At 43.9% G+C, this 81,607-nt stretch carries 82 protein-coding genes and 1 pseudogene; 9 read left to right on the plus strand and 74 right to left on the minus strand.

What is annotated here, in order from left to right; genetic code table 11:
• Positions 1-38 precede the first annotated feature (38 nt).
• The 17 genes from ACO53F_RS02665 to ACO53F_RS02745 form a co-directional block, all read right to left on the minus strand.
• A complete protein-coding gene (locus ACO53F_RS02665) occupies positions 39-275 on the minus strand; it encodes a hypothetical protein (protein ID WP_485137192.1) in 237 nt (78 codons plus the stop codon).
• Positions 275-583, minus strand: coding sequence for a DUF1642 domain-containing protein (locus ACO53F_RS02670; protein WP_485137193.1), 309 nt, complete (start codon positions 581-583; stop codon positions 275-277). The genes ACO53F_RS02665 and ACO53F_RS02670 overlap by 1 nt, the downstream gene beginning before the upstream one ends.
• Positions 576-818 (minus strand): hypothetical protein, encoded by a 243-nt coding sequence (locus ACO53F_RS02675; RefSeq protein WP_485137194.1) that lies wholly within the window; start codon positions 816-818, stop codon positions 576-578. Before ACO53F_RS02675 ends, ACO53F_RS02670 begins: the two co-directional genes overlap by 8 nt.
• Positions 811-1,251, minus strand: a complete 441-nt coding sequence (locus ACO53F_RS02680; RefSeq protein WP_485137195.1) for a hypothetical protein — start codon at positions 1,249-1,251, stop codon at positions 811-813. Before ACO53F_RS02680 ends, ACO53F_RS02675 begins: the two co-directional genes overlap by 8 nt.
• Before the next feature lie 428 nt (positions 1,252-1,679).
• Positions 1,680-3,791 carry a DNA primase family protein gene (locus ACO53F_RS02685; RefSeq protein ID WP_485137196.1) on the minus strand — a complete coding sequence of 704 codons (2,112 nt, stop codon included), beginning with the start codon at positions 3,789-3,791 and terminating at the stop codon, positions 1,680-1,682.
• A 25-nt stretch (positions 3,792-3,816) separates the two neighbouring features.
• Positions 3,817-4,290 (minus strand): DUF669 domain-containing protein, encoded by a 474-nt coding sequence (locus tag ACO53F_RS02690; RefSeq protein ID WP_485137197.1) that lies wholly within the window; start codon positions 4,288-4,290, stop codon positions 3,817-3,819.
• Positions 4,291-4,315: 25 nt separating this feature from the next.
• On the minus strand, positions 4,316-5,230 hold the full coding sequence (locus ACO53F_RS02695; protein WP_485137198.1) for an AAA family ATPase: 915 nt from the start codon (positions 5,228-5,230) through the stop codon (positions 4,316-4,318).
• Position 5,231: 1 nt separating this feature from the next.
• On the minus strand, positions 5,232-5,447 hold the full coding sequence (locus ACO53F_RS02700) for a hypothetical protein (RefSeq protein ID WP_303766023.1): 216 nt from the start codon (positions 5,445-5,447) through the stop codon (positions 5,232-5,234).
• A 3-nt stretch (positions 5,448-5,450) separates the two neighbouring features.
• A complete protein-coding gene (locus ACO53F_RS02705; protein ID WP_485137199.1) occupies positions 5,451-6,362 on the minus strand; it encodes a lambda-exonuclease family protein in 912 nt (303 codons plus the stop codon).
• Between the two features lie 2 nt (positions 6,363-6,364).
• Positions 6,365-7,564: a helicase-related protein gene (locus tag ACO53F_RS02710; RefSeq protein WP_485137356.1), complete on the minus strand. Its 1,200-nt coding sequence runs from the start codon at positions 7,562-7,564 to the stop codon at positions 6,365-6,367.
• A 17-nt stretch (positions 7,565-7,581) separates the two neighbouring features.
• Positions 7,582-8,148: an HNH endonuclease gene (locus ACO53F_RS02715; protein ID WP_485137357.1), complete on the minus strand. Its 567-nt coding sequence runs from the start codon at positions 8,146-8,148 to the stop codon at positions 7,582-7,584.
• Entirely contained in the window at positions 8,102-8,392 is a 291-nt protein-coding gene (locus ACO53F_RS02720; protein ID WP_485137200.1) for a VRR-NUC domain-containing protein, read from the minus strand. The genes ACO53F_RS02715 and ACO53F_RS02720 overlap by 47 nt, the downstream gene beginning before the upstream one ends.
• 288 nt (positions 8,393-8,680) lie before the next feature.
• Positions 8,681-8,887, minus strand: a complete 207-nt coding sequence (locus tag ACO53F_RS02725; protein WP_485137201.1) for a hypothetical protein — start codon at positions 8,885-8,887, stop codon at positions 8,681-8,683.
• A 15-nt stretch (positions 8,888-8,902) separates the two neighbouring features.
• Positions 8,903-9,115, minus strand: a complete 213-nt coding sequence (locus ACO53F_RS02730; RefSeq protein ID WP_485137202.1) for a helix-turn-helix domain-containing protein — start codon at positions 9,113-9,115, stop codon at positions 8,903-8,905.
• A 188-nt stretch (positions 9,116-9,303) separates the two neighbouring features.
• Positions 9,304-9,609, minus strand: coding sequence for a hypothetical protein (locus ACO53F_RS02735; protein WP_485137203.1), 306 nt, complete (start codon positions 9,607-9,609; stop codon positions 9,304-9,306).
• Between the two features lie 11 nt (positions 9,610-9,620).
• Entirely contained in the window at positions 9,621-9,812 is a 192-nt protein-coding gene (locus ACO53F_RS02740; RefSeq protein ID WP_485137204.1) for an ArsR family transcriptional regulator, read from the minus strand.
• Positions 9,813-9,848: 36 nt separating this feature from the next.
• On the minus strand, positions 9,849-10,103 hold the full coding sequence (locus tag ACO53F_RS02745) for a hypothetical protein (RefSeq protein ID WP_485137205.1): 255 nt from the start codon (positions 10,101-10,103) through the stop codon (positions 9,849-9,851).
• A 340-nt stretch (positions 10,104-10,443) separates the two neighbouring features.
• On the opposite strand from ACO53F_RS02745, the gene ACO53F_RS02750 reads away from it, so the two are divergent.
• From ACO53F_RS02750 to ACO53F_RS02765, 4 genes are all read left to right on the plus strand, one after another.
• Positions 10,444-10,785 (plus strand): helix-turn-helix domain-containing protein, encoded by a 342-nt coding sequence (locus ACO53F_RS02750; protein ID WP_485137206.1) that lies wholly within the window; start codon positions 10,444-10,446, stop codon positions 10,783-10,785.
• A gap of 65 nt (positions 10,786-10,850) precedes the next feature.
• Positions 10,851-11,492: an ImmA/IrrE family metallo-endopeptidase gene (locus ACO53F_RS02755; protein ID WP_485137207.1), complete on the plus strand. Its 642-nt coding sequence runs from the start codon at positions 10,851-10,853 to the stop codon at positions 11,490-11,492.
• 15 nt (positions 11,493-11,507) lie between these two features.
• A complete protein-coding gene (locus ACO53F_RS02760; protein ID WP_485137208.1) occupies positions 11,508-11,999 on the plus strand; it encodes a hypothetical protein in 492 nt (163 codons plus the stop codon).
• Positions 12,000-12,005: 6 nt separating this feature from the next.
• A complete protein-coding gene (locus tag ACO53F_RS02765; RefSeq protein WP_485137209.1) occupies positions 12,006-13,127 on the plus strand; it encodes a tyrosine-type recombinase/integrase in 1,122 nt (373 codons plus the stop codon).
• A 78-nt stretch (positions 13,128-13,205) separates the two neighbouring features.
• Here ACO53F_RS02765 and dnaJ read toward each other — a convergent pair whose 3' ends face one another.
• The 10 genes and pseudogenes from dnaJ to rbfA form a co-directional block, all read right to left on the minus strand.
• The gene (gene dnaJ, locus ACO53F_RS02770; protein ID WP_298078309.1) at positions 13,206-14,363 is read right to left on the minus strand and encodes a molecular chaperone DnaJ; all 1,158 of its coding nucleotides are present in this window, start codon (positions 14,361-14,363) and stop codon (positions 13,206-13,208) included.
• A gap of 98 nt (positions 14,364-14,461) precedes the next feature.
• Positions 14,462-16,294, minus strand: coding sequence for a molecular chaperone DnaK (gene dnaK / locus ACO53F_RS02775; protein WP_485137210.1), 1,833 nt, complete (start codon positions 16,292-16,294; stop codon positions 14,462-14,464).
• 57 nt (positions 16,295-16,351) lie between these two features.
• A complete protein-coding gene (grpE, locus tag ACO53F_RS02780) occupies positions 16,352-16,948 on the minus strand; it encodes a nucleotide exchange factor GrpE (RefSeq protein ID WP_485137211.1) in 597 nt (198 codons plus the stop codon).
• Between the two features lie 44 nt (positions 16,949-16,992).
• Entirely contained in the window at positions 16,993-17,982 is a 990-nt protein-coding gene (gene hrcA / locus ACO53F_RS02785; RefSeq protein WP_485137212.1) for a heat-inducible transcriptional repressor HrcA, read from the minus strand.
• 175 nt (positions 17,983-18,157) lie between these two features.
• Positions 18,158-19,027 (minus strand): YitT family protein, encoded by an 870-nt coding sequence (locus ACO53F_RS02790; RefSeq protein WP_485137213.1) that lies wholly within the window; start codon positions 19,025-19,027, stop codon positions 18,158-18,160.
• 3 nt (positions 19,028-19,030) lie between these two features.
• Complete coding sequence (gene hemW / locus ACO53F_RS02795) at positions 19,031-20,203, minus strand: radical SAM family heme chaperone HemW (protein WP_485137214.1); 1,173 nt, start codon at positions 20,201-20,203, stop codon at positions 19,031-19,033.
• 1 nt (position 20,204) lies between these two features.
• Complete coding sequence (gene ribF, locus ACO53F_RS02800) at positions 20,205-21,152, minus strand: riboflavin biosynthesis protein RibF (RefSeq protein ID WP_485137215.1); 948 nt, start codon at positions 21,150-21,152, stop codon at positions 20,205-20,207.
• Positions 21,153-21,157: 5 nt separating this feature from the next.
• On the minus strand, positions 21,158-22,087 hold the full coding sequence (truB, locus tag ACO53F_RS02805; protein WP_485137216.1) for a tRNA pseudouridine(55) synthase TruB: 930 nt from the start codon (positions 22,085-22,087) through the stop codon (positions 21,158-21,160).
• Between the two features lie 98 nt (positions 22,088-22,185).
• Positions 22,186-24,882 carry a phosphoenolpyruvate carboxylase gene (gene ppc, locus ACO53F_RS02810; RefSeq protein ID WP_485137217.1) on the minus strand — a complete coding sequence of 899 codons (2,697 nt, stop codon included), beginning with the start codon at positions 24,880-24,882 and terminating at the stop codon, positions 22,186-22,188.
• 139 nt (positions 24,883-25,021) lie between these two features.
• Positions 25,022-25,369 (minus strand): annotated as a pseudogene (gene rbfA / locus ACO53F_RS02815) (30S ribosome-binding factor RbfA); the annotation flags it as partial.
• Between rbfA and ACO53F_RS02820 the strand changes: the two are divergent.
• A complete protein-coding gene (locus tag ACO53F_RS02820) occupies positions 25,349-25,399 on the plus strand; it encodes a hypothetical protein (RefSeq protein WP_485137358.1) in 51 nt (16 codons plus the stop codon). The pseudogene rbfA and the gene ACO53F_RS02820 overlap by 21 nt on opposite strands.
• On the opposite strand, the gene infB is transcribed toward ACO53F_RS02820, so the two are convergent.
• The 20 genes from infB to ACO53F_RS02920 all read right to left on the minus strand — a co-directional run bounded on the left by infB (position 25,396) and on the right by ACO53F_RS02920 (position 46,315).
• On the minus strand, positions 25,396-27,693 hold the full coding sequence (infB, locus tag ACO53F_RS02825) for a translation initiation factor IF-2 (protein WP_485137218.1): 2,298 nt from the start codon (positions 27,691-27,693) through the stop codon (positions 25,396-25,398). The genes ACO53F_RS02820 and infB overlap by 4 nt on opposite strands.
• Before the next feature lie 38 nt (positions 27,694-27,731).
• On the minus strand, positions 27,732-28,028 hold the full coding sequence (locus ACO53F_RS02830; RefSeq protein ID WP_485137219.1) for a L7Ae/L30e/S12e/Gadd45 family ribosomal protein: 297 nt from the start codon (positions 28,026-28,028) through the stop codon (positions 27,732-27,734).
• The gene (gene rnpM / locus ACO53F_RS02835; protein WP_023392073.1) at positions 28,025-28,330 is read right to left on the minus strand and encodes an RNase P modulator RnpM; all 306 of its coding nucleotides are present in this window, start codon (positions 28,328-28,330) and stop codon (positions 28,025-28,027) included. The genes ACO53F_RS02830 and rnpM overlap by 4 nt, the downstream gene beginning before the upstream one ends.
• Positions 28,331-28,353: 23 nt before the next feature.
• The gene (nusA, locus tag ACO53F_RS02840; RefSeq protein WP_485137220.1) at positions 28,354-29,544 is read right to left on the minus strand and encodes a transcription termination factor NusA; all 1,191 of its coding nucleotides are present in this window, start codon (positions 29,542-29,544) and stop codon (positions 28,354-28,356) included.
• 21 nt (positions 29,545-29,565) lie between these two features.
• Positions 29,566-30,039: a ribosome maturation factor RimP gene (gene rimP / locus ACO53F_RS02845; protein WP_485137221.1), complete on the minus strand. Its 474-nt coding sequence runs from the start codon at positions 30,037-30,039 to the stop codon at positions 29,566-29,568.
• Between the two features lie 121 nt (positions 30,040-30,160).
• Positions 30,161-31,087 (minus strand): 2-dehydropantoate 2-reductase, encoded by a 927-nt coding sequence (locus tag ACO53F_RS02850; protein WP_485137222.1) that lies wholly within the window; start codon positions 31,085-31,087, stop codon positions 30,161-30,163.
• Between the two features lie 111 nt (positions 31,088-31,198).
• Entirely contained in the window at positions 31,199-31,720 is a 522-nt protein-coding gene (frr, locus tag ACO53F_RS02855) for a ribosome recycling factor (RefSeq protein WP_373690453.1), read from the minus strand.
• Positions 31,721-31,877: 157 nt separating this feature from the next.
• On the minus strand, positions 31,878-32,600 hold the full coding sequence (gene pyrH, locus ACO53F_RS02860) for a UMP kinase (RefSeq protein ID WP_023392068.1): 723 nt from the start codon (positions 32,598-32,600) through the stop codon (positions 31,878-31,880).
• An 86-nt stretch (positions 32,601-32,686) separates the two neighbouring features.
• On the minus strand, positions 32,687-33,568 hold the full coding sequence (tsf, locus tag ACO53F_RS02865; protein ID WP_485137223.1) for a translation elongation factor Ts: 882 nt from the start codon (positions 33,566-33,568) through the stop codon (positions 32,687-32,689).
• Positions 33,569-33,687: 119 nt separating this feature from the next.
• A complete protein-coding gene (gene rpsB, locus ACO53F_RS02870) occupies positions 33,688-34,452 on the minus strand; it encodes a 30S ribosomal protein S2 (RefSeq protein ID WP_035364286.1) in 765 nt (254 codons plus the stop codon).
• Positions 34,453-34,653: 201 nt separating this feature from the next.
• A complete protein-coding gene (locus ACO53F_RS02875; protein WP_485137224.1) occupies positions 34,654-36,180 on the minus strand; it encodes an AMP-binding protein in 1,527 nt (508 codons plus the stop codon).
• Positions 36,167-37,429 carry an Mbeg1-like protein gene (locus ACO53F_RS02880; protein ID WP_485137225.1) on the minus strand — a complete coding sequence of 421 codons (1,263 nt, stop codon included), beginning with the start codon at positions 37,427-37,429 and terminating at the stop codon, positions 36,167-36,169. Before ACO53F_RS02880 ends, ACO53F_RS02875 begins: the two co-directional genes overlap by 14 nt.
• A gap of 138 nt (positions 37,430-37,567) precedes the next feature.
• Positions 37,568-38,149, minus strand: coding sequence for a hypothetical protein (locus tag ACO53F_RS02885; protein ID WP_485137226.1), 582 nt, complete (start codon positions 38,147-38,149; stop codon positions 37,568-37,570).
• 34 nt (positions 38,150-38,183) lie between these two features.
• A complete protein-coding gene (gene floA, locus ACO53F_RS02890; RefSeq protein ID WP_070755627.1) occupies positions 38,184-39,176 on the minus strand; it encodes a flotillin-like protein FloA in 993 nt (330 codons plus the stop codon).
• Entirely contained in the window at positions 39,176-39,790 is a 615-nt protein-coding gene (locus ACO53F_RS02895; protein ID WP_485137227.1) for an NfeD family protein, read from the minus strand. The genes floA and ACO53F_RS02895 overlap by 1 nt, the downstream gene beginning before the upstream one ends.
• 77 nt (positions 39,791-39,867) lie before the next feature.
• Positions 39,868-41,493 (minus strand): hypothetical protein, encoded by a 1,626-nt coding sequence (locus ACO53F_RS02900; protein ID WP_485137228.1) that lies wholly within the window; start codon positions 41,491-41,493, stop codon positions 39,868-39,870.
• A 130-nt stretch (positions 41,494-41,623) separates the two neighbouring features.
• Entirely contained in the window at positions 41,624-42,763 is a 1,140-nt protein-coding gene (locus ACO53F_RS02905) for an AI-2E family transporter (RefSeq protein ID WP_485137229.1), read from the minus strand.
• Between the two features lie 179 nt (positions 42,764-42,942).
• Positions 42,943-45,546: an ATP-dependent chaperone ClpB gene (gene clpB, locus ACO53F_RS02910; RefSeq protein WP_485137230.1), complete on the minus strand. Its 2,604-nt coding sequence runs from the start codon at positions 45,544-45,546 to the stop codon at positions 42,943-42,945.
• A gap of 150 nt (positions 45,547-45,696) precedes the next feature.
• The gene (locus ACO53F_RS02915) at positions 45,697-45,981 is read right to left on the minus strand and encodes a rhodanese-like domain-containing protein (protein WP_291428483.1); all 285 of its coding nucleotides are present in this window, start codon (positions 45,979-45,981) and stop codon (positions 45,697-45,699) included.
• A 10-nt stretch (positions 45,982-45,991) separates the two neighbouring features.
• Complete coding sequence (locus ACO53F_RS02920; protein ID WP_070755633.1) at positions 45,992-46,315, minus strand: metal-sulfur cluster assembly factor; 324 nt, start codon at positions 46,313-46,315, stop codon at positions 45,992-45,994.
• Positions 46,316-46,450: 135 nt separating this feature from the next.
• Here ACO53F_RS02920 and ACO53F_RS02925 point away from each other — a divergent pair, with 135 nt between their 5' ends.
• Positions 46,451-47,260: a Cof-type HAD-IIB family hydrolase gene (locus ACO53F_RS02925; protein ID WP_485137231.1), complete on the plus strand. Its 810-nt coding sequence runs from the start codon at positions 46,451-46,453 to the stop codon at positions 47,258-47,260.
• Between the two features lie 114 nt (positions 47,261-47,374).
• Here the strand turns inward: ACO53F_RS02925 and ACO53F_RS02930 are convergent, their stop codons facing one another.
• From ACO53F_RS02930 to lspA, 4 genes are all read right to left on the minus strand, one after another.
• A complete protein-coding gene (locus ACO53F_RS02930) occupies positions 47,375-51,082 on the minus strand; it encodes a Cna B-type domain-containing protein (protein WP_485137232.1) in 3,708 nt (1,235 codons plus the stop codon).
• Positions 51,083-51,915: 833 nt separating this feature from the next.
• Positions 51,916-52,632, minus strand: a complete 717-nt coding sequence (locus tag ACO53F_RS02935; protein ID WP_485137233.1) for a DUF2786 domain-containing protein — start codon at positions 52,630-52,632, stop codon at positions 51,916-51,918.
• A 36-nt stretch (positions 52,633-52,668) separates the two neighbouring features.
• Positions 52,669-53,598 carry an RluA family pseudouridine synthase gene (locus ACO53F_RS02940; protein WP_485137234.1) on the minus strand — a complete coding sequence of 310 codons (930 nt, stop codon included), beginning with the start codon at positions 53,596-53,598 and terminating at the stop codon, positions 52,669-52,671.
• 22 nt (positions 53,599-53,620) lie between these two features.
• Complete coding sequence (gene lspA / locus ACO53F_RS02945) at positions 53,621-54,073, minus strand: signal peptidase II (protein WP_485137235.1); 453 nt, start codon at positions 54,071-54,073, stop codon at positions 53,621-53,623.
• Between the two features lie 126 nt (positions 54,074-54,199).
• On the opposite strand from lspA, the gene ACO53F_RS02950 reads away from it, so the two are divergent.
• Positions 54,200-54,838 (plus strand): YkyA family protein, encoded by a 639-nt coding sequence (locus ACO53F_RS02950; protein WP_485137236.1) that lies wholly within the window; start codon positions 54,200-54,202, stop codon positions 54,836-54,838.
• 16 nt (positions 54,839-54,854) lie between these two features.
• Entirely contained in the window at positions 54,855-56,258 is a 1,404-nt protein-coding gene (locus tag ACO53F_RS02955) for a putative glycoside hydrolase (protein ID WP_485137237.1), read from the plus strand.
• A gap of 60 nt (positions 56,259-56,318) precedes the next feature.
• Here the strand turns inward: ACO53F_RS02955 and ACO53F_RS02960 are convergent, their stop codons facing one another.
• The 15 genes from ACO53F_RS02960 to ACO53F_RS03030 all read right to left on the minus strand — a co-directional run bounded on the left by ACO53F_RS02960 (position 56,319) and on the right by ACO53F_RS03030 (position 70,928).
• Entirely contained in the window at positions 56,319-57,035 is a 717-nt protein-coding gene (locus ACO53F_RS02960; RefSeq protein WP_485137238.1) for a LicD family protein, read from the minus strand.
• The gene (locus ACO53F_RS02965) at positions 57,036-59,213 is read right to left on the minus strand and encodes a LicD family protein (protein ID WP_485137239.1); all 2,178 of its coding nucleotides are present in this window, start codon (positions 59,211-59,213) and stop codon (positions 57,036-57,038) included. It abuts the gene before it with no gap.
• Positions 59,214-60,194 (minus strand): glycosyltransferase family 2 protein, encoded by a 981-nt coding sequence (locus ACO53F_RS02970; protein WP_485137240.1) that lies wholly within the window; start codon positions 60,192-60,194, stop codon positions 59,214-59,216.
• A gap of 3 nt (positions 60,195-60,197) precedes the next feature.
• A complete protein-coding gene (locus tag ACO53F_RS02975) occupies positions 60,198-61,682 on the minus strand; it encodes an oligosaccharide flippase family protein (protein WP_485137241.1) in 1,485 nt (494 codons plus the stop codon).
• 175 nt (positions 61,683-61,857) lie between these two features.
• Positions 61,858-62,616, minus strand: a complete 759-nt coding sequence (gene recO / locus ACO53F_RS02980; RefSeq protein WP_485137242.1) for a DNA repair protein RecO — start codon at positions 62,614-62,616, stop codon at positions 61,858-61,860.
• Between the two features lie 28 nt (positions 62,617-62,644).
• Positions 62,645-63,550 (minus strand): GTPase Era, encoded by a 906-nt coding sequence (era, locus tag ACO53F_RS02985; protein WP_485137243.1) that lies wholly within the window; start codon positions 63,548-63,550, stop codon positions 62,645-62,647.
• 25 nt (positions 63,551-63,575) lie between these two features.
• Complete coding sequence (locus tag ACO53F_RS02990; protein WP_485137244.1) at positions 63,576-63,995, minus strand: diacylglycerol kinase family protein; 420 nt, start codon at positions 63,993-63,995, stop codon at positions 63,576-63,578.
• Positions 63,979-64,503, minus strand: a complete 525-nt coding sequence (gene ybeY / locus ACO53F_RS02995; protein WP_485137245.1) for an rRNA maturation RNase YbeY — start codon at positions 64,501-64,503, stop codon at positions 63,979-63,981. The genes ACO53F_RS02990 and ybeY overlap by 17 nt, the downstream gene beginning before the upstream one ends.
• 26 nt (positions 64,504-64,529) lie before the next feature.
• On the minus strand, positions 64,530-66,752 hold the full coding sequence (locus ACO53F_RS03000) for an HD family phosphohydrolase (protein WP_485137246.1): 2,223 nt from the start codon (positions 66,750-66,752) through the stop codon (positions 64,530-64,532).
• 9 nt (positions 66,753-66,761) lie between these two features.
• On the minus strand, positions 66,762-67,748 hold the full coding sequence (locus ACO53F_RS03005) for a PhoH family protein (RefSeq protein WP_485137247.1): 987 nt from the start codon (positions 67,746-67,748) through the stop codon (positions 66,762-66,764).
• A gap of 162 nt (positions 67,749-67,910) precedes the next feature.
• Positions 67,911-68,354 (minus strand): GatB/YqeY domain-containing protein, encoded by a 444-nt coding sequence (locus ACO53F_RS03010; protein ID WP_485137248.1) that lies wholly within the window; start codon positions 68,352-68,354, stop codon positions 67,911-67,913.
• Positions 68,354-68,743, minus strand: a complete 390-nt coding sequence (locus tag ACO53F_RS03015; RefSeq protein WP_485137249.1) for a RidA family protein — start codon at positions 68,741-68,743, stop codon at positions 68,354-68,356. Before ACO53F_RS03015 ends, ACO53F_RS03010 begins: the two co-directional genes overlap by 1 nt.
• A 12-nt stretch (positions 68,744-68,755) precedes the next feature.
• A complete protein-coding gene (locus ACO53F_RS03020) occupies positions 68,756-69,958 on the minus strand; it encodes a MalY/PatB family protein (protein ID WP_485137250.1) in 1,203 nt (400 codons plus the stop codon).
• 142 nt (positions 69,959-70,100) lie between these two features.
• Positions 70,101-70,274, minus strand: coding sequence for a 30S ribosomal protein S21 (gene rpsU / locus ACO53F_RS03025; protein ID WP_035364261.1), 174 nt, complete (start codon positions 70,272-70,274; stop codon positions 70,101-70,103).
• A gap of 138 nt (positions 70,275-70,412) precedes the next feature.
• Positions 70,413-70,928 (minus strand): Fur family transcriptional regulator, encoded by a 516-nt coding sequence (locus tag ACO53F_RS03030; RefSeq protein ID WP_485137251.1) that lies wholly within the window; start codon positions 70,926-70,928, stop codon positions 70,413-70,415.
• 60 nt (positions 70,929-70,988) lie between these two features.
• On the opposite strand from ACO53F_RS03030, the gene ACO53F_RS03035 reads away from it, so the two are divergent.
• The gene (locus ACO53F_RS03035; RefSeq protein ID WP_306486957.1) at positions 70,989-71,816 is read left to right on the plus strand and encodes a pyruvate, water dikinase regulatory protein; all 828 of its coding nucleotides are present in this window, start codon (positions 70,989-70,991) and stop codon (positions 71,814-71,816) included.
• A gap of 45 nt (positions 71,817-71,861) precedes the next feature.
• Here ACO53F_RS03035 and aspS read toward each other — a convergent pair whose 3' ends face one another.
• The 8 genes from aspS to ACO53F_RS03075 form a co-directional block, all read right to left on the minus strand.
• Complete coding sequence (aspS, locus tag ACO53F_RS03040) at positions 71,862-73,628, minus strand: aspartate--tRNA ligase (protein WP_485137252.1); 1,767 nt, start codon at positions 73,626-73,628, stop codon at positions 71,862-71,864.
• Complete coding sequence (hisS, locus tag ACO53F_RS03045) at positions 73,628-74,956, minus strand: histidine--tRNA ligase (RefSeq protein ID WP_485137253.1); 1,329 nt, start codon at positions 74,954-74,956, stop codon at positions 73,628-73,630. Before hisS ends, aspS begins: the two co-directional genes overlap by 1 nt.
• Before the next feature lie 313 nt (positions 74,957-75,269).
• The gene (locus ACO53F_RS03050; protein WP_485137254.1) at positions 75,270-76,646 is read right to left on the minus strand and encodes an N-acetylmuramoyl-L-alanine amidase family protein; all 1,377 of its coding nucleotides are present in this window, start codon (positions 76,644-76,646) and stop codon (positions 75,270-75,272) included.
• Positions 76,647-76,815: 169 nt separating this feature from the next.
• Positions 76,816-76,968 (minus strand): 50S ribosomal protein L33, encoded by a 153-nt coding sequence (rpmG, locus tag ACO53F_RS03055; RefSeq protein WP_070755656.1) that lies wholly within the window; start codon positions 76,966-76,968, stop codon positions 76,816-76,818.
• Between the two features lie 158 nt (positions 76,969-77,126).
• Positions 77,127-78,170 carry a serine hydrolase gene (locus ACO53F_RS03060; RefSeq protein WP_485137255.1) on the minus strand — a complete coding sequence of 348 codons (1,044 nt, stop codon included), beginning with the start codon at positions 78,168-78,170 and terminating at the stop codon, positions 77,127-77,129.
• A 48-nt stretch (positions 78,171-78,218) separates the two neighbouring features.
• Positions 78,219-79,421: a hypothetical protein gene (locus ACO53F_RS03065; RefSeq protein ID WP_485137256.1), complete on the minus strand. Its 1,203-nt coding sequence runs from the start codon at positions 79,419-79,421 to the stop codon at positions 78,219-78,221.
• Positions 79,422-79,536: 115 nt separating this feature from the next.
• Positions 79,537-80,997, minus strand: a complete 1,461-nt coding sequence (locus ACO53F_RS03070) for a YSIRK-type signal peptide-containing protein (RefSeq protein WP_485137257.1) — start codon at positions 80,995-80,997, stop codon at positions 79,537-79,539.
• 173 nt (positions 80,998-81,170) lie between these two features.
• Positions 81,171-81,607, minus strand: a 437-nt coding sequence (locus ACO53F_RS03075; protein ID WP_485137258.1) for an LPXTG cell wall anchor domain-containing protein, incomplete at its 5' end; no start/stop codon positions are given.

Genomic DNA, 81,607 nt, shown 5'->3' on the forward strand with positions numbered 1-81,607 from the left:
ATATACCGCTGTGTCTTTAAGTGTCACTTTGATAAACATTAATCCACTACCTCCATCTTTTCAATGCTAAAACGATGATCTTGGTCTACCGGCACTCCTTGCTCATATTTATAACGGACAACAGCTCTTTCTGCTGCTTCAAGTGATGTGTACAGTTTTGCGTATATTTTTGTCTGTACGATTAGGCCGCTATAATCCGAGTGGGTGATAACGTACATATACCGCTTTACGCCATCCCCAGCGCCTACAGCTTTCTTGTCAATCTTCTCCATCATTACTCACCTTCCACAAAGTATCCAAATTCTTCCATCTTAGCTAATGTCATGAAGAAGTCATCTTGCTTGTTAAGCCAATCAGCAACATCAGCAGGTGTGTCGTGTTCCTCGAAGTGAAGGACCCAATGCTTCACAGATCCTTCTGAGTTATCTTCGAACCAATCTGCCACATATTGTGGGACTGTTGGTTTGAGCCACTTAAGATAATTCACGCTATTGATAGCGTCATTCATTGTTAGTGGGTCAATTAAAAATACTGATGCTGTTTGCATTGTTTCAATTACTTTATCAATTAGATGTTTACTCATGGTTATCTCCCTTTCCTACAAGTGCTTCAATGTTGTTCGATACATCTTTTATGGCTTTTTCCATATCTTTGCCAATTGCTCGCCAATCTTCAGCTGTTGGTTTAACGTTGCGTCTGCGCCACTCTTCAGTAACTCTCTTTCTCTCTTCCAGGTGTTCCTTATACAAAATCACACCTAACCCTATCCACGAGCCTAGCGAAATCAGTAACGCAACTACCAAAATTAACTCACTCATCATTCTCACCTCTTAAAATTCTAGATCTCATCCGGCTATAGTCACGTTTGCTATTCAGGACCAAACCGAACTTCTCTTTCAACCTATCCGCCACATCAGTGGCCACGACCGTTTTATCTTTTACCATGGTTGGATACCAGGTTCTTGATAGACCTGTCAGTTTTGCAAATTCAGCATAAGAGAGTTTGTGCTTGCGTAAAAACTTGTTGATAGCATCGATGTTCTCTTTCACCAACTTCATCCGCATCTCTTGCACCTGCTCTTTAATTTTCGGAGAGCTCTCTCCCCTGGTCTCTTTACCCCAGAAGTTTCTACCTAGTTGCTTGAGTTCTTTCTCCTCTTCGTCTGTTATCTCAATGGCTCGACCTTGGCTATCTGTTTTTGACAGTGCCAAAACTCGCTCCCAACCGTCGGGCCAATCGCGTGAGTTCATACCTTTCACCTCTTCATTCAGGCGCAAACTTTGCGCATCTTTGAACAGCCCATAGATTTCTTGGGGCTAGCCCATAGATGAAATCACCATCTATGGGCTGAAAGAATTGCGTCATATCAACGTTTATCCCACTTTCAGCCCATAAGTCCCAAACTTTTGGCCATTTTTCCTATTTCTCTATAAATTCATAATAATAATTAATAATTATGTATTATTATTATTTTTTCTCTAAAAGATAGAAAAAAATATAGGACTTATGGGCTGACATGGGCTGACGCTTACTCTCCCAAGGGTTTAGACCAGCCCATAAGTTGAAATTCATCTATGGGCTATCTATGGGCTGATTCTCAGAAACCGCGTCATATCAACGATATTTCAGCCCATAGAAAGGATGTTCGCCTTTTTATCTACTTAGGGGCTGTTTTAGGTCAAGCATCCACCTTCTCATACAGGAACATTTTGACTCCTGCTCTCCTGGTCTCTCTCGTCTCATAGCCTTTTGCTTTTAGCCGCTTACCAAACGCAATCGCCTTATGAGGAGTCTGGCCAATCTCAGCACAGTACTGGACATAATCGGAGTAGACCATCTTGCGGTCCATGTTAGGGTCGATACCCTTGTTGTTGATATAACTGAGGACAGTGTCACTGTCTTCCATGTAACTTTCTAATTCATGTTTTAGTGTTTCAGACTCAGACAACTTCCCGCCGTTCCTCCGTATCCTCTCCAAACCTTGGAGGGCGAGGTTTAAGATATAGGACTTTGCCTGATCAGATGACAGCTTCTTATCAATCTCAAAGTCAGCTGTCTTAACTACGTTATCGCAGGGAAGAATAACTAAGCGTCGTTCTATCCCACCTGTCTTATCCTTGAAGACTGGCATGTCATTGGCAGTGAAGATGAGCGTTGCTCTGTTCTTCAGTGTGAATGGCTCTTTGTAGATTGGACGAAGGGCCACCTTGTTACCAGATGCCAGGGTCTTGAAGATTTGAGACTTCTCCATGTAGCTAGCGTCGATATCGTCACCGATGTTTACTAACTTCCCCTCTAAACTAGCCACTGAAGTGTGGTCTTTGAAGTTCTCCAAGTTGATATTGCTGCCTAGCTCGCCTACAAAATTGTTCAGCATCTCTAGGAAGGTGGACTTGCCGTTACCACCTTTCTCCCCTACCAGGAAGAAGACCTTGTGAGGGAAACCTTGAAGCATGATAATGTGTCCAAGTAACTCTTCAATGATGAGTCGCAAGTCCTGTCTGTCCTTGACTAAGAAGTTAAGGAAGTCATCAACTGTTTGGTCGTAGGCTTTTGGATCATAGGCCACATCTAAGAGATAAGGTGTGAAGTCCTCAACTGCTCCATCTTTGACCTTGCCACCTTCAATGCGGTAGTCGTTCTTAAGTTGGATGTTGAGTATCTCCTCTTCAATCAGAGGGGCCTTCTTAATTAGCTGATGCAGTAACTCAGTGTCAGCTGAGCGTTTGAGGTTGACCTCTTGGTCTACCAGGCGCAGCAGTTTATTATCACTACTTGACCATGACACGCCTGTTCTAAAGAACAAGGCCTGATTATAGTAGACCACTTGATAGCGTTCGATAAACTCATTGGCATACTCGAAGACATCAAAATCGCTCTTACCTTTGCCACCTGCTCCGAACTTTTGACGGAAGGTGTAGTTGGTGTAGATATCTTCAGGTCGCTTGCCTAAGAACTCGTTGAGCTTAAGTTCATTCTCCGCTTCCCAGATGTGCTTATCCATGGCCAAGAGTTTGACATACTCTCTTGCCGACTCTTCGTCAATCTCACCTACCAAGGCCGCCTTCGCAATCACTGTGATTGCTGAGAGGGCGTTACCATAGTCTTGCAGGTTGTCTTTTTCTCGTTCAATGTAGGCACGTATCATCTGACTGCTTTGACGCTTGGTTAAAGGTTTGACGGTCTTTGGATAATGATGAGACGGTTGATGTGTGTGTGTGGTTGACTGTGTCTCATCTTTTTTCTTCGGTATCGTCAGAATGTTGTCAAAGTTAATCTCGATGTACTCCTCACCGCCATAAAAGAGCCGGCTGCAATCTTTTGTCGATGGGTCCGCTTGAGGGAAGGCCTTCATGAGCCATTTATAAGCTTCAGTGACATCTTCGTGCTTGGTTAGTGGCTGATCTAGCAAGAACACCACTCGGAACTTTTCCCAGTCTTTTTGGTAAGAGAAGGTCTTATAGATAAAGGCTGCATTAGCTTTGAACCAGTCATCGGCCAAGATATCAGCAATCGTGACATAGTCTTCGCCTTTGGCTTTCTCGTCTCCTACCTTGTTGTCGAAGTCCAACATCAAGACTTGCTGAGAGATGAAGTTTGCCTTTTTACGTTCGCCATTCATCAACCCAAGGACCACTGTGTGTCCCTGGGCTAATTTTTCGGCTAATTCTTGCGCTGTGAGTTCTTCTGTATGCGAGGTAATAGTTTTACTTAGGCTCGCCACTTGAACACTATTGGGCTTGTATTCGTATGGAATAGGATGCAAATGCACCTTGTATTTAGTTGGCATATTTACATCTCCTTGCTAGTTAGTTTTAGAAAGCAGGCATATCGTCATAAGCTAAGAACTCATAGTTGCGATAAGTCTTGCCTGATTTCTTAGAAGTTGTCTCAGTGATACGGAGCACACATTGTTTACCTAGTGCCTCGCCCACCGCTTGTCCTAATGTCAATTGGTCTTCCCAATCATCGTCAGTAAGTTGTAAGCCAGTTGCGTAGATGAACTGGGTCATTGACCGGATGGCGTTATTCAGTAAGCCTGGCCATTTAGTGTAGGTCTCATTGTCAGGGTCTACGTTGATGTTGATTAACTCAGTTCGGTCTGCATGGTCCCCACCAACGATTTTGGCTTTGATGGCGATAGCGTCGTAGCCTGATTCATAAACTGTGTGGCCCACTGCTTCGATGACTACATCATACTCACCTGGAGGAATGCTCTCTGCTTGAGACGGGCTAGTTTTTGGATCGTAGTTGGCGGTTACTTGTTGCATTAAATTTCTTAGTGACATAATTTAGTTCCTTCTTTCTCTTTAATTATTTAATCTTTGGACGAGGACGGCTTGACTTGAGTCCTTGTGTTGGTTGTGTGGCAGGTGCTGGCTCTGGTTCTTTGGTTAAAGCTTCAGCTACTTGTTGAGCTACCTCTTCTTCCATTTCCTCAAAGACATCTGCACCTTTGATGACTTCTTCTTGAGCTTCCTCAAGTTTCTTCACGATGGCATCTTGCTCTTTCTTGCTAGTTGGTCGGCTGCGTTCAAACGCTCCGGTCACTGTGTCTAAGATAGCTAAGATATTGGCATCGTCGATTTGTTCGCGTACATAGTTCTTACGTTTCATCTTGACTTGTCGGATGTAGTTCTTGCCAATCTTCTTGCACTGGATCATATAATCACAGTTACCGTTGACGATGTTAACGTGCTTCTCTGGAAGAGATGGTTCTTCAATTGTCACGTTGTTTTCAATCTTGGTGCTGATTCGGCTCACGTACACGATATTCATTGGCAAGGCTTTGAGTTCAATCACCAACTGTTGGAAGATTGACTTGAATGCTGCGTAGCCTTTACCGTAGCCAATGTCCGCTAATGTCTCGACACCCTCTCGGTCGCAGATTGTCGCTTCAATCATGACTACGATATCATCAATAACATCAAGGACTAAAGTCTCGAAAGTATGCTTCTGAGTCTGCAATGCTGTGATGATATCGTCTAGTTGGTCGATGATTGAACGCTCAATCTTACCGTCTTTACCTCGGATATTTCGCAACTCAAGCGATGGGAACGGATTAGCCTTGGCGTTACCGTCTGTATCTAGGAAAAGTGGATTAGGAAACTCACCTGCCAGGTAAGACTTACCGTTCATGGTTTGGCCATAAAGGAAGAAGTTACGCGGTGTGTCGACTGTTGCTTGTTTCTTGTTTGGTGGTAATACCGTTGCTAAATTGATTGCCATCTTAGATCAGCTCCTCTTTTTCTAGTTGTTCTTTTGAAGTGGTAAATTCTTCAGTGATAACCACCTCGTAGTAGATTGAGTCTTTTGAAGTCTTGCGTTGGATAGACTTTTTAATGATGCGCCCTTTTGTATTGGACTCAGCCATAATAACTGCACCCTCTGCTTCTTCCTCTGTTTTGGCATAGTATTTTGTGGTGGTTTGAAGTTTCTTAATCATGGTTTATTCCTTACCTTTCTTTTCTGTGATTTTTACATAGCCTGATTTCTTAGTCTCAGTCTCAAACTCTTCGTAGATGTCTGGATATTTGATTTGGAGACCCTTTTTATCAAAGCCTTTTGATACGGTTGGCAGCACTCTTGTTACCTTCATGAGTGGAGTGTCCAGTTGCTTGATGTCGTATTCCGTCATCTTGTCATAGAGTTCTTTCTTGAGGTCTGCTTCGATAGCTTCCATCTCTTTGAGTTGTTTCTTAAAGGCCACGATGTCTGGAGCTACTCGGTTGAGTTTCATCAGCGTTTTGTCGACATCCGTTCCTTTCGTCATGAACTCCGTCTCTGACATGTCATGCTGATCACGCAGGTACTCGCAACGGACCCAGAAGGTTTCGATAGCATCTAAGATTTGCTTAATCTCTTCCTCGTCCCGTTCTACCTCAATGATTTGGAGACGCTCGACATCGAACTCAGTGTCAAAGTTCTCAGGTCGGTTATACATAGCCAGCCAACCAACTTGGCAGCCTGTTTGCGCCATGTACAATTGCATCTGAGCTCTGTAAACTTTGATATCCGGCTTCTTACCGTGAGTCTTGATTTCTAGGAGTATCTTGTGGTCTAAGTCGATACCGTCGACATTGGACCGGATACTCTTTTCTTCGTCGATGAAGGTATTCACGATAAAGTTCATCTGGTTAACTGCATTGATGTAATCTCTAATCTGTGGTTCCAACTGGTTACCGTACGTTGTGTACTCGTTGCCATGAAACTCACGCTCGATGATACCTAGCTTTTCTTTGGCCAGTTCAAACTGGCTCTTGTACTTGTTGATGCCTAAAATCGTTGGAACATCTGAACCACCTACATATAAGTTGCGGTTCTGAGTTACATTTAGGTCTTGCTTTTGTAGTCCAAACATGTTTAACCTCCTAATTTCGTCATTGCGTATAGCTGCGTGCTAAAGTCTTTCTTGTTGGCCAAGGCCTCCCACACCTCTGACTCAATCGTATGCTGAGTCTCGAACTGGTAAACCGTCACTTTTTTAGTCTGACCGTTCCGGTATGCTCGCCCTAAAGACTGTTCGTAGTCCTGGTAGCTATAAGTTGGTGTGTAGAAAACCACCTCTGACGCGTACTGGAGTTCAATACCTGAACTACCTGACTGGTATTGAACCAGTGTTACTGATGATTTAAGGCTCTGCCAGATGTCTCTAGGTGGAAGGTGTGATGCCTTACCGTTGACAACGTAGATTTGCTTACCTAGCTTGAGTGCTATTTCATGCAGTCGCTCGTATTCTTCTTTGTACTGGTAGAAGATAATCACGTTGCGGTTGGTCCCTTGAAGCAGCATCTCGATGTAAGAGAGCTTGTCTTCTTGATTGGCCCAGTACCGAAGCCCATGGATAAGTTTTGGTATGTTATCAAAGGCTTCATCGTTGAGAACCCTTGTCTTGCGCAAGGTCTTGTATTCCTTCGATGGTTGGAAGGTCACACGACGCTCTACCAACGGCGGCAGATCTAGCGCATCATCCTTGCTGATGCTGACCGTGAACCGGTTGAAGTATGACTTAAGCAAGTTTTCGTTTCGCCAGGCTACAATCTTCTTCACTACCTTCGGCCCAAAGCGCAAGTCTTCGTATACCGCATGTTGTCGGTTCATGTCCGTTTTGTTTCGGAAGTACCCAAACATGATGAAGTAGTTATAACTGTCTTCCCAACCGTTTGAGAGTGGCGTAGCAGTCAGCAAGCAGAAATGTGTAGCTGCTTTGGCGAACTGTTGACCAACCTTCCCTCGTTGTGATGTAGGGTTCTTAATGTAGTGTGCTTCGTCAAAGATAACGAAGAACTGTTTGCTAGGCACTTTCTGCTTAGCCAAGACACCGTAGCTAATCACTCTGTGCGGTATCTTAATGTCATAGTGCTTTTCGATGAACTCAATATCTCGTTCCCAACCACCCTCTTTAACTTTCTGGGCCGGGGCGAAGATAATAAGCGGTTCACCTTTTGAAAATTTTAAATAATGGTGAAGGCTAGTGATGGTCTTACCGGTCCCTGTGTCCATAGCTAGGAAATAGTTTGGTTGAGATCTATCCAAGATTTCTTTTTGGAACTTATAAAGCATAGAGCAGCTTGAAGCTTCTACATAATGTGCGAACATTTTTTGCCCCACCTACTTCCTGTTTTTATGTTGGATATAGCTTGTTGCGATACCCCATATATTTTTGCTAAATCGCACCCTCGTTCTCCTTTTGAAAGTCGACGCTTGATTTCTTCGACTTCAATTTCGGTTAATTTAAAATTAGTTGGTTTCCCTTTTTGCAAGCCGGTGGAAAATGCATGTATTTGATTCTCACTGGAAGTTACCCATTCCAAATTAGAAGCGTCGTTGTTATCTTTGTCCCCATCTATATGGTTTACTTCAGGTTTATTACATGGGTTAGGAACATACACCATGGCGACTAATCTATGTACCATATATCTAGTTCTTACGTTTTCTTTGAACAACGTAACTCTGTGATAACCTTTCGATATGTCATGTCTTAACTTATGAGCTTTTCTTTTTTGACTAGAATTACCTTTACCTTTTACAACTCTAGGCAAAGAAAATACTTCTCCTCGTGGTGATACGACATAATAACCTTCATATCCTGGGATTGACTCATACAAGATGCTCTCGCTCGAAGCGTTCTTGTACGACGAGTACATCGTTTGCGACAATGCCTATCCCTCCTGCTTTTTCAATTTGTTTGATTTTAAATTTCTGCAGCTCGCTGACTCGCCCGCCTTTTGGTTTCTTCACTTCGATACCGACGAAGACTCCTTTTACACAGGCCAAGATGTCAGGTGTGCCTGAAGGCATGAAAGCTGAGCCATGTATCTTAACGTGGTAGGCCCCGATATGATCTAGGTATTTCTTAATATCGGTTTCGACTTTCTTTTCTGGAAGCATAATGATATAATCTCCTTGTAAACATTTACTACTGACCATGTTTTGCTTGCCGGCTACATGGTCTTTTTTAGTTTTTCTGCGAAGTACAAGATGTCCTCAATATGACTCTTGTCTCGCGTCGCATCATAGAACCTTACTGACTTCATTAATTCCTCTAATGCGATTTGGTGCTGTTGTTTTCTAACGCACACCAAGATGATGCCTTCTTCAGTGAAGCGGTAGTCACTTGTTGTGTGTCCGTTAGGTATCTGCTTAAGAGCTCTCAACTTTGCTGAATTGGACAAGTCCTCAAACAACATTCTTTTTCACCTCCAAGTCGTATAACCCTGCAGCAATCAGTGCGATGGCCCAACCGATGATAACGACTCCGTTTGCTAGACCGTCTCCACCAGGCTTGCAATCGTTACACCACCAGGCCCAAACCATGGTTAATGCTCCTAAGATTAAAAGTGATAGAAGCATGTAGATATGGATGTTCTTAAGACTTAGTTTCATTTCTCTCACCACCTTTCAGATGCCCGCTAGGATATCCTGTACCGTCACACCCAATGCTCTAGCAAAGACTTTAAGTCCTTTTTGATTGAGCTTACGTTCACCTGACTCAATCTTAGCCACTGCATTGCGATGAATTCCGATGCGTCCTGCTAAACACACTTTGCTGATACCAAGTTGTTCTCGTATATCACGAATGTTAGAACCGACTGAGTGATCATCCTTCAACATACTCAACACCTCCATAATTCATGGTGATGTTTCCAATGGTTATATTAGGGTTTAAGAACTTAGCTGCCGCTTCAAAGTAGGCATGCACGTTCTTAAGTGTTGTGTTCTCCTCAAACTGTGTAGCCACTCTAACGTGACTACCGTCTTGGTAATGAATCACTGCTTCTATATCCACTAAGACAAAACCTCTATAAGCCATATACAATGCGTATCCTTTCTATCTCAGATAAATCAAACTTAATTGACCGGCTACCCGATTCTAGTAGCGTTTGGTTCTCCCAAAAATGAGCCAGTGGGATGAAGGCGTATTGGAAGTCTTTTATCGACTTACCTAGCCAACACTGTTTGAACCACTTGTAATAATTAGGGTGGGCTTGTACGAACTCACGAAAGGCTCTCAGCTTTTTGCTAGGGTCCTTGTAGTTGAAGATTTCTTTTACTTGCTCTGGATAAACCCAGGCTTGAGAAACTTTCTTTGATTCTATGAGTTGCATGCTTTACACCCCTATCTAATCTTGAAGTCAGAAATGATTTTTAGAATTAGCTTGTTGCCCTTCTCGCTCTCGATGTTTCCGTTGAGGTAGTTGGACAGTTCACTTCGATTGACACTGTATGCTGACGCTAGATCAGCAACCGTCATCTTATGTTGCTCCAGGAACTTGAGGATCTTCTCTCTTCCGCTGCTCAAGTTGCTCATTATACGTTCCTCCTTTCTTTTGTTTGTGGCTCACTTTTAAGGAACCAACTGATAATAGTGACCGGGCCCGATAGACATTTTCCGCTTTTCAAGTCCGTACTTCTTACCGTTGATAATCACAGCGCGTTCGTTGATGACTGTTACTTTGGCATCAAGTTCATCTAAGCCCACTCTTACCAAATTCCATCCGGATGGGTCTTCAGTGATTTGAGCCTTATGAGAAAACTTTTTATCAAAAGTCAAGTCGCTCGTAGATAAACGCCAAGCCATCGCAGTGATTAGATTTAACATTTTGAACACCTCTTTTTTTTAGTATTTGTAAGGCACGTTTATAAATTCGTTCATGAAACTGTTAAAAATCTCAAACCACTATTGACACCCAGTTCGGTTTATGTTACCCTAAGGGCGTAACAAATAACCCTATGAAATAGGCTATTCAAACAACAGTCTCACCGTTCCCCAACGTTTTAACTATTGTGATTATTCAATTTCATAAACGTTTCTTGTTACGAATTTATAAACGCTTATCCTTACGAAAACTATAGTAACATATCCCGAACCATTATGCAAGTGGTTATTCGCAGATTTCGAACTATTTTTTTCTAAGGTTGCTAGAAAGGTTGATTTATCAATGTTTGAGCGTATAAAAGAATTAGCAGCCGGACGCAAAATGACACTGACAGAAGTAGCTCGTGCGTTAGATTGGAACGAAAAAACCTTTTACCATTGGAAGAAAACAACTCCTTCTGTTGATAAGGTTCAAAAAGTTGCTGAATATTTTGGTGTTACTATGGAATTTCTATTGAATGGAAGTGATGAGCCCCAACCGCAAACATTTGCTGCATACTATCGAGTTGATGTTTCTGATCTTACTGATGAGGAAAAAGAAGAGTTTGAACGCGATATGTTAAATGCTAGCGAAGTTCTTGCGGAACTTATTAGAAAGAAACGCGAAAAACAGAATAGAGGTTAAGCCACATTGGCTTTCTCTTTTTTAAGATTTGTACGAACATATATTCGTGAAAAGGAGAGGACGCTATGTCAAAAGGCATGGAACTCATGTATAAACGTATTAAGCCTAAAATTGATTCTTTTCTTGCAGATGTCGCTGATTTCACTGGCAAGGATCTATCAGACCTAACATTTACAAACGTATTTTGTTATTGTGTCGATGTTCTTGACTATGTTTTCGAGCCTGCAATAAAAGGCAGGATTGCCCCCACTAAACTGCTAGGTGTAATTCATTTTACAGATGTTGGCGTATTTATTCTTTATGCTCCAGACGAGAATAAAAAACGCGTCAACTTCAGTTTAGCGCACGAGGTAAGCCATGCTATTTTAGAGCATAATAAACAAGGTGGGCAACACCTATCACAACTAATAGAAGATACTGATTACTCACCTGCTCATAAAAAGTTGGAACGTGAAGCCAACTTCTCAGCAAGTATCTTATTGATAAATGACGCTGCTATTGAACGGTGCATCGAAGAAGGAAGAAGTATGAAGTACATGTCAGAACACTTCGGTATCAGTAACCAGGCGTTAGAGATCAGATTGAAGTTTTATCTGATGTTCAATCATGGCTTCTCGGAAGAGAACGCTCATTATACAGTTAATCTATTCAAGGTTAACCGACTAAAACTTTCAATGGCTTTATACTTGGCCCAACAAAACCAATAGGAGATGACCCAATTTATGAAAAAACTTTTCTTACTTCTCCCCCTCTTCTTGATGCTGGCAGGATTTAAGTTTCCGGAAGATAAGCATTTGGTTGACAGAAACAATCTAGAAAAGACCCAAACAGAAATAGCTGCCAACTTTAAGATTGATAACTTATGGTACCCGTTTGATACAAAGGGAATGGTTCAAGAAAGATATTCAATAGCTTCTTACAGCATGGATAAGAGCAAGGGTCAGTTTATGATTTTTATTAGAGGAGATCTTAACGGAAAGTATACTATTAACCAAGTGGCGGTTAATAATGTGCCTAAAGCGTATGTAAAAGAAATACTAGAATCTTTCGGTGTAGGTATCACACCATCAATAAAAGATGTTATAGATGGCAACACCAGAAGCGCAGACCATGCTGACGAAAAACAATTCGTTTACTTATCAGCTGATGAAGAAGGTTCCTTCTCCATATTCGTATTGTACGACTCAATCGAAGTCACTGAACTAACGGAGTAGATTAAAATGTGGATAGAACAACTCCCAAACGGCAAGTACCGATACTGCGAACGGTTCAAAAACCCACACACTGGAAAAGTCAAAAAAATAAGCCTTGTCAGCTCTAAGAAGAACGACAAGGCAAATATGTCTGTTAAGTTATACGAAGCCTACACAGCCACGCTAGGGGCTCCTAGCGCATCATCTGAGGTTAGCTTTGGTGAGTTAGTAGATGAGTGGTTCTCTGTATATGTCCAAACCGTAAGGAAGAGCACAGCGATTAACCGGCGAAACGTTGTGGATCATATCAAATCTGATCTCGGTCACTTTTTGGCAAGTAAAGTTGATGACATTATGATGAATCAGCACTTGCTTAGATTATCAAAGTCAGGTAGACCTTACTCTTATACTAACAAACGTAGAGAAGTACTTAAACATATCATTAAGTTCGGTGTAAAGTATGGGTACTATGACAATGATTTTAGTGAAAAACTGGTAGTCGAGCGAATTAACATGCCGAAAGAAAACACCTATAAATACCTGGAGCACGATGAGATTAAATCTCTCGTTCAACAACTGGAAGAAATGGGGAAAACGGAAGTCGCTAATCTAAGCATGTTTCAGATGCTGACAGGCGTTCGAATTGGAGAAGCTGTTGCAATAGATTACGAACAGGACATTGATTTGACATCCAGGACTATTACCATTAACAAAAGTTGGAGTCACATGGTTAATGATTTTGGGCCAACTAAAACTGGTAAAGACAGAGTGATACATATCAACGATGACACAATCACCTTGATAAAGAAACAGATACTTATTTCTAAGACAAAGAAGTTGAGATATAAGTCTATTTCTCCTGATAACACTCTACTATTCACCACTAGAACCGGAAAGCCTTATTCTTTGCTTCAGTTCAATAGAGAACTATCAAAGGTTAACATACCAGGCAAAAGAGTAACCACGCATTATTTTAGACACACCTTTGTCACTCTTGCGATTGAACATGGTATCCCCCTGCATCTTATTGCGCATCATGTGGGGCATACAGATACTAAAATGATTGAAAAAATCTATGCCCACCACTCTCAAAAATTAGATGAATCTTTACGGCAATCAATCGAGAGGATGACAGTGAATTTTATCTAAACTGCCCCATGTTTGCCCCATAGACAAAAAAAGACCGACAGAAACATTGTTCTGACGGTCTTTTTTATTGCATATTAATTATTTGCCTTCAAACATATCCTTCATCTTATCGAAGAAGCCACCTTCATGGCCCTTGACAGATTCACCACTAGATTCAGCCAGTTGCTTGAAGAGATCCTTTTGGCGATCACTTAAGCGTTTTGGCGTTACTACCTTGGCGGTTACGTGTTGGTCCCCATTGCGGCCACCGCGTAGGCTTGGTGCCCCCTTCTCGCGTAAACGGAAGGTGGTACCAGTTTGGGTACCAGCTGGGATTTTAAGTTTGACGTTACCATGAACAGTTGGCACCTTGACTTCATCCCCTAGGGCTGCCTGGCTAAAGCTGATAGGCAGTTCGTAGAAGATTTCGGTACCTTCACGTTCAAAGATATCACTCTCCTCGACCTGGAAGACCACATAGAGGTCGCCGTAAGGTCCGCCATTGGTTCCGGCTTCACCTTGACCAGATACTCGCATTTGTTGGTTGTCCTCTACCCCTGCAGGGACCGTGACTTTGACCGAATGCTGTTGGGTTTCTGTTCCAGCACCGTGGCAGGTCGTACATTTTTCCTTGATTTCTTTACCCGTCCCGCGACAGACATCACAGGTTGCCTGAGACATCATGGCGCCAAATGGGGTATTACGCTGAACGTTGATAACCCCAGAACCATGACACTTGTGACAGGTCACCGGCTCAGTTCCTTCCTTGGCACCTGAACCATGACAGGTATGACATTCTTGCTTACGATTATAGGTGATGGTGACTTCCTTACCAAAAATGGCTTCCTCGAATTTGAGTTTAACCCGGTATTGGAGGTCATCACCCCGACGGGCTGCATTGGCTCTTGCAGAACCAGCACCCCCCATTCCGCCACCGAAGAAGGACTCGAAGATATCTTCAAAGCCACTAAATCCTCCACCGCTGAAGCCGCCAAAACCGCCACCACCGAAACCACCGGCACCATAGGAGCCGTCGGTGGCTGCGTGACCATATTGGTCGTACATAGAGCGCTTATCAGTGTCACTTAGGACCTCGTAAGCTTCGGTAATTTCTTTAAATTTATCGGCTGCGTCTGCTTCTTTGTTAATGTCTGGATGATATTGTTTGGATAGTTTACGATAGGCTTTCTTGATTTCGGCGTCACTAGCATCTCGAGAGACCCCTAGGACGTCGTAGTAATCACGTTTATCTGCCATTTTCCCACTCCTTTATTCAAGCCCTAGGGCTTATGACACAGTTAAATTAGAAAGGAAACGCCAAAGACAAGCTCTGGCGTTGGTCCTTACCTCTCAAATTAGTCGATTTCTTCGAACTCAGCGTCTACAACGTCATCGCCAGCGGCACTTGTATCAGCTTGAGCTTGCGCATCGCCTTGAGCTGCTTGAGCTTGGGCCGCGGCTTGCTCATAGAGTTTAACGGTTAAGTTTTGGACGATTTCATTGAGGGCGTCACGTTTAGCCTTCATTTGATCTAAATCATTGGCCTCGATGGCTGCCTTGAGTTCGTCACGAGCTGCTTCAGCCTTTTTAACTTCTTCTTCAGAAACCTTGTCTTTAAGGTCAGCTAAAACTTTGTCAGTTTGGAAGACTAATTGATCTACTTCGTTGCGGAGGTCAGCTTCTTCACGACGTTTCTTGTCGGCTTCAGCGTTAGCTTCCGCGTCTTTGACCATGCGGTCGATTTCTTCGTCAGTTAGACCTGAGCTAGACTTGATAGTGATTGTTTGTTCTTTACCAGTCCCTAAGTCCTTAGCACTTACGTTAACGATCCCGTTCTTGTCGATGTCAAAGGTAACCTCGATTTGTGGGATACCACGTGGTGCAGGTGGAATATCGGTCAATTGGAAGCGACCGAGGGTCTTGTTATCAGCCGCCATTTGACGTTCCCCTTGAAGGACGTGTACGTCTACCGCAGGTTGGTTGTCAGCTGCTGTTGAGAAGACTTGTGACTTGCTAGTTGGGATGGTCGTGTTGCGGTCAATCAACTTAGTGAAGACGCCACCCATGGTTTCAATCCCTAATGACAATGGTGTTACGTCTAAGAGGACGATGTCTTTCACGTCACCGGAGATAACACCACCTTGAATAGCAGCACCCATAGCCACTACTTCGTCAGGGTTAACAGATTTGTTAGGTTCTTTGCCAGTTTCCTTACGAACTGCTTCTACAACGGCTGGAATACGAGTAGAACCACCAACCAAGATTACTTCGTCGATATCGGATTGAGTTAAGCCAGCATCTTTGAGGGCTTGACGAACAGGTTGTTTAGTACGTTCTACTAAATCGTGTGTTAATTCTTCGAACTTAGCACGAGTCAAGGTCAATTCCAAGTGAAGTGGGCCTTCAGCTGACGCAGTGATAAATGGTAAGCTGATTTGGGTAGTAGACACACCAGATAAGTCCTTCTTAGCTTTTTCTGCAGCGTCTTTGAGACGTTGGAGGGCCATCTTATCTTTAGAAAGGTCTACACCATGTTCTTTCTTAAATTCAGCAACTAAGTAGTCCATAATCTTTTGGTCGAAGTCGTCCCCACCTAAGTGGTTGTCCCCTGAAGTTGACAATACATCGAAGACGCCATCACCTAATTCAAGAATAGATACGTCGAAGGTACCGCCCCCTAAGTCGAAGACCAGGACTTTTTCTTCTTTGTCAGTCTTGTCTAAACCATAGGCCAAAGCAGCGGCTGTTGGTTCGTTGACAATACGTTCAACTTCTAAACCAGCGATTTTACCAGCATCTTTGGTTGCTTGACGTTGTGCATCGTTGAAGTAAGCAGGTACCGTGATAACCGCTTTGTCGACTTTCTCACCTAAGTAGTCTTCTGCATAAGACTTCAAGTATTGCAGAATCATAGCAGAGATTTCTTGTGGTGTGTAGTCTTTACCATCCATGTGGACCTTGTAGCTACCATCACCCATGTGACGTTTGATAGAGCTTACGGTTGATGGGTTGGTAACGGCTTGACGCTTAGCTACTTCCCCTACTTGGATTTCACCATTTTTGAAAGCCACAACAGATGGAGTTGTACGGTTACCTTCTGGGTTTGGGATAATTTTTGCTTCGCCGCCTTCTAAGACAGATACGGCAGAGTTTGTAGTCCCTAAGTCAATACCAATAATTTTTGCCATAATAGTTTCCTCTTTTCTTTTAGTTTGATTTTTTAGTCTGGAATATTCATTAAATTGTTACTGAGCGACAATGACCATCGCGGGTCTTAAAACCCGGTCTTGTAACAAGTAGCCTTTTTGTAAGACATTGATGACTGTATCAGCTTCCTGACCCTCGCCTGCTGGCATCATGCTAACGGCCTGATGGAAATTAGGGTCAAAGGCTTGGTTCAATGGGTCAATGACGCTAATGCCTTCTTTTTCAAAGGCTTGTTGGAACTGCTTGTAAACCATCTCGATGCCCTTATGGATGGCTTTGGCATCTTCAGACTCAGCTGGGGTTGCCAAGGCGCGTTCCAAGTTATCAGCTACATCTAAGAGATGGCTGGCCAAGCTTTGCGAGCGATATTTGGCTGCATCTTGGCGTTCACGTTGGTTAATGCGTCGCATGTTCTGGATTTCCGCCTGTAGACGTAAGAGTTGGTCGGATAAAGCTTCTTTTTCAGCCTCTAACTGACCGACTTGGTCTTCCGCTTCCTCAATGGCTTGATCTAGGCTGTCGCTTGATTGATCAACTTCAACCTCTTCTTGATCAGCACTGTCTTGAATCTTATCAAGCATTTCATCTTGAACAGGCATGTCTTGCTTGAGTACTTCTTTTTCTGTTTTTGACACGTAATCGCCTCCTTTAAGGGTTTGGTAATTCTGGGTGTGGCTACTTAATAATGGGCCAGTTCATGCGTGATGTGATGCATCAAGCCCAGTACACGCTGATAAGGCATAGTAGCGGGACCAACTAGGCCGATGATGACCTGTTGTGCTTGATACTGATAGGATGAGGTCACTAGACTGACGTCTGCTAGGCCTCCCAATCCCAGTTCAACTGCTAAGCCTTGCTTGGCTTCGAGTAGCTGGAACATTTCTGCTGACCCATCGATTAGGTTGAAGAGTCGCTTGTAATCTGACACTTCTACTGAATCGAATAAGTTATTCTTACCACTGACATAGTAACTACGCCCCTTCAAATGGCGCATTAATTTGGTGATAACTGACGAAAAGTCGACTTGGAAGCCAACTAAGCGCTGCATCAAGAGTGGCAAGGTCAATTTAAGTCGTTGCTGTGCTTCTAGTAAGGGTAAGCCAACAATTTCTTGGTTGATGGCTTGAGTCAAACGACCCAAGTCCTCTCGACTTAAGGATCGTGGTAAATCTACTAGATCACTTTCAACGCTTCCCTTGTCAGTCAAGACAATGGCGACAATCCGACTCTCGCTGAGTTGTATCAAGCGGAACTCACTTAAATGATACTGTTCCTTGAATTCTCCCAAAACGACGGCCGTATAGCCAGTCAAGGAGACCAAGATATCAGCCGCCAATTGGGCGTGCTGCATAGCGTCAAAATGGCGATCACGGAAGATAGATTGAATTACCTCACTATCTTGCTTAGCCATTTGAATATCTGCTTGATCCTCGATCAGTCGATCTACATAGTAGCGGTAACCATCAAAGGATGGAATCCGTCCACTAGAAGAATGAGCCTTCTTGAGATAGCCAATGCGCTCAAGTGCCAACATATCGTTTCGTACGGTTGCCGGTGAGACATCCAATAGACTCTTCTGAAGCAGGGTCTTAGACCCAATCGGTTCTTCATACTGGCCATACAGCTGCACAATCAACTGTAAAATTTGTTGTTGCCTAGCTGTTAACATTGTTCTCACCTCTTTTTTTAGCACTCTTTTACCTCAAGTGCTAATGCTAGTATACACCCTATTTTACCCCTTGTCAACCCTTTTGAGCATAAATTTTAGCACTCTTTTTATTAGAGTGCTAATTTTACCTAGAATAAAAACTCGCACTGGTTAAAAGCGCGAGTTTATAAGCTTTTTAGCGATGAGGAATCTGTTGACCAGTCTCAGCATCTAGATAGAAGGAGAAACCTTCCCCATGTACTTGTTGGACATTGGAGATAATCATAAAGGCAGTTGGATCAATCTCAAGCACTGTCCGTTGCAGAGGTAGGAGCTGGTTACGGCTAACCACAATGAAGAGGACATCTTTGTCATTGCGGGTGTAGTAACCTTGCCCTTTGAGGATGGTAATCCCGCGTTGAATGCGTTGGGAAATAGCCTGAGCCACTTTATCCGAATCCTTAGAGATAATGGTAACGGACTTCTTAGGGTTGAAACCTTCTAAGATAAAGTTCATGATGCGGGTAAAGACAACCAACATGGCTAAGGTTAAGACCGTCTTCTCTAAGCCGATAACAAAGGAAGTTGAAAGTACGACGACCGTATCAATCATGAGGAAACCAGCAGAGGTGTTAATCCCAAAATATTTATTGAGAATCATCACGATAATGTCAGCCCCAGCGGTAGTCCCGCCGCCTAGGAAAACCAAACCAAGCCCTACCCCAATCATAGCACCCGCCATAAGAGGAATAATCATGGAATTTTCGGGAATAAAGCCTGTGGAAGGCAGAATCTTTTGGAAGACGGAAATACACATAACCGATACAATGGTCAGATAGAGGGTTTCCCGCTCTAGATAACGCCACCCAATAATTAAGAGGACCACGTTGATGATCCAGTAAGTAATAGCGTTATCCCAACCTAGCGTATACTTGAGTAGTAATGTGACCCCGGTCACGCCACCCTCCCCCATATGGTTAGGCACCAGTAGCAAATTAATGGCATAGGCAAAGATTAAACTCCCTAAAACTACTAAAAAGAAATTCTTCAAAAATTTACGATTCATCAATTAATCCTCCTTATTCATTATTTGCGGCCTTTCCTTGAGCCAACCGATCAAATCCCGAAAGACTAGATCAGCTAGGAAAAGGCCCCTTGTTGTTAAATAAATGCGGTCACTTTCTTCTATTAAAAGACCACGCTCAGCTTGCTGTCTGAAGAAATCAGCAAACAAGACTTCCGCCCGATAGCCAAAACGTGTTTGGAAGTCTGTTAGGCAGACCCCTTGCGTGGTCCGCAAGGCCAAGAAGAGAAATTCTTCCATCTGATCAACTAAGTCCAAGGGACTAGCATCAATAATAGGCTTATTTCCCGCTCTTAATTGTTTAAGGTAATGGTGAACGGGCCCGTGATTGTAATAACGCGTCCCATCTAAGAAACCATGGGCACCCGCACCAAAGCCATAGTAAGGCGTATAACGCCAGTAACCTAGATTGTGTTGCGATTCATAGCCTGGTTTGGCGAAGTTGGAGACTTCGTACTGGTGGATGCCGGCTTCCTTGAGTCGGTTAATAGCCAATTGAAACATGTCAGCATCAACATCTTCGCTAGGCAGGGGCAACTTACCCTGGCGCATGAGTTGCTGGAAGACCGTCTGATTCTCAATAATCAGAGAATAGAGGGAATAATGAGGCAAATCCAAAGATAAGGCCTTGGTCAAACTCTCATCGAAGTCCGCTAAAGTCTGTTCTGGTAAACGAAAAATCAAATCAATACTGAGATTTTCAAAGCCTACCTGGCGAAACCAGTCAATGGACTGGTAGATTTGCTTTTCCCGATGATTACGTCCGATTTTACGGAGTAGTCGGTCATTGAAGGTCTGGACCCCCATACTGATACGGTTAACCCCCTGGTCTTTGAGCAGACGACATTTTTCTAGACTAAGTTCACCCGGGTTAATCTCAAAAGAAAATTCGGTCTTGTCCGTCAGGGGCAAGCGCCGGTGAATAGAGGCTAACAAGTAATCCAACTCTGACAGAGACAAGCAACTTGGGGTCCCACCCCCAATATAGAGGGTATCTAGGGGCTGCGTCTGATCTAACTCGTAGGCAGCCATTTCCTGGTCCAAGGCGGCCAGATAATCCCCGACTGGTTGGCCATCATAGAAAAACTTATTAAAGGCACAATAATGGCAAATTTTCTTGCAGAAAGGAATATGGATATAGGCGGCCTTGGCTTGCATGCTAGCCCTCCTTATTAATTTGCTGGAAGTAAGCTTGCGAGGCTGCTTGGTCAGCCTGCAGTTGTTGAATTAGGCCCTTAACCGATTCAAATTTAACTTCGCCACGTAGATAGTGATGCCAACGAACTTTAACGGTCTCACCATAAATGAGCTGGTTGAAGTTAAAAATATGCACCTCGCAGGTCAGACCTGTCTCCGTCTCAAAGGTCACATTATAGCCAATCGAAGCCATGCCTTGATGCCAAATGCCATTGACTTGAATCTCGACCACATAGATACCCGGCCCTGGTTGGACTTGGTCAGCTTGGGGACGAATATTAGCCGTTGGAAAGCCAATGGTTCGCCCACGCTTCTCACCATGAACGACCACACCGCTGGTCTCGTAGACATAGCCTAGAGCCAAATTGGCCTCATCGATTTTTCCTTCTCTTAAGAGTTCCCGAATGGGTGTCGAGCCGATTTTTTCCTGATTAAGCACCAGTTCAGGCACTTCAATAATTTGGAAGCGATCAGCTGCGTGTTGCGGTAAGGTGGACATGTTGGCTTCTTCTTTTGGACCATAAGTATAGTCAAAACCTGCTACCACCACCTGAGCCTTAAGGCCGACAATGTATTTTTCAACAAAAGCTTGAGGAGACTGGGAGCCAAAGGGATAGGTAAAATCGACTAAGAAGACTATGTCCACCTGATTGGCTTCAAGCAATTCCATCTTACGGTCTAAGTCTGACAGGTAATCCATCTCAGCTGCTGTCAGTCGACTGTATACGATTTTAGGATGTTGGTTGAAGGTCATGACCGCCAAAGGCAAACCTAAGCGGTCAGCCTCGCGACGTCCGGCTTGAATGACAGCCTGATGCCCCCGGTGCACGCCATCGAAGAATCCTAAAACCAAGACAATAGGCCCCTTAAGTTGCGGAAGATTTGGATGATGTATTCGAATAATTTCCATGTTGTCTATCGTGACTCCTCTTCATAACTAAACATCTTCAAGGGCTTGACCATATCAGGTTTGCTTGGATGTGGCCCGTAAATGGCACGAACTTTGCCTTGGTAGTAGCAAGCGGTAGCCTCTTTGAGAGCTTGGTTGAAAGCAGTGCTTGGCACAACCTGCCCATTCTTGACTATGGGCCACTCTGAATCTTGCAAGTGGTAATGTGGGCAAAAGTTGATTGCTTGATCCAGTGGGACTAGGATGTGACTAACTCGCCCTTGATCTGCCGCTTGGGCCACTTCTTCTAGGCTATGGGCCTGAGACAAGCTATAGCCCCCCGTCATGTAGCGGACCAGATGAGACATGTGGCTTGGATAGCCTAGCTTAGCGCCTAGATCGACTGCTAGGGTTCTAACATAGGTTCCCTTGCCGCATTGGACATCAAAAGACCAGCGTTGCAGGCCTTCTTGTGGGTCGAATTCACTGGCCCCTAGTCGTTCAAAACGGTCTATCCGAGCAATTCGTCGTGGGCGTTCCACTTGCTGACCTGCACGCGCATACTCATAGAGGCGCTTGCCGCCTACTTTAACGGCTGAGTAATAAGGCGGAATCTGAACAATCTCTCCTAGAAAAGCCGCCATGGCGGCATCAATTGTGGCATCAGACACTGGCTCTTCAAGTCGCTTACATTCGACAGGCGCTCCGTCGGCATCCTCCGTCTCGGTAGAAAAACCCAAGGTAATTTCGCCTCGGTAGCCCTTTTGACCGTCCATGAGGTCTTCTACTAACTTAGTTGCTTGGCCAATACAACAGACTAAGACACCTGCTACGTTAGGATCCAAGGTGCCGGTGTGGCCAATGCGTTTCGTTCTGAGAATTTTGCGTAATTTAAAGACAACATCGTGACTGGTCATGCCAACTGTTTTATTAATTACCAAGATTCCGTGATACATAGTGTGCGACGCTCCTTTAAATTTCATAACGATTTATTATATCAGATTTAAGGCCAAAAGACTAACAAAGGGCTTAGATAAGGGCTTCAGAAGTGCCATCAACCAGAGTTACGCAAGCCAGTCGCAATCCCATTAATGGTAATGTGCAGAATCTTGCTAGCCAAAGGACTGAGCGGTTCTTGACGAGACCGTCTAATCAGTTCCACCTGCAAGTAATTTAGGGCATTGAAGTATGGCAGACGCATGGCTAAGGAATCACGCAGGTAATTGTTTTGCGCCAACAGCTGCGCTTCCCCTTCTATTTGTAAGAGGAGATCCTTGGTGCGTTGCCACTCTGCTTCTAAGATTTGGAAGATGGCTTGACCATTATCATCCTCAACTAGTTGGCTATAGTAACGAGCCACTTCCATATCAGATTTAGCCAAGACCATGTCTACATTAGACAGTAGTGCTCGGAAGAATGGCCATTCTGCATACATTTCTTGTAATAAAGCTAAATGACCAGGGTCTTCTTCAATAAAACGTTGGAAGGCAGTTCCTACCCCATACCAACCTGGGAACATCATGCGACTCTGTGACCAAGAGAAGACCCAAGGTATAGCCCGCAGACCATCAATATCGGTCACCTTCTTACGTGAGGCAGGTCGAGAGCCAATATTAAGCTGGCTAACCTCCTTAATTGGCGTTGCTTGGAAGAAGAAATCGGAGAAGCCAGGAGTTGCAAAGACTAATTGACGATAGGCTTGATAGCTCCAATCAACCAAGCGATTCATTACCGCTTCATAAGGCTTGCTGTCTTGAACTTCATGGGCTAACAAGACATGAGACAAGGAGGCCACTAACATGTTTTCCAATTGATAATAGGCTGTGTCAGGATTACCATACTTGGTCCCAATGACTTCGCCCTGCTCTGTCACCCGCATCAAACGGTTAATAGTCCCAATAGGTTGCGACATAATGGCCTCATAACTTGGCCCACCGCCACGTCCGACGGTTCCCCCACGTCCGTGGAAGAAACTAATGGTAATGCCCTCTTCCCTACCTAAACGGGTTAATTTATTCTGTGCTAGATAGAGAGCCCAGCCAGAAGCAAGGTAACCCCCATCCTTGTTGGAATCCGAATAGCCTAGCATAATTTCCTGACACCAATCTTGGCTTTCTAGCCATTTCTGAACAACTGGTAAAGCTAAATAAGTCGTCATGACGTCCAAGGATTCTTCCAAGTCTTCAATGGTCTCGAAGAGTGGCACTAGTTGGACATGTGCCCAATTAGGACCGATTAAGCCTACTTCCTTGAAGAGCAAAGCCAACTCTAACAAGTCTGAGACGGAAGTAGTATGAGAAATAATGTGGCGTTTGATGATGCGGTGGCCCAAACGATTTTGTAGGTCAACGACGGCTTGATAAATAGCCATCTCACGTCTCAGAATATCTGATGGTTGATTTAAGGCGCTCGACAAGCGGCGAGGTTCTTGGGTTAACTGGTGTAAGAGGCAGTTGATTTTGCTTGCTTCATCTAGCTGACTATAATTTTCCTCAACCTTGGATTGTGCCAATAATTCAGCCACACAGGCCTCATTAATGCTGGAGTCTTGTCTTAGGTCGATACTGGCTAAATGGAACCCAAATACTTCCACACAGACAATTAAGGATTCTAGCGGAGCTAATGTGTGTGATTCCTTGCCATCGGCTTTAAGCGCCTCTAAGACAAGATTTAAGTCAGCCTTGAAGGTCTCGGCATCTGGATAGGCTTGGGCTTGAGGTTGAGAATCCTCCCCTAAAATTAAGGATTTGCTAGCGCAAAGGCGATTCTTAATGGTATTTAAGGCCTTACGATAAGGTTCTTTTTGGCGGAAAATCGAGTAATCTTCAGATGCTTCTGCTAATGCAGCCAATTCAGGGGTCACAGACACTAAATCACTGGAGAAAGAATAGCGGCGATAAAGCTGATCCAGGCTGCTTAAGTAATAGTCTAAGATAACTTGTGATTGAATGTGGGCGGTCAGGCGTAAGGTTTCCGCGGTCACATAAGGGTTGCCATCCCGGTCCCCACCAATCCACATGCCCATAGTAATTGGCAGGGCATGCTGAGATTCTATCTCTAAAGCAGATAGGGCTTGGCGATAATTGAGGGTAATATCCGTGATACTTTCAATCAGAGATTTCTGATAATAGGTCATGACATTGGCAATTTCATTTGCGACTTGTAGCTTCTGCTCGCGAATCAAATCTGTGCCTAAGATAATTTCAATGACGGCTTCAAGCTCGTGTTGCCAAGCTTGTCGGTCTAAAAATTCAGGTCTGGTGTTACGATAGTCCCTTAAAAGGCCATAAAGCTTATCCATGAGATCTAACATGGACTTACGTTGAACCTGAGTTGGGTGAGCCGTTAAGACTGGCTCAATGGTCATGGGACCTTCAAGCACTTGCCCCTTGCCTGCTTGCTTGATGGCAGCCAAAGTGGCTGGCAACTCCCCTTGAAAATCAGTGTGACGACAACGTTTCATTTTAATCTGACTCGCTAACTCCACGTCTTCTGCGATGTTAATCAGGAATGGCAAGGCCGAGAAGTAACGGGCTACTAGCGCTAAATCTTCTTCAGCCAGTGGCTGAATAGCTGCTACATAAGCCGAGTAGTCCCCTTGATCCGCTAAATTCTTAAGCTTGGCTAATAAGGCTTGGTGCTGGGGTGAGGTCATGGAAGTAAAGGCTCGCTCAAGAGCATCTGTAAGAAGCTGAGATAAATGCGTAACTTGACTCTGTTGAATCTGGTTTTCAATATTCACGGATGTCACCTTCTCTTTGGCAAAAATATCTAACTCTTATTATAGGTTAAATAGACTAGTTAAACAAGTCGCCCTCCTCATACTTGTGCTGACTTAGTCACATTTTGAGCCATCAAAAAAGAGACTAGGCTAACCTAGTCTCTTTGGCTTATTCTGCTTGATCTTGTTTATGAATTTGATTGAGTAATTGATCAATGCGATTTCCGTAGTCCACTGAACGGTCACGTTCGAAACGAATTTCAGGTGTCTTGTAGAGCTTGAGAACCTTGCCCAGTTCACTGCGAACCAGACCTGTTACTGCCTTGAGCCCCGCTTCCGTCTTCTGACGCTGACCAGCCTTATCGCTGAGTGTTGAGTAGAAGATGGTCGCCTGTTGCAAGTCGCCTGTTAAATCCACATCGGTAATGGTCACCCCTTCGATACGCGGATCTTTGGCTTCGCGTAGCAAAATGCGGTTGACTTCACGCATAATTTCTTGGCGGACACGGCCTACACGATAGTTTGCCATAGGCTTGCTCCCTCCTAGCTACGTTTGACTTCAACCATACGGTATGGTTCGATGATGTCGTCAATCTTAATGTCGTTATAGTTTTCAATCATAATCCCGCACTCAAAGCCTTTAGATACTTCTTTGGCATCGTCTTTGAAGCGTTTAAGGCTAGCTAGTTCGCCTTCATAGATGACAATATTATCACGAATAATCCGAACCTTGCTGTTACGTTGGATGAAGCCATCCAAGACATAAGAACCTGCAATGGTACCAACCTTAGAAACGACGAAGGTTTCACGTACAACCACTTGACCGGTAATTTCTTCCACGTATTCAGGATCCAACATACCCTTCATGGCTGTTTCGATTTCCTCGATCACATTATAGATAATGCGGTGGAGGCGGATGTCGATTTCATTATCGTTGGCCAAGGAACGAGCTTGTGGCGTAGGACGTACGTTAAAGCCGATAACAATAGCACCTGAAGCTTGAGCTAGGGTAATATCACTTTCGTTGATGGCACCTACCGCTTGGTGGATAATGTCCACGCGGACGCCTTCAACATCAATCTTCTGAAGACTAGCAGACAAGGCTTCAACGGAACCTTGTACGTCCCCTTTGATGATGACATTAACAGACTTGAGCTCGCCTTCTTGGAGGCTCTCGAACAAGTTGTCCAAGGTCACCTTCTTCTTAAGGTCACGCATAGCCAATTGTGCACGTTTAGCACGTTCTTCACCTGCCGCACGAGCAGATTTTTCGTCTGGGAAGACTACAAAGAGGTCACCCGCTTGCGGCGCGTCATTCAAACCAGTAATTTCAACTGGCGTTGCTGGCCCCGCTTGGCGAATACGACGGCCAGCGTCGTTGACCATGGTCCGGACTTTACCGAAGGCATTCCCGACTACGATTGGATCACCAACATGAAGGGTCCCTTGTTGTACCAAGAGGGTGGCAGTTGAACCTTGAGACTTGTCTAAACGAGCTTCGATAACAGTCCCGATAGCTAAACGTTGAGGGTCAGCCTTCAATTCTTCTACTTCAGAAACTAAGAGAATCATTTCTAAGAGTTCTTCAATGTTTTGATTGAACTTAGCGGAAATTGGCACGAAGATGGTTTCCCCACCCCATGCTTCTGGAATCAAACCGTGCTCGGTTAATTCTTGCATGACTCGATCAGGGTTAGCCCCTGGCTTGTCAATCTTGTTAATAGCTACGATGATTGGAACATCTGCAGCCTTAGCGTGGTTAATAGCTTCAACCGTTTGAGGCATAACCCCGTCATCCGCTGCTACCACAATGATGGTGATGTCAGTAACATCCGCACCACGAGCACGCATAGTGGTGAAGGCCTCGTGACCAGGCGTATCCAAGAAGGTAATTAACTTGTCGTTAATCTTCACTTGGTAGGCCCCGATATGCTGGGTAATCCCGCCGGCTTCACCTTCGGAAACGTTGGTGTTACGCAATTGGTCCAAGAGAGTGGTCTTACCATGGTCGACGTGACCCATAATGGTTACAACTGGTGGACGCGTTACTAAGTTTTCAGGCTTAATTTCTTCTTGAGCGAAGTGACGTTCCAAGTCAGCATTATCAATGACCACTTTTTCTTCCGCTTCTACCCCATATTCCATGGCAATTAATTCAATAACTTCCTTGGAAAGAGCTTGGTTTTGGTTGGCCATAACCCCTAACATGAGGAGTTTCTTGATGATTTCACTAGCGTCACGGTGGAAGAGCTTAGCAATCTCTTGGATATTCATACCTTCCGTGTAGACTAACTTCTCTGGTAATTCCTTATGCTTACGAGCAGTAATCCCCTTGGATTCGGTGACATTAGCATTTTGACGGTTGTGCCGGCCACGGTTCTTACGACGGCTACCACCCGTCCGACGATTCCCATCAAAGTCTGCTTGGTTATGACGTTGATTTTGGTTGTTAGACTGTTGGCCATTATGGCGGTTACCTTCAGTCTTAGCCTTGGCTTGGCCTTCATGTTTTTTAGCAGACTCTTGGCCATGTGGCTTCTTAGCTTGCTTGTTGCCTTGGTGGGCTTGATTTTGGCCTTTGCTTTCAGGCTGTTTGTGACCTTGCTTGGCTTCAGGCTTAGCCTTAGGCGCTTGCTTGTCTTGTTTTGGCTTTTGCGTAGCTTTCTCTGCTGGCGCAGCCTTTGGTTGACGCAGTAAGCGTTCCAATTCTTGAGTTTGTCCCTCGGTCATGGAGGACATATGGCTATTGAATTCAATACCATTTTTCTTTGCCAATTCTAATACAGCCTTGGAGCTCATATTATGTGCTTTGGCAAATTCATATACGCGACTAACTGTCATTGTCTCACCTTCCTATTCCTAAGAATTGGTCAGTAGGGCTAATAGGAAAGATAGGTCTTAGCCATCCCCTGGTTGGTGATGGCCACGATTGAACGAGTCTTTCCCACAGCGTGACTGATTTGTTCTCGGTTAAATGTCATTTCTAGTGGAACATGATAGCGCTGGGACCAATCCTGATAACGTGCGCGGGTAGCTTCGCTGGCATCTTGGGCACAGATGACCAAGGCCACGCGTCCGCGTTTAATGGCTTTCTCGACGAGTTCGTCACCACTAATCAGGTTACCCGACCGGTTGGCCAGACCTAACATGTTCAATTTCTTTTGTTCTGGTGTCATAGTAATTCTTTACGCGCCTGTTGATGATCAATATAGGCATAGAGTTCATCGTAGAAGGCGTCTTCCACTTTCATACTGAAAGCACGGTCAAAGGTCCGTTTCTTCTTGGCTTCCAAGGCCAGATTACGGTCTAGGCCAATATAAGCACCACGACCATTTTGACGACCACTTGGATCAATCGAAATCTGCCCTTCTTTGGATTTGACCACCCGGACCAGTTCCTTCTTAGGGAACATAGTCTGGGATACAATACATTTACGCATTGGCACCTTGCGTGGTGCTTGCTGTTTCTTCGTTTGCATCGGGTCCCCTCCTTCGCTCAGCCTTATTGTTCGTCAGCAGGTTCAGATTCAAGCTTTAGATCTTCTACTTCAACTGCTTGGTCTAGTGTCTCAGCTGGAAATTCGTCTGCTAAATCCTCTTGACCAGCTTCAGCTGCAGCTTGAGCTTCTAAGGCTAAGGCTGCTTGCTCTTCTAAGTAGTCAGCATAAGAAGATTCTGACTTGATATCAATCTTATAGGTAGTCAAGCGAGCTGCTAGCCGGGCATTTTGACCACGTTTACCGATAGCCAAGGATAATTGGTTATCCGGTACTACTACGATGCAGGCATGCGCTTCTTCGTTGAAATCAACCTTGAGAACTTGAGCAGGACTCAAGGCATTTTGGATGAAGACAACTGGATCTTCATTCCATTCGATGATGTCCATGTTTTCGCCGTTGAGTTCGTTAACGATAGCTTGAACACGTTGACCACGTGGGCCCACACAGGTCCCAACAGGGTCGATATTCTTGTCGCGTGAACGCACTGCTACCTTGGCACGGTCACCTGCTTCACGAGCAATGGCCATGACTTCAACCGTTCCATCGTAGATTTCTGGAACTTCCTGCTCGAAGAGGCGGCGCAAGAAATCATTATGTGCACGGCTGACCACGATTTGTGGGCCTTTGCTTGTCTTATCAACCTTCGCTACATAAACCTTAATACGTTGATCAGGCTCAAATTGTTCGCTAGGGATTTGTTCCCCAAGGGGCATGATAGCTTCCACACGGCCAATATTGACATAGATAAAGCGGTGATCTTGACGTTCTACCGTCCCGGTCATGATTTCATCTACATATTGGCTAAATTCCTCGAAGATATTCTCCCGTTCAGCTTCACGAATACGTTGCATAATGACATGCTTAGCTGTCTGAGTCGCAATACGACCGAAGTCCTTAGGTGTTACTTCGAATTTGATTTTGTCGCCAATTTCGTAAGCGCGGTTAATCTTGAGCGCTTCTTCTAGGCTGATTTCTAAGGTCGAATCATAGTTGGTTTCTACAACTTCTTTGACCGAGTAGACCTTAATGGTGCCCTTATTCTCATCGAATTGGACCTCCACGTTTTGGGCTTGGTCATAGTTTTTCTTATATGCTAGAGCTAAGGCAGATTCTAGGGCTTCTTTTATGATTTGACGAGAAATCCCCTTTTCTTCTTCTAAAACCTGCATTGCTTTAACAAGTTCCTTACTCATTGTCTATCCTCCAGTAGTCTATTAGAACTTAATGGCCAGACGCGCTTTGGCGATGGCTTGGCGTTCGATTTCTAGTTGTTTTTTGACAGTTTTAATTTGGACAGTCAGCGTAACTTTGTCATCTGTCACAGCATCTAAAGTCCCTTCATGGCTCTTAGCACCATGTTGTGGCGCATAGTAGTCTAAATGTACATACTCACCCACTGCCTCTCGCAAGGCTTGATCAGTTTTCAATGGCCGTTCCGCCCCTGGTGATGAGACCTCTAAGAAATAAGCCTCAGGAAATGGGTCTGGCTTAATACTATCCAGATGTTCGCTGATTTGCTCACTGATGGCCGCACAGTCATCAATGTCAATCCGTCCTGGTTTATCCGCATAGATGCGCAGGAACCAAGACTTACCTTCCTTGACATATTCCATGTCAACCAAGTAGCAGCCGTTGGCCTCTACTATCTCGGTAATGGCTGGTGTCACCTTATCTAAAATTGCACTCATAGTTCACCTCATTCTCTCATGCAAAAAGAGCAAGCGTCACCGCTCACTCCTTTCCAACTTGATTTCGACTGTATTCATTATACCATAAAGAGCCTACGTGTCAAGCCTTTGGGCTTAGTTACTAGGCGCGCACCCCAATTTGACGCTCCTTAACATGGATGAACTCCGTCACCATCTTGCAGTAAGGTGTATCAATGCCTAAGTCGGCCCCCATACGTGCAACAGCCCCATTGATGTAGTCAATTTCAGTTAGGCGTTTTTGTTGAACCAGATCTTGGTGCATTGATGGATAGTGACCTGCTAACTTAACCGACAAGTCCATAAGATACTGGTAGATTTTCTCTTCATCGAGGACAATGCCTTTGGCTTTGGCTACAGTGACGAACTCGTGCAGGAGTTGGCGAACGATTAAGCGTCCCTCTTCCGAAGAGAAGAATTCTGCAATGGTACAATCTGTTAAGGCACAAGTAGAGTTCATGGTCCCATTGACACAGGCCTTAGTCCAGATAGCCTTAAAGACTTCCTCGTCATATGTCGCATTAAGCCCAGCTTGGTTAAGTAAAGCTTCAACCTCTAGACCAAGTTCTTTTCCGCTTGGGTCAAGCGCACAGAAATTAATAGTCCCGGAATCTTTGAGACGAACTTGCCCCGGACCGACTAGGACAGCTGTCCAAACTGTTACCCCCATCATAATATTATGTGGATCCACGTATCGTTTAATAACTTCTTCATGTCCTAACCCATTGAGTAAACAGAAAACCTTGGTGTGCTGATCACGCAAGTGAGCCGTTTCCTTCAAAGTTGTCTCCAATTGGTGGGCTTTGACGAAGAGAATCATGAGGTCACAGACGGGCGCATCTTGACCAAATGGCCGAATATCTAAGGCTACCGTCTTGTCTTGGTCTCCGGTAATAATTAGGCCTTTCTCTTTGATTGCTTGAATGTGGTCTTGCCAGCCATCGAACAAGACAACTTTTTGGCCAGCTTCAGCCATTTGATAGCCGAAACGGCAACCCATTGCACCGGCACCTACAATATAGGTTAACATAACAAGTCCCCTCCTATGTAAGTTTATTAACTAACTTCATTATAGCACTTTTTAGGTAAGAAAAAAAAGACGCAAATCCTGTTATGAAACAGAATCCGCGCCAATAAAGTCTTATTTTTCTAGGATTTCTTTTTCTTTTTCAGCCGTTAATTTTTCGATTTCTTTAACGAAGTCGTCTGTTAACTTTTGAATGTCTTTTTCTAGACCCTTCAAATCATCTTCAGTGATTTCCTTGTTCTTCTCTGCCTTCTTAGCATGGTCAATGGCATCACGACGGATGTTACGAACGCGGACCTTAGCCCCTTCTTGTTCCTTACCAACGGTTTTAGCCAATTCTTGACGTCGCTCTTGAGTCAAGGCCGGAATGACCAAGCGCACCACAGACCCATCGTTAGATGGCGTAATGCCCACATCACTCATTAAGATAGCTTTCTCGATATCCCCTAGAGTGCCTTTGTCATAAGGGGTAATCAAGAGCATGCGAGCCTCTGGAATGGTGATGGATGCTAATTGGTTAAGTGGAGTTGGCACGCCATAGTATTCAACACTAATACGGTCTAAAATGCTGGCATTAGCGCGCCCAGCCCGAATAGAACCTAACTCGCGTTGGTAGGCGTCAACAGTCTTTTGCATACGTTGCTTAGTATCTTTGATTAATTCAGTAGTCATTGAGACAGCCTCCTGCATATTTTCTACTAACTTATTATAGCATATTTAATCAAGCTTGAGTATAGCCTATTTTTATCCAAAAAGAGCGCCCTAGAGACTAGGAAACGCTCTTATAACTTCATTATTTGCCGCCAACGACCGTCCCGATGGATTCACCCAGCACAACACGGCGGATATTACCAGGTTCGTTCAAGTTGAAGACAACCAACGGAATATCGTTATCCATGCTGAGCGAGCTAGCGGTAGAGTCCATAACCTTTAGGCCTTTAGCAATAACATCTAAGTGGGACAAGTTGTCGAACTTAGTTGCATTGGCATCCTGGCGTGGATCAGCATCGTAGACACCATCCACATTGTTCTTAGCCATCAAGATAACGTCTGCGTTCACTTCTGCAGCACGCAAAGCGGCTAGAGTATCAGTTGAGAAGTAAGGGTTCCCGGTACCAGCTGCAAAGATAACCACGCGGCCCTTTTCCAAGTGGCGGATAGCACGACGACGGATGAATGGTTCCGCAATTTGGCGCATGTCAATTGAGGTTTGAACTCGAGTTGGCACGCCATTGTTCTCCAGAACATCTTGTAGGGCTAAGGAGTTCATCACAGTCGCTAACATGCCCATGTAGTCGGCTTGCGCCCGTTCCATGCCCATCTCAGCCCCTGTAATCCCACGCCAAATATTGCCACCACCGACAATAATGGCGATTTCTACGCCTAAGGCGTGAACTTCTTTAATTTCCTTGACCATTTCTTTGATGGTTGCTGGATCAATGCCAAAGCCAGATTGTCCAGCCATGGCTTCGCCGCTTAATTTCAAGACGACACGTTTGTATTTCGGTTCTACCATTTTCTTACTCCTTACCTTGATTTGCCTGATGAGTCCGTTTTTCAGAAAAAGCCCCAATCACTTGGGGCTTAGTCAATTAGACGAGCTTATTTACCCATTTGGGCAGCCACTTCGTCTGCAAAGTTATCTTGACGTTTTTCCATACCTTCGCCGACTTCATAACGGACAAAAGTTTTCACTTTGCCGCCCTTAGAAGCTACGAATTCAGCAACTGTTTGGTCAGGATTCTTAACGAATGCTTGTTCAGTTAAGCTGATTTCAGCTAAGTATTTGTTCATACGACCTTTAATCATCTTTTCAACGATGTTAGCTGGTTTGCCTTCGTTGAGGGCGATTTCGGTTTGGATTTTTTCTTCGTGTTTGTAGTCTTCATCAGATACATCTTCACGGCTTACGTAACGTGGGTTAATCGCTGCAACGTGCATAGCAACGTCTTTAGCTGCTACAGAGTCATCAGAACCTTCGATAACAGTTAAGACACCGATACGGCCACCCATGTGGAGGTATTCACCGAAAGCATCGCCATCAGCTTTAGACAATACTTCGAAACGACGAAGAGAAAGTTTTTCACCAATAACGGTTGTACCTTCTAAGATTAATTCTTCGATTGTCTTGTCGCCAACTTTAACAGCTAAAGCTTCTTCCATAGTAGCTGGTTTTGCTTCAGCAATAGCTTTAACAACAGTCGCTACTAATGCTTGGAACTTGTCGTTCTTAGCAACGAAGTCAGTTTCAGAGTTCAATTCGATTAAGGCAGCAGTGTTGCCGTCTACATAAGTAGCAGTAACCCCTTCAGCTGCGATACGGTCAGCTTTTTTAGCAGCTTTAGCTAAACCTTTTTCACGCAAGAAGTCTACCGCTTTGTCGATGTCGCCTTCAACTTCAACTAAAGCTTTTTTAGCGTCCATCATACCGACGCCAGTCATGTCGCGTAATTCTTTTACTAATTTTGCAGTAATGTTTGCCATTTTGTATGTTTCCTCCTCAGGTCTTATAAAAAACTGTCTCAACACAGGTCCCTAGCCTTGAGCCTATGGTTATCCTCCTGAATTAAGACAGTTCATGCTTATACTAAGTTAAGTAACGCTTAGGCTTCTTGGCCTTCGTTTGATTCAAACAAGTTGTCGAAGAAAGCTTTGTCAGTTGATTCTTCAGCGACAGCTTCTACAACCCCTTGGTTGCTTTCGATAACAGCGTCAGCCATAGCACCAGCGATTAAGCTGATAGCGCGGATAGCGTCATCGTTAGATGGGATTACTACGTCGATTTCATCTGGGTCACAGTTAGTGTCGACCATAGCAACGATTGGAATGTTTAATTTTTGAGCTTCTTGAACCGCGATGCGCTCTTTACGTGGGTCCACGATGAAGATAACATCTGGAATTCTTGGCATGTCTTTGATCCCGCCTAAGAATTTCTCTAAACGCTCTTGTTCCTTACGGATTTCGATAACTTCTTTCTTAGGAAGTACTTCAAAGGTCCCGTCTTCAGCCATTTTTTCGATAGCTTTCAAGCGACGGATACGGCCTTGGATAGTATCCCAGTTAGTCAAGAGACCACCCAACCAGCGGTGGTTGATGTAGTATTGACCTGAACGTACTGCATGTTCTTCAACAGCTTTTTGAGCTTGTTTCTTAGTACCAACGAAGAGTACTACACCGCCGTCAGCTGCTGCTTCACGCATGTAGTTGTATGCTTCGTCAACTAATTTAACGGTTTTTTGTAAGTCGATGATGTAGATACCGTTACGTTCTGTAAAGATGTAACGCTTCATCTTAGGGTTCCAACGACGAGTCTGGTGACCGAAGTGTACACCAGCTTCTAATAATTGCTTCATAGAAATTACTGACATTTCTATACCTCCATTTGGTTTAATATTTTTCCTCCGAACGTGTCACCTAGCAAGGAAACTTGGTTACCCAAGCACCGTCCTCACTATCAACGAACGTGCGAATTGGCGCATCGGGTGATGCAACCTTATATAATATACACCATCCCATAAGAAAAAGCAAGGCCTAAGTTAGGTCAAATCTTGCTCTATATCTCGAATTACTCAACTAAATATCTGTTGGCTAAGCGCTAGCCGTTTGACCTTCATGGTTGCGGTTCGTGGAATCTTCCCCCACTCCAAGATAATTGCTTGGTTGAGGTGAGGCATATCCGCCGTCAGATCCCACCAGGCTTGCCAATCCATGGTCATGCCATCATTGACTGCAATAACTGGCTGGGCATAGCCCATTGGGTCTCTAATAATGACCACTTCAGCCAAAAAATTCAGTTTATCCAAAAGGACATCCTCTAATGCAAGTGTACTTGGCAAGGCATCAACTAGGTCGACTTTGCGATCTTGCAAATAGAGATGGCCCCGCTGATCTATATAACCGTAGTCCCCACTATCCCACCATTCACCATAAACATTTTCAGCAAATCGCCCTTCTTCTTGATAATAAGTTAGCGCCCTGCCCTTGGAATAGAGTTGGATATGGCCTGGTTGGCCTTGCTTGACAGGATTACCCTCAGCATCACATATTCTGGCCTTGGTTAAGTCGCCTAGGCCTAGTCCCATGTCTCTGGCCTCGATATTAGCTAAGCTTCTTAAGCGATGGGCTCTTAGAATCATAGGCCCACATTCACTTTGTCCGTAGACCTGTAAGAAGACAGGATGGTTAGCCTTAGCTGCCTTCAAGAATGAAGCCATGGCATCGCTATTAATGGCATCAAAGGTCGAATGAAAGTACTTAGTCTCCTTGAATAGTTCCGGCTGGTCCTGCGCTAGACCACGCCATTGAACAAAATGATTAGGATGAGTTTCCACAGCATATGGTGGGTGTTCTCTGAAAGCAGCCTCCACTGAAGCTAGGTCAGGATTCGATAATGGCATCATGGGAAAGCCCAAGGACATGAGGCTAGAAACCCCAATATTGAAACGTGAATGGACAGGACTAACCAAAAAGCTACAGAGTTTTCTCTCTTGCATCTGGTCTAAGACCCGCTTCTGCCAGAGGGTACGCCAGCCCATAGTTCGACAAGAGTGACATATAAGCTTTGGAATTCCAGTTGTACCAGATGTATGGGTCATATAGGCAATAGCATCTAAGTCCAATTGTCTTGTCTTAAGCTCACTTTCTTCTTTCACTTCCAATATAGACTCAATACTTACATAAGTTGAGCTATTTGGGCTAGAAAGCTGAGAAACTGTCTTGGCTGTTTTATAGTCGTAGAGAAGAAAATGCCCTTGTCCCAGTCTTTGACCAAAAACTCGGATGACTTCGGCCGACAAATGATAAGACACCATGACGGGTACCGCTCCAAGCTTGGTCAGCGCCACCGCTAAAAGATAACTATCAAATGCAGGCGACTTGAAGATCATAACCTTACTGCCTGCTTCAATTCCTAATACAGCTAGCTGCCTAGCACGACGGTCAATAGCTTCAAGAACATCACAATAGTGAGTAGCTAGCCCTAATTCTGGGAAGGCAGGTAAGGCCTGGTCAAAATAAATCGGAATATCCGGCCATCGGCGGCTAGCAGTCGCAAAGTTATCATAGAGATTGAGAGGCTCATAATCAAATCGTGCCATGATCTGTTTCCTCGCTTATGGCTTGTGGCTCCCCTTCCTCTTCTACTTGCTTATCTTCAGATTTACCTGGCAATAGGGCGTCAGGAACTAGGTCCTTGATGAAGTTTGCTGCACTATCTAACTTACCTTGAACGACTTCCAAGAAATTGGCATTTGTTTCATCCCCCTGCTCCTTATAGATGGCTTGGAGCTGAGCGAATCCTTCTTTTAGCAAGTCACTATCCTCTGTATCACGGATTTCACGTTGTAGCGAGATAAGAAACATGAGAAAATTGTCGCCTATCTCATTCAAGGTTTCAATACCTGTAGCCTCAATAATGCCAAATATGGCACCGAAGAATTCTTCTAACTCTTGGGCAGAATGCTGGTCAACCCATTGACCAAGAGTAGCTTGAAGACGCTGACTCCCTGGGGTTACCGACTCTACTTCCTTGAAACTCACCTTATCAATTTGCCAGTTCTCTAGCAGGTGTTGCATCATGCTAATGCCTTTGCAAGCAACCACCTTGGCTTGAACTGTATGGAAGAGAATCTGACTGACCACAGCGTCCTCCGGTTGGAAGGCATGGATCTTAGACTCAATGGCCAAATAGCCCTCTGTTTCTAGAAAATCCCGTTGGTAACCTGGCCCATCGTAAGCATAAATGGCCGACACTTGATTCTGTAGCTTTTTATCAAGTTGACTAGCGGCATAAATTGCTAAGTTGGCTCCTTTAGAGTGACCAGCTATAATATATTGACCATCAAATTCAGTCATGACTTTAGTTAGGTATTCTCTAGCAGCATCCTGAGCCGGCACCTGGGTTTGGTGGCTCATATTGAAGTCTTCTTTCCAACCCACAATCGTTTCATCTGTCCCACGGAAAACTACCAAATAGGTATTAAGTTCCGGAATATAGAAGGTTGCCGCCGCAAACTGCTTTTCTAACTTAAGGTCTAAGTCGGATTGAAAACCGAAAATCTTAATATTGCGATAACGTGATGCTTGGGCTGCGGCCTTAGCAACCTCAAGCCGTCCCTTGGAAATTAAGAAAGGATTTTCCTCTTGAATTTCTTTTTTGTCTTGAGCAAACTGCTGGTAAAAATCCATGACAGAAATGGCTTTTGATTCGGATATAACATGACTGACATAATCATCTAACTTGAGATAGACCATTTCAACCATAACTGCAATATCCACCTCATTGAGAGGTTGAAGCTCAAAATCAACATGGCCAATATTTTTGATATACTGTTTAAAATCTGACATTTAGTCATCCCTCTTTTCTGGACTTAGAAATCCTACTTTCATCCTAGCACTTTGGGCAATAAAAGCAAGTTTCCTGATTATTTTGTGTCTAACTATACACAAAAAGAGGTAGGAATCACTTCCTACCTCTATACCTTATCATTTAGATTGATACTTTGGTTTGAGAATCTCACTGTAAATAACCGCATCCTTAAGGGTCTTGCGATTGAGCGTGATGAGTTTAGAGCCACGGCCTGAACGGTGTTGATTAGAAGCACCTATACGTTCAAGTTGAATGGCATCTGTATCAGTTTCTGCCAAGGACCAATCTTGGTCACTGGCACCCCACTGATCAGTCAAGGAGGCATCCATTTGCGCTTGAGCCTGATCAAACTCAACCTCGTCCAACATAGACTGGCCAGCTTCTCCACGTGCTTGCAAGAGATTATCTGCTTCAATTTCTTGGGCTCCAAGAGCTTGATCCAGCTCTTGGTTAAGATAATCGATCTTATCTTCTAATGAGGCTCTCTCCTGATCAGTGAGATTAGGATCCTGTGCTGCAGCCATAAGCACATTCAATTGCGCTGACAGATTTCTTAGTGAATACTGAGGGTCTACTTGAGGCATTGGGTCCTGGCGGAATCTTGCTTGCTTGCCCGCCACATTATCACGAATCATGTCCCGAATTTTAGGAATGAGGAAAGACGCGAGGAAAATCAGCAAAAAGATATAGCCTCTCATTGGTTCACTCCCCTTTCATCATGACTTAAGTGTCCTATTCAGAAATCACTGTATCGCCGGCTGGTTTTTCATCCTTAGCAATGGATTCACGCATAGCAGTATCGGCTTGGATATTTTGTAATTGATAGTAATCATGAATGCCTAGGTTGCCTTTGCGGAAGGCTTCAGCAATTGCTAATGGCACTTCAGATTCTGCTTCAACTACTTTGGCGCGCATGCGTTGAACTTCGGCCAACATTTCTTGTTCTTGGGCCACCGCGAAGGCACGACGTTCTTCAGCCTTAGCCTGAGCAATCTTCTTGTCCGCTACAGCTTGGTCAGCTTGCAATTTAGCCCCGATGTTACGGCCCACATCAACGTCCGCAATATCAATGGATAGAATTTCAAAGGCAGTCCCTGAGTCTAAGCCTTTACGTAAAACAGTTTGGGAGATAGAGTCTGGGTTCTCTAGGACAATGGAGTGCTTAGCGGCACTACCTACGGTTGTAACAATACCTTCACCTACACGGGCAATGATGGTTTCTTCACCAGCCCCCCCGACTAAACGTTCAATGTTGGCGCGAACGGTCACTTTGGCTTTGGCCTTAACTTCAATCCCGTCCATAGCGACACCCGCAATAATTGGAGTTTCAATCACTTTAGGGTTAACCGATACTTGAACGGCTTCAAAAACGTTCCGCCCTGCCAAATCAATGGCAGCTGCTTGTTCGAATTCCAAGTCAATATTGGCACGTTGAGCCGCAATTAAGGCATCAATAACCATGTTGACATTCCCACCTGCTAAGTAGTGGGCTTCAAGTTCATTTGTATTAATGACTAAGCCTGCTTTGGTTGCCTTAATCATTGGGTTAATAATCATTTTTGGCACAACCCGCCGCAAACGCATCCCGATTAAATTCCCAATCCCCACTTTAACACCAGAGAAGTAGGCAGTAATCCATAAACCTACTGGTACAAAGCGGAAGAAGAGGCTAATCAGTACTAATAAGACGATAATTAATAAACCTAATGGAATCCATCCATTCATTATGCTTCTCCTCCTTTTCTAACAACAAGTGTCCCTTGGCTGACAGCCTGCACCGCAACCGTCGCCCCTTGACTAATAAAGTTGTGGGCACTTCGCGCCTCATAGACTTGGCCATCCACTTCAACTTTACCAATCGGTTTCAAATCCGAAATAGCATGTCCTGAGTGACCAATGAGCGGGTGATCAGCGCTAGAAGCCTGGTCTCCTTGTCTTCCTCGAGCATGAGAGTTAATCTGCGCATCTAGAATTAAGGCTTCATTGACCTTAATCGTTAGTCCCAACTTGATTAGGACGAAGAATACGGTCACACTGACAAGTCCAATCCCGAAGAGTAAGAGCCAAGTCTCTTGCCAATTCTGTGTGTGGTATTGAAGTACTAGAGCCATAACGATAGAACCCACGACACCTGCAAAACCTGTTTGCGGTAAGTAGAACTCTAGGATGACCATGACTACCCCAACTGAAAAAATGATAAAGGGTAAGAGCCCGTCAGACTGCCAAGCCTCAAAATACCAAGCAAAAGACGCTAAAGCTAAAAGTGCAGTCGGTAACTTCTGCTTGAAAAAGAGTGTGGCCGTTGCAAATGCAACCCCCAACAAGATAAGTAGATACACGAGTTATTCCTCCTCTCAAGTCTCTAAGTCTATTATAGCACTTTCACTAAAGTCTGAAAACTATTTACACGAGGTTACTAATTCGATTCTTCATAAGATGAGAGCTCTTCAATTGGTTTAGCATTTTTGGCCTCGCTAGGAAGCTCAAATTTCATATCTGAGACCTTATTATGGCGACTAAAGGATATTTTAGCATGCTGGATTTGAGGGCTCCCTCCTATTTGGGTCTCTACCTTCAAATCAAGTGATTGGAGATAATGTTCCTTTTTAGAAACTTCTAGAGTCAAACTAAACTTGCCTTGCCTTTCATTTGAGTCTGTCCCCGTCAAATCCATTAGCAAGTCTCTTGATAAATCACCAAGGAGCCCAAGTTCATGGCCTTCCAATTTCAGAAAATAACTTGTTTCCGATTCTTCAAGGGTCATTTTTCCAGTTAACTTTTTGTCTGCTAAGACCGTCAGCAGACGCTGGTATTCTGGTTTGATATCCTCTGTTTTAGCTGTCGATACCGTGTACCATTGGCTATTAAGACGCCCATAAAAGGTTTTGTCATTCAAGCCCTTTATGATTTCAAGGAAACGTCCATCAGGATAGCCATGATCTAGAATACCAAAGTAATGAAGTCCGATGATTTGCCCAACCTTATCATAGGCCATATCACCTTCTAAGACTGTGACATTGGTCTTGTCATCTGATAAGATAATTTTCTCGAAGGACATGAAAACCGAAGAAAGTAGCCGCTCTCGCCATACTTTTTCCATGATTTGACTAGCCTTAGGAGTGGACTCACGACTTTGGCTGGAGTCAGCAGCTTCATTTGTTTCATCACTTGATTCAGTCCTATCAGAACTGCTGTCCTCTTCCAAGACAGCGTCTTGCGTCCATGGGGCCAAGGTCAGATCTTTCTCAGAGACTTGATTAATATCTGCTACCGATAGCTCTGCGGACCGCTGTTCTTGATCGTCTTGATAGTGATAGCTTAAGCCCTTAAGATTAAAATCCTTCTGGTCGATTATGAGCTCAAGACTACTCTTTTCTTGACCGACTTTATCTCGCCCAATACTAAAGAGGAAAAGGTGGGTTAAGGACTGGTCCTTGTCACTGATGTAGACATGATAACTCGAATCTTTAAGTTCAACCTTAGCGTATGGGGCGTCAAGTAAAATTATCGTTGTAAGAATATCCTGGTAATTGACATAGGCAAAGGGGTAAGTTATCTGACTATAGCTAGGTTGATCAGTCTCTAATTTCGTATACAAAAGATAGTCATCTTGAGCTTTCTTAGTCAAGTAATACTCAATTTTAAGTATGCTAGCCAAATTGTATTCTTCATGATTAAAGGAAAGTGTCGGCTCACTCTTCTGGTCATCACTGACTTCGAATTTATTCCAAGCTATATAGGCATCTTCACTTGGCACAGAAAACTCCTTAGTTTTTCGTGAGGTCTTTGCTGTGATTTTAACACTTAAAACCTTTTGTCGTGCTTGCTCTAACTTATCCTGTAATTCAGGAAAGGTCATACGTTCAGTCGCTTCAGATATCTGTGAACTTCCCTCACTTGCTTTAGAACTTTCCTCATTAGAACTATCCTCAGTGGAAGCATCTAAAATAGGTGGGCGTGCAGCGACACTTTGGCCCGTATAGTTGACAAGAAAACTTAATCCCAAACAGCCTACTAACAAATGCTTAGTCAAGTGTTTCATCTTATTAACCCCCTTACCCTCGAGTAGCTATATCAAAGGATAAAATTGATAGTTCAATTATAACATAAAGCTTTTACAGTCACCAAATAATCCTATTAAAATAGCGAGAGTCAGGCTCTCGCTATCTAACTTATTCTAGAATGGTTAAGGTTTGGCGTTTCTCCCGCATGAGGACATCTCGGCCCAATAATTTGTAGAGGGTCGCTGCTAATGGAATCCCCAGAATCATGCCTGAAATCCCCATTAGACCACCACCTACTGTGAAGGCTACTAAGACCCAGAGACCAGGTAAACCAATGGATCCACCCACCACACGTGGATAGATTAGGTTCCCTTCCAATTGCATGATAATGATGACCATGACTAGGTAAAAGAGAGCCTGGCTTGGTGAAACTGCCAATAGCATCAAGGTCCCTACTGCCGCTGAAATATAGCCGCCAATAATTGGGATTAAGGCCATAACCCCAGCGATCACACCCAACATGCCCGCATATGGCAGGTTGAAGATACTAGCAGCCACTGTCACTAGGCTACCCAGAATGATGCCTTCCAAGGTCATCCCCACGAAGAAATTGGTGAAGGATTCATTCATCAGTCGAATAATATCTAAGAAAGTCTGAGCGTGGCTAGGTTTCAAGTAGGCCATAATGAGCCGCTTACTTTGTACCAAAAGACGTTCCTTAGACCCCAAAATATAGAGGGCCACCATCAAGGACAAGATGGAGTTAATGGTATTAGATGCTACCCCAGTAATTGTGGTAAAGGTAATGTTTAAGAAGTTAGAAGACAAGCTGTTAAGAACTGTCATGGATTGTTGAATCAGGCTGCCCCAGTTGATATTAAGCTGTGACATGAGGGTCTGCAGCTGAGGAAAATAAGCATCATACTCTTCAATCGCCTTCTGTAGCCAAGTGCTGACACTTGGAATTACCTCAATAAAACGACTAATAGCGGTCGATAACTGTGGTAAGACTAGGACCAGAATCATAATCACTGCTAGGACGAAGGTCAAGAGAGATAAAAACATAGACACCGGGCGTTTGAGTGATTTGACACCAGGTACTTGCGCTTGGACTTTGGTCAGCAACCCCTCATAGCGCACCATGAGTAGATTCAAGATATAAGCAAAAATAGCCCCGTTAATAATGGGTCCTAAAGTCTTATAGATTGAGCCGACTAAGCCCATAATGGAATTCCAGTTCCATACCCCCAAGACAATAAGGGTGATTAAACCAATGTATTTCATAATATATTTATCGTAGCGTGCCATAGCGCTCCTCCTAGCAATCCTAATCAAGCAATAAGTCATTGGGATTGTCAAAATCACGAGAGATTAACTCTTTATGCTTAATTTTACCTTACGCTAGGCTAGAAAGAAAGTCAAGTAAATAAGAAGGCCTTGCAAATTAAAAAAAGATGACTAAGTTAACTTAGTCATCTTACTAGCCCTTATTCTTGATTAGGTTTTGATTCAAAGACCAGGTGGTCGTCCTCTAAGTGCACCATCACATGGGAGTTAGGTTCTATGTCCCCAGCAATGATAGCCTTAGCTAATGGCGTTTCTAATTCGCGCGTCATATAGCGCATGAGTGGCCGCGCCCCGTAGACTGGATCATAGCCGTTATGAGCTAACCAAGTGGCTGCTTGGTCATCTAATTCTAGGCTAATATCTTGGTAAGCCAAACGTTCTTGCAGGCTCTTCAAGAGTTTGAAGACAATCTTATTCATGTGGCTTTGTGCCAATGGTGTAAAGAGTACGGTGTCGTCAATCCGGTTGAGGAACTCTGGCTTGAAGTGTTGACGCAAGAGTTGACGCACTTGAGCTGCGGTCTCTGGATTGATGCTGCCATCGTCCTCTACTCCTTCTAACAAGAGGCTTGAGCCGATGTTAGAGGTCATGATTAGGACAGTATTCTTGAAGTCCACTGTCCGACCTTTAGAGTCAGTCAAGCGTCCGTCGTCAAGAACTTGAAGCAGGATATTGAAGACGTCTGGGTGGGCCTTTTCAATTTCATCTAATAAGACGATTGTATATGGTGTCCGACGCACAGCCTCTGTTAATTGGCCACCCTCTTCATAACCTACATAGCCTGGAGGAGCCCCTACCAGACGAGAGACATTGTGTTTCTCCATATACTCGGACATATCAATCCGAACCAGATGGCTTTCTGAGTCAAAGAGCGTTTCTGCTAAAGCTTTAGCTAACTCTGTCTTCCCTACCCCAGTAGGTCCTAAGAAGAGGAAGGAACCAATTGGACGGTTAGGGTTTTGTAAGCCGGCACGAGAACGTAAGACAGCTTCCGCTACCTTATCAACGGCCTCGTCCTGACCAATGACGCGTTCATGTAGGGTGTCGCTAAGCTTAAGTAACTTCTCACGTTCACCTTCAACCAGTCGATTAACCGGAATTCCTGTCAAACGACCTACAACCTGCGCGATTTCCTCGTCAGTTACTGATTCTTGGGTCAGACGTTCATGACGTGGCACAGTTTCTTTGGCTTCAAGCTCTGCTAATTCCTTCTCTAATTGCGGAATCTTACCATGGCGCAGGACGGCTGCCTGTTCCAAATCGTAGCTAGCTTCGGCTTCTTCGAGTTGGTGGCGAGCCGCTTCTAACTCCAGACGTTTGTCACGCATTTTGTTTGAAGCTTCTTTTTCGATTTCCCAACGCATTTTGAGCATGTTGGCTTGTTCGCGTAAATCAGCCAATTCTTCTTGTAAGTTCTCTAGGCGTTTCTTACTTGCTTCGTCGTGTTCTTTCTTAAGTGCCGCTTCTTCGATTTCAAGTTGCATGAGACGACGATTGACTTGGTCCATTTCTGTCGGCATAGAGTTAATTTCGACCCGAATGGTTGCGCAAGCTTCGTCGACTAAGTCAATGGCCTTATCAGGTAAGAAGCGATCAGTAATGTAGCGGTTGGACAGGATAGCGGCTGCCACCAAGGCGTTGTCATGAATGTTAACCCCGTGGTGGATTTCGAAGCGTTCCTTAAGCCCCCGTAAGATAGAAATAGTATCTTCCACTGTTGGCTCTTGAACTAGTACCCGTTGGAAACGACGTTCCAAGGCCTTATCCTTTTCGATGTTCTCGCGGTATTCGTCTAAGGTAGTGGCACCAATACAGTGCAACTCCCCACGCGCCAACATAGGTTTAAGCAAGTTGCCGGCGTCCATGGCACCGTCAGTCTTACCAGCCCCTACAATCAGGTGAATCTCATCAATGAAGAGCAAGATTCTGCCTTCTGACTGTTTCACTTCCTTAAGAACCGCTTTGAGACGTTCTTCAAATTCACCGCGATACTTAGCGCCGGCAATCAAGGCCCCCATATCAAGGCTATAGATTTCCTTGTCTTTGAGGTTCTCAGGTACATCGCGTCTTACAATACGATGGGCTAACCCTTCCACAATGGCAGTCTTACCAACACCTGGTTCCCCGATTAAGACTGGGTTGTTCTTAGTCTTACGTGACAAAATTCGGATGACATCCCGAATTTCTTCGTCACGCCCGATAACTGGATCTAGTTTATTTTCTCTAACGGCTTGGACAAGGTTTGTGGCATACTTGGCCAAAGCTTCATAGGTTTCTTCTTGGTTTTGTGATGTCACGCGTGATCCTCCTCTCAATTGATCGATACGTTCTTTTAATTTAGACTCACTGATATCATGTTGATTCAAGAATTGAGTCAAGGGGTTGCCCTTTTGCTGATAGAGGGCAAGAAGAATGACCTCAGTTGATAAAAATTCATCCTTATTGTCCTTAGCAATCTTGTTAGCTGCTGCAAAAAGTTGGTTAAGTCGTTGGCTAATAGCTTGGCCATACTGGACATTGCTTCCTGATACGACACTGATTGCGTCAATCTCCTTGTTGACTAGTTGGCGAAATTCTTCCATTGGAACGCCAATTTCTTCATAGAGACGTGCCGCGAATTCATTAGGTTGAATCAGAACATGCCAGAGATGAGGAATATCAATTTCCTGATGTTGCCGAGTTATGGCAATCTGTTGCGCTTGAGCCAAAGCTTCTTGCATGGTTGTTGTCATTTTTTCAATCATCTTAGCACCTTCCTTTATAGTTGTTTAGTCAAAAATAGTCAGTGTTTTTAGTGTTTAATAAGAGCCCAATCTTGGGCACATTCTTAGTATAGCCCAAAAGTCAAAAAAGGTCAAGAGTTTTCTCTGACCTTTTTTGACTTTAAACTTTTCTTAACCTTTTAAACCAGGTGTATAGTTATAAATGTTGCTGAAGCCAGCTGCTTCGAGACTTTGTGCCACACGACGTGACTTAACACCTCGGTTACAGTAAACCGCAATTGGTAAAGTCTTGTCTCTATCAGCTAAATCCGTCAAGATGGTTTCCTCAGGATGATGAAGTGCTCCTTCCATATGACCTTCTTCATAATCCGCTTGAGACCGGACATCAATGACTAGTCCCTCCGGATTTTGTGCTTTGAAATCCTCAACGGCTTGTAAATCTGCTAACTCACGCATAATATCCCTCCTATAATTTAACGCCTAAGGCGATACGGGCATAGCGACTCATGCGACTTGGGTCCCATGCTGGATACCAAACCAACTCAACCTTAACTTCTTTAATTTGGTCAATCTTAAGCAAAGCCTGTTTGACATCATTGATGATAACGTCTGCTAAAGGACAACCAATTGTGGTCAAGGTCATCTGAACTTCACAGACCCCTTCTTCGCTTAAATCGACTTCATAAACCAAGCCAAGATTGACGATATCAATTCCCAGTTCTGGGTCAATCACTTCTTCCAAAGCGGTTTGAATCTGGGTCTGTAGTTTTTCTGTTAGTTCTTGACTCATGGTCACAAGCCCCTTTCCTTGGCAATTACTCCTTCATTGTAAGCTATTTAATAGAAAAATCAAGCATCTTGCCTGTCATTAAGAGTTGAAAGCCAAGGCAGAAATGGCTATACTAAGATGATAAGGAGGATTTCCATGCAAGCCTATCTCATCGCCATTGATTTAGATGGCACAACCTTAAATAATCAATCACAATTAAGTCCCTACACTATTCAAGTTCTACAAAAAGTACGGGATATGGGACATCTCGTTGTCATTGCTACTGGGCGACCTTACCGCAACAGCCAACAATTTTACAAGGCAATTAACCCTCAGGCGCCCATTCTTAACCTTAATGGAGCTTATGGCCACTATCCTGGTCGTCCCAACTGGCAAGCACGCTATGAAGCAGAAGTCCCACGGGAATTAGCTCTCAAAATTATGGATCAAAGTCGAGACCTAGGTGTTTCCTTAGTCTGTGCTGAAGGTCCCGGTTACGTCTTTGTTTCTAGTTATGATATTCCGGATAGTCCCTTCTTCCAAGTTGATCCAAACGATCTAACCTTGATGACACCAGAGAGTCTGACCTTTGGCCCGACATCACTTAGCGTCTTTTCAACCGCTGAGACTCAAGAGCCAATTAAGAAATTGCTCTTAAAAGAATATGGACAACAGGTCGATATTGATATTTGGGGCGGCACCCTTCCCTTTTTGGAAGTGGTTCAGAAAGGCGTCAATAAAGCTTATGGGATTGATCGCTTAGCCCAGTTCTACCATATTCCCAATTCCCATATTATGGCTTTTGGCGACCAACACAATGATCTGTCTATGATAGCTTATGCTGGTCGTGGTGTAGCCATGACAAATGCCATTGAACCACTTAAAGCAATTGCTGACGATATAACATCTTACACAAATGACCAAGACGGCTTAGCTCGTTACTTGGTTGAATTCTTCAAGCTATAAGCAAATCCCTCCCCTATACAAGGGGAGTTTTTTAGGCCCTAAGTACAAAAAAACTCAGAGCTCAAGCTCTGAGTTTTTACGCATTTAGGGATTGCGTCTATTGGTCGCACTAACTTAGTTACGTCGACCTACTGGAGAAATGACGTAAGCTGCTGCTAATAAGAAGCTTAAGCCTGCCAAACCAGTTAAGAATGTACCATATTCACCAGTCTTAGGTAATTCACGCTTACCAGAAGGAGTTGGTGGGGTTGGTGGTTGATCGACTGGCTTACGTGAGTTAATAACCGTTGCTGAAGAAGCGGTTAAGTTCTCAACCTTCCATTCATAGCCACCTTGGTTAGAAGGATCTAACTCATCAACAGTGTAGACACTTGGAGTAGTAGTCCCATCTTGATAGAGTGGTAAATCAGTCCAAACAACTTGACCGTCTTCTTTTGGCACATCACGAAGTTCGCCATAAGCTTGGCCATCACGTTTTAATTGGAATTTAGCATTTGGACGTTTCATGTCAGCATCAAAACCACGCCATTGCTTATTAACGGTGAAGTTAGTTTTTTTGTTTTGAAGCGTGTTAGTTACAGTCACAGTGCTTGCTGTTTGATCAGCATAGTTCGCTGCATATGGTGAATCCGCTGCTTGTACTTCTTGAACAGTGTAGACACTTGCTTCAGTCTTACCTTCTTGGTAGTATGGTAAGTTAGTCCAAGCAACTTGACCATCAACTGTTGGAACAGCTTGCGGTTGGCCATAAGCTACTCCATCACGGTAGAGTTGGAATTGAGCTTGAGGGCGAACTGAAGGATCTTTATCGCCTTTCCAAACTTTACTTGCAACAAAACCAGTTGTCTTGAAGGTATTTGTGACGGTCACATCACCATTAGCATCAGAAGTGTAGGTAACTTCATAGCCATTTGGTGTTTCAGTTAATTCTTCTACAGTGTAAACAGAAGCCTCAGTCTTACCATCTTGGTAGTATGGTAAGTTAGTCCAAGTGACTAAACCGCCTTCTTTTGGCACGTCCTTAGCTTCACCATAGTTAGCACCGTCACGTTTGAGTTGGAACTTAACGGCTGGACGTTTGCTTGCGTCTTGATCGCCTGCCCATACCTTGGTTACTTTGAACTCGGTAGTACGGTAAGTATTGGTTACAGTTGCACTTGTAGCAGTTTGGTTGCTATAGGCAACGTCATAACCAGTACCTTCTACACCTGTTTCTTCAACAGTGTAGACAGATGGATCAGTCTTACCATCTTGGTAGTATGGTAAGTTAGACCAAGTTACTTCACCGCCTGCTTGTGGTACGTCTTTGGCATCGCCATAGTTAGCACCGTCACGCTTAAGTTGGAACTTAACAGCCGGACGTTTGCTTGCATCTTGGTCGCCAGCCCATACTTTGGTTGCTTTAAATTCAGTGCTGCGGTAGGTGTTGGTTACAGTAGCGCTTGTTGCGGTTTGATCACTATAAGCTACTTCATAGCCAGTACCTTCTACGCCAGTCTCTTCTACTGTGTAAACAGATGGATCAGTCTTACCATCTTGGTAGTATGGTAAGTTAGACCAAGTTACTTCACCGCCTGCTTGTGGTACGTCTTTGGCATCGCCATAGTTAGCACCGTCACGCTTAAGTTGGAACTTAACAGCCGGACGTTTGCTTGCATCTTGGTCGCCAGCCCATACTTTGGTTGCTTTAAATTCAGTGCTGCGGTAGGTGTTGGTTACAGTAGCGCTTGTTGCGGTTTGATCACTATAAGCTACTTCATAGCCAGTACCTTCTACGCCAGTTTCTTCTACTGTGTAGACAGATGGATCTGTCTTACCATCTTGGTAGTATGGCAAGTTAGACCAGCTTACTTCCCCACCCGCTTGTGGTACGTCTTTGGCATCGCCATAGTTAGCGCCATCACGTTTGAGTTGGAACTTAACGGCTGGACGTTTGCTTGCGTCTTGATCGCCAGCCCATACTTTAGTCGCCTTAAATTCAGTGCTGCGGTAGGTGTTGGTTACAGTAGCGCTTGTTGCAGTTTGATCACTATAAGCTACTTCATAGCCAGTACCTTCTACGCCAGTCTCTTCTACTGTGTAGACAGAAGGCTCAGCCTTACCATCTTGGTAGTATGGCAAGTTAGACCAGCTTACTTCCCCGCCTGCTTGAGGTACGTCTTTGGCATCACCATAGTTAACACCATCACGTTTGAGTTGGAACTTAACAGCCGGACGTTTGCTTGCATCTTGGTCACCTGCCCATACTTTGGTGGCTTTGAATTCGGTTGGACGTTTCTTGTTCTCGATTGTACGAATTACACCTGATTCAGTTACGGTTACTTCTGTCACGTCAGTAGATAACTCATAACCTTCTGGGGCAGTTTCTTCTTGAATCTTAAAGGTCCCTTTAGAAGCTAAAGTATCCTTAATTACGTCAGAGATAGTTGAACCATCTTCACCCGTAGGAGCTAAGCGGAACTCGTTACCATCTGGGTCGGTTACTTTAAAGACCGCGCCCGCTAAAGGCTTCTTAGTTTCAGCATCTACCTTATTAATCACAATACGGTAGGCAACATTCAATTGAATAGCCCCGCCTTCCGTCAAACTGCTACGACGACGAACTTCCTCTTTCATGCTATTGTTTGTTGCGTTATTAGGGAGGGGTTTATCATCACCTTGAACAGAAATCACGTTCCCAACGTTACTCCCATCCCCAGGAGCGGTTGTTTTATAGTCCAAAATGAAAGGTTTACCAGATGGGTTGAAGATAGTCATTTTGAACTTAGTGTAGTTATCACTGAAGGTAATAGAATAGTCACTACCTTCTTCTAATTCATAACCATCATCTAAACCCCAGTTCTGATTAATCTTTTTACCCGACCAGAGACGGAAGCTTTCAGGGATAAACTGCATGTCCCCACTACCCTGGGAAATTTCATCATAAACGACGAATTTATTGTATTTGGCTTGGCTTGCGTTAAGACGAACACGCCAAGGGTGAACATAATTACCAGTTGTTCCTAAAGCAGCAGACTCCCAAGGATCTTCAATCATAACACCCCAGTATTTGTTAAAGTTCTCTCCGCTTAGGTAAGGACCGTTGTCAGTGACTGGGCCACGCGGATCTACTTTTAACATGATATCTACGCCTGCAGCGACACCTTTATCTTTAAGGCGAATAGTAACTGGAGTTTTAATTGTATCAGATTTAAACTGTACAAAGAAACTTCCCTGTACACCATAAGCAGCATCCGCTTTTTTAGCTTCAAGGTATTTTTCTAAGTTTTGAATACTGATATGAACTGAACCTCCTTGACCAGGGCCGTTAGAAGTAACTTCCGCTACCCCAACGGCAATGCCGGTTGGACCATCTATCAAGTCAAAACTCCCTGCTTGAACTGTTAGAGGTGCTGGAATTTCATACTCAAAGTAATCCCCATTGTTCAAGTTATAATCATAGTCTGATAGGTTAAATTGCATTTCAAAACCGAAAAGCGCTCCTTCTTTTAAGACGTAGTTACCGTCTTCATCCTTGGTTGCTTCACGTGCATTGTTGTAGTCCCATACTATGGCACTTTTAACCGCATTGTGTAAAACCTTAGGAGTCCCATTAACATTAACAGCTTGAGCCTGAGGTAAGGCTGCTTCTTCTTCAGTTTCTGATGAAGAGTTTTCGGTAGCATCATTAGTTGATGCCGAATTTACAGACGAAGAGACAAGCTCCTCGACATCGGATGCGCTACTGACATCCTGAGCAAAAGCCTCTAACGGGCCTGATAAAACACTGAAGATGAGCATTAAGATGGCAAACAGTTTTGCCCATTTAACATTTTGCTTCATTCATTCTCCTCCTTTTGATTAAGACATCCTTATGGCAACAGAACACTCTTTGACGAAGGCCCTTGTGGGGCAAAGCCCTGTTTCTATCAGAATGAGTAGCCAAGTTCTTAATCGCTATTCGTTGACTAGTTACATTCAGGTTGCCTGAATTCACTAGGTTAACCTAAATACCTATTCGTTATATATCGTTCTCCTGCAAAGAGTGCCGACCCATCTTAAACAGTTTCAACTCCCATAAGACTATTTAAAGGTCCTCCCTAAATGCAACAATGACCATTATCTTTCTTAGTTAGATATTAACATCGAACAAACATGGTAGACATCTCAGGACTTAAAGACAGTCTCATGACAATTACTGTAGAAAACTTTTGCATATATAACTAGTCACGGATATTATAACAAAAAGGTTACGCTCTGTAAATGAAAAATACGTTAATTATCACTATATCTTGTTATAATCATTCGGAATACACCCCATATATAGCTGTTACCCTCTGTATATAGGGGATTCTGGGCCCTTGTTTAATAGCTGTAGTAATGCTGTTACATTGTATGCTAGAAAACACGAACTTTATACTAATTACCCAAAATATCGTACGCAATATGTCTAGATATATAGACAGGTGTCTATTCCATATATAATTGTTTAGACATATCGCACTGTCTAAACACCTATATAGTGGAATATGTCTGTAAATGTCATTGTGATTTCATATATATTTTCTTCCTTAACATGAACATTAGCTTGCTAAAGATGCAATTTATAGCATAAAAAAAGTAGCTAAACCATCCGTTTAACTACTAAAGCTTAAAACGTTATTCACCTAGAATTCTCATCTTAATCCACTGTCCAGTTGCTTGGCGTCTAAGGACATGGATTTAGCTTGGTGGTAGCCTCGTTCATAGGCTAAAGTCTGTTCATTAACAACAGGCTGCTTAAAAACAATCTGTCCTTGAACCTGAGCATGAAAGACTTCCTTAACCGCTTCAGGTACTTGAATGACAAGGGCATAGCCGGCCTCTTCTGCCACCATACTTTGGCGTTGCTGCTCATATTTAGCCGCTAAACCATCCATAAAGCCTTGGTAATAGGCCCGACGCTGATTCTGCTTTTGCGAACTAGTCAAGCTGTCATGGTCTAATTTCAGGTGTTGTCCGGCATGGAACTTCATGGCATTAGCTGCTAGTTGAAAGACATGATAGGCCAAGTCCACATCTGACTGATAACCCATATAAACAATTTTACGTTGGGTTTTTGACTGGTGTGGCAATCGAGTACTCTGAACATAGAGCATGATGCGAAAATTATCTGCAATGGTACGCGCTAATATTTTTTCCCACCAGAAGAGGGTTTTGTAAACAGATAAAGAACGCGTCACAATCGCATCCAGACTAGTCGCAGCATCTAACTCTTGTTGCGAAATTTTATGCTTGAGCATGAGTTTCTGTGCCATCAGGAGGGCCGTCTGACTCTCCTCATCCTGGTTACCATCTTCTGCAAGTTCAAGCAGATTGCGGATTTTATCCAGAATCTTATCATTTGGATTCATGACATCCCTTCCTTTCTGTCTTAGAATCGTTGGATTTTATCTCAATTGATCTAATGCCTCTTCAAAACGTTTCGGAAGTGGCGCCTTAAACTCAAGCCATTCGCCACTTCTAGGGTGTTGTAACTTTAAGGCATAGGCATGTAGCAGCTGGCCAGACATATCATGGACTAAGGAGCCCTTGATATGGTCTAATCCTTTGCGGTAAACAGGATCTCCAACTAGTGGATGTCCAATAAACTCTAGGTGAACACGAATCTGATGGGTCCGCCCTGTTTCAAGTTCAAGATCTAGTAAGGTAGCATTCTCAAAGTTTTCCATGACTTGGAATCTAGTTAAGGCATACTTGCCTTCTTTGGTCACTGTCCAACGTAGGCGATTAGCAGGATCGCGTTGCAATGGCGCTTCAATGGTCCCCTGGGGAGCCTTGACTTGACCATGTACAAGCGCTATATAGGAACGACGCATATCATGATGAAGTAACTGTTCGGCTAAGCTTTGGTGAGCTGCATTATGTTTAGCTACGACTAAAAGGCCTGAAGTATCCTTATCGATTCGATGGACAATACCAGGACGATAGAAATCTGAACCACTAGATAGATTGCCATTCAGATAATGAAGCAAGCCATTGACTAAGGTCCCCTTGAGATGCCCTTTAGAAGGATGAACTACTAAGCCAGAAGGCTTATTAATGACTAGGATATCTTCATCTTCATAAACGATATCTAAATCCATTGCCTCAGGCTCTGGTAGCGACTCTTCTTCAACTAATACGCTACGTCGCTCCAGCAACAGAGTTTCATCCCCTTTTAGTTTGAAATTAGCCTTCTGGCTTTGGTCATTGACACTTACAAGGCCATCCTTAATGATTTTTTGAATAGTTGAGCGGCTTTCACCTGGTAACAAGTCAGTTAAGACTTTGTCCAAGCGCCCTACCTGCCCTTCTAATTGAAATTTTTCCTTTGTCATAGTATCTCCTTAAGACTTTCTTTTAGTATAAACTTAAATCATGGTCCTTTGCCATCAACAAGAGTATCAAAACACCCACTGTTAAAGCCGTGTCCGCTAGGTTAAATATTGGGAAAGAAATGAAGTCTAATTGTAGCATATCGACCACATAGCCGTTTAGCAGGCGATCAAGGAGATTCCCCACAGCGCCTCCCACTAAGCAGGCATAAGCTAGATTGACCCAAGTAGAACTAGCTTGTCGACGGTAGATTTTATAGCTGAAGAAAACCACTGCTAACAAGCTGATGCCGATAAACAATCCTTGAGCGCCCGGTAAGATGCCCCAGGATGCGCCTCTATTTCGTATATAAGTTAAACTTAAAAAGCCGGGCACTAATGCCATCTGCTGACCTAAGGCCAGATGGGTCAACACCCAAAATTTAAGTCCTTGGTCCACTATCAGAATGCCTAGTACGGTAGCAAATGCGACTAACATAGCGTTCTCCTTGTTAAATGCGTTTTCTTTTTGGTATAATAAAGAAGTATAAGTACTATTATACCTCAAAATGGTGAAGAAAACACCTAGGTGACAACCAAAAAAACTAAAAGCAAAGGAGTCTTTATGAAGCGAATCAAATATCTATTGATTTTGATCTGTAGCTGTCTTTTCCTCGTGGCCTGCGATAATTCCCTGGCCCGAGTCGATCGAGCAGTTGGCTTGATTCAAGAAGATACTACGGGCATCATCAATGATTTAACCGAAATTCAAACGCAAGAAAAGAATTTGCAAGCAGCTTTTGAAACAGACTTAAGCCAAAACAATTTGGCACTTTTCAATTCTAATGATAGCCAAGTTGAGAAAAACATTCAGGAACGCAAATCACGTCTTGAAAGCATTAATAAGAAACGGACCCATCTCCAAGAGATGCTGAAGGAATTAACTCAAGGGACTGATAATAAAAATCTCCCTACTGGCAAATTCCAAGACATCAATAGTGCCATCAACCAATTAGATCAGGACTTAGCCACCTACGTTAATGACTATAGCGCCAACTTAGCTTTGGAATCTCAGTCCTTTAAATCCATTGCCAATCCTGAATCTAACTACCAATCATTCTTCGATGTCTTAAAGAATGTTAACACACTCTCTACGACTAATCTGATGAATCTAGATAAGGTCCTCCCCCATTTTGAGAAACTCAATGCCAACTTAGTCAATCTTAAGGTTGACCTAGTGAAGCTGAAAGAACAGAAAAAATAGCCTCAGGAGGTAACGCATGAAATATGTCAAATCCGGCGCTCTCTTGCTGCTCTTGATGCTCTTTTTGACTGCTTGTCAAAAGCAAGAAGCCAACCAAACGACTTATCAGTCGCTTCCCCAAGTTCAGTCTAAATACTCTGCTGATGAGATTGCAGACTTCAACAATCGCCGTAACCAAGGCAAAACCAACCGTTATGAAGGGATTAAGATAGAAGAAGGACGTATGCTAGATACGCCAACCAATCTACCAAAAGCCCTCTTCTACGATAGCGGAATTAATATCGCCTACCCGCAAAATGGCGTCAAGGGTATCTATCTCTCACCTGAGATTATTGCCAACGATGCAAAATTCCAGAAAGTCATCGCCATGATGAAACGTAACGGCCTTAATACAGCCGTCATTGACTTCAAGGATGACTATGGCCAAATTGTCACCCAAATCGACACTGACAATGCCATGGTTAAAGAAAATATAGTCCAAGTGGCCGATTTAAAAGCCGCGCTCAAGACCTTAGAAGCCAACCAGATTTATCCAATTGCCCGTATTGTTACCTTCAAAGATAACATGATGTCGGAAAAGCACCCAGAACTCTCCTTCCACTCTCGTGAGACAGGAGGCATCTGGTCGGATGGCAATGGATCTCAGTTTATTAACCCCTACCTAGAAGAAGTCTGGAAATACAATATCGACGTTTCCATTGCTGCCGCTAAGATGGGCTTCAAGGAAATTCAGTTTGACTATGTCCGCTTCCCAGAAGGTTTTGAGACCTTTGCTGAAGATTTGCGCTTCGACAAAGGCAACTACAGCAACTATGTCTCCGCAAGTGGTAATAAAATTGAAGGTGAAGACCGTGTTGCGGCTATTACTGACTTCTTGAAACTCGCCAAAGAACAACTCGCGCCATATGGTGTTAAAGTTGGTGCCGACGTCTTCGGTATTACAGCCGTTACCAGTGGCCAAACCGAAACAACCGGGATTGGTCAAGACTTCGCTAAAATGGCCGAACAGCTAGATGTTATTTCGAGTATGATCTACCCCTCTCACTGGGGTACAGCCTTCTTCGGAATTGAGCTACCTGACTTACACCCTTATGAGTTAGTCGATGAATATATGTTCTCAGAGGAACAGGTACTTAAGAACGTTCAAAATAAGGTGATCAGCCGCCCATGGATCCAAGACTTCACTGACTCAAGCAAACCAATAGGTACCTATCAAGAATATGGAACCTTACAGGTTCAGGCACAAATTAATGCCCTAGCCAAGCACAATATTCACGAGTTCTTACTCTGGAATGCTAACGGTGATTATTCTGAAGGCATTGATGTCAGTGGTAAAAACACTAATAATCCAACTACCAATCAAGGGTCTAACCAACAGATGCAGAATACACAACAGAATCAAAATAATGTCAATCACTAGATAGCAGAAAACCCCCGTCACTGAATTAATCAGTGACGGGGATTTTATTTATATCCTTGCTTAAGGTAAGAGCTTAACTTGAGCTGGTTCAGACGATACTTGCTGATAAATCGGGTTAGCTTGCCAATGATAGTGAGTGTTAGGCTCCATGAAATCTGCGCCATAGAGTAAGGACAGATAGCGATGGCAATCTTGCGGTACCATTACTTTATGCTCTTCAATATTGGCCCAAACAATCTTCATTAGTGGTAATTGATAGCGATAAGCCATCAAGCGAGTTGGCTGGCCGATGGCATTAATCTTGAAATCAATAGTGACACTCGAAAATTGCGTCTCAGTAACCTCATAGAAGATAAAGTCAATGTTTAGCCCATTGAAATCATAAGCCCGTTCCACTACTTTACCGTCATAGGTAAAGTCCTTGCGTTTACGGAATCCATTGGCTAAGAGATGACCTTCATAGACATCAAAGGCCTCTAAGTCACTGACTTTGAGAGCAAAGTCCATATCAATATCATGCTCAATGCGCCCACCTTCACGGTAGTAACCTAGCAGACTACCAAAATCCAACCATAAATCAAAGTTTAAGTGGTCTTGATCATAGACAATCTCTAAAATCCGGTCGAAGTTGGCCCTTAATAGAGCTTGTCGCCCTTCATCTAACTCTTTGTTAGCTTTCTGATTTAACTGCTTAATAATCGGCAATTTTTTAATACTATCCTTGTGTTTACCTAAGAGGCTGGCCAAACTCCGTTTAGCCCATTGCATAAGTGACATTTAGGCTTCCTCCTTGTAAGCAGTAAATGGCGCATGTTGCACACGGTCTTCTTCTGCAGGCAATTGCATATAATCTGCTCCATAGATAGCCGTCAGAACTTGATCGTAATCTGACAGAATTTGATAGCAACGATCTTCAAATACAGCCTCTTGAACTTGTTCATGTGCCGTCTTAACAAAACTTGTATCGCGACGCTTCTTCTCCATCAAATAATCAAGTCGATTAGAGTCGCTCCCCTTCTGTGCTAATTGGTCCATTTTTTGGTTCCAAATACGAGGTGGCAAGAGACGGAAGAAGAAATTCACGGCATAGCGCATAAGGTTACCTAAGCCGCCCTCTTGGTTACGAATGCCATTCCAAGAATAGGCAGAAAGTTGACGAAACTGATCTAGGCGGTCCATTTTTGCTTGATCGCCCTTAGCATGGTCAAAGGGAAAGACATCTACGCAGATACCTAATTTACTTGGCCATGCCAAAGTATTATTTTCGTAGAAAGTACGCTTATCTACTACACGATAAAAAGGGAAAGGATAATGCCAAGCATCTTGGAAACCCGTCACCTGGTAAACTGGATGACGGTCTGCCTTGATGGCTTGATAGAGACGCTCATATTCTGAACGAACCAAGGCAATATCCATATCATCATCCCATGGAATGAAGCCTTGATGGCGAACAGCCCCAAGTAAAGTTCCATAAGCTAAGCTATATTGGATTTGCTCACGTTGGCAAATGGCATGGATATAGTCCATAATTTCAAGTTCAACCTGACGGACTTCTTGGTCATTCAACTGACGGTATCCAGCATAATCCTTAGCTATAACTGCTTCGTAATAGCCCAAGATGGCAAATAGAATGACACCTAAGAAAGAAATCCCGTATAAGGTCGAACTCAAGAACAAGTTAGAAGTAAAGATAACTGCCATCATAGCTAGAATCATATCTAAATCCTGACAGCTAACTCCTTTCTTGTTGAGGGCCCACCATTTGGCTAAAAGGCGCTTGGTAGATGCCAAGATAAAGAATCCTAAAGTGATAAAACCTAAGATACCATTGTAGAATAGGACTTCAATATAACCGTTATGAGTGAGATAGTGTTGCTTAACCACATAACTATTGGCATCATATGACTTGGCTACACTGTGCCAGTTACCTGAAGAAAAACCTAAGATTGGACGGTAAGGAACTAGAGCCAAGGTTGACTTCCAAATATCAAAACGGTTGTTAGAGATATTGGTTTCCTCAGTATCTGACCGTTTCAAAGTCCCTTCACCAGTGGTAACCTTTTGATTACCTGTCACGCTGGCTTCATCGTTGAGGATGTGGATACCACCTGATTGTTTTAGGTAAAACTCCCCTACTGTGTCAACAATGTAGACCCCGACCCCAATAGCTGCAAAGACCACACAGATAGTTAAGAAACGCTTCTTTAACTGCCAGCCAGAAATGTTGACCATGCTGTAGATTAGGGTAGCAGCAAGCAAGCATAATAAGGCTGTTCTAGAACCAGATAAGACAATGTAAACGAAGTTAATAACAATAGACGAGATGATTGCCACTTTCATCCAAGTCACCTGACTCTTACGCCATTGACTTAAGAGGAAGAGAACTACTAAGAGCGATATAATAGCCAAATAGTTAGGACTAGCCAAAATCCCAAATAAACGCGACTCAATAAAGCCTTGGCGAATAATTAGACCTTTATAGTCGCTAACATGATAGCCAATCAAGGCCACGAATTGGCCAATGGAAATCAAATCACCGATAGTATTGACGATAACGACTAGCCAGAACATGTTACTCAGCAAACGCTTAGCTTGTCCTTGACCCAAATTAATAAAGATTGGGTAAATGGCAAAGAAATAAAGGAAGAATATGACCATATTCTTGAAGTTTGCCATATAACCAAAGTTGACTACCAAGAGACTTGTTACAATATTCAAAAGGAAGAAAGCAACTAGCCAAGGTAGTAAACTGAGTTTGAGATGAACCTTCTTGGATAATAAGTTATAGAGCCCTAATAAGCACCCCATTAAGGTGATGGTACCATATACTAAAGGATGGGCACTGAGAAATTGTAAGGGAACAATCAACCCTGCCATACAATACATAATCAAGGCTAATAAAAAGCAAGTACTGATTTGGTAGTAATGTTTCTCAATCCAATCAAATCGTATCATTTATCCATGCAACTCCTTTTTGTATTTCTTACTAATGATTTGCTTATAGAGAGCAGGACTAATCTGTAAAGCAAGCATACTAAGTTTACGCCCCTTGGTGAAAAGCGGATCACGCATAATCTGCCAAAAGTGGTCTGTTAGATAAGACCGTAGGCGTTTTTTAAGACTGTCATCTTGATAGTCTGAATCTAGCAACAAACGATCATAGACATAGAAATGCGCCCAATAGAGCCGTGTCATAGCTACTGGCAACAAATCTGGGTAGTCCCGTTTGATAATTTCATAGTTTTGTTGATAGGCCTCAATCACATTGAGGTACTTGAGTGAGAATTTCTGGGTGGTAATGCTATTTGGACGGTGCATATAGTAATAGAGTTTGGCATCCGTCGCCACCACTCGCTGACACTTGGCTAGCAAGCGAATCATGATAAAGGCATCTTCAGCAATTTTTCCTAACTCAAATTTCAAGTCATCGAAAAGCGAACGCTTATAGAGTTTAGTTGGTGCCATTACCGTAAATCCTTTAGCTGCCATCACATGACCGATGGCCTCTTTGGCTGTAAAGACCCAAGTCTGTGCTTCTGTTTCTGGTCCACTCGGAATCTGGTCATCATAGATATCATAGTGTGAGCACATGGCCAAGTCTGCTTGGGCAGAGACCATCTCTTGATAAAGAGTCTTCATCATATCCAAAGAAATAACATCATCACTATCAATAAAGGCAATGTACTGCCCTTTTGCTTGAGCAATGCCCGTATTTCTTGCAGCTGATAAACCACCATTAGCCTGCGAAATCAGGCGAATACGTTGATCTTCTTGCTCTAGACGCTGACAGATTTCTAAACTCTTATCTGTAGAGCCATCATTGACTAGCAAAATTTCAAGGTTAGCGTGACTTTGATTGCGAATGCTAGTCACACACCGCTCCAGATATGATTCCACATTGTAGACAGGAACTACAATCGTAATTAAGTCTGACATGGTCTATCCCCTTCTTCTTAATTTATTGCCAACTGCTTCTACCATACCGGTCAGTACTGGATCCTTAAGTAACCAGAGGGCTGCAAGGTAATACACCCCGCATAAGGTCATTAGAATTGCAAGGTTTACTAAGACGGCTAAGTTTAAATGCGTCATTTGCACTGGAGATAGCGCATTTACGAGTAGGCTAATTGGGATAAACCCTGCTGCAATCAGCCCATAGCGCAAGAAGCTGCCAATGACGGGCTTCAACTTAATTAGGCCATGACGTTTGATAAAGTAGATTTCGAGGGCAATTAGGACTCCTTCTGACAACCAAGTGGTTAAGATATAGATTTCTGGAGATGAAAAATGCATATTAAGGAGTAGGAACTTGAAGGCTAGGTTGAGTAAACCGCAGGCGAAATAATAAAGGGTCAAACTCCGTTCATAACCATGAATGAAGATGATCTGATTAGCGAAAAGGGTCTCAATAGACCAAGTAATACTCCGAATACCGAAGATAGCTGTTACAGTTGCAGCTCCCATGTAGGCCCCCCCACCATAAAGCAAGACAGCATAATTGCCTGTTATGAAGAGCCCTAAACTAATTGGCGCAATCAAGAAGGCAAAGAGACGTGCCCCTTTGTAGACTAGGTTGTCATAGGCTTCACGATTATTCTGGCCTAGATAGTAACCCAAACGCGGAATACTTACTGAGATTGGACTACTAATCAGAGTCGCAATCATAGTTGAAATTTTTTGGCCTTGGCTATAAAGGCTGACGGCATCCTCTGAATCTGTATAGGATAGGAAGAGCTTGTCTAAAGCCGTATAAAGGGTCACTGCACTAGACATAAGTAGTAAACTAATCAAAGGCAGAATCATGGACAACATGTCTTTAACCTTGACCTTAACTAGCTTGACTTGGCGCTTAATCCAGACAAAACCGAAGAGATAGTTGAGAATTTGAGCGCCAGACATGACTATTGCATAAATGATAATATCCTCGGCCGTTTTAACAAAGCCAAAGAGCGCCACAATCATAATAATTCGCAAGATGATGGTCTTAATTAAGATAAAGCGATAATTCTCGAAGGCCTCTACCATCCACTCAATATAGAGGAAACTGGATAGAATCTGACTTCCCAAAACTAAGTAAATTGCCAACTGACTCTTCTGGTGAACGGTCGCATAGACATAGCCCACATAGAATAGGGTCGTTAGAATGGATGAAATAACCGTAATGTAGAACAGGCTCGAGAAGAAGTAATTGACCTGATCTCGGTCATGCTTAACCTTACTAATTTGCCGGACACCAAAATAATAAACCCCTAATGAGGCAAAAGGTAAGAAAATGTTCATCAGCGTGTCGCCAGCATTAAAGTAGTTATATTCTACCGAGTTTTGAAAGACCCGGTTAATATAGGTTCCTGTGAGGACAGGCACCACCACGTTTGCAAATCGCACTAAGAAATTCGCGAGGGCATTGGTTTTGATGTTTTTCATGGAACCTCCCGTAGCTATTTTGCTAATTGAAATTTGTCTCCACTTATTCTACCACGAAAAGACGAATTATTCACCTGATTTCCAAATTCTTAATCTTTTAGGGATTAGCCGACAGCCTAGAATCTCAGTAATTTGTTAGCTATTCATCACCAATTAAGCGACAAAAAAGCTTAAACTAAGTACTTGACCAGTCTAATTGCGTAATTTGATCCAAATAGGACTTACTCTTGAGACGAATACCGACATATTCTTGATAGATAGCATCCATGAGTATTCGTAGGTCCTTAAGTGTCTGATCACTTAAATTAATGTTCTGGATTTGTTTTAAATCCACTTGAGACAGACGTCGGGCTAGGTGCACTGCTCGACTAGAAACTGGTAAGCAATGAATATCCAAAGAGGCATGACGGTCACACAAGACGGCTTGGCGCTTGAGACTAAATCTTAAGGGGCGATCACTGACCTGGCAAGTTGCACAAGAGGCCCATTGAATATGAATGCCAAAAACTGGCAAGAGATGAATTTCTAGATAAGCCACAATGACTTGAGGAGCTAAGCCTTGATTTAAGGCCTCAAGCACCTGTAGTAGAAGCTGATAGAGCTTAGGATTGGCTTGATTGTCCTCTAGAGCAGCATCCAGGAGTTGTAAGACATAGATGCCATAGGCCTGCAGCAGGATATCAGCCTGCAATCTTTGGAAAAGTTGGATTGACTGGCTTTCCTTAAGAAAAGAGAGGCCGTCGTCTTGAATATCACCAATATAGGCATGATGGGTCATAGGGAGGCAGGCGCTTGTCAGCCGATGATGGCCCCGATAAAGACCGCGCACAAAGAACATCTTAGTCCCAAATTCTTGGGTAAAAATCTTGACCAAGCCATCATGTTCGCGGTGAGGACGCTTGAAGAGGACAATGCCTTCAAACCGTTCATTCATGCCCCCTTCTCCCTTCTATAACCATCTCTTAGTAGTTATCTGGACGATAGCCAAAATCACTCAGATTGGCTTGACGATCGCGCCAATTCTTCTGAACCTTGACCCACAAATCTAAATAAACCTTGTCATCCAGCAATTGCTCAATATCACGCCGAGCAAGTTGGCCGATTTTTTTAATCATTTGGCCTCCGGCTCCAATGATAATCCCCTTCTGGCTCTTGCGTTCCACAATAATGGAAGCTTGAACTTCAATCTTGCCATTCTCATTGCGTTGCATACTTTGCACTTGAACTGCAACAGAATGGGGAATCTCTTCCTGAGTCAGGAGTAAGATTTTTTCACGGATAAATTCGGCCACTACAAAATATTCGGGATGGTCCATAATTTGACTATCTGGATAGTACTTAGGTCCTTCCGGTAAGGCTTCTTGCAACTTAGCCACCAATTCCGGCACATTATTGCCTTGCGTAGCCGAAATCGGAAAGACTTGGTCAAAGCTTCTGACTTCTTGGTAACCTTCAATAATAGGCAAAAGATCATCAGGTTTGACTAAATCAATCTTGTTAATGACTAAAAAGACAGGAACCTTAACATTCTGGATACGTTCCATAATCAATCGATCGCCAGGCCCCATCTTTTCTGCAGCATTAACCACAAATAAGACGGCATCTACCCCTTTGAGGGCGCTATAAGCCGTATTGACCATGAAGTCACCTAAGGCATGTTTAGGCTTATGAATACCAGGGGTATCAATAAAAACAATTTGAGCCTGGTCATTAGTTAAGACTCCCTGGATTCGATTCCGAGTGGTCTGTGCCTTATCCGACATAATGGCGATTTTCTGCCCTACAAAACGATTAAGTAAGGTTGATTTACCAACATTAGGGCGTCCTATAATGGCTACGAAACCAGATTTAAATGCTTGATTACTCACGTTTCACGCTCTCTTTCTCTAAGACTTAAGCAAGGCCTAACAGAATGGCTAGCACATGCCAGACTTTAGGGCCTAGGACCAGGAATCCCACTCCTACTGCCACCAAAGCCGCCACAACAACTGCAGCTGCTGCTACATCCTTGGCAACCTTGGCCAAGGGATGTAATTGTTCTCCAACTACCAAGTCAACTGTGGCCTCCACGGCGCTATTGACCAGTTCCATGCACCAAACCAATCCTGTCACAAGCAGCAAGAGACTAGCCTCAACGGCATTGACTCCAAGCAAGCCCACTATGATTAAAACCAAGACGGTCACCCCCGCGTGAACCTTGAGGTTACGCTCATTAGCTAAGGCATAGCCCAAACCGGACAATGAAGCGCGGAAGGAAGCCAAGATACTTGGATTGACATGATGCTTGTAGGGGTGTTTATCGCGTGAGACCATAAGTCGTCAACACCTCTTCTTGGATTCTAAACATTTCCTGCGCTTCTTCTTCTGTCTGATGGTCATAGCCATTGAGATGAAGGAAACCATGAACCGCTAGGAAAGCCAGTTCACGGTCTAGACTGTGACCATAGTCCTGTGCTTGTTCTAGGGCGCGTGGGTAGGAAATGATGATGTCCCCTAAGTGTTGGGGTAAATCTTCTTCTTCCTCAAAATCAGCATCATCTAAATCTTCTGTCTCCTCTTCAGCAAGATCTAGATGGGCGAAGTCCACATCAAACTCACTAGTTACTTCAGTCAAGGCGAAGCTCAAAACATCCGTTGGCTTATCCAAACCGCGGTAGTCACGGTTGAGAGTCTGAATTTCCTCATTAGAAACAATGGACAAATCCAATTCAATCCCCTCAGGCAAGTTCAGATACTTTGCAGCTGCTTCAATGACTTCATGAAGCAATTTTTCTTGACCAGCTGCTAGGTAGGCTTGGTCATCAATAATATCAACTAACATAAATGTCCTTTCTAATCCTAAATAGCCTACTTAGGATATTCTATACGGGTGTGATACATACTTGCGACTCCACGAATTAGAGAGGCTTGTACAATTTTTAATTCATTAACGGTTAGGTCACAGTCAGAAAACTGATCATCCGCCACTTTACCTTGGATAATGCCTCCTACAAGTCCTTCTATGCTTGCTTGACTATACTCCTTAAGGGTACGGCTAGCTGCCTCAACCGAATCAGCAATCATGATGACAGCAGCTTCCTTAGTCCGCGGCTTAGGTCCTGGATAACGGAAATCCGCCTGATCTACAGGATGCCCTTCCTGTTGGGCCTGATAGTAGAAATATTTTACCAGTGTAGTCCCATGGTGTTGCCAACAAATATCCTGAATGGAAGTAGGCAAATCATGAGCCTCCATAATTTTTACACCAGCGGTCACGTGACCTGTGATAATCTGGGCACTTTCAATTGGCTTAATCATTTTATGTGGATTTTCAACACCTGCAGGCAAATTCTCAACGAAAAAGAGTGGATGCAGTGTCTTCCCAACATCATGGTAATAGCTAGCGACCCGCGTTAGCAGGGAATCTCCGCCAATGGCTTCAACCGCATTGGCACTTAGATTAGCTACCATCATGCTGTGGTGGTAGGTACCTGGTGCCTTCTCAATCAAGTCCTTAAGCAAAGGATGATTAAGATTGGCTAGTTGCTGTAGGCTTAATTCTGCGCTTGGGTTAAAGATGCGCTCCCAGTAAGGAGACAAGGACAAGTAAAAAATGACCGTCATCAGGATATTAGCCAGCATTAGCCCTGCCATACGTCGACCTTGGAAGGTTGTTAAATCCATGTTAAAGCCCAGTAATAAAGGCAGAATGGTCAATAACTGTAGCCCAATATAGGCAGGAACAAAACGTCGTTTACGCCCTAACCAAACCTTGGCATTTACCAAAATCATACCAATTAAACCAGTAAAACAATAAAAGACCAGAGGCATGAGACTTTCCAAAATATTAAAGACATCACTCAAGACGAAAAGTGCCATCACATTGAAAGATACCAAGCCAATTAAGCCATCGCGCATACTGGTTTTGGGTACTACAAGCAGTGGCCACAAACTAATTGGCAACAAGAGCGTTGCCCAGGCAAAGCCCCCTACTTGAAGTACTTCGAGAGCCTTCAAGACAGCGAATAGGCCACCAAAGGCAAAGGCATAGATGGTCATAGCCATTTGACGCTTGGCACTTGGTGCTTGCTTGAAACGAAAACCTTCGGTATTCAATCCTAAGAGCAAGAGGAAATGTGCAATAATCAAGGCATAAAAGATATAAGCATTATAGCGTCCAACACTGGCATCCAAGTAACCAAAAAGCTTGAGTTGACGCAAGACAGTTGAATCAATGACATGCCCTTCTTGGACAATAATTTGACCTTGAAGAATATAAGCCGGTTGAACGGCAGCCGCCGCTTCTTCTTTCAAGCGGTTAGTTTCTTCTTGGTTATAAACCAGGGTTGGTACAATAAATGGTTGAATGAAGTCTACCAGGACCGACTGATACTGACTATATTGCCCTGCTTCACGAAGGCTAGCCCGTAGCTTGCTTAAGTTAGCCGCAGTATTAGCAGGCTCAATTTCCTGACTTAAGGTTTGACTCAGCAAATCAACCACATATGTCGACATAGTTTCAAACTGCTTATCATCGAGTGATAGCCAAAGATTACGGGCATTGTCTGGTAAGGATTCATTCAAACTCATGAGGGCAACTGACCCTTGTTTTAAATTTTGATTATAGAGCAAGAGTCGCTCTGCCTCCGTTAATTGAGTCCAATAGAGGCGTTGACTGTTGCTAGTAAAGGATGCCTTAAGGGTCTCAAGGTCATTATCAGACCAGCCTTGAGCGCGGGCAGCCGACTCAAGGTCGCTGGCACGATAATCCTTCTGCCTTACGCCTTTGACAAATGAAAAATACTGATTCAACAAATCAACCTGTTGGTTTTTAACTTCGGGTGAGTAAAGTCGAACATCGGAAACACGACTGCGTGCATGTTGGCGTAATTCTTCTGTTCGTTCAGTATCTTCTACTGTCTTAGGAGCCCGAACGGTAATATCAGCTACTCGGTTAAGGGCAAAATTATAAGTTCTAGGTTGAACACTGGAATAGCCCAAAAGCAAGAGCCAAAGTGCCAGAACTAGGCCCACTAGGATTTGATAACTCAAGCCCATTTTGGCTTGCAGACGCTCTAAACGTCGATTCATTCCTATCACCTACACTTCGCCCAAGTTATCATCAGGTAATTTGCGACTGTAAGCCTTGATAATATCAGCCACCACAGGGTGACGCACCACATCAAAGGCATCAAAGGTCACAAATTGGATACGATCAATTCCCTTAAGCTTACTTTGGGCATCAACCAAACCTGATTTTACCCCTTTTGGCAAGTCGATTTGCGTTCGGTCCCCATTAATAATCATCTTAGAGCCAAAGCCTAAACGGGTGAGGAACATTTTCATTTGGGCAATGGTGGTATTTTGAGCCTCATCTAAGATAACAAAGGCATCATCCAAGGTACGGCCCCGCATATAAGCCAAAGGCGCAATCTCAATGACGCCACGTTCCATCAGGCGGTTGGTTTGCTCTGCCCCATAGATTGTGTAGAGCGCATCATAAACCGGACGTAAATAAGGGTCCACCTTTTCCTTAAGGTCACCTGGCAAGAAGCCTAGGCTCTCCCCTGCTTCTACTGCTGGCCGCGTCAAGATAATCTTCTTCACTCGGCCTTCCTTCAAGGCTTGAACAGCTAGCACTACAGCTAAGAAGGTTTTACCAGTCCCGGCAGGCCCAATGCCGAAAACCACGTCCTGTTTGGCAATGGCGCGCGTATATTGTAACTGACCAAAGTTCTTGACCCGGATGGCCCGGCCATCTGCTGCTCGACCAATGACTTCCTCATAGAGATTGAGGAAGTAATCCAAGGTATTGTTCTGGGCCATTTTAATAGCCGTCACAATGTCCATGGTGTGAGGCGTAATATGACGTTCTAGCAATTGCACTAATTGGTTAACAACCTCTAGTGTCAACTCAACAGCTGCTTGACGACCAGTAATAGTTAGTTGCTCACCCCGCGTCGTGATAAGCACTTCAAAGTGTTCTTCAAGTAATTGAATATGGTGATCTTGATTGCCCAAAATGGCTAAAAGCCAATCCGGATTGGAAATAATTAATGTCTGACTATATGGGTGTTGTTCCGTCATAAGCAATCCCTCTCTTCTTCACGTCTCAGACGACGTCAGGCTAGATACTAGTGGACACACTAGGCTGATTCTATTATACCTTGTCTTGCACTAAAAGTCATGATTTGTGCCATTTTTGCGCCTTAAAACAAAAAACAGGAGCACAGCTCCTGTTAACATAGCTTATCCTAAGAGACGTTTAACTGTCTCATTAATGGCCTTACCTTCTGCTTGCCCCTTAAGGCTGCTGGCAGCTAATCCCATGACCTTGCCGAAATCTGCCTTGCTAGTAGCTCCCACTTGCGCCATAATCTCACGAATCTTGGTCTCTAAAGCCTCAGGACTGAGTTGTTCTGGCAAGTATTTTTGGACGATGACAATTTCGTCCTGGGTAGCTGACACCAAATCCTCTCGATTTGCTTTCTTAAATTCAGCCAAGGAATCACGACGTTGCTTGAGTTCCCGGGAAATAATGGTAATTTCTTGGTCTTGGCTTAAGGGCTCAGGCTGTTCTAGTGCCTCTTTCTGGAGAGCAGCCTTAAGCATGCGCAAGACCTTAAGGCTATCCTTGTCCTTAGCCTTCATGGCTGTTTTAATATCTTGATTAATCCGTTCTGTTAAAGTCATTAGGCTTCCTCCTTATAGGCTACCAATTCGATTTCAATCCCAGCATTGAGCGGAAGTTTGCCGACTTGGAAGGCTGATCGAGCTGGATAATGGTCTTGGCTAAAGTATTGGCCATAGACCCCGTTGACTGTTGCAAAGTCGGCAATGTCATTGAGGAAGACAGTCGTCTTAACCACATGCTCAAATGTCATGCCCTTTTCAGCTAATAAGGCTTTGAGGTTGGCAAAGACTTGATGGGTTTGGTCCCCAATAGTGGCCGGCATATTACCAGAAACAGGGTCGATTGGCAATTGGCCTGAGGCATAGAGCCAGCCCTTGACATAGCTAGCATGTGAATAAGGTCCTACTGCTTTTGGTAACTTATCTGAGATAATACGTTGGATAGACATAAGTAAACTCCTTTACTCTTGATTTAATCGCTTATTCAAAGCCGAAATGATGCGGTTTGCAGCCTCCGCCACATTATCAGGATGGGTGGCGCAATTGAGACGAACAAAGGTGGCAGTTTGACGGCCAAAGGTCACCCCAAAGTTAACCGCTAGCCCTGCTTCATGAATCATGAAGTCCTTAATCTGGCTTGCTGGCAAATAAGCGCCAAAATCAATAAAGGTGACATAAGTAGCTTGACGTTCCGGTATCACCAAATCTGGGAAGGCAGCCAATAGGGTTCGGCGTAAGTAGTCATCATTGTAATCTACTGTTGCATTAAGACCTTCTAACCACTGGCTACCTGATTCATAGGCTGCTTGTGTGGCCAGTAAGCCCATCAGGGAGTGACTGGCTTGCTGATAAGGTGCTACGCCTCGGTCGTATGCTTGACGCAATTTTTCATCCGGAATAACCACATGTGAATTAAGCAGGCCCGCTAAGTTAAAGGTCTTAGAGGGTGAGTTTAAAACAACGATGATGTCCCGATAAGCACTTAAGCGGTCATCCAAGGCAGAAACAAAGTGATTGCCTGCCGCTACAAAGTCTTGATGGATTTCATCAGAAATCAGATAAACATGATGACGACGGCAAATGGCTAGGAGTTGTTCCAACTCTTCCAGACTCCAGAGACGACCTGTTGGATTGTGCGGTGAGCAGTGAATGAGTAACTTGACCTCTTCGGCTACAATTTGCTTCTCCAAGGCATCGAAGTCAATTTCATAGCGGTTATTGCGCAATTGCAACTGATAATCCACTAATTTTCGGCCCGTGTCTTTAACGGCGCCGTGGAAGGGTGGATAAACAGGCGTCATAATCATGACCCCTTGACCCGGCTGGGTCAAGATTTGAACCAACCAATAAAAGCTGCTGACCACCCCAGGTGAAAAACGAACCCAGTCAGGCTCAATCTCAACACCAGCTCTTTCTTGCTGCCACTTGGCATAGGCTTGATAGTATTCTGGACAAGGATAGGAGTAGCCAAAGACCCCATGGTCTACCCGCTCGTGTAAAACTTTTTGGACCGCTTCAGGCACCTTAAAGTCCATATCCGCAATCCACATTCCCAGTAAATCTGGTGCCCCGAAAAGTTCTTGACTTAAGTCCCATTTCTTACAGTTACTACCACGACGGTCTGTAAAATACCGCTGGCAGAAATCAGCTACTTGTTGATTCATAGTCATCCCACCTTGTCCTAATGATGTTTTTATTATCCTCTTTTCAGGCTAAATTTGCAAGTAAAGTAAAACACCCAATGACTTTGGCCACTGGGTGTTTTGAATCGCTATGTATCGCTATTTATAAGCTAGCGTAATGTTATTAAAACTTACGTTTACGAGCTGCTTCTGATTTCTTCTTACGACGTACAGATGGTTTTTCGTAAAACTCACGTTTACGTGCCTCTCTTAAAGTACCTGTTTTAGAAACGTTACGCTTAAAGCGACGAAGAGCGTCATCTAGAGATTCGTTTTCACGAACGACTGTTTTAGACATGGGTTTCCCTCCCTCCGAGCTTTTAGTAACCTTTCCTAGATAAAGCATCTAAATAAGATTCCTTGTCTATTATAGCCTACTTCTTACCTATTTTTCAATAGGCTTTTTTCATTTTTTAAGGTTTTATTACCATAATTTTCATGATTTACCTTTACATTGCGCACACTTACCAAAGACATCAAAGCGATGCCATTCAATTTCTACTTGGGACAAGTCTGTCTTGACCTGATCCATAGGGCAAGCATCCAAAGGGATGGTCCGGCCACAGACGGTACAAATAAAATGATGATGGTGGTGCCCATGATCACAATTCCAACAATTAATCCGGAACATTTGCTCTCCATTGTACTCCGTGGCTTCTAAGAGGCCTTCGTCCACAAAATCATAAATATTGCGATAAGTAGTATTATAGCTCATGGTTGGATAGTCTTTGCCTAATTGCTGATGAATATACTTAGCGCTCAGATAGCGTTGATTCTCTGCAAATAAATGCAGAATTTCTTGACGCTTCTTGGTCATTTTATAGCCAGCAGCTTTTAATTGTGCCATGCCACGGTTAACAATTTCATCAACTGACATGTCCTCAGTCTCCTGATGATCATGCGACTGACAGTGATGATGCCCATGGCAATCATGATGGTGATGATCAACCATATACAAGCCCCCTTCTGATATGCTATGATATAAGTGATTAAGAACTGGAGGCGACTCACTATGGAAGACACACGTCCAACTTTACACTATTTTATTATTTCGGATGCGATTGGAGAAACTGCTCAAAAGGTTGCGCAATCATCCCTAGTTCAATATCCGTCTGCACATAAAGTATGTCACAAATACAACTTTATTTCAAATATAAACGATTTAGATATTGCCTTAGAAGATGCAGCTGCCCATGATGGTTTAATCTTTATGACCATGATTAATAACGAGATGGCAGCCTATGCTGAACGCTTTTTCAACAAGCACCAGCTGACCTACTACAATCTCATTCAACCCATTGTAGACGAAATTGGCTATCGGATTAACATGAAACCAACCAAGATTATTGGGGCCCAACACGAGCTATCTGACCGCTACTTCGACAAGATTCGGGCTATGGAATATTGTATGTCTTTTGATGACGGTAAGGACCCTAAAGGGTTCGAAGAAGCCGATATCATCCTACTGGGTGTCTCCCGTACAGGTAAGACGCCTCTCTCCATGTACCTGGCCATGTTAGGTTACAAGGCAGCTAACCTGCCACTAATTCCAGAAAATGAATTACCAGAAATTCTCTTCAAGTTAGACCCTAACAAGATTGTCGGACTGACTAACCGTGTAGAAGTTATTAACCAACACCGGGATGCTCGCATGCGGGAATATGGCATTACTAGTCCAACTAAGTACGCCTCCTTCGATCGCATTCAGGAAGAATTTGACTTTGCCCAAGAAGTTTATAAACGCATTGGTTGCCAAACCCTAGATGTCTCTCAACGTAGCATTGAAGAATCAGCTGCCATTATCCTCAAGATGCTAGACCTACACAAGCATGAAAACTAAGGCAAAATGCCCTGACAGAGAATTCTGTCAGGGCATTTTTTGTGCTTATTCAGCCTCTACTTGAAGATGTAACTCTTGTAATTGAGCGCTCGCTACATGACTTGGAGCTTGGATGAAGGTATCCACCCCACGACCATTCTTAGGAAAGGCAATGACTTCCCGGATGTTTGGCTCTTTGGCTAAAAGCATGACCAAACGGTCTAGACCGAGCGCCAAACCACCATGTGGTGGGAAGCCGTAGTCTAAGGCGTCCAAGAGGAAGCCAAATTGACTTTGTGCTTCTTCTGGTGTGAAACCAAGCAAGTCGAACATTTGCTCTTGCATAGGACGGGTGTGAATCCGGATGGAACCCCCACCAATTTCATAGCCGTTAAGCACGATGTCATAGGCCTGCGCCAAGGCTTGGTCAGGGTTGGCCTTAAGGGCTTCTAAATCAAGGTTTTGTGGCGAAGTAAATGGATGGTGGGCTGCGAAATAGCGCCCTGCTTCTTCGTCATATTCGAAGAGTGGCCAGTCGGTAATCCAGACAAAGGCTAAGGCATCCTCGTCGAAGAGTTGATGTGCTTTGGCTAGATTAACCCGCAACTCACCGAGAGCAGCAGCAACCACTTGAGGTTTATCCGCTACGAAGAAGAGAATGTCACCAGGTTCCCCTTGGGTTAAGTCAAGAATAGCTTGTGTGTCAGCTGGTTCAGCAAAGAACTTAGCAATAGGACCGTTCAAGCCTTCTTCGGTAACTTTCAACCAGGCAAGGCCTTTGGCGCCATATGGCTTGACTACTTCTACTAAAGCATCGGCTGTCTTACGGGTATAGGCATCGGCTTGACCCTTAAGATTAATAGCCTTAACCTGGCCACCCTCTTTAACTGTGTTTGCGAACACAGAGAATTGAGACTTAGCAGCAAAATCACTTAAATCCTTCAAAGTCATATCAAAACGAATATCTGGTTTATCTACTCCATAATGAGCCATAGCATGGGCATAGGTCATGCTTGGGAAGGCTTCAGTCATATCTAGACCTCTTGTAGCCTTGACCACTTCTTTAAGCATTTGTTCCACGATTTCTTGGATGTCGGCTTGGTTTAAGAAGCTAGTTTCTAAGTCAATCTGAGTAAACTCTGGTTGACGATCGCCCCGCAAATCTTCATCACGGAAGCAACGCACGATTTGATAGTAACGGTCAAAGCCTGCCCCCATTAACAACTGCTTGAATAATTGCGGTGATTGAGGTAAGGCGAAGAACTTACCTGCTTCACGGGTTGCAACCAAGTAATCGCGCGCCCCTTCAGGAGTAGACTTAGTTAAATAAGGTGTCTCAACATCGATAAAGCCTAATTCATCCAAATATCGACGAATGGCGCTCGTAACTTGGTGGCGCAGGCGTAAGTTAGCTTGCATACGTGGGCGACGAAGATCCAAGAAGCGATGACGCATACGGAGATCATCTTGAATCTCAGCCTCATCGTCTAAGTAGATAGGTGGTGTCTTAGAAGTGGCTAGAATAGTCAACTTCTCAGCCATCAATTCAAAATCACCCGTTGGAATTTTGGCGTTACGTTGTTTCTCATCACGGTATTGTAGGGTCCCCGTCACTTCTAGGACATACTCGCTACGGATACGCTCAGCCTCAGCCATGGCCTCCCCTAGGTGATCGCCATTGAGCACAACCTGACAGAAACCTTCACGGTCTCTTAAGTCAATAAAGATTAAGCCCCCTAGGTCGCGTCGTTTTTGGACCCAACCTTTTAGTGTGATGGTTTGGCCAACTTGTTCTTGGCCGACTTGCCCACAGTATAAACGTTGTGTGGTCATTAAAATTCCCCCTTAAAATACTTGTCAATGACTGAGGTATCCACCGTTAATTGGCGATAAGTCCCCATAAAGTCTTCTAATACTTGATCAAGTGGTAGGGTAACTTGCTTACCACTAGCTGGATGCTTAGCTTGTACGGTACCAGCTGCTAACTCGTCTTCCCCAATCGTCAAAATCACTTGGGCTTTGAGCTTGTCAGCTTGCTTGAATTGTGCCTTGAGGCCGCGATCCAGGTAATCCCGCTCTGCCAACAAGCCTTCTTTACGGGCTGCTTGAACTAGACGCAAGGCCATCATATTGCTTGCCTGACCTAGGCCCATAACGTAAACGTCAAAAGGTTCAGCTTCAGGCACTTCCACTTCCTGTTGCTTAAGGAGTAGCAAGAGACGTTCTACCCCAATCCCGAAACCAAAACCAGGTGTAGCAGGTCCGCCAAGAGCCTCTACCAGACCATCATAACGGCCACCACCACAGATGGTAGATTTAGCACCAATGGCTTGATCATCTACCATAATCTCAAAAATCGTATCTTGATAGTAATCCAAACCACGAACCACTGATGGATCAACAAGATATGGAATCTCTAGGGCCTCTAACATGGCCTTTACAGTCTCGAAGTGTTCCTTGCTTTCTGGGCTGAGGTAGTCTGGAATCTTTGGCGCATTGGCAACTAAAGCCTTATCTTCTGGCGCCTTGGAATCTAAAATCCGCATAGGATTGTCAGACAAGCGGCGTTGTGAGTCTGCACTTAATTGGTCAGCCAATGGTGTGAAATAGTCAACCAAGGCTTGACGGTAGCGTGCTCGGTCTTGGGCTGACCCTAGGGAGTTGACATAGAGGGTTAAACCTTCAATACCCAATTCCTGGAAGAAGTCCCATGCCAGAGCGATGGTTTCCGCATCTGTCGCCGGATTGGTCGAACCGAAGACCTCTACCCCAATCTGATTAAATTGACGTTGTCGACCTGCTTGAGGACGTTCATAACGAAACATGGAGCCCATGTAGTAGACTTTGTATGGTTTAGCATGTTCGGGGCCAAAAAGTTTGTTCTCAACAAAGGCCCGAACTACTCCTGCAGTCCCTTCCGGACGCAAAGCGCAATGGCGGTCGCCCTTATCCTTAAAGTCATACATTTCTTTGGATACAATCTCCGAAGTATCCCCTGATGAGCGAGCAAATAGCTCATAGGCTTCAAATAAGGGAGTCCGGATTTCTTGGAAATTATAGGTTTCAAAAACAGCGCGGGCTGAATCTTCTATATACTGCCAGATTCGACTTTCTGCTGGCAAGATATCAACCGTGCCCTTCATTCTTTTTACTTGTGCCATGATTATTGCCTCCTAGTAATATTGGTGATGGTTCTCTATAAAAGCAAACACGTCCTATAACCCCTGAGGATTATAGGACGTGTTAAAACGTGGTACCACCTATTCTTCGCATGATTACTACATGCCTTTGGACCTTAACGGGGTCAGCGGAACAAGTTTTCACTTATTCATCTCGGTAGTGTCTTGAAGGTTTAATTTGTGTCCTTGCAGCCTAGGGGAGCACTCTCTGAAGTCAAAACCTCTACTTGTCTACGTCATCGATTTCTTTGCTTATTTCTCTGTATTTTACCGCGTTTTATTCCATACGTCAAGCCTATTGTGATCTAGATGAAGATTCTAAATACTGCTCCAGACCCTTAACAATGGCCTCCGCCACTGCATCGTAGTAGCCAGAATTTTGAATCAGTTTCAAGTCGTCTTTATTACTCATGTAACCTAATTCTAAGAGCAGACTTGGCTGATGATTTTCTCTTAAGACATAATAGTTACCGAAGTGAACCCCATTATTGCCGACGGCTTGATTATTGAGTTGAATTTTGGCCAATTCTGTATTGACTAAATTAGCTAAGGACTCATCTTGAGTGTGGTAGTAGTAGGTTGTAATGCCCGATGCGATATTGCTGCTGGCCTCATCAAAGTGAATACTAATAAAGGCATCTACTTTTTCTTGATTGGCTAGCTGTGCTCGCTCTTCAAGGCTGACATCTGTATCGCTTGTACGAGTCATCATGACAACTGCACCTTGAGCTTCTAATTTAGCCTTTAAAACATTTGAAGCAGCTAAGGTTACAGCCTTCTCTTGAGCATATGGATCTTGGCTAATGGCCCCTGGGTCGCTCCCACCGTGGCCCGCATCAATTAAGATAACTGCGCCGTTGAGCGAACGAGCAATCGGCCCATCCACATGGTCTTTAGAGGCATCTTCAAAGGCTACAATACGAGATTCTACATAGCCTCGTTGGCCATTTTGGTCCTCTACATGATAGAACTCCGTCCCGTCGTCACTATTAACCGTTCCTAGATATTTGAATCGTTGATTAAAGCTTGGGTTGTAGTAAGGCGTGCTCTCAAGATTAGGCTCACTATGGAAGGCCTGGCCTTCTGAGCGAACTTGAATATATTGAGCATTAGTAATGTCAATATTCTCAGGCCGGATGGTCTCTTGTTGAGCTTGGATTTGCTCCTTAGTAGACAGGGTTAAATCAGCCGTCGCTACATAGCCCGGTTGGTTATTGACAAGCAGTTCAGTCCAACCCTTAGACTCACTCACCACATCGTATTGGTAACCTTCTGTCAAATCCCGAATCTTGGCACTCGAAGTGGATGCCCCTTGGTAGAAAGGTGTGGTCTTCTTAACTTGAGCCGTCAAGCCTTGGTCAGAAGATAGACTTGGTTGGTCTAATAGCCATTGAGGCAGCCACCCTTCTCGTTGACGATAGCGAACCTTTAGCCAGTTATCCTCTTTCTTAATGACATGTACCACTTGGTCTTTGGCAATAGAGCTAATGGACTTAGCGTTGGTATCCGGTGATTGTCTCAGCGTGACACTAGCATTCTGAATGGTCACCTGACTCGATGTTTGTACCCAGAAAACCACCAGACTGGACAGAGTCAGTATCACAAGAAGGACTAGCAAGGGGAAATAGCGTGGTGACCGCATAGCTTGGCCTAATTTATTAAACTTTTGCACTTTATTTCCCCTCCTTTCACTAATGCTAATCTATTATATCAAGCGTTTTCCTGTATTTTCAACTTAGGATTGTGCTTGTCATCTAAACGTAATATAGTTTCTGGACAAATAGTAAGAAAACAGCTCGTAGTCAGTACTACGAGCTGTGGCTTGTATCTTATGCCGCGTCTTACTTCTTCACTTCACGGTGTAAAGTTACTTTACGCAATCTTGGGCAGTATTTTTTTACTTCTAAACGATCTGGGTTATTACGTTTGTTTTTGGTAGTTAAGTAATTACGATCGCCGCATTCTGTACATTCTAAGTTAATGTTAACACGCATTGTCACAACCTCCTCAAATCATTTCTTGCTGATACCTCAACAGTACTCAAGTATTATAGCACGAACACTTTATAAATCTCAAGCCTTTTTTGAAAAAACTTGAAATTCTAGCACCGGCCAGCTCATAAGCTCAAGACTAACTCGCTGAGGCAAGTCTTTTAGTCATTCATAAGCTCATAGACTCGCTGACCAATCTCTTGGAGCGGCTTTAACATGTCACCCTGTCCTGGATCTTCTTGTAAGACCACTAAAACATAGGCTGATTGATTAGATGCCTGTACAATGGCTGCATCATGTTGCAAGCCCTGGGCTGAGTTGGTTCCCGTCTTATTATAGCTGGTGACGCCTTGTGGAAGTGACGCAACTAGCCCTTGACGGTCTGTTTGTTGGGCTAAAAAGTCTAAGAAGATTTGATCCTGTTCTTGCCCTACTAGCTTATGTTGATATAGTTTGGCTAAGAGCTGGCCGACTTCACGCGCACTGGTGAAGTTTTCCCTTCCTTCAGCAATCGCGACCTGGTCCATCATTAAGCGCTGTAAACGAGTATCTTGATAGCCAAGGGACTGAATCTTGGTTTGAACAGCAGATATGCCACCTAGACGTTCAATAATCAGATTGGTCGCCGTATTATCAGAGTGAATTAACATTTCTAAGGCTAACTCTTCAAGGCTATAGGAAGTGCCCGGCTCTGCCGCTTGGAGATTGCCAGTCCCTCCTACCTGGTCTTCAGCCATCATGCTGATCATCTCTTGCCAACTTATGCGTCCAGCCCTAATTTCCTCTAACAAGACTTGCATGATGAAAAGTTTGATAATGCTAGCCGACTTGATTGGACCTGACTGACTCACCAAGGCAGCCCCTTGACTATTTGGCGTCACTTCTTGGAAATAATAGGCAAGCTTAATGTCCTTAGACCCGTATAGACTAGTAAAAGAAGCCTGGACGGCTTGGTTTTTATCAGACAGGGACTCGTTCTGACTAGATGCGACAGACTGGCTATCTGTAGACGCGACTGATAGACTGCTGGCGCTCTCTGATTCTTGACTGGATACCAAGACTGAGCTTGAAACTTCTGGCTCCTTAGGGCTTTGCGTCATGGCTTGATAAAGGAGAAAGCCAAGCCCCAACATTGCAATCCCAGCTACCAAAATCAAGATGATGAGTAAGTAACGACTGTAGTCAGGTTGGCGATTTGATGACATAGTATATCCTCCTTCTATTACTTAAGGACCAAAATACTTATCGATAACCTAAGGATTTTTGGACCCTATCTCGAAATAGATTTCCTTATTGGCTAATTCGTTCTTAACCTTTAAGAGCAGCTTTTCTTCTTTTGGTGCTGGTAAAATGACATAACCTTTTACACTTCCTCCACCCAGCATATATCGCGATTCATATTGGTCTCTAGCCTTCTTGAGTTGGTAGAAGCCCTTAAAGACATGGTCTTGACCTTGACTATCCACTAAGGATAAATGACTTATACTTGGACTAGACTCAAACACCTTGTCTTCTAGCGTTGGCGCCAAGCTAGACTCCATATGTAAAACTAAGAACTCTTGGTTAGACTTCATATCATCAGCCATGCGTTGATAATCATTCGGGCTAAGTAAATCCATAGCCTTTTGATTAGCTTGATCTCCATGCCAAGCATTTAAAACTGTGATTCTGTGAGATATAGCGAGGATACCGTAACCACCATCACTCACCTCATAGGGCATGACATAGTTAATTGGTTTGGTTTCAGTGAAGGGAACTGGCTTTTCCTTTGTTCCCCATTGTGCTTGTTCAGGAGTTTCTGCTTGGACTTCCTTAGTAGGAACTGTAGTGTCTTGACCCTTCTCTACTTGGAAGAAAACTTCATTTGATAGGCCGTACTTGGGATAACTAAAGATAAGCGGAGTATCTTTGGGAACAATTGCGACCAAATACCCCTCATGCTCATTACCAGGATATAAAGACAACATATCAAAGGCCAAATGGTCTGGCAAGTCGGCGACATATTCATTTGGAATCCCGCTCCCAGACAAATCGAAGAAGGGATTGATGATACCGGCGTGAGTAAACTCTTGATGATTTTCATCGCCCGACTTGTAAGCTAGTTTTAGATGCAATAAGAGAATCTCTTGGTCATCATCCAAAGGCTGACGGTTGGGCTGGTAGGATGGCGCTAGCTCCTGCAATTGATTCTCAGCCTTCTTGCCCCGCCAAGATTCAAGAATGGTAAAGGAAAGCTGGCTCTTGGATCCGTCACGAGACTTCTTCTCATAGTCTAAGGCCTCTCCTAAAGGAATGGGATTTTGTCGTGAACCTTTTTCCTTAGAAGGAGATTCATCTTGCCGATTGTTGCCTGTGCTACTAGCCAAATCACTACTTTCGCTAGCCTGAATAAGGGCCAAAGGTTGACTCATGCCTAAACCTACCACAGCCAAAAGAATTGCGAATTTTTGCTTCATATCCTATACCTCATTTCATAGAACTTGATATTATTATAACAAAGTTGCCACTCATCTACAAGTCATTCTAAAAAAGACTAGAAAGTGCTTACTCTCTAGTCAGACAATACTTAATTTATCCCTGGCGTCGTCTAATTTCAACTTGTTTGAGGTAGATAAGACCAGCAGCTGCTGCTACAGCAGAGACACCCCCGAGTAGTAACCAATAACCATCATCTTGGCTAGAACTTTGCAAATCAGGTTCTGAGCTACTTACTGTAGGACGCTCTGACATTTCCACTGAAGAACTTGCACTAACAGACGAAGAATGCGAAAGCTGAGTCGAGCTTGAACTTGATTCTTCTGCTTCTTCATGCGATTCACTACTTGCTTGCTGTTTTTGTGCCATGAGATTGCCCTTTTCCACCAGGCTTGGCAAATCTCGACGCGGACGTTGATCCAACTGGTCTGGAGCTTGCTCTAGTTGACTAGGTTCTTGACTCGGCTCGGGTTTACTTACTTCTTGAGGGGGCTCTGGTTGTGGTATTACAGGGTCTTGTGGGCTAAGCGGATCAGTCGGCAAGACAGGATCTGGTGGAGTAATTGGGTCTGTAGGGAGAATAGGATCCTGCGGAAGAATTGGATTAGTAGGAAACTCTGGTTGACTAGAATCTGACGATTGACCAGAATCTGAAGAACTATCAGTTTGAACAGGGCCAGCCTCTTTCGGAGGGGTTAGAAAAGTCAAAGACATAAGGTATACACTAGTCTGGTCCCTTCTAGCTGCCTTGTTCAGGGTAAGCGCCAAGCTAGGTTGACGACTTGCAACCGCACTGTCTAAACTTAATAAATACCGGGCACCTTGATAGTTATCGGCTTGTCCTTGGAATAAGACGCTCAAAAGCTGTTGATGGATGACTTGCTTGAGTTGTCCTATATTCTCAATTGCCTTAGGCGTGTTAAAGCTCAACCAGTAGTGTTTGACAGAAGTTGACAGCTCACCTAAACTTTCTTGCTCTAGCTGTGTTAGAGGCCCTTGCGTGACAGGATCCCAATTCTTAGCTTGATAACGATCTGATAAGCTTTGACTAGCTGCTTGTAAGCTAGAATCTGCCTGATAAGCTTGATGACCCCAACTTGTGCGTATAGGATTAATCAGCTTAGCTACCCATTGGCTTAATTCCAATGCCTGTTTGGCTTGGAGCCCTTCCGAGGATATTAAGGAGTCAGTCTCAGCTTGACTAGGTTGGTAAGATTTATTTCCTTCTAACCCGATTTGACCACTCTGACTTAAATTAGGACTAGCCTGCTTAAGTTCTGTTTCGGTATAACCCTCAGGTAAGTTCAAAGTAGCTTGGTTCATTTGAGTTTGGCTATCACCGCTTAAATTCTCACTTACTTCGTGACTTTCTACAGACTCAGCCAGGCTTATACTCTGGCCTTGGTCAGAAGAATTGCCAGAAGTATAGGCAGACTTCTGCTCCTGAGCATGTGTCTGATGAGTCAAGGAAGTTAACCAAATAAAGGAAGCAACCGCAACAGATGCTATCCCCATACTTAATTTACGAATGGCAAAATGGTTGATTTTGTCTTTCATCAGGCTATCCTCCTCACTATTGTTCTTGTATTCTATTTCCTATTATAGCAATCTCTGGCTATAAAACCCACCAAAAACCCGATATAATATTCAAACTTTACCTCTCTGACATATTGTTAACATTGGCGTTTGAAAAGAAAAAAGACAGCCAAAAAGCTGTCTTTTTCTCAATATTAGATTTTACGACGTCTTAAGGCCATGAGCACAAGCCCTGCTAAGGCACTGATGATGGCCGCTCCAATAATAATGAGGTTGGAGCTTTCACCTGTATCTGGCAGTTGCTTACCATCTGCTTGAGCCTGACCTGCTTTCGGCGCTACCATGTTCGGAGTGGTTGAAGTCGCCTTATCAGCTGGATCGTTTTGGCCTTGCATTTGGCTAGTCCCATCATTTTGACTTGGGTCTTGCTTATCATTCTGACCTGTTCCATTATTATCGCCAGGTTTGTTCGGTTGTTCTGGCTGGGTTGGAACTGTTGGAGTCGTTGGTTGTGTCGGCTGAGTTGGTTCAGTTGGTTGTGTCGGCTGGGTTGGCTCAGTCGGTTGCGTTGGCTGGGTTGGCTCAGTCGGTTGTGTTGGCTGAGTTGGTTCAGTCGGTTGCGTTGGCTGAG

The sequence above is a fragment of the Abiotrophia sp. genome, assembly GCF_057275535.1.

What these genes read in the sequence shown, in the direction of transcription:
- ACO53F_RS02725 (WP_485137201.1), bottom strand. Translation starts at nt 8,887, where the DNA reads ATGAAACTAAGTCTTAAGAACATCCATATCTACATGCTTCTATCACTT.
- ACO53F_RS02925 (WP_485137231.1), top strand. Translation starts at nt 46,451, where the DNA reads ATGCAAGCCTATCTCATCGCCATTGATTTAGATGGCACAACCTTAAAT.
- ACO53F_RS03065 (WP_485137256.1), bottom strand. Translation starts at nt 79,421, where the DNA reads ATGAAGCAAAAATTCGCAATTCTTTTGGCTGTGGTAGGTTTAGGCATG.
- rpsU (WP_035364261.1), bottom strand. Translation starts at nt 70,274, where the DNA reads ATGTCTAAAACAGTCGTTCGTGAAAACGAATCTCTAGATGACGCTCTT.
- ACO53F_RS02710 (WP_485137356.1), bottom strand. Translation starts at nt 7,564, where the DNA reads ATGCTTTATAAGTTCCAAAAAGAAATCTTGGATAGATCTCAACCAAAC.
- ACO53F_RS02695 (WP_485137198.1), bottom strand. Translation starts at nt 5,230, where the DNA reads ATGGCAATCAATTTAGCAACGGTATTACCACCAAACAAGAAACAAGCA.
- ACO53F_RS03005 (WP_485137247.1), bottom strand. Translation starts at nt 67,748, where the DNA reads ATGACGGAACAACACCCATATAGTCAGACATTAATTATTTCCAATCCG.
- ACO53F_RS02880 (WP_485137225.1), bottom strand. Translation starts at nt 37,429, where the DNA reads ATGTCAGATTTTAAACAGTATATCAAAAATATTGGCCATGTTGATTTT.
- infB (WP_485137218.1), bottom strand. Translation starts at nt 27,693, where the DNA reads ATGACAGTTAGTCGCGTATATGAATTTGCCAAAGCACATAATATGAGC.
- ACO53F_RS03035 (WP_306486957.1), top strand. Translation starts at nt 70,989, where the DNA reads ATGGAAGACACACGTCCAACTTTACACTATTTTATTATTTCGGATGCG.
- ACO53F_RS02680 (WP_485137195.1), bottom strand. Translation starts at nt 1,251, where the DNA reads ATGAACTCACGCGATTGGCCCGACGGTTGGGAGCGAGTTTTGGCACTG.
- rpsB (WP_035364286.1), bottom strand. Translation starts at nt 34,452, where the DNA reads ATGTCAGTAATTTCTATGAAGCAATTATTAGAAGCTGGTGTACACTTC.
- pyrH (WP_023392068.1), bottom strand. Translation starts at nt 32,600, where the DNA reads ATGGTAGAACCGAAATACAAACGTGTCGTCTTGAAATTAAGCGGCGAA.
- ACO53F_RS02920 (WP_070755633.1), bottom strand. Translation starts at nt 46,315, where the DNA reads ATGAGTCAAGAACTAACAGAAAAACTACAGACCCAGATTCAAACCGCT.
- rpmG (WP_070755656.1), bottom strand. Translation starts at nt 76,968, where the DNA reads ATGCGTGTTAACATTAACTTAGAATGTACAGAATGCGGCGATCGTAAT.
- rnpM (WP_023392073.1), bottom strand. Translation starts at nt 28,330, where the DNA reads ATGCAAACGAAGAAACAGCAAGCACCACGCAAGGTGCCAATGCGTAAA.
- ACO53F_RS02665 (WP_485137192.1), bottom strand. Translation starts at nt 275, where the DNA reads ATGATGGAGAAGATTGACAAGAAAGCTGTAGGCGCTGGGGATGGCGTA.
- recO (WP_485137242.1), bottom strand. Translation starts at nt 62,616, where the DNA reads ATGAATGAACGGTTTGAAGGCATTGTCCTCTTCAAGCGTCCTCACCGC.
- ACO53F_RS02875 (WP_485137224.1), bottom strand. Translation starts at nt 36,180, where the DNA reads ATGGCACGATTTGATTATGAGCCTCTCAATCTCTATGATAACTTTGCG.
- nusA (WP_485137220.1), bottom strand. Translation starts at nt 29,544, where the DNA reads ATGAGTAAGGAACTTGTTAAAGCAATGCAGGTTTTAGAAGAAGAAAAG.
- dnaK (WP_485137210.1), bottom strand. Translation starts at nt 16,294, where the DNA reads ATGGCAAAAATTATTGGTATTGACTTAGGGACTACAAACTCTGCCGTA.
- ACO53F_RS02690 (WP_485137197.1), bottom strand. Translation starts at nt 4,290, where the DNA reads ATGTCACTAAGAAATTTAATGCAACAAGTAACCGCCAACTACGATCCA.
- ACO53F_RS02960 (WP_485137238.1), bottom strand. Translation starts at nt 57,035, where the DNA reads ATGTCACTTATGCAATGGGCTAAACGGAGTTTGGCCAGCCTCTTAGGT.
- ACO53F_RS02700 (WP_303766023.1), bottom strand. Translation starts at nt 5,447, where the DNA reads ATGATTAAGAAACTTCAAACCACCACAAAATACTATGCCAAAACAGAG.
- ACO53F_RS02850 (WP_485137222.1), bottom strand. Translation starts at nt 31,087, where the DNA reads ATGTTAACCTATATTGTAGGTGCCGGTGCAATGGGTTGCCGTTTCGGC.
- hemW (WP_485137214.1), bottom strand. Translation starts at nt 20,203, where the DNA reads ATGCAAGCCAAGGCCGCCTATATCCATATTCCTTTCTGCAAGAAAATT.
- ACO53F_RS02730 (WP_485137202.1), bottom strand. Translation starts at nt 9,115, where the DNA reads ATGTTGAAGGATGATCACTCAGTCGGTTCTAACATTCGTGATATACGA.
- ACO53F_RS02715 (WP_485137357.1), bottom strand. Translation starts at nt 8,148, where the DNA reads ATGTACTCGTCGTACAAGAACGCTTCGAGCGAGAGCATCTTGTATGAG.
- ACO53F_RS03030 (WP_485137251.1), bottom strand. Translation starts at nt 70,928, where the DNA reads ATGGTTGATCATCACCATCATGATTGCCATGGGCATCATCACTGTCAG.
- ACO53F_RS03070 (WP_485137257.1), bottom strand. Translation starts at nt 80,997, where the DNA reads ATGAAAGACAAAATCAACCATTTTGCCATTCGTAAATTAAGTATGGGG.
- lspA (WP_485137235.1), bottom strand. Translation starts at nt 54,073, where the DNA reads ATGTTAGTCGCATTTGCTACCGTACTAGGCATTCTGATAGTGGACCAA.
- ACO53F_RS02900 (WP_485137228.1), bottom strand. Translation starts at nt 41,493, where the DNA reads ATGAAACACTTGACTAAGCATTTGTTAGTAGGCTGTTTGGGATTAAGT.
- ACO53F_RS02940 (WP_485137234.1), bottom strand. Translation starts at nt 53,598, where the DNA reads ATGACAAAGGAAAAATTTCAATTAGAAGGGCAGGTAGGGCGCTTGGAC.
- ACO53F_RS02750 (WP_485137206.1), top strand. Translation starts at nt 10,444, where the DNA reads ATGTTTGAGCGTATAAAAGAATTAGCAGCCGGACGCAAAATGACACTG.
- rimP (WP_485137221.1), bottom strand. Translation starts at nt 30,039, where the DNA reads ATGAGTGCAATTTTAGATAAGGTGACACCAGCCATTACCGAGATAGTA.
- ACO53F_RS02720 (WP_485137200.1), bottom strand. Translation starts at nt 8,392, where the DNA reads ATGCTTCCAGAAAAGAAAGTCGAAACCGATATTAAGAAATACCTAGAT.
- ACO53F_RS02740 (WP_485137204.1), bottom strand. Translation starts at nt 9,812, where the DNA reads ATGAGCAACTTGAGCAGCGGAAGAGAGAAGATCCTCAAGTTCCTGGAG.
- ACO53F_RS02755 (WP_485137207.1), top strand. Translation starts at nt 10,851, where the DNA reads ATGTCAAAAGGCATGGAACTCATGTATAAACGTATTAAGCCTAAAATT.
- ACO53F_RS02790 (WP_485137213.1), bottom strand. Translation starts at nt 19,027, where the DNA reads ATGAATCGTAAATTTTTGAAGAATTTCTTTTTAGTAGTTTTAGGGAGT.
- ACO53F_RS02905 (WP_485137229.1), bottom strand. Translation starts at nt 42,763, where the DNA reads ATGGCACGCTACGATAAATATATTATGAAATACATTGGTTTAATCACC.
- clpB (WP_485137230.1), bottom strand. Translation starts at nt 45,546, where the DNA reads ATGATTGAAAAAATGACAACAACCATGCAAGAAGCTTTGGCTCAAGCG.
- ACO53F_RS02705 (WP_485137199.1), bottom strand. Translation starts at nt 6,362, where the DNA reads ATGTTTGGACTACAAAAGCAAGACCTAAATGTAACTCAGAACCGCAAC.
- ACO53F_RS02915 (WP_291428483.1), bottom strand. Translation starts at nt 45,981, where the DNA reads ATGCGTGAGTTAGCAGATTTACAAGCCGTTGAGGATTTCAAAGCACAA.
- ribF (WP_485137215.1), bottom strand. Translation starts at nt 21,152, where the DNA reads ATGGAAATTATTCGAATACATCATCCAAATCTTCCGCAACTTAAGGGG.
- ACO53F_RS03000 (WP_485137246.1), bottom strand. Translation starts at nt 66,752, where the DNA reads ATGAATCGACGTTTAGAGCGTCTGCAAGCCAAAATGGGCTTGAGTTAT.
- ACO53F_RS02955 (WP_485137237.1), top strand. Translation starts at nt 54,855, where the DNA reads ATGAAATATGTCAAATCCGGCGCTCTCTTGCTGCTCTTGATGCTCTTT.
- hrcA (WP_485137212.1), bottom strand. Translation starts at nt 17,982, where the DNA reads ATGTTAACAGCTAGGCAACAACAAATTTTACAGTTGATTGTGCAGCTG.
- ACO53F_RS03015 (WP_485137249.1), bottom strand. Translation starts at nt 68,743, where the DNA reads ATGTCTATCCAACGTATTATCTCAGATAAGTTACCAAAAGCAGTAGGA.
- ACO53F_RS02830 (WP_485137219.1), bottom strand. Translation starts at nt 28,028, where the DNA reads ATGACACCAGAACAAAAGAAATTGAACATGTTAGGTCTGGCCAACCGG.
- ACO53F_RS02965 (WP_485137239.1), bottom strand. Translation starts at nt 59,213, where the DNA reads ATGATACGATTTGATTGGATTGAGAAACATTACTACCAAATCAGTACT.
- frr (WP_373690453.1), bottom strand. Translation starts at nt 31,720, where the DNA reads ATGCAAAAGACTGTTGACGCCTACCAACGCGAGTTAGGTTCTATTCGG.
- ACO53F_RS03010 (WP_485137248.1), bottom strand. Translation starts at nt 68,354, where the DNA reads ATGACTTTAACAGAACGGATTAATCAAGATATTAAAACAGCCATGAAG.
- floA (WP_070755627.1), bottom strand. Translation starts at nt 39,176, where the DNA reads ATGAATGGATGGATTCCATTAGGTTTATTAATTATCGTCTTATTAGTA.
- ACO53F_RS02950 (WP_485137236.1), top strand. Translation starts at nt 54,200, where the DNA reads ATGAAGCGAATCAAATATCTATTGATTTTGATCTGTAGCTGTCTTTTC.
- dnaJ (WP_298078309.1), bottom strand. Translation starts at nt 14,363, where the DNA reads ATGGCAGATAAACGTGATTACTACGACGTCCTAGGGGTCTCTCGAGAT.
- ACO53F_RS02990 (WP_485137244.1), bottom strand. Translation starts at nt 63,995, where the DNA reads ATGGTCTCACGCGATAAACACCCCTACAAGCATCATGTCAATCCAAGT.
- ybeY (WP_485137245.1), bottom strand. Translation starts at nt 64,503, where the DNA reads ATGTTAGTTGATATTATTGATGACCAAGCCTACCTAGCAGCTGGTCAA.
- hisS (WP_485137253.1), bottom strand. Translation starts at nt 74,956, where the DNA reads ATGGCACAAGTAAAAAGAATGAAGGGCACGGTTGATATCTTGCCAGCA.
- ACO53F_RS02935 (WP_485137233.1), bottom strand. Translation starts at nt 52,632, where the DNA reads ATGAATCCAAATGATAAGATTCTGGATAAAATCCGCAATCTGCTTGAA.
- ACO53F_RS02765 (WP_485137209.1), top strand. Translation starts at nt 12,006, where the DNA reads ATGTGGATAGAACAACTCCCAAACGGCAAGTACCGATACTGCGAACGG.
- ACO53F_RS02745 (WP_485137205.1), bottom strand. Translation starts at nt 10,103, where the DNA reads ATGTTAAATCTAATCACTGCGATGGCTTGGCGTTTATCTACGAGCGAC.
- ACO53F_RS02685 (WP_485137196.1), bottom strand. Translation starts at nt 3,791, where the DNA reads ATGCCAACTAAATACAAGGTGCATTTGCATCCTATTCCATACGAATAC.
- ACO53F_RS02885 (WP_485137226.1), bottom strand. Translation starts at nt 38,149, where the DNA reads ATGAGAGGCTATATCTTTTTGCTGATTTTCCTCGCGTCTTTCCTCATT.
- ACO53F_RS03020 (WP_485137250.1), bottom strand. Translation starts at nt 69,958, where the DNA reads ATGAATCAACAAGTAGCTGATTTCTGCCAGCGGTATTTTACAGACCGT.
- ACO53F_RS02735 (WP_485137203.1), bottom strand. Translation starts at nt 9,609, where the DNA reads ATGCAACTCATAGAATCAAAGAAAGTTTCTCAAGCCTGGGTTTATCCA.
- ACO53F_RS03060 (WP_485137255.1), bottom strand. Translation starts at nt 78,170, where the DNA reads ATGTCATCAAATCGCCAACCTGACTACAGTCGTTACTTACTCATCATC.
- ACO53F_RS02930 (WP_485137232.1), bottom strand. Translation starts at nt 51,082, where the DNA reads ATGAAGCAAAATGTTAAATGGGCAAAACTGTTTGCCATCTTAATGCTC.
- truB (WP_485137216.1), bottom strand. Translation starts at nt 22,087, where the DNA reads ATGTATCACGGAATCTTGGTAATTAATAAAACAGTTGGCATGACCAGT.
- ACO53F_RS02670 (WP_485137193.1), bottom strand. Translation starts at nt 583, where the DNA reads ATGAGTAAACATCTAATTGATAAAGTAATTGAAACAATGCAAACAGCA.
- ACO53F_RS02975 (WP_485137241.1), bottom strand. Translation starts at nt 61,682, where the DNA reads ATGAAAAACATCAAAACCAATGCCCTCGCGAATTTCTTAGTGCGATTT.
- ACO53F_RS02970 (WP_485137240.1), bottom strand. Translation starts at nt 60,194, where the DNA reads ATGTCAGACTTAATTACGATTGTAGTTCCTGTCTACAATGTGGAATCA.
- tsf (WP_485137223.1), bottom strand. Translation starts at nt 33,568, where the DNA reads ATGGCAAACATTACTGCAAAATTAGTAAAAGAATTACGCGACATGACT.
- ACO53F_RS02675 (WP_485137194.1), bottom strand. Translation starts at nt 818, where the DNA reads ATGAGTGAGTTAATTTTGGTAGTTGCGTTACTGATTTCGCTAGGCTCG.
- ACO53F_RS02760 (WP_485137208.1), top strand. Translation starts at nt 11,508, where the DNA reads ATGAAAAAACTTTTCTTACTTCTCCCCCTCTTCTTGATGCTGGCAGGA.
- aspS (WP_485137252.1), bottom strand. Translation starts at nt 73,628, where the DNA reads ATGACCACACAACGTTTATACTGTGGGCAAGTCGGCCAAGAACAAGTT.